Source organism: Gordonia cholesterolivorans (genome assembly GCF_039531975.1).
Taxonomy (GTDB): domain Bacteria; phylum Actinomycetota; class Actinomycetes; order Mycobacteriales; family Mycobacteriaceae; genus Gordonia; species Gordonia sihwensis.
Genome location: NZ_BAAARB010000015.1, coordinates 1 through 97795 on the forward strand (window position 1 = coordinate 1; position 97795 = coordinate 97795).

The 97795-nt window shown below is 68.1% G+C and carries 94 protein-coding genes, 1 tRNA gene and 1 riboswitch; of the genes, 51 read left to right on the forward strand and 44 right to left on the reverse strand.

Features of this window, described 5'->3' with window-relative positions; all coding sequences use genetic code 11:
• The 8 genes from ABFX36_RS13485 to ABFX36_RS13520 form a co-directional block, all read left to right on the forward strand.
• Positions 1-439, forward strand: a 439-nt coding sequence (locus tag ABFX36_RS13485) for a class I SAM-dependent methyltransferase (protein ID WP_346076750.1), incomplete at its 5' end; no start/stop codon positions are given.
• Between the two features lie 281 nt (positions 440-720).
• Positions 721-972 (forward strand): hypothetical protein, encoded by a 252-nt coding sequence (locus ABFX36_RS13490; RefSeq protein ID WP_006898160.1) that lies wholly within the window; start codon positions 721-723, stop codon positions 970-972.
• A 257-nt stretch (positions 973-1229) separates the two neighbouring features.
• Positions 1230-2717: a multicopper oxidase family protein gene (locus tag ABFX36_RS13495; RefSeq protein WP_006898159.1), complete on the forward strand. Its 1488-nt coding sequence runs from the start codon at positions 1230-1232 to the stop codon at positions 2715-2717.
• A gap of 142 nt (positions 2718-2859) precedes the next feature.
• On the forward strand, positions 2860-4074 hold the full coding sequence (locus ABFX36_RS13500) for a L,D-transpeptidase (RefSeq protein ID WP_006898158.1): 1215 nt from the start codon (positions 2860-2862) through the stop codon (positions 4072-4074).
• Positions 4075-4377: 303 nt separating this feature from the next.
• Positions 4378-5301 carry a M23 family metallopeptidase gene (locus ABFX36_RS13505; protein WP_006898157.1) on the forward strand — a complete coding sequence of 308 codons (924 nt, stop codon included), beginning with the start codon at positions 4378-4380 and terminating at the stop codon, positions 5299-5301.
• Between the two features lie 366 nt (positions 5302-5667).
• Complete coding sequence (locus ABFX36_RS13510; protein WP_006898155.1) at positions 5668-6096, forward strand: hypothetical protein; 429 nt, start codon at positions 5668-5670, stop codon at positions 6094-6096.
• 49 nt (positions 6097-6145) lie between these two features.
• Positions 6146-6499, forward strand: coding sequence for a BlaI/MecI/CopY family transcriptional regulator (locus ABFX36_RS13515; RefSeq protein WP_006898154.1), 354 nt, complete (start codon positions 6146-6148; stop codon positions 6497-6499).
• A gap of 4 nt (positions 6500-6503) precedes the next feature.
• Positions 6504-7442 (forward strand): M56 family metallopeptidase, encoded by a 939-nt coding sequence (locus ABFX36_RS13520; RefSeq protein WP_006898153.1) that lies wholly within the window; start codon positions 6504-6506, stop codon positions 7440-7442.
• A 110-nt stretch (positions 7443-7552) separates the two neighbouring features.
• On the opposite strand, the gene ABFX36_RS13525 is transcribed toward ABFX36_RS13520, so the two are convergent.
• The 3 genes from ABFX36_RS13525 to ABFX36_RS13535 all read right to left on the reverse strand — a co-directional run bounded on the left by ABFX36_RS13525 (position 7553) and on the right by ABFX36_RS13535 (position 11022).
• Positions 7553-8362 carry a cytochrome c biogenesis CcdA family protein gene (locus ABFX36_RS13525; RefSeq protein ID WP_045540370.1) on the reverse strand — a complete coding sequence of 270 codons (810 nt, stop codon included), beginning with the start codon at positions 8360-8362 and terminating at the stop codon, positions 7553-7555.
• Positions 8359-8973 carry a TlpA family protein disulfide reductase gene (locus ABFX36_RS13530; RefSeq protein WP_287001281.1) on the reverse strand — a complete coding sequence of 205 codons (615 nt, stop codon included), beginning with the start codon at positions 8971-8973 and terminating at the stop codon, positions 8359-8361. Before ABFX36_RS13530 ends, ABFX36_RS13525 begins: the two co-directional genes overlap by 4 nt.
• A 153-nt stretch (positions 8974-9126) precedes the next feature.
• On the reverse strand, positions 9127-11022 hold the full coding sequence (locus tag ABFX36_RS13535; RefSeq protein ID WP_006898150.1) for a heavy metal translocating P-type ATPase: 1896 nt from the start codon (positions 11020-11022) through the stop codon (positions 9127-9129).
• Between the two features lie 87 nt (positions 11023-11109).
• Between ABFX36_RS13535 and ABFX36_RS13540 the strand changes: the two genes are divergently transcribed.
• Positions 11110-11436 carry a hypothetical protein gene (locus ABFX36_RS13540; RefSeq protein WP_231650302.1) on the forward strand — a complete coding sequence of 109 codons (327 nt, stop codon included), beginning with the start codon at positions 11110-11112 and terminating at the stop codon, positions 11434-11436.
• A gap of 27 nt (positions 11437-11463) precedes the next feature.
• Here the strand turns inward: ABFX36_RS13540 and ABFX36_RS13545 are convergent, their stop codons facing one another.
• The 3 genes from ABFX36_RS13545 to ABFX36_RS13555 all read right to left on the reverse strand — a co-directional run bounded on the left by ABFX36_RS13545 (position 11464) and on the right by ABFX36_RS13555 (position 12972).
• Positions 11464-12048, reverse strand: a complete 585-nt coding sequence (locus ABFX36_RS13545) for a YdhK family protein (protein ID WP_006898148.1) — start codon at positions 12046-12048, stop codon at positions 11464-11466.
• Between the two features lie 171 nt (positions 12049-12219).
• Complete coding sequence (locus ABFX36_RS13550; protein ID WP_174302307.1) at positions 12220-12429, reverse strand: heavy-metal-associated domain-containing protein; 210 nt, start codon at positions 12427-12429, stop codon at positions 12220-12222.
• Between the two features lie 144 nt (positions 12430-12573).
• On the reverse strand, positions 12574-12972 hold the full coding sequence (locus ABFX36_RS13555; RefSeq protein WP_006898146.1) for an ArsR/SmtB family transcription factor: 399 nt from the start codon (positions 12970-12972) through the stop codon (positions 12574-12576).
• 96 nt (positions 12973-13068) lie between these two features.
• On the opposite strand from ABFX36_RS13555, the gene ABFX36_RS13560 reads away from it, so the two are divergent.
• From ABFX36_RS13560 to ABFX36_RS13570, 3 genes are read left to right on the forward strand one after another with little or no spacing between them, the layout of a single operon-like run.
• The gene (locus ABFX36_RS13560) at positions 13069-15033 is read left to right on the forward strand and encodes a heavy metal translocating P-type ATPase (RefSeq protein WP_039868140.1); all 1965 of its coding nucleotides are present in this window, start codon (positions 13069-13071) and stop codon (positions 15031-15033) included.
• Positions 15034-15086: 53 nt separating this feature from the next.
• Positions 15087-15491 (forward strand): hypothetical protein, encoded by a 405-nt coding sequence (locus tag ABFX36_RS13565; RefSeq protein WP_233500150.1) that lies wholly within the window; start codon positions 15087-15089, stop codon positions 15489-15491.
• Positions 15492-15653: a hypothetical protein gene (locus ABFX36_RS13570; protein WP_156150509.1), complete on the forward strand. Its 162-nt coding sequence runs from the start codon at positions 15492-15494 to the stop codon at positions 15651-15653. It begins immediately after the preceding gene.
• Between the two features lie 119 nt (positions 15654-15772).
• On the opposite strand, the gene ABFX36_RS13575 is transcribed toward ABFX36_RS13570, so the two are convergent.
• The 5 genes from ABFX36_RS13575 to ABFX36_RS13595 are packed head-to-tail and all read right to left on the reverse strand — an operon-like array spanning position 15773 to position 21602.
• Positions 15773-16156 (reverse strand): hypothetical protein, encoded by a 384-nt coding sequence (locus ABFX36_RS13575; protein WP_006898142.1) that lies wholly within the window; start codon positions 16154-16156, stop codon positions 15773-15775.
• A complete protein-coding gene (locus ABFX36_RS13580) occupies positions 16153-18399 on the reverse strand; it encodes a tyrosine-type recombinase/integrase (RefSeq protein WP_006898141.1) in 2247 nt (748 codons plus the stop codon). Before ABFX36_RS13580 ends, ABFX36_RS13575 begins: the two co-directional genes overlap by 4 nt.
• Positions 18389-19588 carry a tyrosine-type recombinase/integrase gene (locus tag ABFX36_RS13585; RefSeq protein WP_006898140.1) on the reverse strand — a complete coding sequence of 400 codons (1200 nt, stop codon included), beginning with the start codon at positions 19586-19588 and terminating at the stop codon, positions 18389-18391. The genes ABFX36_RS13580 and ABFX36_RS13585 overlap by 11 nt, the downstream gene beginning before the upstream one ends.
• Before the next feature lie 21 nt (positions 19589-19609).
• Positions 19610-20833, reverse strand: a complete 1224-nt coding sequence (locus ABFX36_RS13590; protein ID WP_006898139.1) for an XRE family transcriptional regulator — start codon at positions 20831-20833, stop codon at positions 19610-19612.
• A 58-nt stretch (positions 20834-20891) separates the two neighbouring features.
• Entirely contained in the window at positions 20892-21602 is a 711-nt protein-coding gene (locus ABFX36_RS13595) for a hypothetical protein (RefSeq protein WP_006898138.1), read from the reverse strand.
• Positions 21603-21774: 172 nt separating this feature from the next.
• Between ABFX36_RS13595 and ABFX36_RS13600 the strand changes: the two genes are divergently transcribed.
• The 7 genes from ABFX36_RS13600 to ABFX36_RS13630 all read left to right on the forward strand — a co-directional run bounded on the left by ABFX36_RS13600 (position 21775) and on the right by ABFX36_RS13630 (position 25078).
• Complete coding sequence (locus ABFX36_RS13600) at positions 21775-21945, forward strand: hypothetical protein (protein WP_006898137.1); 171 nt, start codon at positions 21775-21777, stop codon at positions 21943-21945.
• Complete coding sequence (locus ABFX36_RS13605) at positions 21942-22742, forward strand: type II secretion system F family protein (protein ID WP_006898136.1); 801 nt, start codon at positions 21942-21944, stop codon at positions 22740-22742. The genes ABFX36_RS13600 and ABFX36_RS13605 overlap by 4 nt, the downstream gene beginning before the upstream one ends.
• Entirely contained in the window at positions 22739-23305 is a 567-nt protein-coding gene (locus tag ABFX36_RS13610) for a type II secretion system F family protein (protein WP_346076759.1), read from the forward strand. Before ABFX36_RS13605 ends, ABFX36_RS13610 begins: the two co-directional genes overlap by 4 nt.
• Before the next feature lie 100 nt (positions 23306-23405).
• Complete coding sequence (locus ABFX36_RS13615) at positions 23406-23972, forward strand: hypothetical protein (RefSeq protein WP_278125272.1); 567 nt, start codon at positions 23406-23408, stop codon at positions 23970-23972.
• A gap of 121 nt (positions 23973-24093) precedes the next feature.
• Positions 24094-24315: a DUF4244 domain-containing protein gene (locus ABFX36_RS13620; protein ID WP_006898133.1), complete on the forward strand. Its 222-nt coding sequence runs from the start codon at positions 24094-24096 to the stop codon at positions 24313-24315.
• 3 nt (positions 24316-24318) lie between these two features.
• Positions 24319-24732, forward strand: coding sequence for a TadE family type IV pilus minor pilin (locus ABFX36_RS13625; RefSeq protein ID WP_346076761.1), 414 nt, complete (start codon positions 24319-24321; stop codon positions 24730-24732).
• Positions 24707-25078: an Rv3654c family TadE-like protein gene (locus ABFX36_RS13630; protein WP_346076763.1), complete on the forward strand. Its 372-nt coding sequence runs from the start codon at positions 24707-24709 to the stop codon at positions 25076-25078. The genes ABFX36_RS13625 and ABFX36_RS13630 overlap by 26 nt, the downstream gene beginning before the upstream one ends.
• Positions 25079-25098: 20 nt before the next feature.
• On the opposite strand, the gene ABFX36_RS13635 is transcribed toward ABFX36_RS13630, so the two are convergent.
• Positions 25099-27411, reverse strand: a complete 2313-nt coding sequence (locus ABFX36_RS13635; protein ID WP_346076765.1) for a DEAD/DEAH box helicase — start codon at positions 27409-27411, stop codon at positions 25099-25101.
• Between the two features lie 306 nt (positions 27412-27717).
• On the opposite strand from ABFX36_RS13635, the gene ABFX36_RS13640 reads away from it, so the two are divergent.
• The 4 genes from ABFX36_RS13640 (at position 27718) to ABFX36_RS13655 (ending at position 33006) form a co-directional block, all read left to right on the forward strand.
• Entirely contained in the window at positions 27718-27921 is a 204-nt protein-coding gene (locus ABFX36_RS13640) for a cold-shock protein (protein WP_006898129.1), read from the forward strand.
• 135 nt (positions 27922-28056) lie between these two features.
• Positions 28057-28632 carry a hypothetical protein gene (locus ABFX36_RS13645; RefSeq protein WP_039868129.1) on the forward strand — a complete coding sequence of 192 codons (576 nt, stop codon included), beginning with the start codon at positions 28057-28059 and terminating at the stop codon, positions 28630-28632.
• A 163-nt stretch (positions 28633-28795) separates the two neighbouring features.
• Positions 28796-31837, forward strand: coding sequence for a type I DNA topoisomerase (gene topA / locus ABFX36_RS13650; protein WP_346076768.1), 3042 nt, complete (start codon positions 28796-28798; stop codon positions 31835-31837).
• A gap of 146 nt (positions 31838-31983) precedes the next feature.
• Positions 31984-33006: a zinc-binding alcohol dehydrogenase family protein gene (locus ABFX36_RS13655; RefSeq protein WP_346076815.1), complete on the forward strand. Its 1023-nt coding sequence runs from the start codon at positions 31984-31986 to the stop codon at positions 33004-33006.
• 3 nt (positions 33007-33009) lie between these two features.
• On the opposite strand, the gene ABFX36_RS13660 is transcribed toward ABFX36_RS13655, so the two are convergent.
• On the reverse strand, positions 33010-33897 hold the full coding sequence (locus ABFX36_RS13660) for a universal stress protein (protein ID WP_006898124.1): 888 nt from the start codon (positions 33895-33897) through the stop codon (positions 33010-33012).
• Positions 33898-34001: 104 nt separating this feature from the next.
• On the reverse strand, positions 34002-35561 hold the full coding sequence (locus ABFX36_RS13665) for an adenylate/guanylate cyclase domain-containing protein (RefSeq protein WP_039868127.1): 1560 nt from the start codon (positions 35559-35561) through the stop codon (positions 34002-34004).
• An 84-nt stretch (positions 35562-35645) separates the two neighbouring features.
• On the opposite strand from ABFX36_RS13665, the gene ABFX36_RS13670 reads away from it, so the two are divergent.
• The gene (locus ABFX36_RS13670) at positions 35646-36917 is read left to right on the forward strand and encodes a DNA polymerase III subunit delta' (RefSeq protein WP_039868125.1); all 1272 of its coding nucleotides are present in this window, start codon (positions 35646-35648) and stop codon (positions 36915-36917) included.
• Positions 36918-37051: 134 nt separating this feature from the next.
• On the forward strand, positions 37052-37297 hold the full coding sequence (locus ABFX36_RS13675; protein ID WP_006898121.1) for a hypothetical protein: 246 nt from the start codon (positions 37052-37054) through the stop codon (positions 37295-37297).
• A 3-nt stretch (positions 37298-37300) separates the two neighbouring features.
• On the opposite strand, the gene ABFX36_RS13680 is transcribed toward ABFX36_RS13675, so the two are convergent.
• The 6 genes from ABFX36_RS13680 to ABFX36_RS13705 all read right to left on the reverse strand — a co-directional run bounded on the left by ABFX36_RS13680 (position 37301) and on the right by ABFX36_RS13705 (position 42071).
• Positions 37301-37447, reverse strand: a complete 147-nt coding sequence (locus tag ABFX36_RS13680) for a hypothetical protein (protein ID WP_169317727.1) — start codon at positions 37445-37447, stop codon at positions 37301-37303.
• 516 nt (positions 37448-37963) lie between these two features.
• The gene (locus ABFX36_RS13685) at positions 37964-38755 is read right to left on the reverse strand and encodes a dioxygenase family protein (protein WP_346076770.1); all 792 of its coding nucleotides are present in this window, start codon (positions 38753-38755) and stop codon (positions 37964-37966) included.
• A 70-nt stretch (positions 38756-38825) separates the two neighbouring features.
• A complete protein-coding gene (locus tag ABFX36_RS13690; RefSeq protein ID WP_045538958.1) occupies positions 38826-39419 on the reverse strand; it encodes a hypothetical protein in 594 nt (197 codons plus the stop codon).
• A 453-nt stretch (positions 39420-39872) separates the two neighbouring features.
• A tRNA-Thr gene (locus ABFX36_RS13695) sits at positions 39873-39945 on the reverse strand.
• A gap of 63 nt (positions 39946-40008) precedes the next feature.
• Positions 40009-40866 carry an arylamine N-acetyltransferase family protein gene (locus tag ABFX36_RS13700; RefSeq protein ID WP_062366444.1) on the reverse strand — a complete coding sequence of 286 codons (858 nt, stop codon included), beginning with the start codon at positions 40864-40866 and terminating at the stop codon, positions 40009-40011.
• 47 nt (positions 40867-40913) lie between these two features.
• Positions 40914-42071, reverse strand: a complete 1158-nt coding sequence (locus ABFX36_RS13705) for an NAD(P)-dependent malic enzyme (RefSeq protein WP_346076817.1) — start codon at positions 42069-42071, stop codon at positions 40914-40916.
• Positions 42072-42464: 393 nt separating this feature from the next.
• Here ABFX36_RS13705 and ABFX36_RS13710 point away from each other — a divergent pair, with 393 nt between their 5' ends.
• From ABFX36_RS13710 to ABFX36_RS13720, 3 genes are read left to right on the forward strand one after another with little or no spacing between them, the layout of a single operon-like run.
• The gene (locus ABFX36_RS13710) at positions 42465-43103 is read left to right on the forward strand and encodes a GntR family transcriptional regulator (RefSeq protein ID WP_346076773.1); all 639 of its coding nucleotides are present in this window, start codon (positions 42465-42467) and stop codon (positions 43101-43103) included.
• Entirely contained in the window at positions 43100-44359 is a 1260-nt protein-coding gene (locus tag ABFX36_RS13715) for an MFS transporter (RefSeq protein ID WP_346076775.1), read from the forward strand. Before ABFX36_RS13710 ends, ABFX36_RS13715 begins: the two co-directional genes overlap by 4 nt.
• A gap of 48 nt (positions 44360-44407) precedes the next feature.
• Entirely contained in the window at positions 44408-45262 is an 855-nt protein-coding gene (locus ABFX36_RS13720; protein ID WP_346076777.1) for a hypothetical protein, read from the forward strand.
• Here the strand turns inward: ABFX36_RS13720 and galE are convergent.
• Both galE and rfbB read right to left on the reverse strand, forming a co-directional pair.
• A complete protein-coding gene (galE, locus tag ABFX36_RS13725; RefSeq protein ID WP_006897973.1) occupies positions 45247-46266 on the reverse strand; it encodes a UDP-glucose 4-epimerase GalE in 1020 nt (339 codons plus the stop codon). The genes ABFX36_RS13720 and galE overlap by 16 nt on opposite strands.
• A gap of 17 nt (positions 46267-46283) precedes the next feature.
• Complete coding sequence (gene rfbB, locus ABFX36_RS13730; RefSeq protein WP_346076819.1) at positions 46284-47288, reverse strand: dTDP-glucose 4,6-dehydratase; 1005 nt, start codon at positions 47286-47288, stop codon at positions 46284-46286.
• Between the two features lie 80 nt (positions 47289-47368).
• On the opposite strand from rfbB, the gene rfbA reads away from it, so the two are divergent.
• Positions 47369-48244 (forward strand): glucose-1-phosphate thymidylyltransferase RfbA, encoded by an 876-nt coding sequence (gene rfbA, locus ABFX36_RS13735; RefSeq protein WP_006897975.1) that lies wholly within the window; start codon positions 47369-47371, stop codon positions 48242-48244.
• Between the two features lie 2 nt (positions 48245-48246).
• Positions 48247-48855, forward strand: coding sequence for a dTDP-4-dehydrorhamnose 3,5-epimerase family protein (locus ABFX36_RS13740; RefSeq protein ID WP_346076779.1), 609 nt, complete (start codon positions 48247-48249; stop codon positions 48853-48855).
• An 86-nt stretch (positions 48856-48941) separates the two neighbouring features.
• Here the strand turns inward: ABFX36_RS13740 and ABFX36_RS13745 are convergent, their stop codons facing one another.
• Entirely contained in the window at positions 48942-49289 is a 348-nt protein-coding gene (locus ABFX36_RS13745) for a hypothetical protein (RefSeq protein WP_346076781.1), read from the reverse strand.
• Here ABFX36_RS13745 and ABFX36_RS13750 point away from each other — a divergent pair.
• Positions 49288-49659: a hypothetical protein gene (locus tag ABFX36_RS13750; protein ID WP_346076783.1), complete on the forward strand. Its 372-nt coding sequence runs from the start codon at positions 49288-49290 to the stop codon at positions 49657-49659. The genes ABFX36_RS13745 and ABFX36_RS13750 overlap by 2 nt on opposite strands.
• Here ABFX36_RS13750 and ABFX36_RS13755 read toward each other — a convergent pair.
• On the reverse strand, positions 49622-50980 hold the full coding sequence (locus tag ABFX36_RS13755; RefSeq protein ID WP_428832061.1) for a M1 family metallopeptidase: 1359 nt from the start codon (positions 50978-50980) through the stop codon (positions 49622-49624). The two genes, ABFX36_RS13750 and ABFX36_RS13755, sit on opposite strands and share 38 nt — an antisense overlap.
• Before the next feature lie 75 nt (positions 50981-51055).
• Positions 51056-54934, reverse strand: a complete 3879-nt coding sequence (locus ABFX36_RS13760; RefSeq protein ID WP_346076785.1) for a Pls/PosA family non-ribosomal peptide synthetase — start codon at positions 54932-54934, stop codon at positions 51056-51058.
• Between the two features lie 234 nt (positions 54935-55168).
• Here ABFX36_RS13760 and fgd point away from each other — a divergent pair, with 234 nt between their 5' ends.
• The 7 genes from fgd (at position 55169) to ABFX36_RS13795 (ending at position 63470) form a co-directional block, all read left to right on the forward strand.
• Entirely contained in the window at positions 55169-56182 is a 1014-nt protein-coding gene (fgd, locus tag ABFX36_RS13765) for a glucose-6-phosphate dehydrogenase (coenzyme-F420) (protein ID WP_006897979.1), read from the forward strand.
• A 216-nt stretch (positions 56183-56398) separates the two neighbouring features.
• Positions 56399-57676 carry a metal-dependent hydrolase family protein gene (locus ABFX36_RS13770; RefSeq protein ID WP_006897980.1) on the forward strand — a complete coding sequence of 426 codons (1278 nt, stop codon included), beginning with the start codon at positions 56399-56401 and terminating at the stop codon, positions 57674-57676.
• Positions 57677-57684: 8 nt separating this feature from the next.
• A complete protein-coding gene (locus ABFX36_RS13775) occupies positions 57685-58419 on the forward strand; it encodes an ATP-binding cassette domain-containing protein (RefSeq protein WP_006897981.1) in 735 nt (244 codons plus the stop codon).
• Position 58420: 1 nt separating this feature from the next.
• Positions 58421-60301, forward strand: a complete 1881-nt coding sequence (locus ABFX36_RS13780) for a YhgE/Pip domain-containing protein (protein ID WP_006897982.1) — start codon at positions 58421-58423, stop codon at positions 60299-60301.
• Between the two features lie 48 nt (positions 60302-60349).
• Positions 60350-61732: a glutamate decarboxylase gene (gene gad / locus ABFX36_RS13785; RefSeq protein WP_006897983.1), complete on the forward strand. Its 1383-nt coding sequence runs from the start codon at positions 60350-60352 to the stop codon at positions 61730-61732.
• 77 nt (positions 61733-61809) lie between these two features.
• On the forward strand, positions 61810-62475 hold the full coding sequence (locus ABFX36_RS13790; RefSeq protein WP_006897984.1) for a hypothetical protein: 666 nt from the start codon (positions 61810-61812) through the stop codon (positions 62473-62475).
• On the forward strand, positions 62472-63470 hold the full coding sequence (locus tag ABFX36_RS13795) for a helix-turn-helix domain-containing protein (protein WP_346076789.1): 999 nt from the start codon (positions 62472-62474) through the stop codon (positions 63468-63470). The genes ABFX36_RS13790 and ABFX36_RS13795 overlap by 4 nt, the downstream gene beginning before the upstream one ends.
• Here the strand turns inward: ABFX36_RS13795 and ABFX36_RS13800 are convergent.
• A complete protein-coding gene (locus tag ABFX36_RS13800; protein WP_006897986.1) occupies positions 63467-63958 on the reverse strand; it encodes a hypothetical protein in 492 nt (163 codons plus the stop codon). The genes ABFX36_RS13795 and ABFX36_RS13800 overlap by 4 nt on opposite strands.
• A gap of 302 nt (positions 63959-64260) precedes the next feature.
• Here ABFX36_RS13800 and ABFX36_RS13805 point away from each other — a divergent pair, with 302 nt between their 5' ends.
• Positions 64261-65331, forward strand: coding sequence for a helix-turn-helix domain-containing protein (locus ABFX36_RS13805; RefSeq protein WP_006897987.1), 1071 nt, complete (start codon positions 64261-64263; stop codon positions 65329-65331).
• 18 nt (positions 65332-65349) lie between these two features.
• On the opposite strand, the gene thiD is transcribed toward ABFX36_RS13805, so the two are convergent.
• Together thiD and thiC are read right to left on the reverse strand one after the other, a co-directional pair.
• Positions 65350-66162 (reverse strand): bifunctional hydroxymethylpyrimidine kinase/phosphomethylpyrimidine kinase, encoded by an 813-nt coding sequence (gene thiD / locus ABFX36_RS13810; protein ID WP_062366550.1) that lies wholly within the window; start codon positions 66160-66162, stop codon positions 65350-65352.
• A 47-nt stretch (positions 66163-66209) separates the two neighbouring features.
• Positions 66210-67901 (reverse strand): phosphomethylpyrimidine synthase ThiC, encoded by a 1692-nt coding sequence (gene thiC / locus ABFX36_RS13815; protein ID WP_082084081.1) that lies wholly within the window; start codon positions 67899-67901, stop codon positions 66210-66212.
• Positions 67893-68006: riboswitch (TPP riboswitch) on the reverse strand. Its footprint overlaps the gene before it by 9 nt.
• Positions 68007-68132: 126 nt before the next feature.
• On the opposite strand from thiC, the gene ABFX36_RS13820 reads away from it, so the two are divergent.
• Positions 68133-68483: a GNAT family N-acetyltransferase gene (locus ABFX36_RS13820; RefSeq protein ID WP_006897990.1), complete on the forward strand. Its 351-nt coding sequence runs from the start codon at positions 68133-68135 to the stop codon at positions 68481-68483.
• Positions 68484-68511: 28 nt separating this feature from the next.
• Here the strand turns inward: ABFX36_RS13820 and ABFX36_RS13825 are convergent, their stop codons facing one another.
• The 5 genes from ABFX36_RS13825 to ABFX36_RS13845 are packed head-to-tail and all read right to left on the reverse strand — an operon-like array spanning position 68512 to position 71641.
• Positions 68512-69294: an exodeoxyribonuclease III gene (locus tag ABFX36_RS13825; RefSeq protein ID WP_045540517.1), complete on the reverse strand. Its 783-nt coding sequence runs from the start codon at positions 69292-69294 to the stop codon at positions 68512-68514.
• A 4-nt stretch (positions 69295-69298) separates the two neighbouring features.
• Complete coding sequence (locus tag ABFX36_RS13830; protein WP_045540515.1) at positions 69299-69784, reverse strand: barstar family protein; 486 nt, start codon at positions 69782-69784, stop codon at positions 69299-69301.
• On the reverse strand, positions 69781-70293 hold the full coding sequence (locus ABFX36_RS13835) for a guanyl-specific ribonuclease (RefSeq protein WP_346076793.1): 513 nt from the start codon (positions 70291-70293) through the stop codon (positions 69781-69783). The genes ABFX36_RS13830 and ABFX36_RS13835 overlap by 4 nt, the downstream gene beginning before the upstream one ends.
• Positions 70294-70323: 30 nt before the next feature.
• Positions 70324-71040 (reverse strand): GNAT family N-acetyltransferase, cg3035/Rv0428c family, encoded by a 717-nt coding sequence (locus ABFX36_RS13840; RefSeq protein ID WP_101841518.1) that lies wholly within the window; start codon positions 71038-71040, stop codon positions 70324-70326.
• 10 nt (positions 71041-71050) lie between these two features.
• The gene (locus ABFX36_RS13845) at positions 71051-71641 is read right to left on the reverse strand and encodes a peptide deformylase (RefSeq protein ID WP_006897995.1); all 591 of its coding nucleotides are present in this window, start codon (positions 71639-71641) and stop codon (positions 71051-71053) included.
• Positions 71642-71809: 168 nt separating this feature from the next.
• Between ABFX36_RS13845 and napA the strand changes: the two genes are divergently transcribed.
• The 4 genes from napA to ABFX36_RS13865 all read left to right on the forward strand — a co-directional run bounded on the left by napA (position 71810) and on the right by ABFX36_RS13865 (position 74640).
• Positions 71810-72166 (forward strand): nucleoid-associated protein NapA, encoded by a 357-nt coding sequence (napA, locus tag ABFX36_RS13850; RefSeq protein ID WP_006897996.1) that lies wholly within the window; start codon positions 71810-71812, stop codon positions 72164-72166.
• 57 nt (positions 72167-72223) lie between these two features.
• Positions 72224-72745: a LytR C-terminal domain-containing protein gene (locus ABFX36_RS13855; protein ID WP_006897997.1), complete on the forward strand. Its 522-nt coding sequence runs from the start codon at positions 72224-72226 to the stop codon at positions 72743-72745.
• A 136-nt stretch (positions 72746-72881) separates the two neighbouring features.
• Positions 72882-73484 (forward strand): superoxide dismutase family protein, encoded by a 603-nt coding sequence (locus ABFX36_RS13860; RefSeq protein ID WP_006897998.1) that lies wholly within the window; start codon positions 72882-72884, stop codon positions 73482-73484.
• Positions 73485-73509: 25 nt separating this feature from the next.
• Positions 73510-74640, forward strand: coding sequence for a glutamate--cysteine ligase (locus ABFX36_RS13865; RefSeq protein WP_006898000.1), 1131 nt, complete (start codon positions 73510-73512; stop codon positions 74638-74640).
• A 26-nt stretch (positions 74641-74666) separates the two neighbouring features.
• Here the strand turns inward: ABFX36_RS13865 and mnhG are convergent, their stop codons facing one another.
• Genes mnhG through ABFX36_RS13895 form a run of 6 tightly spaced genes read right to left on the reverse strand, consistent with a single transcriptional unit; the run spans position 74667 to position 81219 of the window.
• Positions 74667-74999, reverse strand: coding sequence for a monovalent cation/H(+) antiporter subunit G (mnhG, locus tag ABFX36_RS13870; protein ID WP_006898001.1), 333 nt, complete (start codon positions 74997-74999; stop codon positions 74667-74669).
• Positions 74996-75256, reverse strand: a complete 261-nt coding sequence (locus tag ABFX36_RS13875) for a monovalent cation/H+ antiporter complex subunit F (RefSeq protein WP_006898002.1) — start codon at positions 75254-75256, stop codon at positions 74996-74998. Before ABFX36_RS13875 ends, mnhG begins: the two co-directional genes overlap by 4 nt.
• Positions 75253-76038 (reverse strand): Na+/H+ antiporter subunit E, encoded by a 786-nt coding sequence (locus ABFX36_RS13880; RefSeq protein ID WP_346076798.1) that lies wholly within the window; start codon positions 76036-76038, stop codon positions 75253-75255. The genes ABFX36_RS13875 and ABFX36_RS13880 overlap by 4 nt, the downstream gene beginning before the upstream one ends.
• A complete protein-coding gene (locus ABFX36_RS13885) occupies positions 76035-77672 on the reverse strand; it encodes a Na+/H+ antiporter subunit D (protein ID WP_278125215.1) in 1638 nt (545 codons plus the stop codon). The genes ABFX36_RS13880 and ABFX36_RS13885 overlap by 4 nt, the downstream gene beginning before the upstream one ends.
• On the reverse strand, positions 77669-78328 hold the full coding sequence (locus ABFX36_RS13890; protein WP_062366465.1) for a Na(+)/H(+) antiporter subunit C: 660 nt from the start codon (positions 78326-78328) through the stop codon (positions 77669-77671). Before ABFX36_RS13890 ends, ABFX36_RS13885 begins: the two co-directional genes overlap by 4 nt.
• Positions 78328-81219: a Na+/H+ antiporter subunit A gene (locus tag ABFX36_RS13895; protein ID WP_346076801.1), complete on the reverse strand. Its 2892-nt coding sequence runs from the start codon at positions 81217-81219 to the stop codon at positions 78328-78330. Before ABFX36_RS13895 ends, ABFX36_RS13890 begins: the two co-directional genes overlap by 1 nt.
• Before the next feature lie 83 nt (positions 81220-81302).
• Between ABFX36_RS13895 and ABFX36_RS13900 the strand changes: the two genes are divergently transcribed.
• Complete coding sequence (locus ABFX36_RS13900) at positions 81303-81722, forward strand: hypothetical protein (RefSeq protein WP_006898007.1); 420 nt, start codon at positions 81303-81305, stop codon at positions 81720-81722.
• Between the two features lie 156 nt (positions 81723-81878).
• Positions 81879-82472, forward strand: a complete 594-nt coding sequence (locus tag ABFX36_RS13905) for a hypothetical protein (RefSeq protein ID WP_346076803.1) — start codon at positions 81879-81881, stop codon at positions 82470-82472.
• Between the two features lie 123 nt (positions 82473-82595).
• On the opposite strand, the gene ABFX36_RS13910 is transcribed toward ABFX36_RS13905, so the two are convergent.
• Positions 82596-85844, reverse strand: coding sequence for a (Fe-S)-binding protein (locus ABFX36_RS13910; RefSeq protein WP_346076805.1), 3249 nt, complete (start codon positions 85842-85844; stop codon positions 82596-82598).
• 424 nt (positions 85845-86268) lie between these two features.
• On the opposite strand from ABFX36_RS13910, the gene ABFX36_RS13915 reads away from it, so the two are divergent.
• Positions 86269-87681 carry a hypothetical protein gene (locus tag ABFX36_RS13915; protein WP_346076807.1) on the forward strand — a complete coding sequence of 471 codons (1413 nt, stop codon included), beginning with the start codon at positions 86269-86271 and terminating at the stop codon, positions 87679-87681.
• 237 nt (positions 87682-87918) lie between these two features.
• Here the strand turns inward: ABFX36_RS13915 and ABFX36_RS13920 are convergent, their stop codons facing one another.
• Positions 87919-89328 (reverse strand): WS/DGAT/MGAT family O-acyltransferase, encoded by a 1410-nt coding sequence (locus tag ABFX36_RS13920; RefSeq protein ID WP_278125208.1) that lies wholly within the window; start codon positions 89326-89328, stop codon positions 87919-87921.
• A gap of 134 nt (positions 89329-89462) precedes the next feature.
• Here ABFX36_RS13920 and ABFX36_RS13925 point away from each other — a divergent pair, with 134 nt between their 5' ends.
• Together ABFX36_RS13925 and ABFX36_RS13930 are read left to right on the forward strand one after the other, a co-directional pair.
• Positions 89463-90089 (forward strand): SanA/YdcF family protein, encoded by a 627-nt coding sequence (locus ABFX36_RS13925; protein WP_278125206.1) that lies wholly within the window; start codon positions 89463-89465, stop codon positions 90087-90089.
• A 64-nt stretch (positions 90090-90153) separates the two neighbouring features.
• Positions 90154-90855, forward strand: a complete 702-nt coding sequence (locus ABFX36_RS13930; protein WP_062366477.1) for a hypothetical protein — start codon at positions 90154-90156, stop codon at positions 90853-90855.
• Between the two features lie 35 nt (positions 90856-90890).
• Here the strand turns inward: ABFX36_RS13930 and ABFX36_RS13935 are convergent, their stop codons facing one another.
• From ABFX36_RS13935 to ABFX36_RS13945, 3 genes are all read right to left on the reverse strand, one after another.
• Entirely contained in the window at positions 90891-92105 is a 1215-nt protein-coding gene (locus ABFX36_RS13935) for an acyltransferase (RefSeq protein ID WP_045540217.1), read from the reverse strand.
• Positions 92106-92206: 101 nt separating this feature from the next.
• The gene (locus ABFX36_RS13940; protein ID WP_045540219.1) at positions 92207-94357 is read right to left on the reverse strand and encodes an acyltransferase family protein; all 2151 of its coding nucleotides are present in this window, start codon (positions 94355-94357) and stop codon (positions 92207-92209) included.
• Between the two features lie 70 nt (positions 94358-94427).
• On the reverse strand, positions 94428-95423 hold the full coding sequence (locus tag ABFX36_RS13945; protein WP_045540221.1) for an alpha/beta hydrolase family protein: 996 nt from the start codon (positions 95421-95423) through the stop codon (positions 94428-94430).
• Positions 95424-95614: 191 nt separating this feature from the next.
• Here ABFX36_RS13945 and ABFX36_RS13950 point away from each other — a divergent pair, with 191 nt between their 5' ends.
• Both ABFX36_RS13950 and ABFX36_RS13955 read left to right on the forward strand, forming a co-directional pair.
• Positions 95615-96739: an NDMA-dependent alcohol dehydrogenase gene (locus ABFX36_RS13950; RefSeq protein WP_006898017.1), complete on the forward strand. Its 1125-nt coding sequence runs from the start codon at positions 95615-95617 to the stop codon at positions 96737-96739.
• A 253-nt stretch (positions 96740-96992) separates the two neighbouring features.
• On the forward strand, positions 96993-97667 hold the full coding sequence (locus ABFX36_RS13955) for a VOC family protein (RefSeq protein ID WP_045540223.1): 675 nt from the start codon (positions 96993-96995) through the stop codon (positions 97665-97667).
• Positions 97668-97795 lie beyond the last annotated feature (128 nt).

Consider the following 97795-nt stretch of genomic DNA (forward strand, 5'->3'; position numbering starts at 1 on the left):
TGTAGGGCAATCGGGCATGGTGCACGGATTCGAGATCTCCACAACGATGATCGACGGCGCACAGAGACGCTTCCGTCGCGAGGTCCAAACGCGGAGACTGTCACTGACTGCCGCGCCGATGGAGGCATTACCTGTTCCGGACGCTTCGATTGACGCGTTGATCAGCACAAATACGATCTACTTCATCGATGATGTGTTCGCCGCATTCAGTGAGCTCAATCGGATTCTCGCTGGCAACGGCTGCGCCGTTCTCGGCATCGCAGATCCGGATGCTTTGCGAGCGATGCCGTTCACGCAGTACGGGTTTCATGTCCGGGAGTTCGATGCGATTGTCGACGAACTCCAGCGAGCCGGCCTGCATGTCGAGGAGCGGATCCGCGCCGGCAGTGTCGACTTTCCCTACTGGTTACTCGTCGCACGCAAGTCGGGTGTCCGGTAGCGGTTTTCGATGGCTCCGCTGCCTGGGTGCGCCTGACCGCCTCACTGTGCGGTCCGGCTCGCCCCGCAGCTTCGGGTAGGCGACGTCGCTGAAGGAAACTCGTGGCGGACAACAGCATCAATGCTGTTCAGTCCAGGGCGGTGTGACGTGGGGAAGGCATCGTTGGGCCGTGACGACCGAATGCCTGAAGTTGTCGGCCTGTGCCCCGGTCGGTGCAGGCGAGACTCGGTCTGCCACGGTCGGCGGCGTACTGTTGGATCGACGGTGAATGAGGTGTAGCGATGATGTTCTCTAACGGCGGCCACATGGGCAGTTTCGGGCACGGTTGGATGCTGCTCGTACTGATCGCAGTCTGGGCGTTGATCGCCGTCGGAATCACTCTGGCGATCCGTTCGTCGATACGCGCCTCTTCAAAGCTGGACCCCGAGTCTGTCCTCGGCCAGCGTTTGGCGTGCGGGGAGATTTCGGACGTGGACTACACGCGGATGGTTCGGCTGATTCGCGACGACCCCCAGGGGCCTCCAAACTGGTGAGAGCCGACCAGTCGGCGCAGTGGTCAGGCCTGTGGGGCTGGTGATAGTTCCCGTTGAACGGTGAGCCAGGACATGCCGTTGTGCGTGCTCCAATGCTGGCGACGGTGAGGGGCCACATTCGTATCGTCAGCATCGGTTCAAGGTTTCCTCAAGATCGTCCGCGAGAGTCGCTACCCGGCGCGTCGGAGACGACTATGGGAGTGGACGTCCGCGATACATGCTCGCGGATTCAGCGCGGACCAGAAAGGCTGATCAGGATGGTTGAGGTTTCGAGGCGATCGGTGCTCATCGGAGGGTTGGCGGCGCTGGGGGTCGGGGTACTCGGCGCGTGCAGCCCGGACCGCCCTCAACGCCCTGAGTCGTCGCCGTTGCCGGGACCACCGTTGCAGGCGTCGCCGAAGCCGGGGCAGAAGGTGGTGGAGGCGTCTTTGACGGCCCGACCGGTGGCTGTCGACCTCGGTGCGGGCATTATCGCGAACACCTGGGCCTACGGCGACGAGGTTCCCGGGCGAGTGGTTCGCGCCACTGCGGGCGACTTCCTGCGAGTCAACGTCGACAACCAACTTCCTGCGCCGACGACCGTTCACTGGCACGGCATCCGACTTCGCAACGAAGCCGACGGAGTCCCAGACGTCACGCAGCAGGCGATCGCACCCGGAAACCGGTTCGTGTACGCCTTCACGGCCCCCGATGCTGGGACGCACTTCTTCCACCCCCACGTCGGGGCACAGCTCGATCGAGGTCTGTACGCGCCGATCATCATCGATGATCCGGCCGATGCGGGCGACTACGACGCGGAATGGATCGTCGTCCTCGACGACTGGACGGACGGGGTCGGGAAGAGCCCCGATCAGATTCTGGCCGACTTTCAGGCCGATTCCGGACCGTTGAAGTCGGGCATGGGCGGGATGGATCACTCGTCGATGCCGGGAATGAACCACGGCAATTCGTCGCTGGGTGACGCCGGAGACGTCGCCTACCCGCACTATCTCATCAACGGCAGGGTTCCGGAGGCGCCGACCGAGTTCCGCTGCCGACCGGGTCAACGAGTCCGGGTGCGACTGATCAACGCGGCATCGGACACGGTCTTCAAGGTCGCACTCGCCGACCACACGATGACGGTGACGCACAGTGACGGACATCGGGTCAACGACAAGCAGACCGGAGCCCTGTACGTCGCGATGGGTGAGCGCTACGACGTGACCATCACCGCCGGAGATGGCGTGTTCCCGCTTGTCGCGGCGGCCGAAGGCAAGAGTGGCCAAGCCTTGGCGCTCCTGCGGACAGCTTCGGGACAGGCCCCGCCGAGCACCATCCGCCCGCGCGAACTCGAGGGTCCAGTACTTCTTGGCGCCGATGACCTGGCCGCGGCGGAATCGGCACGATTGCCCGACCGCGATCCCGACACCACACTCAAAGTCACTTTGAACGGGCAGATGTCGCCGTTTGCCTGGGGGATCAACGGCAAGAAGTACGGCCAGGACACACCGCTGACTGTCCGGCCCGGCCAGCGGCTGCGAATGCAGATCACGAACTCGACGATGATGGTGCATCCGATGCACATCCACGGCCACACCTGGTCGCTGCCCGACCGATCGGGTTTGCGCAAGGATACGGTGCTGATCCGTCCGATGGGCCGCGTCAACGTCGACCTCGACGCCGACAACCCCGGCGCCTGGGCTCTGCACTGCCACAACATCTATCACATGGAGACGGGCATGATGACCACTCTCCGATACGCGTAGACGCACCAGCCCTGCGGCACCTAGACCGGTACATCGCGGGCCGACTGAGACACCTCGATCACCCCATCTACTAAGCTGCTTAGTAGATGGGGTGGTTTCGCCCCTCGCGGTCGCGTTCTGTGCACACGAGAGGTCGTATCCCATGGTCAAATTCCCTAGAGGCGGTACTGCCGCCTTCCTTCTTGCTGCCGTCCTGATCATCGCAGGGTGTTCGCAGCCATCCCGGGATCTGGTGGCCGATCCGTCGGTTGCGTCGGCCGCGCCGTCGATCGAGCTCACCCCCGACGACGGGGCGAGCGGAGTCGATCCCCTTGCCCCGGTCGTGGCCACTGTGCGCGGCGGCACCCTGGAGAACGTGACGCTCGTCAACGATGGGGGGCGGCCTGTCGTCGGCATCATGACACCGGACCGCTCCTCCTGGAAGGTCGGTGAACCGCTCGGTTATGGCCGGACGTACACCGTGACCGCCACGGCTCGCGGCGGCGGACAGCGCGCCTCGCGCACCGGGTCGTTCACCACGCTCACCCCCGACAATCAGGCCGGCGTCACCCTGCAGACGACCGGCGGCACGCCACTGTCGACCGGAGGGACCTACGGCGTCGGAATCGTCATCGTTGCTCACTTCGACGAGCCGATTGGTGACCGCGCCGCAGCCGAGCGGCGACTGTCGGTCCGCACCACGCCCGGAGTCGAGGGCTCCTGGTACTGGCTCGACGACCAGAACGCTCACTGGCGGCCGCGCGAGTACTACCGTCCTGGCACCGAGGTCACCGTTGAGGCGCGGATCTACGGCGCCGACCTCGGCGGCGGCCTCTACGGTCAAGAAGATGCCGAGGCGACTTTCACGATCGGTGACTCGCACGTAGCGATCGCCGACGATCGCACCAAGCAGGTCAAGGTGTACGAGAACGGCAACCTCGTCCGCACGATGCCGACCTCGATGGGGATGGGTGGCACTGAGGTCATCGGGGGCACCGAGATCAGCTTCTGGACTCAGCGTGGCATCTATACGGTGCTGGATAAGGCGAATCCGGTCGTCATGGACTCGTCCACCTACGGTCTGCCGATCAACTCCAGGCTCGGCTACAAGCAAACCATCGCCTACGCCACGAGGATCAGCACCGACGGTGTCTATCTGCATCAACTGGACGAGACCGTCTGGGCGCAAGGAAACACGAATCTCTCGCATGGCTGCCTCAACCTCAACGGCGCCAACGCCCGCTGGTTCTACCAGTTCTCGATCCCGGGCGACGTCGTCGAGGTCCGCAACACCGGCGGGGCGCCGCTGGAGCTCTGGCAGAACGGCGACTGGGGCGTGCCCTGGGAGCAATGGCGAGCAGGCAGTGCGCTGGCCTGATCAGAACTCCTGCGAGACGATCACGAATAGATCTCACTCCCGCAACGATCTACTAAGGCGCTTAGTAGATCATTGGGTCGACATCGACGGCGTTGCAGCCCGCGCTGACATCGACCTGTCGACCGCGCTGACCTCCATGTTCTGCGATTGAAGGCGGCCCGCACACGCATTGCCCATTCCGTCGAATGTCCGGTTTGGTGCTGGTGGTGCCAGTGGTGCGCAAGTGTCATAGTGGCGTCCATGACTAGAGATCCCCTCGTCGGACTCACCTCCTCGCCATCATCGGCAACGCTCGCACCTCGGGTGCGGCACTGGGTGGGCACCGCCCCTGTCGCTCTTGGTCTGGCCGCGGCGGTTGCGGCGGGGACGCTGAGTCCAGCGCCCGCCGTGGCTGAGACCGCCAACGGTGTTGACGGTCACGTCGTGGTCGAGCTGGCGGCCATCGTTAAAGACAGCGTGCGGGCCGTGGCCGGACCTGACGGACTGGTGAAGCTGCTGGCCCCGATGGCCACCGTGACCTCATGTCTGACCGTCTCTGCCGAGACCGACCCCGCCGCAGGCGATCGGGTCGGAGCTCTGGGGTGCTTCGCGGCCGCCGGGACTGCCTTCGGTGGGCAGGCGCCATTGATCCTCGACGCGGTCCCTGTGGGGCGCCTACTGGCGACACTCGCTGCCGCGGTCGCGCCGCACGACCCGTCGATTTCGCACGGGGGATCCTCCGATCACCTCGCCCCGGACGGCGCCCGCCCCGCTCCCGGGCAGACTGCGGCCACCCCCACCCCCGGCGGTGTCCTGACCTCCACGTTCGGTGACGGTCGCGGTCATCAGGGCATCGACATCGGCAACCGCCTGGGAGCGCCCATCCTGGCGGTCGAGGACGGCGAGGTCATCAACTCAGGGCCTGCGGAGGGGTTCGGCCTGTGGATCCGTATCCGTCACGCGGACGGTGCTGTCACGACCTACGGTCACAACGATCAGAATTCGGTCAACGTCGGCGACCGTGTGCGTATGAGTCAGCAGATCGGCACTGTCGGCAGCCGCGGGGTGTCGAGCGGGCCGCACGTGCACTTCGAGGTCGCCGACCCCGCCGGGACGGCGATCGATCCGCTGCCGTGGCTGCAGGCCCGCGGCGTCACCATCGCCACCGAGGCATCGCCGCCGCCGACTGCGACGCCTCCGGACGTGTCGGTGCTGGCTCGGGGGCAGGTGCGCGACCGCCGACACTGACCTACTATGTTGCTTAGTAGATGGAGGGGTTGGCAGTGACGCGAACAAGGGTCAGTCATCGACTCGCCGTGGCGGTCGGCGTTCTCGCAGCAGTCCTCAGCGGTGCAATGATCTTGGTCTATGCCGAGACCGTTGACTTGCGAGGGCGCCCGCATGCGCACCGCCTCGGCTGGCCGCCGACCTGGCATTGGGTGTGGGCGGCAATAGTAGCGGCGATCGTGGCGCTCGCCGCGCGAGCGCTGCTGCGGCGACTGGTATTCACCGCGCACGTTCGCCGTGATTCGACGACTGCCGACCCGGCGGACGAGACCGACTCGACTCGACGGGCCGAGACACAGATGCTGACCAAGACAAGAAGGAGTGGCCATGCTGCGTGAGTGGTCCCTGGTGCGCTGGGTGGTGGCAGCAGTCACGGCCATCGCGATCGGATTGGCCGTCGGTATTCCGTCCGGACTGATCGACACGCCGTGGTATTCACGCATGACGCCGACCCTGTGGTGGAACTACCCGATTTGGCTGGCGACCGCGGTGTTGGGCGGCCTGATCGCGGCCACCTACATTCAAGCCCGGACGGCGCCGCGGATGGAGAAGAAACTCTGGGCGACGGTCGGTTCGGCGTTGGCTGTCGGATGCCCGGTGTGCAACAAGGTGGTGGTCGCGGTCGTCGGTGTCAGTGGAGCATTGACCGTCTGGGCGCCGTTGCAGCCGATCCTGGCTGTGGTGTCCGTGGCATTGTTGGGTTGGGCCCTGCAGCGACGGCTGCAGGGCGAACGGCGATGCGCGGTCGCGGCCTGACTGCGCGGTTTGCCGCAGTCAGTGCAGTGGCGTGAGGGAAAGGTGTGCGATGCACGGTCTGGGCGAGCTGGAGGCACGCATCATGGAGGTCTTCTGGCGCGATGACGCGGACAAACGTGTCCGCGACGTGCTCGAAGGGCTGGACGCGGAGCGCGAACCCGCGTACACGACGGTGATGACGGTGATGGACAACCTGTACCAGAAGGGGTGGCTGGGACGCGACCGGCGCGGCCGGGCGTACTGGTATCACTCGCTCAAGTCGCGTGAGCAGACCGTCAGCGATGCCTTGCGTGCGGTGCTGGCCGACGCCGGCGACCCGTCTGGGGCGCTGCTGCATTTCGTGCGGCACGCCTCCGACCAGGAAAGCGCAGCAATCGCTCAGGGCCTGCGGGAACGGGACTGACGCGGTGGTCACGGCAGCACTGTTGGGCGTGAGTGCGCTGGCTGCGGCTCTGATCGGTGACCGGGTCCTCGACGTCCTGATCGCGCGTGATCGACTCACGGCCAGGACCCTGCTGCGGGTGTGGGCGGCGCTGACCGCTGGCGTGTTCGTCGCCGCTGCGAGCTCGGTGGCCATCGTCGCCATTCCCGGCCACGCGAGCGTCGTGGGTGGGGTGTTGCAGACCTGCCTGAACGGACTCGACAGTGCGGTCAGCCGCACCCTCGAGTTGGTCGCCGGGCCAGGCGTGTTCGCCCTCGTCCTGGCCGTGTCCGGGTGGCGGGCTGCGGCGTTCTGGCGGACCGCCCGTCGCCGTGACCTCGAGATCGGGGCGCACCACGCACTGCTCGCGCGGTTGCTGAACCCGACGGGCGCCCGGTCGCCACTGTGGCTGCCGACGAGCACACCCATGGCCTACAGCACGCCCGGACGGACCGAGGGCCTGATCGTGGCCAGCGAAGGGCTGCGGCAGCGACTGGACCCGGCGGCGTTGTCGGCGGTGATGGCTCACGAACAGGCGCACGTCCATGGTCACCATCATCTGTTCGTCCGCGTCGCCGACTGTCTCTCGCACGCGGTGCCCTGGCTACCACTGACTCGGCAGGCGAGTCCCATCGTGCGCGCCCTGGTCGAGTTCGACGCCGACGCACACGCCGCGCATGAGCACGGCGACGCTGCCGTCGTCCGCGCGATCACGCACGTTCACCCGACCGCGCCGGCGGGCGCTCTGGGGATCGCTCGTGACTGCGTCGATCTGCGGTTGCATCGATTGGGCCGTTCCGCCGCTCCCGGCACGCGACCGTCGCGTAGTTCGTCCTACGCTGCCCCGACAGCGGCCGCGATGTTCCCCATTCTGCTATTCCTCGCCGGTCTGGCCACCGTCTTCCTGGCTGCCTGCCCCGCCTGACCCTCCTGGGAACCGGCCGGTGCTCGCCCGGCCCGTCGCATCGATCGTGATCGAGAGTCCGCACGCCGACGCGCACCGTCAGGCCGGGGCCAGGCTCGTTGGGCGCCCGGTCACACGGGCAGGACGACGTCGTTGATCAGCGCCATTCGGACCCAGTCCACGAACACATTCCACAAGCCCGTCACCAACATCACGCCGACACCGACCAGCAGGACGCCCCCGACGATCTGAATGGTGCGGGCGTGGCGGCGGAGGAAGCCAAGGCTGCGGACGGCCCATGCCGATGAGAACGCCAGGACCACGAACGGGACACCGAGGCCGAAGCAGTACGCGACGACCATCAGCGCGCCGCGGAACGGCGCGTCGCCGTTCGTGCTGATCGCTAGCCCGATGACGGCACCGAGGGTGGCACTGCTGCACGGTATCCACCCGATGGCGAACACGGCCCCCAGCAGCGGCGCGCCGACCATACCGGTGCGGCGGTGAGGCGTCATGCGGCGTTCTCGCCGGAAGAACGGAACCACGCCGACGAATACCAAGCCCATCACGATGGTCACGACCCCGCCGACGCGTTGCATCACTGCCAGGCGGGCCTGATCGAGGAAGACCGAGGTCACACCGAACAGCGCCACCGTGGCCAGGACGTAGACGAGCGTGAAGCCCAGGACGAACAGCCCTGCCGCGGCAACCACCCGCCACCGGCCGGACTTGGGGCCCTCACCGACCTGGACGGCGGGAGCTTCGGCACCGACCAGCCCCGCCAGATACGACAGGTAGCCCGGCACCAGAGGCACCACGCACGGCGAGGCGAAAGAGATGATCCCGACCAGCGCCGCGACACCCAGGCCCAGCAGCAGCGGACCACTGGTGACCGTGGCCGCGAACGTCGTTCCCAGATCCGCCAGAAACCACTGATTCACTGCGGCGCCGCCTTCTCCTCGGCCACCGTCACAACGGCAGCACGCAATTCGGCCTCGGTGATCGCTCGAAGGAACAGCTTCGCTGGGCGGTGCTGGCGGTCGAGGATCAGAGTGGTCGGGACAACACCCACGGGGACTCCGAGTGCGGCAAGGGTGGCGCCGCCGTAGTCGAAGATCGACCGATAGGGCACCTTGCGGTCGGTGGTGAAATCCTGTGCGGTCGAGCGCGAATCACGAAAGTTGATCCCCACGAACTGCACCCCACGGGCGCGGGTGTCGCGGTAGACGTTCTCCAGTGCCTGAAACTCGGTACGGCACGGTGGGCACCACGAAGCCCACACGTTCACCACAACAACGTCACCGCGGTAATCGGCGAGCCGGACAGTTCCCCGGTCGAACAAGTCCTCACCCTCGACCGCGCCGATCGCACGCCGCATGGCGGGCGCGTAGTCGATGACCGTCTGACCGTCAGGGGAGACGAACTGATTGGCGCGCACCGCAGACACGGCATCAGTGCCGGTACCGCACGCGGTCAGCACCGTGGCACCGATGAGCATCGCGCCGACGAGCGCCTGCGCGCGTCGCCGACGGCCACGCGCGCAGTCCGGCATCCTCTCGTCGATCCGGTACCTGTCCTCGGAAATGTGTCCGGGTGCCACACAACCACCTCCATCTACTAAGGAGAGTAGTACTAACTTGCTTAGTAAATGGTGAGAGTGATCGATGCCCGGGTGCTGACGGTGGCCGGCGGCGGACTAACCCGGCTAGCGGTCCAAGACTGCGCGCGTCGTTGATCCTGGATGCAGGTCGAGTCTGCGCAGCAGTTGTGCGTTCAGGGCCACGACGATGGTCGACAACGACATGAGGATCGCGCCCACCGACATCGGCATGACAAATCCGATGGGTGCAAGCACTCCGGCCGCGAGCGGGACGGAGATCAGATTGTAACCGGCCGCCCACCACAGGTTCTGTTTCATCTTGCGGTACGCCGCTCGCGACAGTTCGATCACCGAGAGCACGGAGCGGGGATCGTCGCTGGCCAGGATGACACCGGCCGAGGCGATAGCGACATCAGTACCTGCGCCGATCGCCAGACCGATGTCGGCCTGGGCGAGCGCGGGAGCATCGTTCACCCCGTCTCCGACCATCGCCACCCTGCGACCTTCGGTCTGCAGTTCCTGCACCTTGGCGGCCTTGTCTTCGGGACGGACACCGGCGAAGACACGGTCGATGCCGAGTTCATGAGCAACGGCATTCGCGACAGCTTCAGCGTCACCGGTGATCATCACGACCTCGACGCCCTGCGCATGGAGCGCATCGACAGCCTCGCGTGACTCGCGGCGGATCTCGTCGGCGAGTTTCAATGCGCCGATCAGCCGCCGGTCTTGAATGACATGCAAGATGATCGCCCCGTCCGCACGCCAGCGATCAGCGACAGGCAGTTCGTTGAGGTGTTCTTCGGCGAGCAGGTGCGGGCCCCCGACCCGCACTGTCGTTCCCTCGATCGTCGCGGTGACCCCCACTGCGGGCGATGAGGAGAAATCGCTGCTGGTCGGGACTCTGAGGCTGTGGCGATCGGCGGCGCCGACGATCGCGCGTGCGAGGGGATGCTCGCTGTCGGACTCAGCGGCCGCCGCCAACGCCAGCAACTGATCCTCGTCGACGTCGTCGACGGCAAAGACATCCGTGACAGTGGGTTCGCCCCGGGTGAGCGTGCCGGTCTTGTCGAATAGGACGCTGTCGACCGTCCGCATGCTCTCCAACGCAAGTCGGTCTTTGACGAGTACGCCGCCCCGGGCCGCACGCTCGGTCGCAATCGAGACGACGAGCGGAATCGCTAGGCCCAGAGCGTGCGGGCACGCGATCACCAAGACGGTGATCGTGCGAACCACCGCATCATCGGGCAAGCCGATCGCCGTCCACACAATCGCGGTGATCGCCGCGGCTCCGAGGGCAAACCAGAACAGCCATCCGGCCGCGGTGTCGGCGAGTCGTTGAGCACGAGACGACGAGTTCTGAGCATCGGTGACAAGCCGTTGGATCCCGGCGAGAGTCGTCTCGTCGCCGGTGGCCGTGATCACGATTCGTAGTCCTGAATCGGAAGCGACCGTCCCCGCGGTCACGGTGTCGCCAACACTGCGGGTGACCGTCTGGGACTCACCGGTGACCATCGATTCGTCCATCGCCGCACGCCCCTCGACGATCCGGCCGTCGGCTGGGATGCCCCCGCCGGGGCGAATGACGACGGTGTCGCCGACCTCCAGATCGGCGGGGGCCACGGCCTCGATTTGCCCGTCTCGGACACGTTCTGCTTGGTCGGGCAGAAGCGCGGCCAGGGAGTCCAGGGCCGAGGTGGTCTGGGCCAGCGACCGCATCTCGATCCAGTGGCCCAGCAGCATGATGACGATCAGCAGCGCCAATTCCCACCAGAACTCCAGTTGATGACTGACAAGTCCCAGCGTCGCCGCCCAGGACGCGAAGAACGCCACCGTGATCGCCAGTGCGATCAGAAGCATCATCCCGGGTTTCCGCGTCCGCAGCTCGCTCAGAGCGCCGGCCAGGAACGGCCAGCCGCCCCAGAGGTACATCACGGTGCCGAGCGCGGGCGCGATCCATTCGGCCCAGCCGGGGACCGAGTAGCCGACCAACATCGCGAACATCGGCGAGAAGGCGATTACCGGAACCGCGATGATGAGGTTGATCCAGAACAGTCGGCGAAACTCCCCGACGTGGTCACCGTGCCCACCATGCCCCCCGTGCGCACCGTGGTGGTCCCGGTGCCCACTGTGGTCTCCGTGTCCACTGTCGTGGTCCAGGTGCCCGCTACGCCCGCTGGGGGTGCCATGCTCTCCGTGATGGTCGGCGTGGTCGTTGTGATCTCGACCGTGCTCGCCGTGTTCGTTGTGCCCGCTGTGCGGTGGGTCTGCGACAGCATTGTGGCTCTCAGGCACTGCCGCGTCATGGCGGTCGACGCCGTGTATGGGGGCGCCGCCGACGTCTCGGTGGTGGTGGTGCGCGTGGGGGTCAGTCATCCTGCTGCCTTCCTCATCGTCATTCCCCAGCTGGGTTGGTGACTGTTGAAGTCGTCACCACCCCCCGGCTCAAGACGTCGGTTGAATTTCGCTCTCGACGACCCACTTATGGTTGGTCATCTTCATGCCGTCCGCCTCGTAATCGACCATGTAGACGGTCTGGTCGGTGGAGCTGGCGATTGTTGCCTTCGCCCCCTTCATGCCCGTCATGTGATCGGCCTCGAGGGTGACTTCGGTGCCATCGGCCAGACGTCGATCTCCTGCGTTTTTGATCTCCTGTTGGACTACCCACTTGTGATCCTTGACCGGCTGGCCGCCGGTGGTCGGGGTGAAGTTCACCGAGTAGGTGTAGGTGTCGAAGGCGCCGACGATTGTGGCCCGCGCACCGTCCATGCCCGCCATGTGGTCTGCGGTCAGCATGACCTGGCTGCCGATCGGAAACTTGGGTGCTGAGACCGCCTTGATGCCGGCAGGTGCCGGTCCGCCGTCCATCGGGTGGTCCATCGGCGAATCGCTCATTGCTCCGGCACTGCTGGCCATGCTGCCACTGTCATGGCCTTGGTGGTCCTGGCTTTCGCCGGCACTGCAACCGGCCAGAACCAGTACTCCGACGAGTATTCCGGCCGAGACGGCCGTCATGAGAGGCTTGCGCATGTGGTCTCCTATCCACTCTGATCTCACCGAACGACGCACCGGTGTGGTGCATCGCCGTTTTCTCCGTTGTCGGCCGATTGCGCTTTGCTCGGCGGCCGCACAGGGCTGAAGGTGTAAAAGTGCGTTAACCCGCGAACGTCACGCCGACAGCAGGACGCGAGCTGGCGTCCATCAAATCCGCACTGCCGAATAGCCGGCCGCTGTGACTGCGTCGACCACCGCGGCCTCGTCGACGAGGCCGACGGCGGTGACCACGAGCCTGCCGGTCTGCGCGCTCACCTGAGCGTCCTGAACACCCTCTACGGCTGCGACTTCCTCGCGCACCGAGGCCTCGCAATGCCCGCACGTCATGCCTGTTACCTGATACTCGCTCGACGACATGTCTTCCCACCTCTCCAGTTGATACCCCATGGGGGTATGATGTTCCGATGACGATATACCTGCCGCCGGCCGTGATGCAAGAGTGCCGCCGCGCATCGCAGGTCAGGCGACCTGGCGAGAGCTGCCAGGTGTGGGGCGACTCGGTCAGTTGCGGTTGACTACGTCTGCACGTGACCGTTCGGGCGTCTCGGCGGTGTACTGATCAGTGAGACCGAGACGGAGGTGTTCGCTATGATAAACGGCCTCGTCAAGCAGTTGAGCGACGTGGGTGTCATAGAGGCTGTACACAATGCTGCGGCCGTTGCGTACCCCCGTGACCAGGCCCAGGTTCCGTAACAGTCGTAGTTGGTGCGAGACCGCGGACGGCTCCATCTGCACGGCCGCCGCAAGTTCTCCCACAGCCATGGCTCCGCCTTGAAGCTCGGATAAGATCCGCAGCCTGCTCGGAGTCGCCAAAGCCTGCAGGGTGGTGGCGACGCGGTCGGCGGTCGCCGCGTCGAGTGAGGTCGTTGTCTCGCCGCCACTGCCGATCCGGTGTCCCATGATCAACATCATACTTCGCACTACTCACATGAAGAGGTGTTCATATATTCTGATTTGGTGATTGATTCGAACCAGAGAGAGTGACCCGGGATGGACATGGCGACGACACAGGTCGACCAAAGCAGGGGTGCCGCGAGGCGTGGCTATGCCGGGGCGCGGACCCGTCCATGGGACCTTGCCGAGGTCCGATGGGCAGTGGCCGCATTGGTGTTGTTCGTGGCCGGGCTGGCCGCGCAGCTCGGCGGCACGGCGCCGGCAGTGTGGTGGACGCTATATCTGGCCTGCTATGTCGTCGGTGGGTGGGAGTCGGCGCTGTCCGGTCTGCAGGCGTTGCGCGAGAAGACTCTCGACGTCGACCTGCTGATGGTTGTGGCCGCGATCGGTGCTGCCGCGATCGGGCAGGTCACCGACGGTGCCCTGTTGATCGTCATCTTCGCGACTTCCGGCGCCTTGGAGGCCTGGGCGACGGCTCGCACCGAGGATTCGGTGCGCGGACTGCTCGACCTTGCGCCGAGTCGGGCCACGGTCCTTGGCGCCGGCGGGCACGAGCAGATCGTTGACGCCGCGGGGTTGGTCGTTGGCGACGTGATCCGGGTCCGCCCCGGTGAGCGTATCGCCGCCGACGGCACCGTCATCGACGGTGCCAGTGAAGTCGATCAGGCCACCATTACTGGGGAGCCGCTACCGGTGATCAAGCGGGTCGACGACGAGGTCTTCGCCGGTACGGTCAACGGCACCGGCGCACTGACAATCCGCGCTGACCGGCCTGCCGCCGACTCGGTCGTCGCGCGTATTGCGGCGATGGTCGCCGAAGCGTCGCAGACGAAGGCGCGAGCACAGCTGTTCATCGACAAGGTCGAACAGCGGTATTCGATCGGCATGGTGGCCTGCACGCTCCTGGTGTTCGCGATTCCGCTCGCGTTCGGTGCCGAACTGCAGCCGTCTTTGCTGCGAGCGATGACGTTCATGATCGTTGCGTCGCCGTGCGCGGTGGTCTTGGCGACCATGCCGCCGTTGCTGGCCGCCATCGCCAACGCAGGTCGCCGCGGCGTCCTTATCAAATCAGCGGTGGTCATGGAAAATCTGTCGACGATCGACACTGTCGCATTCGACAAGACGGGCACAATCACCTCCGGCCGTCCTGTCCTGGCCACCGTCGACCTCACCGGGCAGGGCCTCGACCTCGGCCACGGCATCGACACGGTCCTCAGCGTCGCCGCAGCCGTCGAGTCACTCAGTGAACACCCACTGGCGGCGGCCATCGTCTCAGCTGCCCATGAGCGAGGGCTATCGGTCCCGCCGGTGGAAGGCTTTGCCGCGCAGCCGGGGAGCGGTGTGACCGGCGTTGTTGGCGGGCACCAGATCGCGGTCGTGTCTCCACACACCTCGGACACCCCCGCGGCGGTCGAGGTCGCCGAACTCGTTGCTGCCGCCGAAACGCGAGGCGACACCGCGGTCATCGTCGTCGACAACGGGGCGGCTATCGCAGTGTTGGCTCTGGGCGACTCGCAACGCGTCGACGCGGCCGCCAGCGTGGTCGCTCTGACTGGCGATGGAGTGAGTACCGTCCTGTTGACCGGTGACAACGCAAAAGCCGCGGAACGCGTCGCGGCCGACGTGGGCATCGTTGACATCCATGCTGAATTGCTCCCGGAGGGCAAAACGGACGCCATTGCCGCCCTGCACGCTGGCGGTCGCACTGTCGCTATGGTCGGCGACGGGGTCAACGACGCGCCCGCGCTCGCTGCGGCCGAGGTTGGGATCGCGATGGGCGGCGCCGGTTCTGATCTGGCGTTGCAGGCTGCCGATGTCGTCGTCGTCCGTGATGATCTGACCGCAGTGCCCTCGGTCCTCGCTTTTGCTCGGCGGGCGCACCGTGTCGTCGTCGCCAACCTCATCATCGCGGCGACGTTCATTGCGGTACTGGTGCTCTGGGACCTGCTCGGCACGCTGCCTCTGCCACTCGGTGTCGCCGGCCACGAAGGGTCCACCATCATCGTCGGGCTCAATGGTCTGCGACTGCTCCGGCGTTCTGCGTGGCCACGAATGATTGGGCACTGATCAGCGGAGCCTCCGAAAAACGGCGGCGAATCAGGCGGCTTGTGTGTGCGACGATGACATCCATGGAATCGGTCCGGCCCTCGGTTGCCGCCGTCCACGATCGTGTGACAGTGCATCTGGACGCCCTCGACGACGCGACACTGGTCGACCAACTGCGCACGCTGCTCGGTGCGCGTTTGGTTGCGTATCTGGCCGGCGCGCCCAGCACCGCTGCGGTCAGCGACTACATCACACACGCGGCCGCAGTCCCGGACCACGTCCGAGCCCGTTTGAAGGTGGCCTACAGCGTGGCGGCCCTGCAACACCAGCTCGGCGCTACCCCATCGTTGATCCAAGCCTGGTTCCAAGGACGCAATCCGCGCCTGGATGATCGAGCACCGGCACAGGTCATCGCCGACGATCCCGGCCGCTTCCGAGGCACGCTCATCGCGGCCGCCGTAACTCTGGTGGGTGGCTAGGTGGACACTGACGCCGCGTTTGCGGCCTCCTGGCGGATCGGCAGTCGAATCAATGCCGTTGCTCAGGCCGAGATCCTCGTCGACTCCGTGGTGGGACCGCCACAGCACATTCGGCGACGACTGGATGCCGTCATTGACGACCTCCTCGATCCTGCTGACTAGGCTGGCGAACAGACGAATCAGCCGATGGCCCTACGGTTGGGCGCGATGTGCGCAATGACGTTCTCGAACCGTGGGACGGGACGTGCGCCGGTTACCCGAGAATCGTCGGCGGTCTGTCGTCACTCGTCCGCCGTGTCTAGCCGGCCGTAGAGTTTGGCGATCAGCACGTCCTTGGCGCGAAGTTCTGCGCGGAGGCGACGGAGTTCGGCATCGTTGGCCGTTAACTGAGCGCGAAGCGCCGACACGATGGAGCTGTCGGTGGCTGCAGCCTCGGGTGGCGGGGCGATGGTGGTGTGGGCGCGGATCTTCTCCCGCAGGTCCGGATGGTTGTAAATCGTCTTGCGGGTGACGCCGGCACGTACAGCGACGGCGTTGATGTTGATTGTGGCCCCCGATCTCCGCATGGCGGTGAGGGCCTTCTCAATCCGAGTCCGGACGTCGGCGGAGCGCTGCTGTGCGTGGGCGTTGAGCGCGGCGATCGCCTGATCAGTCGGTGGCGTCATACCCCATTACCTCGGTTCTCAGCTTTCCCTAGTGCGATCTCGTGCAGCCCTCGAGTCTGGATCTGCAGCAGCGGTCGCCGATCGGAGGTGCCGGCCCCGGCCACCGCAGAATCGCGATCGGCCGATGCCTGGTCCTCTTCGGCAGCGAGTCGGGCGATGATGGCATCGAGCGAGGCGATCTCGCGGAGACGTTCGTGGACCCAGACATTCTCGTCGGAAAGTTGCCGACCCGTGCGCTCGTGGTATTGGCGGCGCCGCACCTGGAGAAGCGACTCGGTACGGGTGCGCTGGTCGGCGAGTTCGTCGAGGTGTGTGCGGTCGGTGGCGAAGTGACCGCAGGTCAGGCAGGCGTTGCCTTTGTCGCAGGTCTGCAAGGGCGGCAGCAGACAGACGCCGTTCGGGAGGACGCGGTCGGTGCGTTGGGACAGTTGGGTCATGTCGTAGACGTCGGTGGGGCTGATGCCCAGGTCGGCGCCGTGGGCGCCGATCTTCTTGTGCTTGAGGAACTCCGCTTCCGCAGTGGCTGCGAGGGTGGCCGCGTATCGCAGGGTCATCTCGGGTGAGGCGTGTCCGAGGTAGCGCTGCACGACGTGGATGGGGACGCCGTCATTGAGGAGCTCGGTCGCCCGGGTGTGCCGGAGCCGGTGGGTTTGGGTGAACCTCAGAGGGTTTCCGGCGCTGTCGGTGAGTCCGTGGACTCGGTCGAGTTTGGCCAGTGCGGATCGGTAGGAGGCATACGGGCGGGGGCGTTGCCCCTGAAATTGGTGCCGGACCCCGAGAAACAGGTACTTCGGGGTCAGGTCCGGGTAGTGGTCTCGGTTGTACTGTTGTTGTTCGGCGATGATGTTCACCACGGCCTGCTCAACCAGGATCGTCGGGATGACGCCGTCGACCTTGGTCTGCTGGTACCGGAGTTTGGCGACGAACGCATCGGGGTCGTTACTGTCTACGGGACGTTCGATGCCAGGGATCGCCTCCAGGGGTTCGTGGTCGAGCATCAGGATCTCCGAGGCTCGGCGGCCGGTCAGGGCTTGAAGCAGCCAGATGCGGGCGGTCTGCGGGTCACCGAGGCCGGCAACGACCGATAGGGTTCGGTCGGGGTGGGTGATCGACACCGGGAATCCGCGGTCGGCGGACAGGACGTCGAGGTAGCACAGCATCTGCTGCAGTTCGCTGGTGCTGTACCAGGTCAACTCCCGAACGCGGGAGGAGTGCCGAGTCCGGAACGCCGGCCCCCACAGCCGGGTGTGCGCGGCCGAGACCGCCAGCCAGCGACGATCGCCGGTCGCCGCCGCGGCTTCGGGGGCGTGGTCGGCCATGAACGTGTAGAACACCTGCGTCTGGCTGCGGGCCTCGTCGACGGCCGACGCCGACAACAATCGCCCAGGCCGGGCACAGGCCTGCGGTGAGTGCAGGTAGCCGGAGAAGTCGGTGAACACCTGACGCAATACTGCGGGGTCGGTGCTGATCACTGGATCGTCGATGCCCTGAGCCTGCAGGAACGGCCCGAGAAGGCGGGACAGGGTGCGGGCCCGCTCCACCGCCGACGACCACCGCAGCAGTTCGGTGCTCAGCGCGGTCCGCAACCAGAAGCGGACACCGTCGCGGAGCCAGCGCGGTTCGAGGGTGTCCAAGCGTAGCGCTTTGTCGTGGGCCGGTTCGTGCTCGCGTTGCGGGATCCGCCGATCGGCTCGCAGATCCCAGATGTCGTGCTCCCACCACGGCTTGGTGCCGCAGCGGACACTGACGTGCAGGTGCATCTGCTCGATGAAGTTGGTGATGTTGCGGCGCGAGTTCGCCGACGCCAGGCGGGCATTGCGCTGCTCGAACCCCACCAGCGCCGACCGGGTCAGGTCCGCGACACCCAGGTCGGTCACCGACGTCGGTGGATCACCGTGGACTCGTTGATAGTCGGCGACGGCCGCGGTCAACGTCAGGGAGAACCAGCGCAGCAGGGACGGTTCGATCTTGCGGAGTCCGTCGGCACCGCACAGCCACACCCACCACGCCAGCTCTTGCTGCAAGCGCAGCGGAACCGACTGCGGGGTGAAGTCGTGCCCGTCCGGGTTCCGCAGGTACCGCCGATTGAGCAGAAACACGCGATCGGCGGGCGCCTGGTCGATGCGGTACCGCAGCTGCCGCCATTGATCGGGGACCCGCGCCCACTGCGCCTCCCACAAAGAGTCCCCGGAGGGATCTGCGGCGTCGGCAGGTATCAGCCGCGGGGTGTGGTCAGGTGTCATGGATTCCCCTCCAGCCCGCGACGTAGTTCTTCCACTGCGACAGGGACCGCATCTGCGCGTCTTCGGTCACCCATCCGTAGGTCGAGAGAGTGGTCTGCACATCCTGGTGGCCCAGGCGCCGCATCACCACGTGCGGCGGAGTCCCGTTGAGGAGCAACGCGGTCGCATGCGTATGACGCAGCCAGTGCGGCGACCAGTCGGCCGGCACTGTGTCGGGATGGTGGCGCCGCACCTGGTCGACCCGGGCGTACACGGTCTCCACCCGCATCGGCGCGAACTGCTGCCCGCGAACGAGATTGACGAACACGAAATGTGAATCCAGGTTCTCCACGAGCACGTCAGCGCACATCTGCACGAGCATCCACACGTACTCGGTGTAGAGCGCGGCCAAGTCGTCACCGATGTAGATGCGGCGAGCCCCGGTTTTGGCGCGCAGGCCGTGAGGATGATCATCGCGGCCGACGATGTCGATGGATGGGGTGACGCCGCCAGTGATGTGGAAGTCACTGTGCCGCAACGATAACGTTTCACCCAGGCGCATGCCGGTCTCGGCCAGGACCGCCATCATGAGTCGGTCGCGGAGTCCGACAGGGCCGCCGGTCCAGCCGGTGTCGGTCTGGACCGCACAGTCGTCGAGGATCGCGACCACCTGCGCTGGATCCAGGACCGGCGTCGCAGACTGGTTCGGCAGCCGAGTCCGGTACAACGGCCGCCGGTGATCGCGGTGCGGGCCGACACCGTCGAGGAAGCCCTTGTAGGGGCTCGCCCAGCGTTGGGTCCGGCGGGCACTGTAGAGCCGCTCATACGGTTCGATCAGGTGATGAGCATCGGCGTGGAAGGTGTACAGCGCCAGCACAGCAGCACTGTAGGTGGCGACCGAGGATTCGGCGAGCCACCTCTCCCGCTCGGACAGTCGCGTCACGCCGGGCAGGTCCCCGTACCGCAGGTAGGTCAGGAAGTCGCCGAACCGGGACACCGGAAACTGGTCCCACTCGTCGCCGACATGCTCAAGCAAAGTCCACCAGTATCCCAGGCCACGGGCGTAGCCGCGGACGGTATTAGGTGAGCGGTCCTGATCGCGCAGAAACCGCAGGAACTCGTGCGCAGGCAGAACGGGTAGACCGGTGTCGTCGACGACGGTGTAGGAGTCGGGCCGGTCAGGGAATCTCATTCGCTGTGCTCGGGCCATCACCGCCACCTCCGCCGACGATCACGCTTGCCGCGAACGGTGAGCGCCGGCGAAGTCGACCTCGACAACCGCGCCGCGGCGGCCGGTGACCGACGGCGCGGCCGCTGACGCCGGCGTTGCTACAGCCTTCTGAGCCGGCCCTCGCTGGCCGACCATCAACTCGCCGATCACATCGACCGGCAGGATCAATCGGCGTGCGGCCAGAGCCTGCACAGATTTGGTGCCGTACACCGCTTCGACCCACCTGCTCATCAGGCGAGGACGCTCGGGAAGCCGATCGTCCCAGCCCGGTTCGGTGCGGCCCCAGGTGAACCCGGTATCAGGATTCACCCGCGTATACAACTGCTTGCGCAGCGTCTCGTAACGATGCTCGTCCATGGCGCCGGACTCGTAGAAGTGGCGCAGCAATGCGCCGAGCGAGATGCCCCACTTCATCTTCACCGGAAGGAGATTCACCAACGACGGTGCACTACGCAACGATGCCGACGCATGCGCGTACGGCGCCAGGAACTCCGAAGCGAATCGCGAGGCCTCTTGCTCGCGTTCGTCGGTCATCTCACCGGCATTGCGATGGAGCATCAGGTGCCCGAGCTCGTGTGCGAGCGTCCACCGCGTCCGTTCCCACGAGTCCAACTCCCGCGACGCGACCAGAGGCCGTTCCCGGAATTCTCCGATCCACACCGAGCACCCGAGATGCTTCTCCAGACGTCCGCGTGAATTGCCTTCCAGGCCTTGGGATCCGAATCGTTCACTCCGCATCATCACCGGGATCCCACTTCGTTCCATCAGATGAGTCAGGTCCGCAATCGGCGCATCCGGTCCGACATTGAGCATCTCCCTGGCCGCCGCGGCCGCAGCGACAGGATCCAACGTCGGTCTGGGCTCAATCAGTAAGGGCGGCAACTTCTGCGCAGCATGCAACTGGAGCAGGAAGTCACCTGACAACGCCATCACCTGCGCCATCCGATTTTTCTCGGCAGCGGTCATCGCCTTCGGCGCCCGGAACGACAGATCCGACGGCTCGACCCGCGACACCGGTGCGGTGGTGAAGAACTCCGCAGGAAACCGCAGAACCTCACTCAAATGATCGACGTCCTGGACGGCCAACTCGACGGTCTCCGCGCGCTCCATCCGCGTCAACCGCGCACCAGACCAGCCCATCTTCGCGAGTACTTCTTTGGCGGTCATCCGTCGGAGCAGTCTCGCTTGCCGGACCCTGAGTCCGTACACCTCACATGTGGTCATAACGTCCCCGATTCAAACACTCGCCGACTGACGGTAGCGACCGGGTCTGACAATTCCGCTAGGCCGGCGAAGGACCGTCGCCCTCCTGAGCCTTGCCCAGCAGGTCGCCGAAGTCGTCGTCGTTCTCGGCGACGACCTGACGAGGCTGCACTTGCCGCGGGAGTGGAGTCGACGCCAAAATCGCCACCGTCGACGATGAATCGATCCCGACCACCGCCGCCAGAAAAACCTCGGCCACCTGCACCGAGTCCGGCGTGAACGAGTAGAGCACGAACCATTCCACTGGGCCCGAGGGAATCTGCTGCTCCGGATCGGGAACAGGGAACGGAAGCACCCAGTCGGCCTCCGCCGGGCCGGAGTCCCGCTCGTCGGGAGTCACCGGAACCGGGCCGGTGCGCACGATTAGACGCTCGCCCTGCTCCGGGATGACCGACGCCGGCATCTTCCGGACCCGGATGCTGGTCCCTCGCTGGTCCTCGAGCAGTGCTGACATCCCCTGCCCGTAACGCATCGCGAACACGCCAGGCTTCGGCGGAGAATCTGGATTCCTGAAACCCACAGTGCGAAGCAACAGCATCCCGCGCACGTCCGTGCAGTGGATCATTCCGTGTAGGTCCGACACGGTCCCGCCGTGCTCGGTCACCACAGGTTCCCAGAGGTCGGCAACCGCCTGAACGGCGTCGGCCAGGTCGCGCCGCAACACCACGAACTCGCCGTTGAACTGCTCGACCAGCTGGTCGCACTTGGCCTGGAGTTGGCTGAGGTTCATGCATGAAGAATTTCATATCCGTTCCTACATATCAATAGGTTCACCGATGAAAGTTTTCGCATCTGAATACTCGGTTGATACCTAATAGTATACATGTAGATAACAATAAATGCAAAGGTCAAGGGCATATTTATAACTCATCTTGTCTTGCTACTACAGATAATTGGTGCAGGTGATCTTCGGAATGGCCAGGACCGCGGGCGGTCGACGGTCGATGACCGAGATCGGAGTGGTGGAACGGGATCGAGCCGGGCTGGTCCGGGTGGTGCCCGCGTGGCGGGCCGGAACCGGTTTCACCGACCGTCGGGAGACTCTCGTGCGGCTCATCGGGAGTCGGTCGTGACCGTGATTCCGCTGCTCCTCGCGGCAGCGGCCGCCGTCTTGCTGTGGCCGGCGCCGCAGGCTCACCGCAGACTCGAGGAACTCTGCGGTCGTGCCGATCGGGGCTCGCGCCGGCGGACCGACCCCTGGCTGACGGTCTGGGCGCTGCCCGCGGGCGCGCTGATCGTGTTCGGCGTCGCACCCGGTGTCGCCGGGGCACTGGTGGCCGGTGCGATTACCCGGCAGCGGAGGCAGACGCGACGGGACGCTGCGCGAGATCGCGACATGGGCGAGCTGATCGCCGCGCTCGGAGTGATGGGAGCCGAACTGTCGGTCGGTGCCCCTGTGGTCCAGGCGTGTCGCGCCGCAGCGTCCGACCTGCTGCAGTCCGGCTCGTCCGGACCGGTCGCGGACGAACTGGCCCGGATGGCGGCCCGGGCCGAACTCGGCGGCGATCCGGGACCACCCCCGTCAACCGCGTCGAACCCGGTCCGGCGTCTGGCGCAGGCATGGGCCATGTCGCTCGAGTTCGGGCTGCCCATCGGTGAGGTGCTCGCCGCGCTGCGGTCGGATCTCCTGTCGAGGCAGGACTTCGCCGCGCGGACCAGAGCCGGGCTCGCGGGGCCACGAGCCACCGCGGCGGTTCTCGCAGGTCTGCCGATGCTCGGACTGGTACTCGGACAGGCGATGGGAGCCGATCCGGCTCGAGTGCTGCTGGGCACGGGGACGGGCGGTGTTCTGCTGGTGATCGGCACGCTGCTGGCGGTCGCCGGACTCGCATGGGCCGGGCGGATCACGAATAGGGCGGTGGCGCCGTGAGTGCGGCGCTGGTGCTTCTGGCGGCGGCATTGCTCGCGTGGCCACCGCCCGGGTGGGTGCTCGCCCGGGTCCGGGAGTCCGAGCAGACCGGTGCGGGGGACGAGGCCGGAGGATCGCCGGATCCCTTCGACATCGCAGCGGGCTACGACACGCTGGCGGTGTGCCTCCGGTCCGGACTGCCGCTGGCGACCGCGGCGGCGGTCGCGGCCCGGACGTCGCCGCCGGTGCTGGGCAGGTCGCTCACCAGAGCCGCGGAACTCCTGGCGCTCGGCTCCGATCCGGACCAGGCCTGGGCAGCCGCAGAGTCCGACAGCCCGGAGTTCGCGGAACTCGCGGCGCTGATCAGGAGGGCATCGCGAGCGGGTTCGGCGGTGGCCGACGTGGTTTCGGGATTCGCCGACGGCACACGGCGGCGTGCGGAGAACGCCGCTCTCGAAGCGGCCGAACGTGCGGGAGTCAAGGTCAGCGGACCGCTGGGGCTGTGCTTCCTTCCCGCGTTCGTATGTCTGGGCATCGCGCCGGTGGTGATCGGCCTGGCGTCGGGACTCCTCGCGGGCGTGTGACGGAGGCGTGCGCCGGCGCCGGGCGTCCCGGGTCATTCAGACGACAGAATTCGGTTCTGCCGCTCTTTCCTCTTCTCGCCCGGACGCGCACGCTTCGTACATGGATACACGTGCAGTCACCCGATGGATGGCCGTGGCGGCCGGAGCGGCGCTGCTGGCGGTCGGAGTCGCGTCTTGCGACAACGGCGACCGCGCCGTGCGGCAGAGCGCCCCGTCGACGGTCGTCACGGTCACGAAGTCGGTAGCGCCCGTGACTGACAGTGGGTCGCCCACGGTGACGGTCATGCCGACTGAGTCGACGGAGACGACCGAGGCGGCCACGGAGACCTCTCCCAGGTCGGATCTGTCGAGCTATTACGGGGAGTGGACCGGGCACGGACGGCAGATGACGCTTCAGCCGGATGGGACCGCATTGGTCACCCTGGCCTCCGGCGCCGCGAACGTGGAGAAGTGGACCGCCACGTGGGGAGCGCACGGCAACGGCATCGTCGTCACGCTGGACACCATGACCTGGCACACGGGCGAACCGCTCGGAAACCAGCCCGGCACGTCGTGGACCGCGGTCCTGGCGCCATCGGCGGAGGACGGTGTCACGGTGCTCCACATGCCCGGGTTCGCCGACTGGTGCTCGACGAGATTCGGCCGGTCGGTGGTGTGCGGGGCGTGACCGGCCGACGTCGGCCTGCGCGCAGTTCTTTAGCCGACACGCCCTACCGCCGCCGTCGGAACCGGTCCGGACTTTCGCGCGTCTAAGTGATGCAGGGTTTCATCGACGAAAGGGGGACGTCATGACGATTCCGGGGACCGCGCGGCAACGCTGGACGGAGATTCGGGAGTTAACGATCCGGCTCGCGGTCGAAGAGGAGGGCATGTCGACGGCGGAGTACGCGATCGGCACGATCGCGGCGGCGGCGTTCGGGGCGCTTCTGTACACGGTGGTCACCGGCGATTCGGTGCTCTCGGCGCTGACCGGAATCATCGGCAAGGCGCTGAGCACGTCGGCGGGGTGAGCCGTGCGTGGCCGGACGGTCGCGCTGATCCGGCGGTGCGCCCGCGACGAGTCCGGGATGGTGACCGTGGAGGCTGCGTATGCACTCGCGGCGATAGCGGCGTTTCTGCTCATCGGCCTCGGAGCGGTGGCCGCGGTGTCGGCGCAGATCCGGTGCACCGATGCGGCACGCGAGGTGGCGCGGCTGACGGCCGCGGGGGACGACTCGGCCCGCAGCGTGGGCGCGGAGGTGGCGCCCGCCGGTGCGGGAATCGCGGTGTCCGGTGAGAACGACCGGGTGGTGGTCGAGGTGTCGGCGGACGTCCCGCTGCTTCCTTTCGTCAGAGTCTCGGCGAAGGCGGTGGCCGCTCGCGAGCCGACCGGCGATGAGGCGGGCGGACCGGGGGACGGCGATGAGCGTTCGGGGGACGGAGGGTGATGAGGGATTCTCGACCGTCGCCGGAGCCGCGGTGATCGCGGGGTTGGGGTTCCTGCTGGTGGCGATGCTGTATTCCGGTGCGGCGGTGGTCGCGAGGCATCGGGCGCAGTCGGCGGCGGACCTGTCCGCACTGGCGGCCGCTGCGGTGCGGGTCAGTGGAGACGGGGAGGCGTGTGCGACCGCGCGGCAGCTGATGTCGAGGCAGGAGGGGGATCCGAGGATGACCGGTTGCGTGGTCGACGGCGACGACGTGCAGCTGTCCGTCGCGGTCAGGGTTCGGTTGGGTCGCTTCGGTATTCGTGAGGCGCGTGCGGTCGCGCGGGCGGGGCCGGTCGAGTCGCCGTAGGGCCGCGGGTCGGCCCGGAGCTACGTGTGCAGACGGCCGATCAGGCGGAGCAGTTTGATCGCGTGCTCCTTGTCCAGCGGTTCGTTGCCGTTGCCGCACTTCGGGGACTGCACGCACGACGGGCAGCCGGTGTCGCAGCCGCATGAGGAGACGGCGGCCTCGGTGGCTGCGACCCACTCGGTGAACGCCTCGTACCCGCGATCGGCGAAGCCCGCCCCGCCGGGGAAACCGTCGTAGACGAACACGGTCGGCAAGCCGGTTCCCGGATGCAGCGCGGTGGAGAGTCCGCCGATGTCCCAGCGGTCGCACGTTGCGACGAGCCCCAGCATTCCGATGGCCGCGTGCTCGGCGGCATGCAGTGCGCCGGGGAACTTGTCGAGTGCGATGCCGGCGTCGATCATCGCCTCGGGCGTGAGGGTGTACATCACGGCGCGGGTCTCGAGTCGGTGCTCCGGCAGGTCGAGCGGAACCGAGTCGAGGATCTCGCCGCTGAGCGACTTGCGAAGGAAACCGACCACCTGACTGGTGACGACGACCGATGCGAGAGCGACGGTGAGGGGACCGAACTCGCGGCGGTCCACGGTCTCGAGGATCGACACGTCGCTGACCTCGCGAGCCGACGTCGTCCAATCGGGTTCCTCGGGGTGACTCAGTGCGAGGCCGTCGTCGAGATCGAGTTCGTCGACCACGAAGCTCTCGCCCTGGTGCAGGTACACCGCTCCCGGGTACACCGAAGTCATGGCGCGGGCGGTGTCGACGGTGCCGAGCAGACGGGAGGACGTGACATCGACGATCAGCACCTGTCCGCCGATGCCGCCGCGCAGGTCGATGTCGCCGTGCGGGTCGAGCCCGGGTGCCGCGTACCAGCCGGCCTTGCGTCGTTTGAGCTTGCCCTCGGCGGCGAGGTCGGCCACCACCTGCTCGGCGGAGAAGGCCGCGACTTCGGCCTCGGTGAGCGGGAACTCGGTCGCCGCGCACAGCATGTGCGGACCGAGGACGAACGGGTTGGTGGGGTCGGTGACGGTGGCCTCCACCGCGCGCTCCAGGAGCGCCTCGGGGTGGTGCACCAGATAGGTGTCGAGCGGATCGTCGCGGGCCACCATCACGACGATCGACCCCTCGCCCCGCCGACCGGCGCGTCCGGCCTGCTGCCAGAAGGAGGCGACCGTTCCGGGGTAGCCTGCCACCACCACGGCGTCGAGCCCGGAGATGTCGACGCCGAGTTCGAGGGCGTTGGTGGTCGCGACACCGAGCAATTCGCCTTCGGAGATGGCCCGTTCGAGCCGGCGCCGATCGTCGGCGAGGTATCCGGCGCGGTACGCGGCGACGCGGTCGACCAACTCCGGTGCCGTCTCGGCCAGGATCTGCCGGGCCCGCACCGCGGTCACCTCGACGCCTCGCCGGCTGCGTACGAAGCACAGGGTGCGTGCGCCTTCGATGACGAAGTCGGCGAGCAGTCGTGCCGCCTCCGATCCTGCGGAGCGGCGTACCGGAGCCTCGTTCTCCCCGGTGACCTCTTCGAGGAAACCCGGCTCCCACATGGCGACGGTCCGTTCACCGTGGGGCGAGGCGTCCTCGGTGACGGCGACGACGTCCTCGCCGATCAGCCGAGACAGGGCCTGCGCCGGGTTCGACACGGTCGCGCTGGCCCCGATCACGACGGGGTCGGCGCCGTACTTCCGCGCGATCCGCAGTGCCCGCTGCAGCACCAGCGCGGTGTGCGAGCCGAAGACGCCCCGGTAGTGGTGGCATTCGTCGACGACGATGTAGCGGAGCTTCGCGAAGAACGGCCGCCATCGGGGATGGGTGGAGGTGATGCCGATCTGCAGCATGTCGGGATTGGTGAAGATCCACCGGGAATGCTGCCGCGCCCACTGACGCAGCTCCGAATCGGTGTCGCCGTCGTAAGCGCACGGCTGCAGGTGCGCGAACTCCGGCCGGCCGGCGATCAACTGCGCCACCGACCGGAGCTGGTCGGTCCCGAGAGCCTTGGTCGGGGACAGGTAGAGCGCCGTCGAGTCGGGGTCGTCGGCGAAGGTGGTGAGCACCGGGAGCTGGTAGGCGAGGGACTTTCCCGATGCGGTGCCGGTGCAGACACAGACGTGACGACCGCCGGCGGCGAGGCTCGCGGCCTCGGACTGGTGACGCCAGGGACGCTGCACTCCGCGTTCGACGAACGCCTCGCGCACCGCCGGGTGCACCCAGTCGGGCCAATCGGTGAACTCCGCGCCGCGGGGATCGATCACCGACATGTGCGTGAGTCCCGCGGTGCCCTCCGGCGTTCCCTCGAGGGTGCGGCCGAGAAGTTCGCTGCCGTAACCACGCTGCGACATGCCGTGTTCTCGCCTCACTGCCCTCAATTCGTCTTGCCCGAAGCACCCATGGTACGCAGGGACTTTGGCGCCTTCTCCGGCGTGTCGCCGAACGACCTGCCGAATGAGGGTGTCATTGGCGTGAGGAACGTGATTAGCTTAAGGCGGTCGCATGCTCCGATCTGATCGAAGTTCGTTGCGGCCGGTGTACTGCAGTTGGTTTCATCGCCCTACGGCGAGGCTTGTTGAAGTATGGCGGTCGGAACAGGCCCCCGTCGCGGCTCCGTTGCGATGGGTGATGCAATGCAATGTAAAGGAATGCAGTAAATGGCACAGGGAACTGTGAAGTGGTTCAACGCGGAGAAGGGCTTCGGCTTCATCGCGCCTGACGACGGCAACGCCGATGTTTTCGTGCACTACTCCGAGATTCAGGGCAACGGCTTCCGTACCCTGGAAGAGGACCAGCGCGTGGAGTTCGAGGTCGGTCAGGGCACCAAGGGCCCGCAGGCCACCGGCGTTCACGCCCTCTAGTCTTCTCTGAGCCCGCCAGGGTTCGACACAAGACTTCACCGGACTCCCGGACCGCTTCGGCGGCCGGGAGTCCGGTCTTTTCGTCCCGCGTCGGCCGGAGACCTCACTGTCACATTCGGGCCGTACCATGGTCGTGTGAGTCAGATGTCGCTGTTCTCTGCGGAGATCGAGGACCCGGCCATCGCGGACCTCGCCGGATTACTTGCGGCACAGGGTCAGTCGGTGCACACGAGTTGGGGTGCACGCGTCTCCGTGGTGGTCGGGGAGCAATGGCGCGCGGAGGAGATCTGCGCGGAGATCCGCGGCGCCGGTCTCGAAGCGGAGATCGTGACCTCCGAGGAGGGCCGCCCGATCGCACGGACCGAGGCCAATCCGCGGATCACCGCGCTGCACCGTGCATGGTCTGCCGGTGCAGTGAAGGCGGTTCCTGAGGGGTGGACGCCGACCCCGCACGCGCTGCGCCTGTGGACTCTCGCGTCCGGCCGCCCGGACGGCGCTCATTACCTGCTCGGCCTCGACCCGAGTGCCCCCGACACTCACGCGCCGCTGTCGACCGCGCTCATGCGGGTCGGCATCGCACCGACCCTCGTCGGAACGCGCGGGCCGCACCCGGCGCTGCGGATCTCCAGTCGCAAGCGGGTCACCCGGCTGCTCGAGACCGTCGGCATCGCACCGGACGGGGCTCCGGAAGGTGTGTGGCCTTCCCCATAGGCCGTGAGGTGCGGCGACCCCACCGGATGTCGTCCGTTCGGACTACCCGGCGTGTGTCATTCGGGACCAACGTCCCGACCCCACAATCCGAGGTGACGTGCAGAAGACGCGTTATATAAGGTACAACGGCATCGAGCAGCAATTCTCTGACTGAAGGGCACCCGTGGCCGCCTCCGACAACGCATCCTCAGCCGTCCGGCGTCTCGTCATCGTCGAGTCGCCGACCAAAGCCCGCAAGATCGCGGGCTACTTGGGCGGGAACTACGTCGTCGAATCGTCTCGCGGCCACATCCGCGATCTGCCGCGCGGTGCAGCCGACGTCCCCGCCAAGTACAAGGGCCAGCCCTGGGCTCGCCTCGGCGTGAACGTCGACGACAACTTCGAGCCGCTGTACGTGGTGTCCGCCGACAAGAAGTCGACTGTCTCCGAACTCAAGTCGCTGATGAAGGACGTCGACGAGCTCTACCTCGCGACGGACGGTGACCGCGAGGGGGAGGCGATCGCCTGGCATCTGCTCGAGACGCTCAAGCCGAAGATCCCGGTGAAGCGCATGGTGTTCCACGAGATCACCGAGTCGGCGATCCGCGCCGCCGCCGAGAATCCGCGTGAGCTCGACATCGACATGGTCGACGCGCAGGAGACCCGCCGCATCCTCGACCGGCTCTACGGCTACGAGGTGTCGCCGGTGCTGTGGAAGAAGGTCATGCCGAAGCTGTCGGCGGGCCGAGTGCAGTCGGTCGCCACCCGGATCATCGTCGAGCGCGAGCGTGAGCGCATGGCGTTCGTCTCCGCCGACTACTGGGACATCGCCGCCACCGTGGACGCCGGCGAGTCCTCGTCGCCGCGGACCTTCGCCTCCCGCCTGGTGAACATCGGCGACGACCGCGTCGCCACCGGGCGCGACTTCGGTGCCGACGGCCAGCTCAAGAAGGCCACCGGGGTCACGGTGCTCGATCAGGCGCGCGCGAGGGCCCTCGCGACCGCACTGGAGGGCGCGTCGCTCACGGTGACGTCGGTGGAGGAGAAGCCGTACACCCGCCGTCCCTACGCGCCGTTCATGACCTCGACGCTGCAGCAGGAGGCGGGCCGCAAGCTGCGGTTCTCGTCCGACCGCACGATGAGGATCGCGCAGCGGTTGTACGAGAACGGTTACATCACCTACATGCGTACCGACTCGACCACGCTGTCGGAGTCGGCCATCAACGCCGCCAGGTCGCAGGCCCGTCAGCTCTACGGCGACGATTACGTCCACCCGACGCCGCGTCAGTACACGCGCAAGGTCAAGAACGCGCAGGAGGCGCACGAGGCGATCCGCCCGGCGGGCGACTCGTTCCGCACCCCCGGCCAGGTGGCGTCGGCGCTCGACACCGATGAGTTCCGGCTCTACGAGCTGATCTGGCAGCGCACCGTCGCCTCGCAGATGGCCGACGCACGCGGTACCACCATGAGCCTGCGGCTGACCGGGCACGCGACCGCCGGTCCCAGCACCAGCGGTGAACAGGTCACCTTCGCCTCGTCCGGCCGCACCATCACGTTCCCCGGCTTCCTGTCGGCCTACGTCGAGACCGTGGACGCGCTGGCCGGCGGCCAGGCCGACGACGCCGAGAACCGGCTGCCGAACCTCCGCGAAGGGCAGACGCTCACCGCCGCATCGCTCACCGCCGACGGACACTCCACCAACCCGCCGGCCCGCTACACCGAGGCCTCGCTGGTCAAGGTGCTCGAAGAGCTGGGCATCGGCCGGCCGTCGACCTACGCGTCGATCATCGGCACCATCCAGGACCGCGGCTACGTGGTGAAGAAGGGCAGCGCGCTGGTTCCGTCATGGATCGCGTTCGCTGTGGTGGGGCTGCTGGAGGGTTACTTCAACAGCCTCGTCGACTACGACTTCACCGCGTCGCTGGAGGACGACCTGGACCAGATCGCGTCGGGCAACGCCGACCGCACCCGCTGGCTCAGCGAGTTCTATTTCGGCGCGGACGAGGCTCAGCACGACGACGACGGAGACGCGGCGGGCGCGATGGCCCGCGTCGGCGGACTCAAGAAACTGGTCGGAGTGAACCTCGAAGGCATCGATGCCCGCGAGGTGAACTCGATCAAGCTGTTCGACGATTCGCTGGGCCGTCCGGTGTTCGTGCGGGTGGGCAGGTACGGCCCGTATCTGGAACGCAACGTCGCGGGACCGGACGCCGAGCCCGATCTGCAGCGCGCCAACCTGCCGTCGGACATGACGCCCGACGAACTGACGCTCGATGTCGCGGAGAAGCTGTTCGAGACGCCGCAGGAGGGCCGCGTGCTGGGCGTGGACCCGGCCACCGGACACCGGATCGTCGCGAAGGAGGGCCGATTCGGCCCTTACGTCACCGAGATCCTTCCGTCCGAGGACGACGAGGACGAGGACCCTGGGACGTCGGCGCCCGTCCCGACCATTCCGGCCGGGCCGACACCGCGCGGCGGCGCGGACGAGGTGGTCTCGCTCGACGACGTGCCGAGCGGCGGATCGGGCGGTGTCGCGACCGCGACGACGGCCAAGAAGACCGCGAAGAAGACGGCGAAGAAGGCTGCCAAGAAGGCCGGACCGAAGCCGCGCACCGGCTCGTTGTTCAAGGGCATGGACATCTCGACGATCACGCTCGACGACGCCCTGAAGCTTCTGTCGTTGCCGCGCGTGGTGGGAGTGGACCCGGAGAGCAAAGAGGAGATCACCGCCCAGAACGGCCGGTACGGTCCGTACCTCAAGAAGGGCACCGACTCGCGGTCGTTGACCAGCGAGGAGCAGCTGTTCACGGTCACGCTCGACGAGGCGCTGAAGATCTACTCCGAGCCGAAGCGCCGTGGTCGTGCGGCCGCAGCGCCGCCGTTGCGCGAACTCGGCAACGACTCGGTCAGCGAGAAGCCGATGGTGATCAAGGACGGCCGATTCGGTCCGTACGTCACCGACGGCGAGACCAACGCCAGCCTCCGCAAGGGCGACGAGGTGGCGACCATCACACCCGAGCGGGCGATGGAACTGCTCGCCGACCGCCGTGCCCGCGGTCCGGCCAAGAAGACGGCGAAGAAGACCGCCAAGAAGACCACGGCCAAGAAGACCACAGCGAAGAAGGCCGCTGCGAAGAAGACGGCTGCGGCGAAGAAGACCACAGCGAAGAAGACGGCTACGAAGAAGACGGCCGCCAAGAAGACGGCGCCGAAGACCGAGGACTGAGCGGGACCCGAGGCTGCCGGGGCCAGCCGATCGAGGCATTGCGACCCTTGGCCGGGACCGGTCGGCCGGGGGACACTGGACTGGTGGACTCCCGATCGACGCCTCCGGATCACAGTGCCCCCGACCGCGCTGCCCGACCTGCGACGATGCGGGTCTGGCGCGTGACCGACACCGGCCCGGTGTCGACGACGTCGCCGATCGAATGGACGCGGGAACCGGTCCCGACGCCCTCACCGGGCGAGCTGCTGATCCGCGTCGACGCGTGCGGCGTGTGCCGCACCGACCTCCACGCGGTGGAGGGCGATCTACCGGTGCACCGACCGCATGTCGTGCCCGGTCACGAGGTCGTCGGCACCGTGGTGGAGATCGCGCCGGGCACGACCACCGAGTTCCGGGTGAACGATCGAGTCGGGGTCCCGTGGCTGCACAGCACTTGCGGTCGGTGCGTGTACTGCCGGCGCGGAGCAGAGAACCTGTGCCCCGACTCCACCTACACCGGATGGGACGCCGACGGCGGATACGCCGAGTTCGCGGTGGTGCCCGCCGCCTACGCGCTGCGCCTGCCGACGGGCTACAGCGTCGACGAGCTGGCGCCCCTGCTGTGCGCCGGGATCATCGGCTTCCGTGCCCTGCGCCGCGCCGAACTCCCGCCCGGCGGGCGACTCGGTCTGTACGGGTTCGGCGGCAGCGCACATCTCGTCGCGCAAGTCGCGATTCATCAGGGTGCCCGCGTTCACGTTCTCACTCAGGCTCCCCACGCGCGTCGACTGGCCGCCGATCTGGGAGCCGTCTCCGTCGGCGGCGCCTACGACAGCCCGACCGAACCGCTCGATGCGGCCATCATCTTCGCGCCGGTCGGCGAACTGATCCCCACGGCACTCGAGGCGCTCGACCGCGGCGGAATCCTGTGCCTCGCCGGGATCCATATGAGTGCGACCCCGCCGCTGGACTACCGCAGGCATCTCTTTCACGAGAAGGAGATCCGGAGTGTGGAGGCCAACACTCGCGACGACGCCGTCGCCTTCCTCCAGTTCGCCGACGACCACCGCCTGCAGGTGACGACGAGGCCGTACCGGCTCGACGAGGCGCTGCACGCGTTGCGTGACCTGAAGGCCGGCCGGTTCGCGGGGGCTGCGGTGCTGCATCCGGCCGTCGAACCGGAGCCGTGACGCCTACGGGACGACGAGCACCGGGCACCGCGCGTGATGCACCAGGTTCTGGCTCACCGATCCCATGAACGTGCCCGCCACCGACCCCATCCCGCGTGAGCCGACGATCAGGAGCCGGGCGGACGACGATGCGCCGACCAACCCTCGTGCCGCGGACGAGTCGCCGTACACGATGTCGACGTCCACCTCCGGGAACTGCTCGCACGCGGGAGCGATCCGACGCTGCAGCCGTGCGATCCCGTCCTGCTCCACCAGGTTCCAATTGACGAGGTTGAGCGCGTATCCGGCGCCGATCATGGCGGCGGCCGGGAAGTAATAGGCGACGGTGAGCTCTTCGCCGAGAGCCCGCGCCTGATGCAGAGCCACGGTCAGCGCGCGGTCGGCGTGAGGTGAACTGTCGTATCCGACCACCAGTCCGTCGCGATCACTGTCGGCGTGATCGTCCTCGCGCCATGCGAGAACCGGACACGACGACGACCGGATGACCCCCATCACCTGGCTGCCGAGCAGGACGTCGCGAATGGGACCGGACCGCGTCGACCCGATGACCACCATCGACGCCCCGGAAGAGTACTCGGCGACGTGGTCGGCGAGGGTGCCGCTGTAGACCTGGGTGGCGATGTCCAGGTCCGGTGCGACCTCGCGGGCAGCGGCGAGGGCTTCGGTGAGCACCTTGGTCCCGGCTGTGTTCGCCTCTCGGCGGAGCGCTGGGTCGACGCACATCGCGAACGGATCGTGGGCGGCGAACCACACATCGTCCGGAACGGCGTACACGAGCCGGATCGGAGACCGCGTGCGGGCACACCACTCCGCAGCCCATCGGGCGGCTCCGAGCGCGCGCCGGGACCCGTCCACTCCGACGATCACGGGTCGGTCGAGGGTGTAGCTCATCGACCCATCCTCGCGCGTCGAGTCCCATCGCCGACAGTGCCGAACGGGACCGGAGACCAGTGACCAAGGACTGCCGGCCGGGCGACCTCGGGCCCGCCCCGGCGCTACTCCAGCGTGGACGTCGGCTCGGCGACGTCGATGTCGGGGCGGGCGAGGAGAGTCTCGATGCCGCGGCCGCGCAATTCGACGCCCTCGCCGATCCGCCAGTGCTCGGCCTCGCCCTCGCCGGCGAGGAAGACGGCGCGGGCGGAGCCGAGCACGCGGGTCGGCTCGTCCTTCGCCAGTTCGGTGAGGCGTGCCGCCTCGTTGACCGGATCGCCGATCACCGTGTACTCGAGCCGCTGCTCCGCGCCGATGTGGCCTGCCACCGCCTTGCCCGCGGAGACGCCGATACCCATGTCCACGTCGCCGAGCCGTCGCGCGAGTTCGACGCGCAGGTCGCGTGCGGCGGCCAGCGCCGAACCGGCGAAATCGTCCTGCTCGAGGGGCGCGCCGAAGATCGCCAGCGCGGCGTCGCCCTGGAACTTGTTGACGAATCCGCCGTGCCTGCCGACCACGTCGACGACCACCTTGAAGAATTCGTTGAGCAGTTCCACCACCTCGCGCGGCGGCCGGTTCACCGCCAAACGCGTCGACCCGACGATGTCGACGAACAGCACGCCGACGTAACGCTCCTCGCCGCCGAGTTCGGTGCCCGTCTCGATCGCCCGACGGGCGACGTCCTCGCCGACATAGCGTCCGAACAGGTTGCGCAGCTGCTGGCGTTCGCGGAGGTCGGAGACCATCTCGTTGAAGCCCGCCTGCAGCAGACCGAGGTCGTTGCCGTCGTAGATCTTCACCGCGACGTTGAGGTTGCCGGCGCGGACCTGATTCAGCGCCACGCGCAGCTGTTTCACCGGATCGGTGATGGACCGGACGAGGCGGGTGATCGCGAGCAGCCCGAACACCAGGGCGGCCGCGGCCATCCACAGGATGGGCCGCTGCAGGCCGACGGCGTCGGTGTCGATGACCGCCGTGCGCTGCAGGATGATGAGCGCGGCGATGATGGTCATCGGCACGGCTACCGACACCACCCAGAACACGGTGATCCGAGTGGCGATGCCGGGTGCGTTGGAGTTGTCCGGGTCGTTGGCCATCGCGGCCACGGTGATCGGCCGCAGCACCTTCTCCGCCTGCATGAAGCTCAGCACGCCCGTGACGAGGGCGCCGATCAGGCTGGCGATGATCACGACGACGAAGTCCTTCATCGACGTGCGCAGGTTGATGACCGCGAGGATCACTCCGCCGATGCCCCACAGGCCGAGGTTCACCGCGGTCAGCAGAGTCGGGAGGTTCAGCGCCCGTTTGCGTGCGGCGGCGTCGTCGAGTCTGGTCCGCCGACGGTGCCAGATCAGCACCGGCATGCTCAGCTGGATGGAGAGATACGCACCGACGATGATGGCGATGAACAGGTACAGCCCGAAGGCCACCTGATTCTGGGCGTTGAACTCGCTGATCGAGATCGAGTCGACGCGCGGCATGCCGAAACGCAGGAAGGCGAATGTGAACAGGGCACCGATCAGGTTCGCGCGAAGCATGTCGAGTGCGAGGACCGGCCACGGTGTGTGTGCCAGCCAGCGCAGGGTGTGCGCTGCTCTGGACAACCACGACCGTCGTCTTACCATGTCATCCAAGGTAGCGGCATGCTTGCAATTGTTAAACAGCGTGCGGGATGCGTGTTGTCTGAACTGGGCTTTAGGCTGGCTGATGTGACAAATGTCTTTGACCGGATGATCGGGCAGCAAGCGCTGATCGAAGAGCTTCTGGCGGCAGCGACGTCGGCGCGGTCGGTGGCCGCTCGACTCGACGAAGCGGACGCCGGGGCGGTGTCGATGTTCGACGAGGGCCCGGGATCCGAGTCCGAGGCGGGTCCGCGCGAGTCGATGACCCACGCCTGGCTGTTCACCGGTCCTCCCGGCAGCGGCAGGTCGGTGGCCGCGACCTGCTTCGCGGCCGCGCTGCAGTGTCAGGCGGCCGACGAGGTGGGCTGCGGTGAATGCCGTGCGTGCACCACCGTGCTGGCCGGGACTCACGGCGACGTCCGGCACATCGTTCCCGAGGGGCTCACCATCTCGGTGGCGCAGATCCGCGACATCGTCCAACTCGCGGCCCGCCGCCCGACCACCGGTCGATGGCAGATCGTGGTGGTCGAGGACGCCGATCGGCTCACCGAACAGGGCGCCAACGCGCTGCTGAAGGCCGTCGAGGAGCCGCCGGACCGCACCATCTTCCTGCTCTGCGCGCCCTCGGTGGCGCCGGAGGACATCGCGATCACGCTCCGGTCGCGGTGCCGGCATGTGGGACTGACCGCGCCCGCGGCCGCCGACATCGCCCGCGTCCTGGTGGACCGTGACGGGATCGACGCCGACCGCGCGTCCTGGGCGGCATCGGTGTCGGGCGGGCACGTCGGCCGGGCCCGCCGCCTCGCCGTCGATGGGTCGGCACGCGCACAGCGCGACCAAGCGCTCGGCCTGGCTCGGGCAGCCACCCGCGATTCCACCGCGTTCGCGGCGGCCGAGACGCTCGTCAAGACGGCGACCGAGGCCGCGAACCAGATCAGTGCCGAGCGCGACGCCGCCGAGACCGAGGAACTGATGACCGCCCTCGGTGCCGGCGGAACCGGCAAGGGCACCGCACGGCCGCCTCGCGGAACGGCCGGTGCGGTGAAAGAACTCGAGAAGCGGCAGAAATCGCGCCGCACCCGGACGATGCGAGACGTGCTCGACCGCGCGCTCGTCGACCTCGCGGCTCTGTTCCGCGACGGGCTCTCGCTGTCGATGGGAGCACAGGTGACACTGATGCACCCGGACAAGGCTCAGGACCTGACCGTCCCGATGGCGCGGCACGCGTCTCCCGAACAGCTTCTGCGGTGCCTTGAGGCGGTGCTGGAGTGCCGTGAGGCACTCGAGACGAATGTGAAGCCCAAGTTCGCCGTCGACGCCATGGTGGTGCGGATCGGCAGGCAGCTGGCACGCCGCTGAACGCCCGAAGGCGGGCTCCACCGGAGCCGGTTTCTCCGGACCGGAGAAATTCTTCAGTCCTTTGACCAGCAGGTTATCCCGATTCTCGGATCCGGCGATTTCATCCGTCACGCGCGGGCGCGTGAAATGGTTGCATGCTCACTTGGGAGAACTTGGAGGACCGGATCGGCCGGAACTGGGCCATCGTGTCCAGGCTCGTGCTGGCCACAGTCCTCTATTACGCGGTCTCCGTCCTGTACCACGGGACGGTCGGCTACGCCGGCGGCGAGGTGTTCACTCGTCCGCTGACGGGGACTGCGATCTTCGCGGGCATCATGTGCATCCCGGCCGCGGCCGGGTGGTACGTGTCGCGACGGTTCGCTACGGCGGGGGACGCCTAGCGATCAGTCGTCGCCGTAGGCGGCTTCCGACTCGTCGTGCTCGGCGAGAGGATCGTCGCCGCCGGCACCCTCCAGCACCGTCAGCTCATTGTCGATCGCTGCGGAGACAGCTTCGGCCTTCTCTTTGATCTTGTCGATGAAGTCGGGCATGTGAGTCTCCTCGGACGGTGCGGAACCTGCCTCAACTATAGGTGCGCAGGGGAGATGGACGAGGGTCAGCCGCCGGGGAGCAGCGGCCGGCCTGTCGGGGCTTACGCCCACGGCGCGCTATGAGAGGGGTTAGCGCGTCGGGGCGTGACGTCGAGGAGGCGTCGGAGAGACTGACGGTCGGCACACGACCGTCGGCGTGACGGCCGGTGTGCCGCTCGCACTGTCGGGGATGCGAGCGGCACGCCGGCTGTCGCTGTTGAGCGAGCGTCTGGTTCTTAAGCCGCTTTAGTTCTCAGGCCGGTTGGGTGAGCGTGTGGTTCTTAGGCCGCTTTCGTTCTCAGGCCAGTTGAGCGAGCGGAGCGAGTCGAAACACAGCCAGCGGGAGTTTCGACTCGCTCCGCTCGCTCAACAAGCCTGGGTGGTGGCTGCTCGCTTAACGAGCCTGGGGGCTGGACGCCGAACAAGCCTGGGCGACTGCCCGCTCAACGTCCGGTGCCGGCAGGCAGAGGGCGCGGGTCACGCGGTGACGATGCTGCGCTTGGCCAGTCCCATCCAGAAGCCGTCGATCGGCTGCTCGGGTACGGCGTCGGCCCGGGTGGCGGCGCCGAGGGTGACGAACAGCGGCGCGAAGTGCTCGGTTCGCGGGTGCGCGTACGGCATACCGGGTGCGCGGTGCGCGAAGTCGAGGAGACCGTCGACGTCGGCGGCGGCGAAGCGTTCGCGTGTCCATTCATCGAAGTCGACCGACCACTGCGGGGGCGTCGCGCCGGGCGACGGATCGTCGAGGAAGGGCAGGCCATGAGTGGTGAAACCGGATCCGATGATGAGCACGCCCTCGTCGCGCAGTTCGGTGAGCCGCTCGCCGAGACGCATGAGGCGCGCGGGATCGAGGGTCGGCATCGACATCTGCAGCACCGGGATGTCGGCGTCCGGGTACATGATCGTGAGCGGCACGTATGCGCCGTGATCGAGCCGCCGCTCGGCGTCGCGATGCACCTGCTCGCCCAACGGCATCAGCCCGGCGACCCGATCAGCGAGATCGGGTGCGCCGGGCGATGGGTACGTCGTTCGGTAGTAGCGGTCCGGGAATCCCCAGAAGTCGTAGGTGAGGGGGACTCTCGAGTCCGTGGCTCCGATGGTCAGCGGTGCGGCCTCCCAATGAGCGGAGACCACCAGGATCTGCCGCGGTCGCGGAAGGTCGGCGGCGAGTCGTTCCAACTGGCCGACCCACCGTTCGTCGTCCACCAGGGGAGGAGCGCCGTGGCTGAGGAACAGCGCGGGCATGCGGTCGGCGGTCGGAGCGTTCATGGCTTCACATTCTCATCTGCGGTGTGACTGCGAATGGAACGTCGGCCGGCCGCCGGGTATTCCGCCCGCGTCAGCTGGCCGAGAGCAGGCTGAGGATGCTCGCGAAATCGGAGCTGCCGACGCCGGACTGCATCGCCAGGCTGCCGAAGTCCAGGACCGAGCCGATGCTGCCGATGCCGCTCGGGACGATCACCGGACGCACGGTGACGCCGACATCAGTCGGGTCGAGCAGGGTGCCCAAACCGCCGCACGTTCCGAGGAACAGGTAGACGCCGTCGCCGACCTTGACGTCCGTGGAGTTGCTGTTGGGTCCGGGACTGATCAGGTTGTTGCTCGCGGCGGGGCCGAGTCGGGAGCCGGAGGTGGCCATGATCTTGATGATCGTCAGGTAGTCGCCGGCGTTGAACGCGACGAAAGCCTGCAGCGCCTGAGTGCCGTCTAGCAGCAGGGAGGTACAGCTGCTCCCCAACCCGGTGGCGGGGTTCGGATTGGTCAGTGTCAGCCGCACGTTCTTGCCATCGAACGAGCCCTGCTCCGATTTCAGGGTCGGACCCTGGTAGCGGTCGGCGGCGGCGGCCTCGCCGGGAGTCGCGACGGTCACACCGGCGACGGCCGTCAGCGCGACCGCGGCGGTGAGTACGAGAGTTCGGAGATTTCGGAGCATTCGGGCACGTCCTGTCGGGTCCGGAACGGGGAGTTCGCCTGAAATATAGCCACCGAAGGCGCATTCGGCGTCATCGACGACGGTTCGTGGCACGGATCTGTACATGGCCGGAGAGTTTCGCGGAGCCGCCTGGCGTGTGAGACTGCCGACATCGTTGACAGTGACCTCGACGCGGTGAGCCGATGCCACGATCGGGCATGACAACCGAAGACAAACGACTCGCGAAGGACCCGCAGGGCTGGCGCGCCGGGCTCACGAGCTCCCCGTCATCGGCCCCGGAACGACCCCGGCAGGGTTCACCGACCGAATCATCGCACTGCGCCGACAACTGACCGCCGAAGGCGAAGACGCCGGACCAGTGACCATCGGGTGGCACCGACAATCCGCGAACCCCCGGAAAAGCAATGAGTCGCGACATCGTGTGTAAACGATGTCGCGACTCATCACAAACGGAGCCGCCTGGGGGAATCGAACCCCCGACCTATTCATTACGAGTGAATCGCTCTGCCGACTGAGCTAAGGCGGCGTGCCGTCTGACGACAGCGCTCATGATGGTACCGAGTCGTCAGCCTCGCAGGCAAAACGGGTGCTAGGAGGCCGATTCCGCGATGCGTCGGGTCTCCGCTGCGATCACCGCGCGACAATAGTCCGGGTCCAGGACCACGCCGAAGACGTCCGCGAGCAGGACCGGGAGCTCCGCGGGTTCGACGTCGCGGACCTGTGAGAGGCCGTCCGGTTTCTCCGTGGTCCAGGTGACCCCGTCGAGGGTCTCGTGTGTGCGTTCGTCGAAGCGCTGAACGAAGGATCGGGTGACGAACGGTGACCGGGGTGAAGTGGAGACGAAGTGATTGCCGACCGCGTAGTCGATCGGGAACTGCGGATCGAACGTGAACGCGTTGCGAGGGATCCACTCTTCGGCCCGCTGGGCGAGGACCCAGCGTGCGGTACCGAACAGGTCGCCGACCGGTGAAGAGGTGAGGCGGAAACCCCAGCCGTCCTGCTCCACCTCCGCGCCGTTCGCCAACGGGATCGGCTCGAGGGGGCCGCGGCCGAAGCCGACGTCACACAGGTATCGACTGCCGTCGTCGAACTCGACGGCGAGGAGCGCATGCGTCGCAGGCCGCGTCTCGGGGTCGCCGCCGAGAATCACCCGCCCGGACAGAGCTGTGAAGCGAAACCCGAGGCGTTCGAGTGCGGCGGCGAACAGCGCGACGTGCTCGAAGCAGTAACCGCCGCGCGCTTGCTCGACCAGCTTGCGCTGGACGGCAGCGATGTCGAGCGGAATCGGTCGGCCGACGATGATCTCGAGGTTCTCGAACGGGATGGACGTGACGTGGGCGCGATGGAGCTCGCGCAGCGCGTCGAGCGTCGGTACGGGCGGTGCGGCCGCACCGATCCTGTCCAGATACGCCGTGAAGTCGAGGCCGTCGCTGCACCAGAGGGACATGCGCCCCAGTCTGCCGGTGCGGCGACGGCCTCGGCCAGTGGATTTCGCTATCCGGCGACGCCCTCGGCGCGGGCCGCGGCGGCGACGGCCGCGGCCACAGCGGGAGCCACCCGCTCGTCGAGTGGGCTGGGCACGATGCGGTCAGCGGCCAGATCGTCGCCTACCACCGAGAGGATCGCCTCGGCGGCGGCGATCTTCATGCCCTCGGTGATACGGCGGGCGCCGGCGTCCAGCGCTCCGGCGAAGACGCCGGGGAAGGCGAGGACGTTGTTGATCTGATTCGGGAAGTCGCTGCGTCCGGTCGCGACGATCGCCGCATACTTGGCGGCCACGTCCGGATGGATCTCCGGGTCGGGATTCGACATCGCGAAGACGATCGCGTCGTCGGCCATCGAGGCGATGAGCTTCTCGTCGACGGTCCCCGCGGAGACGCCGAGGAAGACGTCGGCGCCGTCGAGGGCTTCGGCGACACCGCCGGTGAGCCCGCGCGGATTGCTCCATGCGGCGACCTCGTTCTTGTACTCGACCATGTCGGTGCGGTCGGTGCCGACGATGCCCTTGGAGTCGAGCACCACGATGTCGTCCACGCCCGCGGCCTTGAGGATCTTGGCGCACGCCACCCCGGCCGCGCCGGCGCCCGAGACGACCACCTTGAGTCCGGCGAGCTCACGGCCCAGGAACCGGACCGCGCCCTTGAGGGCGGCGAGGACGACGATCGCCGTGCCGTGCTGGTCGTCGTGCATCACCGGGCAGTCGAGCGCCTCGATGACGCGGCGCTCGATCTCGAAGCAGCGCGGCGCCGAGACGTCCTCGAGGTTCACCGCGCCGAAGCTGGGCCGCAGCCGGACGAGCGTCTGGACGATCTCGTCGGGGTCGGTGGTGTCGAGAACCAGGGGGATGGAGTTCAGGCCCGCGAAGGTGCGGAACAGGGCGGCCTTGCCCTCCATGACCGGCAGCGAGGCGCGCGGGCCGATGTCGCCCAGACCCAGGACGGCGGTGCCGTCCGACACCACCGCCACCAACCGGTCGGTCCAGGTGTAGTCGTTGACGAGTTCGGGTTCCCGGTGGATCGCGCGCGATACCTGCGCCACGCCGGGTGTGTAGGCGATCGAGAGATCGCGCTGGGTGGCGATGGGGGCGCTCAGTTCGACGGACAGTTTGCCGCCGCGGTGCGCGTCGAAGATCTCGTCGTCGGTGATGGGCATGTCGGTGGTCTCCGGCTCGCTCGGTGCAGCGATCGTCTCGTCTGCCGTACTGGTCACTGTGTCTCCTCGATGCGGACGCCGTTGTCCGTTGTCAGATCTGCTCCGCGGATGCTGCCGACACGCGCAGAGGTGAAGGGCGCCGCGGAGTGTGTGCAGCGTATTCGTCTCGGCGGCACGGTGGCGCCGAACGGTCGCGTCGTCGCGCAAGTCACATCGCGGGGAGGGTCGCTCGGCCGTCGACGGTGGCGGTGACGCCCGCGTCGAAGAGGATGGAGCCGACGCGGCACGGATGAGATTGTGCCATCGGCGCGCACGACCGGTGCACGCGCCTGCGGGGTCGCCTCCCCGATGCGGCCGTCGAGGCCGCCGAGCGCTAACATACAACTTGTGTCTATGACGTATTCATCCGCGGACCGCGTGTACGACGAGGTCAAGGAATTGATCCTGACCTGCGACCTTCCCGGCGGGGAGATGATCAGCGAGGGCGAGATCGCCACTCGGTTCGACGTGAGTCGCACACCGGTCCGCGAGGCCTTCCTACGGCTGGCCGCCGAGGGCTGGATGCGTCTGTACCCGAAGCGCGGCGCGCTCATCGTCCCGATCGGCGAAGGCGAGGCCCGGGACGTCCTCGACGCCCGTGTGCTGCTCGAGACCCACGCGATGGAGTCAGTGTCGGGCGACACCGTGGCCATCGCCGCACTGGTCGGCCGACTGGAGGACAACCTCTCGCAGCACCGGCTGGTGGATCCGGCCGACGCGTCGGAGTTCGCGCGGCTCGACGCCGAGTTCCACCAGCTGATCGTCGCCGCCGGGCGCAACGGGCTGTTGGCCGACTTCTACGTCTCGCTGGGCGAACGGCATCGTCGGATGACGGCCGAGCGACTGCGTCACGATCCCGGAATCACCGAACGCATCGTGGCCGATCACGCCGACCTCGCGCAGGTGGTCGGAGCGGCCGACGCCGCCCGTTTCGCGTCGCTGCTGACCGCACACCTCACCGGTGTCCACGGCACGGACGGAAGCGCGGCATGAGCGCGGCCGAACGCGCACGCGGCGCGGTCGCCGGGTGGCCCGCGGTCTCGCTGGCGGTCTTCACCGCGGCATGGGGCGGCAATGAGTTCACACCGCTGCTGGTCATGTACCGGACCGCATCGCAGATGTCGGCGGTGGTGGTGGACGCCCTGCTGTTCCTGTACGTGTTGGGCATCGTCCCGGCACTGCTGGTCGGCGGACCACTGTCGGATCGGCTCGGCCGCCGCGCGCTGATGCTGCCGTCGCCGGTGATCGCGGCGGCCGGGTCCATCCTCCTGGCGCTCGGCGAGCACTCGGTTCCGCTGTTGGCCGCCGGCCGCGTCCTGAGCGGTGTGGCGCTGGGTCTGGCGATGGCGGTCGGCGGAACGTGGATCAAGGAACTGTCGGACCGGGCGGGCGATCCGCCGTCGGCCGGTGCCCGACGCGCCGCGTTGAGCCTGACCGCGGGCTTCGGGGGCGGTGCGGGCCTGGCGGCCGTGCTCGCGCAGTGGGCTCCGCTGCCGGGACAATTGTCGTACCTGGTCAACGTCGCACTCGCGGTGGCCTCGCTCGGTCTGATCCTGCGGACGCCGGAGACCCGGCCGCGTGCCTCGGACGGTCGGCTGCGGGACGCGATGCGCATTCCCTCGGCGATGAAGCCGCGGTTCTGGCTGCTCGTGGCGCCGGTGGCGCCGTGGGTCTTCGGCGCCTGCGCGATGGCTTATGCGGTGATTCCCGCGATGATGACCGAACACACGCCCGGCACCGCGATCGCGTTCGCCGGTCTCTGCTGCGTCGCGGGACTCACGGCGGGCTTCTTCATCCAGACCCTCGGCAAGCGGATCGACCGCCCGGGGTCGGTGCGCACCCTGCTCGTGGCACTGGGTCTGGTGGCGGTGGGGATGGCGCTGGCGATCGTCGTCGTGCTGCACCCGTCGATCGCGCTGGCGGTGGTGACCGCCATCGTCCTGGGCTGCGGCTACGGCATGGCGCTCATCTCGTGCCTCATGGAGGTCCAGCGTTTCGCCGGACCCGACGATCTCGCCGGGCTCACCGCCGTCTTCTACACCCTGACCTATCTGGGATTCGCCTCGCCGGCTGTGATGGCTTGGGTCGTCGAGCGTTTCCCGTCGATCAGCTACCCCGAGATGTTCGGAGCGGGAATCGCGATGACCGCACTCGGGGCCGCGGTGGTCTCCCTCGCGAACCGCACGCGAGCGGCCGGTCCGCAGACCGTGGAGCCGGCCGAGCAGACCGTGGACCTCGAACGCGTCTGAGCCGGCTCCCGTACCCGCCCCCGGGAGAGGGGTGACATGATTTCGCGCATGGTTCCGACCAAGATCACCGGACCGCTGAACGCGGTGCTCGCGCGTCTGCCGGAGAGCGCCGCAGATCACCTCGTCCTCGGGTACCGGATGGTCCGCGCGATAGCGGTCAGCAATGTCAGCGACCGTGCGATGACCCTCGCGGCGCAGGCGTTCACCTCCATCCTCCCGGTGCTGTTGCTGCTGACCACGATTCCCGGAGACGGCGTCCTGGACCGAACGATCATGATGTTCAGCCTCGACGGACTCGTCCTGGGACACCCGGATTCGCCGGGGTCGTACGCGTCGTTCGGCATCGCGGGCGCCTTCATGACCATCGTGTCCGCGACTTCGCTCGCCCGCGCCCTCGACCGCATGTACGTCGGCGTCTGGGGTGTGCGGTCCACCGGGCTGCGCGGCTGGTGGCGGTGGCTCACCGTGGTCGCGGTACTCGCCCTCGCGACCACGGCGCAGGCGGTCGTCGTCCTCGACTACAACGAGGACGGCGGACGCATGGTGTTCGCGCTGATCTGGACCTTCGTCATCTGGATGCTGGCGTGGACCGCGGTCCCGCGGATTCTGACGGTGCGACAGCTGGCCGCACCCGACCTGTGGAGCATCGGCGCCCTGGCCGGCGCCGGACTGACGGTCTTCATGGCGATCACGCAGATCGGCTACGCGCAGGTCTTCCACTCCGCGCGCACCTCGTTCGGATCGCTGGGCATGGTCTTCGCGGCCATCGGCTGGCTGTTCGTGTTCACCGCGATCGTCGTCGTCGCGACAGTTCTGGCACAGGTGATCCGCACGCCGAACGACGCGGACGACGCCTTGGTCGAGGAACCGGTGGAGCTGCGCTCCGACTACGCGTCCGGATAACCGTTCGGATTCTGCGACTGCCAGCGCCAGACGTCGGCGCACATGTCGTCGATGCCGCGGCCGGCGTGCCAGCCGAGTTCCCGATTCGCTTTCGACGGATCGGCCCAGTTCGCCGCCAGATCGCCCGGCCGGCGTGCGACCACCTCGTACGGAATCGTCCGGCCGCTGGCGCGCTCGAAGGCCGCGACCAACTGCAGCACCGACACCGGCTCACCGCTGCCCAGGTTCCACACCGACAGCGCGTCGGCGGTCTCACCGAGCCGGTCGAGCGCGGCGATGTGGCCGGCGGCCAGGTCCTCGACGTGGATGTAGTCGCGGACGCCGGTGCCGTCGACGGTGTCGTAGTCGTCGCCGAACACCGACAGCTTCTCCCTGCGTCCGACAGCCACCTGTGCGACGAAGGGCATCAGATTGTTCGGCAGCCCGTTCGGGTCCTCACCGATGCGGCCGCTGGCGTGCGCGCCGACCGGATTGAAGTAGCGCAACAGGGCGATCCGCCAGGAGTCGTCGGCGACGGCGAGATCGCGCAGCACCTGCTCGATCATCACCTTGGTCCAGCCGTACGGATTGTTCGCCGACGTCGGCATGTCCTCGGTGCGCTGGAGCACCGGGTTCTCGCCGTACACCGTGGCGGAGGAGGAGAAGACGAACTTCCGCACGCCGCGGGCGTCCATCGCGCGGAGCACGCTGAACGCGGTGTCGAGGTTGTTCCGGTAGTACTTCAGCGGCTCGGAGACCGATTCCCCGACCGCCTTGAATCCCGCGAAATGGATGACGGCGTCGATGTCCTCGGCGGCGAAGATCGCGGCGGTGGCCGCCTCGTCGGTCAGGTCCACGCGGTGCACCTTGATCGACTGTCCGCTCAGTTCCTCGAGCCGGTCGATCACCGCGGGCTTGGCGTTGCTGAAATCATCGGCGATCAGGACGTCGTGCCCCGCCGCCAGTAGTTGCAGGACGGTGTGCGAACCGATGTAGCCGGCGCCGCCGGTGACGAGTACGCGCATGAGTGTCGGGTCTCCGATCAATCGAGGATCTGCTGAGTCCGGGCGTAGGCGGCTTCCACGCCCTCCTTGTGCGGCGCCCACCAGTCGCGGTTCTCGCGGTACCACGCGATCGTCGCGGCGAGGCCGGCGGCGAAATCGGTGTACGCCGGCCGCCACCCGAGTTCGGTGCGGAGGCGGTGGGAGTCGATCGCGTACCGGCGGTCGTGGCCGGCGCGGTCGGTGACGAAGTCGAAGGCGTCGGCGGGCTGTCCGAGCGCGGTCAGAATCGCCTCGACCACCGTGCGGTTGTCGACCTCGCCGTCGGCGCCGATCAGATAGGTCTCACCGATCCGACCGCGGTCGACGACGGCCCAGACGGCGTCGTTGTGGTCGTCGACGTGGATCCAGTCGCGGACGTTGCGCCCGTCGCCGTAGAGCTTGGGCCGCACCCCGGTCAGCACGTTCGTGATCTGGCGCGGAATGAACTTCTCGATGTGCTGATACGGCCCGTAGTTGTTCGAGCAGTTCGAGATGGTGGCGGCGATGCCGAACGACCGGACCCACGCGCGGACCAGCATGTCGCTGCCGGCCTTCGTGGAGCTGTACGGGCTCGACGGGTTGTAGGCCGTCTCCTCGGTGAAACGCGTCGGATCGTCGAGATCGAGGTCGCCGTAGACCTCGTCGGTGCTGATGTGGTGGAGGCGCACGTCATGCCTACGGACTGCTTCGAGCAGCGTGTACGTGCCGACGAGGTTGGTCTGGACGAATGCCGACGGGTCGGCGAGCGAATTGTCGTTGTGCGATTCGGCCGCGAAGTTCACCACGAGATCCGATTCGGCGACGAGCGGATCGACGGTCGCGGCGTCGGCGATGTCGCCGCGGACCACGCGGATCCGGTCGGCCACCGGTTGCAGCGTCGACGGGTTCGCGGCGTAGGTGAACTTGTCGAGAACGGTCAGCTGGGCGTCGGGCCGGGTGGCCAGTGTCCGCAGCACGAAGTTGGCTCCGATGAAACCGGCTCCGCCGGTCACCAGCACTCGCATACGGGTTCCCCCGGATCCGGGCATCGCTGCCCCGTGGCTTCGAAATCTGTCGCGGCCAACTGTACCGATAGGCTGATCGCATGCGCGGAATCATCCTCGCCGGCGGCACCGGGAGCAGGCTTCACCCGATCACGCTGGGTGTGAGCAAACAGCTGGTCCCGGTGTACGACAAGCCGATGATCTACTACCCGCTCTCGACGCTGATGCTCGCCGGGATCCGGGACATCCTGGTCATCACCACGCCCGGCGACCGCGCCGCCTTCGAACATCTCCTCGGCGACGGCGAGCGGTTCGGCGTCTCGATCAGCTACACCGTTCAGCCCGAACCGGAGGGCCTCGCGCAGGCCTTCCTGCTCGGTGCCGATCACATCGGCGACGATTCCGTCGCGCTGGTCCTCGGCGACAACATCTTCTACGGTCCGGGGCTGGGTTCGCAGCTCAAGGGGTTCGATGGGCTCGAGGGCGGTGCGATCTTCGCCTACCGGGTCGCCGATCCCAGCGCGTACGGTGTCGTCGAGTTCGACTCGGCGGGGAACGCGGTGTCGTTGGAGGAGAAGCCCGCGAGGCCGAAGTCGCGCTACGCGGTGCCGGGGCTGTACTTCTACGACAACGACGTGGTCGACATCGCCGCCGGCCTACGGCCCTCCGCGCGCGGCGAATACGAGATCACCGACGTCAACGCGGAGTACCTGCGGCGCGGAAAGCTCCGGGTCACGGTGCTGCCGCGCGGCACGGCCTGGCTCGACACCGGCACCTTCGACGGTCTGCTCGACGCGGGGAACTTCGTCCGGACGGTGGAGCAGCGGCAGGGGCTCAAGATCGCGGTGCCCGAAGAGATCGCTTGGCGGCTGGGATACCTCGACGACGAGCGGCTCCGCGCGACCGCCGTACCCCTTGTGAAATCCGGTTACGGAAGTTATCTGCTCGACCTGCTCGAGCGCGGACGGGAGTTGTGAGCGTGGATGTACGACCGCTGAGCATCGACGGCGCGTGGGCCTTCACCCCCGTGCTTCACGGCGACGATCGCGGAGTGTTCCTGGAAGCCTTCAAAGCCGACGTGGTCGCCGAGACCATCGGCCGACCGTTCCAGCTCGCCCAGGTCAACACCTCGGTGTCGGCGGCGGGCGTGGTCCGGGGCATCCACTTCTCCGATGTGCCGCCGAGTCAGGCCAAGTACGTGACCTGCTCTGCGGGGGCGGTGCTCGACGTGGTCGTCGACATCCGCGTCGGCTCGCCGACCTTCGGCCGCTGGGACGCGGTGCTGCTCGACGACAACGACCGCCGCGCCGTCTACCTGTCGGAGGGATTGGGCCACGCCTTCTGCTCCCTGCAGGACGGATCGGTCGTCACGTATCTGTGCTCCACCGGATATCGGCCGGGCAGCGAGCACGGCATCGACCCGATGGACCCCGAACTCGGCATCGAATGGCCGAAGATCGCGCGCGACGGCTCTCCGCTGGAGTACGTGCTGTCGAAGAAGGACTCCGCCGCGCCGGGCCTGTCGCAGGCTCGGGAGTCGGGATTGCTGCCGAGTCTCGATGACGTGCGCGAGTTCCTGACGGACTGAGCTCGAGTCAGGAAATTTTGGCTCCCGGAAGGGTCTGAGAGACCGTTCCGGGAGCCAAAATTTTCGGCGGAGGCGAAGAAGCGACGTCAACCCCCGACAGCGACGCGGAACAGCGGTCGGTGGTGAGCTGCGAATCGCACTTCGGTGGTTCCTTGGGGGACTCCGAGCACCACCGTGCCGTCAGCGGTCAGCCCTGGAAACTCCTTCATCAGGTTCAACTGCGAACTGCCGGGACAAGTGACGGACGGTTCGACTTCAACCGCCCGGTTGCCGGCGACACCACTCCACGGAAACGAGCGGAATGGCGAGGTGAACTCCGGCGAAGCGTCTGCGGGCATCTCGGCGGCAAATGTCAGCGCAACGTATCTGTCCGCGGGCCGATAGGAGTCGGAGCACTCCGCGTTCAGGTTGAGATCGGTCAGCTTCAGTGTCATGCAGACGACGGAATCGTTGCTGTCGCAGGGGACGTCGACCGAGTCTCCGACCTTCAACGTCGGTGTCGAGGCCGTCGCGCGCTTCGTGGTGCTCGGGACCACCGTGTACGTCCGGTCGATGTACTCGGTGACAGTCGTCGTCGCGGTCGACGAGGACGGTGAGCCGCACGCCGTCAGTGCTGTGACCAGCAGGACAGGCGTCGCTGCGAAGACGATCGCACGGGTGAACCCGGTGCGGCGACGTTCGGTCGAGTTCGAAAGCATGACTGGATCATTGCACGCAAGTCGGACTCGCCGGATCCGACTCGGCGGTGGCGAGATCTGCGGCGCGCTCAGCCCAGGGACGGGAACGGCGGGAGCGCGGGGGTGAAGAGCCAGTCCTGCCAGATGTCGTTCAGCGACGATGTGGAGAAGGTGGAGGCGAGCGCGATGAAGTCCTCGGTGGTCACGCAGCCGTAGGCGTACTTCTCCGTCCACCGGCGGAGGAGAGCGAAGAACTCGCCGTCGCCGATCCGCAGACGCAGCGCGTGCAAGGTCATCGCGCCGCGCTTGTAGACCCAGTCCTCGAACATCTCCTCGGCGCCGGGGTCGGCGAGCGGGACGCGGACCGGCGCGGCGGCGAGCTTGGCGTAGTAGTGCCGCGCCCACTCGTCGGCCGACCTGCCGCCGGAGTGCTGGCTCCACAGCCACTCGGCGTAGCAGGCGAAGCCCTCGTGCAGCCAGATGTCGCGCCAGCGCGCGACCGTCACCGAGTTGCCGAACCACTGATGCGCGAGCTCGTGCGCGACGAGGCGCTCGTGTTCCCGAGTGCCGTCGCAGTGGTTGGCGCCGAAGGTGGAGAAGCCCTGAGATTCGAGGGGGATGTCGAGGTCGTCCTCGGTGACGACGGCAGTGTATTCGCGGAACGGATACGGGCCGAACATCTCGATGAAGGCGCGCATCATCTGCGGCTGCCTGGCGAAGCTCACGTCGAACCGAGCGCGGAGCGCGGGCGGGACCAGCGCATGCACCGGCACCGGTTCCTCCGCCATCGTCCGGTGTTCGTACTGTCCGATCTGAATAGCGGCCAGGTAGGTCGCCATCGGCTCCACCTGTTCGTACACCCAGGTGGTCTGCGCGGCGCGGCGGCGTTTGGACGCGAGCCGGCCGTTCGCGAGCGCAAAGTACGGGCTGTCGGTGGTGATCTCGATGCGGAACGGCGCCTTGGCCTCGGGATGGTCGTCGCAGGGGAACCATGACGGCGCGCCGTTCGGCTGATTGGCGCACAGCGAGCCGTTGTCGAGTTCCTCCCATCCGACGTCGCCGAAGGGACCCCGTATCGGCCGGGGACTGCCGCGGTAGCGCACCTCCACCGTCAGCGCACCGCCCGGTGGCACCGGCGCCGGCGGCGTGATCGACAGCTTGCCGAGCCGGTGGGAGAAGCGTGCGCGCCGGTCGTTGACCGTCACGCGGTCCACGCGCATGCCCGTCGCGAGGTCGAGGCTGAACCGGCTCAGTTGCTGGTACGACGACGCGGTGATGACCGCGGTCCCGGACAGCCTGTTGCTGCTGACTCGGTACTCGAGGTGCAGATCGTAGCGGGAGACGCGGTACCCGAGGTTGCCGTTGCGGGGAAGGTACGGATCCAACTCATGGGAAGCCGCACTGAGTTTGGGGGTGTGCCACGCGGACTTCTCGATCTTGCCTGGCACAGACAGCCTTCCCGTTGGTCGATTGGCGCGGCAGTTGGAGCCTACCGCTGAACCTGCGACGCCGCGTGACGACGGTCAGCGCGGCCACGGCGTGATCGGATTGCCCTGCCAGCGCGTGTGCGCCGGAACCACGTCGCCGCGCATCACGAGCGACGCGGGCCCGACCGTCGCCGACGTCTCGATGCCGGAGGCCGGCAGCGCCACGCAGTGCGGGCCGAGTGTGGCACCCGCCGCGAGGGTCACCGAGTCGATCGCCATCACGCGGTCGTGGAACAGATGCGTCTGCACCACGCAGCCGCGCTGGACGGTCGCGCCGTCGCCGAGCGTCACCAGGTCGGCTTCGGGCAGCCAGTACGACTCGCACCACACGCCGCGGCCGATGCGCGCGCCCAGCGCCCGCAGCCACAGGTTGAGCACCGGGGTGCCGGCCGCGGCGTTGGCGAACCAGGGGGCGGCGACCGTCTCGACGAAGGCGTCGGAGAGTTCGTTGCGCCAGACGAACGAACTCCACAGCGGATGCTCCGATGCGCGAATGCGCCCCACGACCGTCCATTTGGCGATCGCCGCGATCACGCCCGCGACCGCTCCCGCCGCCAGCAGGATCAGCCCGCTGCATGCGGCGGCCACCAGCACGTTCGTCGTCACGGCCAGCGACTGCAGCGCGAACAGCACCCCGACCCCGATACCGAACGAGACCATCACCGCGATGATCCGCAGAGTCTCGACCACCCCGCGCGCCACGCGGAGCCGGGTGGGCGGGGCGAAGGTCCGTGACGTGTCGGACTCCGACGCCGTCCGCCGCAACCGCACCGGCGGGCTGCCGAGCCAACTCGACCCGCTCTTGGACTTCGTCGGCGCGGACGACAGCACCGCCACCAGCGAATTCTTCGGCAGCTTGCGCGAGGGCGCCACCATGCCGGAGTTGCCGAGGAAGGCTCGCTTGCCGACCTTGGCCTCGCCGACGCGCATCCAGCCGCCCCCGAGTTCGTACGACGCCATCAGCGTGTCGTCGGCGAGGAACGAGTCGTCGCCGACACTGGTGAACTTCGGGATCACCAGCGCGGTGGAGATCTCCGTCCCCCGGCCGATCCGGGCGCCCAGGGCGCGGAACCACCAGGGGGTGAGCAGGCTCGCGTACAGCGGGAACAGGTAGGTTCGCGCCGAGTCCATGAGCCGTTCGGTGGCCCACACCTGCCACCCGATGCGCGACCGGACGGGGTACACCCCGGCGCGCATTCCGATCGACAGCAGCCGCACCGCCACCAGGATGAGCAGCGCGAACGCGGCCATCGCGGCCACGGCGGCGACCGGCGCCACCGCCAGGCCGCGTGCCGCGGCGGCGCCCATCGAGTCCGCGGGCAGCGCCCAGGAGCCGATCACGGTGAGCCCGACGGCCAGCGACACCAGCGGTATCCCGGAGATGAGGAAGGCGCTGCACGCATATACCGGCACCCACCGGCGACGCCGCGGGGGCCGGTGCTCGGGCCAGTCGGCTTTCGCTTTGCCGACTTTGGCGGCCGGCGAGCCCGCCCATCGCTGTCGCGACTTCACCTTCCCGCGCACCGCCGATCCCGGGTCGACGATCGCGTCGCGTCCCACGGTGGCGCCCGGGAACAGCGTCGAGCGCGATCCCACGGTGGCGCCGGGCTTGATCGCGATCTCGCCGATCACGAGCTCGTCTCCGTCGATCCACCAGCCCGCGAGGTCGACCTCCGGCTCCACGGCGGCGCCGTCGCCGATCTCCAGCAGCCCGGTGACCGGCGGCAGCGAGTGCAGGTCGACGCCGCGGCCGATGCTCGCACCGAGCGCCCGGGCCAGCGTCGGGAGCCACGGGGCTCCCGAGAGATTGTGGGCACCGCTGGCCTGCATCAAGCGTTCGGCGGCCCACAGGCGCACGTGGACGGATCCGCCGCGCGGATACGTGCCGGGACCGACCCCCGCGAGCAGGGCGCGAGCTCCGGCGGCGGCGATCACCAACCGGCCGAAGGGAGTCACGAACACCAGGAACGCGACGATCAGCAGCCACCAGTTCACCGACGCCAGCCACGGCGCGGAGTAGCCGAGGGCGTCGGCGGCGGCGCGACCGACGTTGTTCGCGACGCCCAGCCAGGTGATCCACTGGATGCCGGTGAGCGTGGCGAGTGGGATGGATGCGGCCGCCTGCGCGAATCCGGTGGACCGCGGCACCGGCGTCACCGACCGCGGTGCGACGGTGGCCCCGGGTGCCAGGGAGTCGAGGAGCTCGGCCAGCGAGCCGAGCCGGGGGTGGTCGTAGAGGTCGGCGACGGTGATCTCGGGGTAACGGGCGCGCAGTGCCGTCACCAGTTGAGCCGCGGAGAGCGATCCGCCGCCCTCGGCGAAGAAGTCGGCTTCGGCCGAGTCGACACCGACGCCCAGCACCGCCGTCCACTGTTCGGCGAGCCACGCCTCGGTGGGTGTGAGATCGCCGCCGCCGTCCGAGGAGTCCGTGCCCGGCACCGGCCAGGGCAGCGCGTCGCGGTCGACCTTGCCCGAGGTGCGGGTGGGCAGCTCGTCCATGAGGACCAGCCGGGGCACCAGCGCGGCGGGCAGGTCCTCGCGCAGCAGCGCTTGCGCGGCCGCGACGTCGAAACTCGGGTCGGCCGACGCGAGATAGCCCACCAGCAGGGCGTTCCCGGTGGCTGTCTTGCGGACGGCGGCCGCCGCACCGCTGACCCCGGGGAGATTCTGGAGCGCGTTGTCGACTTCGCCGAGTTCGATGCGCCGACCGCCGATCTTGACCTGATCGTCCGCCCGGCCGACGAAGTCGAGACCGTCGTCGCACATCCGCACCAGGTCGCCGCTGCGATAGGCGCGATCCCAGCCGAGCGAGGGCATCGGCGAATACTTCTCCGCGTCCTTGACCGGGTCGAGGTAGCGGGCCAGCCCCACGCCGCCGATCACGAGTTCGCCAGTCTGCCCCGGCTCCACCGGCTGTTGGTCGGCTCCCACCACCGCGAGGTCCCAGCCGCGCAGCGGCAGACCGATCCGCACCGGCCGTCCCCGGTGCATCTGCGCGGCGCAGGCCACCACGGTGGCCTCGGTGGGCCCGTAGGTGTTCCACAGTTCCCGGTCGTCCGTCGCGAGACGGTCGGCCAGTTCGGGAGGGCACGCCTCACCCCCGAAGATCAGCAGACGGACGGCTTCGAGGGCCTCGGCCGGCCACATCGCCGCCAGGGTGGGGACGGTCGAGACGACGTTGATGTCGCGCTTCACCAGCCACGGACCGAGGTCCATTCCGGAACGGACGAGCGCCCGCGGCGCGGGTACGAGGCAGGCGCCGTTGCGCCACGCCAGCCACATCTCCTCGCAGGACGCGTCGAAGGCGACCGAGAGGCCGGCGAGCACGCGGTCGCCGGGTCCGAGCGGTTCGTCCTGCAGGAACAGCTGGGCCTCCGCGTCGACGAACGCGGCGGCGTTGCGGTGGGTCACCGCCACGCCCTTCGGCTTCCCGGTGGAGCCGGAGGTGAAGATGATCCACGCGTCGTCGGCGGTGGTCGCCGGGGACGACAGGAGTGCGGGGTCGTGATCGGTGCGGGTCTCGCGGTCGGTGCGCCGATGGACGCCGTCGGCGTCGATGATCGCGTCGACGTCGGCCTCGCCGAAGACCAGTCGCGCGCGTTCGTCGGGGTCGTCGGCGTCCACCGGCACGTAGGCCGCGCCCGCGTACAGGGTCGCGAGAATCGCGATGTACAGATGGCGATCGCCCGAGGGCATCCGGATACCCACCCGGTGCCCGCGTCCGATGCCGATCGACGCGAGCCTGCGGGCCACTCGACGCACCAGGACGGCGAGTTCGGAGTACGAGACCATGCGGTCGCCGTCGTCGACGGCCGGCGCGTCCGGGTACCGCTCGGCGGTGGCGGCGAGGATCTCGCACAGGGTGCGCGGAGCCGGTGCCTGGGACGAGAGCAGGTACTCGGGCGGGATCGGCACGGGTGATGGACCTCCGGGAGGCGACGCGAACGAGCAACGGGCCACCACGGCACGTCGAGGTAATTGTGCAACAGGGCGAACGGTCGCGCTGGGCGGCACACTGCGGGTCCGAGCCGGTTTCGCCTGCTCGACGAGCTCACCGGAGCGGACCGTAAGCTGGATCACGTCGGGCCGGCGACGCTCGATCACCGGCACGTATCGATGCTTGTATCACCAGCGCTCAGGAGATGAAACATGGCGGCACCGCTCAAACTCGGACTGAAGGCGTCGGCGGAGCAGTTCGACCCGCGCGAACTGGTCGAGGTCGGCGTGATGGCGGAGGAGTTCGGTCTGGACTCGGTGACGGTCAGCGACCACTTCCAGCCGTGGCGGCACAACGGCGGACACGCCCCGTTCTCCCTCGCGTGGATGGCCGCGGTCGGCGAACGGACGCAGCGACTGCAGATGGGCACCTCGGTGCTCACCCCGACCTTCCGCTACAACCCCGCTGTGATCGCCCAGGCGTTCGCGACGATGGCGTGCCTGTACCCCGGCCGGGTGATGCTCGGCGTCGGCACCGGTGAGGCGCTGAACGAGTACGCCACCGGGTTCCAGGGCGACTGGCCGGAGTTCAAGGAGCGCTTCGCGCGCCTGAGGGAGTCGGTCCGCCTGATGCGCGAGCTGTGGACCGGCGAGAAGGTCGACTTCGACGGCGATTACTACCGCACCCAGGGCGCCTACATGTACGACATCCCCGCCGAGCCGGTGCCGGTGTACATCGCGGCGGGCGGTCCGGTGGTGGCCCGGTACGCCGGACGGGCCGGCGACGGTTTCATCTGCACCTCCGGCAAGGGTATGGAGCTGTACACCGAGAAGCTCATCCCGGCGGTGAAGGAGGGCGCCGCCAAGGCCGAGCGGGAGTTCACCGACATCGACCGGATGATCGAGATCAAGATCTCCTACGACCGCGACCCGGAGACGGCCCTCGAGAACACCCGCTTCTGGGCGCCGCTGTCACTGACCCCGGAGCAGAAGCACAGCGTGAACAGCTCGGTGGAGATGGAGCGGCTCGCCGGCGAACTCCCGATCGAACAGGTCGCCAAGCGGTGGATCGTCGCGTCGGATCCGGACGACGCGATCGCGCAGATCAAGCCCTATCTCGACGCCGGGCTCAACCATCTGGTCTTCCACAACCCCGGGCACGACCAGCGCCGGTTCCTCGAGTCGTTCACCGCCGACGTGGTGCCGAAGCTGCGCGCGCTGGCCTGACCGGCCGAGGCGTTCCGGGGCACAGACGCCGAACCGTGCCGTCTGTGTCCCGTTTCGTGCCACTGGTCCGATACTCCCGCTTGGTCGGACCTGTGGCGACGATGAATGTTTGCAGGTAGGAGGATTTTTCCGGGGCCGACGGTTCTCGTTGGAGGCCCGATTTGAGAAAGTGCATTGCCTCCCGCGGGGCAAGGCTCTCGGATAGCGTTCCGAAATATGGGCAATGCGAAGGATTCTCGTAGAACTCTTATCAAGAATGCACGGGTGTTCGACGGTCTCGCCGACCGAGCCGCGGACGGAGTCGACGTCCTGATCGACGGACGCACGATCGCCGCGGTGTCCACCGATCCGATCGATGCGCAGTCGGCCGACGCCACGGTGATCGACGCGGGCGGCAAGTTCCTGATGCCCGGTCTGTCCGACGCGCACGTGCATCTGATGGGCAATGCGAACGGCTACCTGGACTTCGTGGCCGGGCCCACCGGCAGCCTGTACACGAACACCCTCGCCGAGGCGAGGCGCATGCTGCACCGAGGGTTCACCACCGTCCGCGACATGGGCGGCGACGTGGCGCCGATCAAGACCTCCATCGACCGCGGCGACTTCGAGGGCCCGCGGATCTTCCCCAGCCAGGCGATGATCTCGCAGACCTCCGGTCACGCCGACTTCGCGTTCGTCTATCAGACTCCGCAGGAGTTCGGGGGCGGCCCCTCGCGGACCGATGAGATCGGCTTCACGCGGGTGGCCGACGGCGTCGACCGGGTGCTGGCCGCGGTGCGCGAGCAACTCCGCAAAGGCGCGAGCCAGATCAAGCTCACCGTCGGAGGTGGCGCCGCGTCGATGTACGACCCGCTGTACACCCTGCAGTTCACGCCGGACGAGATCCGCGCCGCCGTCGCCGCGGCCGCCGATTACGGCACCTATGTGGCGACCCACGTCTACACCGTCGACGGAGTGCGCCGGGCGATCGAGGCCGGTGTGCGGTCCATCGAGCACGGTCACCTGGCGGATGAGGCGACCGTCGCGCTCATCGGGGAAAAGGGTTTGTGGCTGTCGATGCAGCCCTTCGCCGAGGCCGATCACCACTATCCGGACCCCGCGAGAGCAGCGAAGAACACACAGATCTGCGCGGGCACCGAAGCGGTGTACGGCTGGGCGCGCAAGCACGGTGTGCAGGTGGCCTTCGGCACCGATCTGCTGCTGGAGCCCGAAGCGGCGCCCCGGCAGAGCGTGATGGCCGCGCGGCTGGGCGACTACTACTCGAATGTCGAGGCGCTGAAGATGCTCACCTCCGGCAACGCCGCCCTGTTCGAGATGGCCGGTCCGCGCAATCCGTACGCGTCGGCCCGGCTCGGCGTGATCGCCGAGGGCGCGTGGGCCGACCTGCTGTTGATCGACGGCGATCCGATCGCCGACCTCTCGGTGATCGCACAGCCCGACGAGAAGTTCGTCCTGATCGTCAAAGACGGCGTCGTCGTCAAGAACGCGGTGTGAGGACGGACGTGACGATCCAGTACGAGACCGCGGCGTTCGACACCGATCCGCTGCTGCACGGCATCGACCTGGGGGTCGACGCGTCGTGGGGACACATCTACGGTCCCGTCGAAGTGACGGTGCCACGCGGCGGCGTCACCGTTCTGCAGGGGTCGGGCGGCCGCGGCCGGACGGCGTTGCTGCTGACGCTGTGCGGGCGGATGCGCCCGACGAAGGGAACGCTGACGGCCTTCGGCCGCACCGACGACGCCCACCATCTGTTCAATCACTCCGCGATGGCGTTCATCGACGAGGTCGACGGCATCGAGCAGACGATTCGCGTCCGGGACGTGCTCACCGAACAGCTGCGCTGGCACGCGCCCTGGTACCGCTGGGTGAAACAGGCGCGTGAAGACGACCTGGAACGGATCTGCCGTCCGGTGTTCGGGGACGATCTGCAACTGCCGCCGCTGATGTCGTACGTCGAGGAACTGCCCGAGCTGACCGCGGCGCTCTTCCGGATCGCGGTCGCGAACATCGGGAGGTCGGAGCTGCTCGTGGTGGGCGGGGTCGACAACCTGACGCGGGTGGAGAACTCGAACCTGTTGCTCGACCGGCTCGTCGCGCTCGGGCGCGAACAGACGGTGGTGACGGCCGACGTGAACGGCGCGCCGGCGCACCGGGGACTCGTCCGAGTGGAGCGAGTCGACAATCTGACGGACCGCGAATTCGTCCGGCTCGAGCCGGCAGATCGGAACATCTGACATGCTCGCCGCCTTTTCGCCGGGAAGCGATTTCAAGCGTTACTACCGCGGGCGGATGCCACGGCTCGCGCTGGCCGTCATCATCCTGATGCCGCTGCTCTACGGTGCGCTCTACCTGTGGGCGTTCTGGAACCCGTTCAACGCCGTCGACAAGATCCCGGTGGCTCTGGTGAACCTGGACAAGGGCGCCGAAGTGATGGGGAACAAGCTCGACGCCGGCGACCAAGTGGTGCAGGGGCTCATCGACTCGAAGCAGCTCGACCTGCACGTGGTGTCCGAGGAGGAGGGCGCCCAGGGTGTCGCCGACGGCAAGTACTACTTCTCGATCACCCTGCCCGAGGACTTCAGCGCCAAGGTGGCCTCGCCGACGTCGAGCGAGCCCGGCTCGGCCGAGCTGATCTTCACCTACAACGACGCGAACAACTACCTCGCGACCATCATGGGCCAGGACGCCGCGCAGCAGGTGGTCAACAAAGTGTCGGCGCAGGTCGGTTCCCAGACCTTCGAGATCGTTCTGAACGACGCGGGGTCGATGGTCGGGAAACTGACCCAGGCGGCCGACGGGGCCAACGAGCTGAGCGCCGGACTGGTCACCGCGCACGACGGCTCGGCGAAGCTGTCGTCGGCGTTGAACGAACTCAACGACGCGATCGTCGAGGCGACCGATCCGCTGATGGCGCTCTCGGAATCGCCGGGCCGCGGAATGAGCGCGGCCGAGTTGAGCGCGGCGGCCGACCGGATGAGTCGGACGGCGGCCGGACTGAGCACGATCAGCGGCGGCGCGGCCACCGCGGAGAGCGACGCCTCGCAGGCTCTCGCCCGCGTCACCGCGCAACTGAAGGGACATCCCGACCCCGCGGTCCGCGCCGCAGGTCAGGCGCTCGAGGGCGTGCGCCGCCAGCTGGCGACTCCGCAGCGACCCGATCTGCCGAGCTCGGCTGAGCTGGCGCAGTTGAGCACCGACACCGCCGCGGTCAGCCGCGAGCTCGCCGATCCGTCGAGTCCGGTGCGCATGGCGATGACTCTTCTCGAGCCGGGCGTCATGCACGACGATCTCGTGAAGGTCCGCGCCGGATCGGCCGAACTCAGTTCCGGCGCCGACCAGCTCACCGCCGGTCTCGTCGAACTGTCCTCCGGCTCCAAGGAACTGGCGTCGGGCCTGAACCAGGGCGTCGAAGCGATACCGCACTGGTCCGCCGCGCAGAAGAAGGAACTGGCCGACACCCTCGGGCAGCCGGTCAAGCTCACCGAGAACACCGAGCACGAGGCCGCGACCTTCGGTACCGGTTTCGCACCGTTCTTCTTCTCGCTCGCGCTGTTCGTCGGCTGCATCATCGCCTGGATGCTGTTCACCCCGATCCAGGCTCGGCCGGTGGCGCAGGGACTCGACTCGCTGCGGGTGGTGCTCGCATCTTATGCGCCGACCTTCGCCGTCGGTTTCCTCCAGGCGGCGATCCTGTACGCGGTGGTCGTCTTCGCGATCGGGATGCGCCCGGCGTATCCGGTGGCCACATTCGGCTTCATGCTGCTGATCGTCGCGATGTTCCTGGCGATGATCCAGATGTTCAACGCGCTGTTCGGGCCGGCCGTCGGGCGGGTGGTCACGCTCGCGTTCCTGATGATCCAGCTGACGTCCGCGGGCGGCATCTATCCGGTGCCGACGACGACCCTCCCGTTCCAGTACATCCACTGGGTGGACCCGATGACCTACACGGTCAACGGTCTGCGCCAGCTGACGCTCGGCGGAATCGACCATCGACTGTGGATCGCGATCGCCGTGGTGGCGGGCCTGACCGCGCTGTTCATGGCAGGGTCCACATGGGCGGCACACCGCAACCGCCAATACACGATGGACCGCTTGTATCCGCCAGTCGAGGTCTGACCGGCGCCGAGTTCCCGCGCTGTACCCACCGCTGTTGAAGGAGAAGAGATGCCCAACTCGCGTTCGACCGACTCGATGATCGTCAGTCCCGTGTTCACCCGCGGGGGAGAGGCGACCGAACTGCCTCGGTTCGAGATGCCCGACGAGATGATGCTGCCGGAGACGGCGTATCAGATCGTGCACGACGAGGCGATGCTCGACGGAAACGCCCGGCTCAACCTGGCGACCTTCGTCTCGACCTACATGGACAAGGAGGCGCAACTCCTGTACATGCAGACGGTCGACAAGAACATGATCGACAAGGACGAGTACCCGGCGACGGCGGCGATCGAGGACCGCTGCTGGCGGATCCTCGGCAACCTCTGGCACAACCCCGACGTCGACCAGGCGATCGGCACCTCGACCATCGGGTCGTCGGAGGCCTGCATGCTCGGCGGCCTGGCGCTCAAACGCCGGTGGCAGGCCAAGCGCAAGGCCGCGGGTGAGTCGATCGAGAAGCCGAACCTGGTGATGTCGACAGCGGTGCAGGTGTGCTGGGAGAAGTTCTGCAATTACTTCGAGGTGGAGCCTCGCTGGGTGCCGATCACCGAGGAGCATCTGTTCCTCGACGGCTATGAACTCGAGAAGTACGTCGACGAGAACACGATCGGCGTGGTGGCGATCATGGGCCAGACGTACACGGGCGCGTACGAGCCGGTGAAGGAGATCTCCGCCAAGCTCGACCAGATCCAGAAGGACACCGGCCTCGACGTGCACATCCACGTCGACGGTGCCTCGGGTGCGATGATCGCGCCGTTCTGCCAGCCGGATCTGGAGTGGGACTTCCGCGTCGACCGTGTCGCATCGGTCAGCACCTCCGGCCACAAGTTCGGTCTGGTGTATCCGGGCGTGGGCTGGATCGTCTGGCGCGACGCCGAGGCGCTCCCGGAGAGCATGATCTTCCACTGCAGTTACCTGGGGGGAGACATGCCGACGCTCGCGCTGAACTTCTCGCGGCCGGGCGCCCAGGTGCTGCTGCAGTACTACCAGTTCCTGCGGCTGGGGCGGGCGGGCTATGCCGCCGTCCAGCAGGGTTCGCTCGACGTGGCGCAGTACCTGTCGTCGGCGATCGCGGAGATGGGCCCGTTCGAGTTGATCAGCAAGGGCGACACCATCCCGGTGTTCGCGTGGCGGCTCACGAAGGACGCGAACCCGAACTGGAACCTGTACGACCTTCAGGACCGGCTTCGGATGAAGGGCTGGCAGGTGCCCGCCTACCCGCTGGCCGACGATCTCGCCGACATGACGGTGCAACGGATCGTGGTGCGGGCCGGGCTCAGTCACGATCTCGCCGACAAGTTGCTCGACGATCTGCGCGCGGAGGTCGACTTCCTCGAGAAGCTCGACGCGCCGATGCCGCGTGAGGGCAACAACTCGCACTTCCACCACTAGACGTCCGTGGTCCGCTGCTCGTCTCCTCAATGTGGGAGGCGAGCGGCGGGGAGTCGCTCAGGAGACACGTACCGTCCATGACCAATCGCAACGCCACCACGGCGCTGACGAGCCGGATCCTGACACCCTCGGTGGTTCATCAGTGCATCGGCTTCATGATCGGCTCTGCGCTGTTCGCGATCGGCTCGGCTCCCGGTTTCGGGAACTGGGCCGGCGCGTCCGTCGTGAACATCTGCTATTTCGCCGGCTCCTGGTTCTTCACCGGTGCGGCGTTCATCCAACTGGTGCTCAGCGGCAGTCCCACCGTCCCCGTCTCGTATGCGCCGGGGGTGATGGTTCGCGCCGAGTGGTTCGCGGCGGCGACGCAGTTCTTCGGCACACTGCTGTTCAACGTCAGCACCGGCGGGGCGCTCATGACGCACACCATCCGCGGCGAGAAGCATCTCGTCTGGACTCCGGACGCGGCCGGCTCGGTGGCGTTCCTGGTGAGCGGGTTCTTCGTCCTCGTCGCCTTCTCCCACGCCACGGGACGGATGTGGGCGCCCGGTGACCGGAACTGGTGGTCGGGCCAGATCAACTTCATCGGGTGCGTGGCATTCGGCGTCTCCGCCGTCGCCTCCTACATCACGGTCGGCGGCATCACCGTCGATGCCGTGGCCGCCAACGTGGGCACCTTCGTCGGCGCGATCTGCTTCTTCCTGGCCTCGGCCGTCGTCCTCCCACGGGCATCGGCGGCACGATGACTGCCCGGCCCGCCCCGGACGAGATCAGGGACTGGAGCCGGTCGGTCGGCGTGTGCGACGACGATCCGCCGCTCGTTCTCGGCGGGCGGCAGGGACTGGCGGCCTACCGGGACATGGTGGGCGCCGACCGGCTCGCGAGCGCTGACCCGGAGACTTTCGGCGCAGCGATCCACCAGCGCAGGCTGTCGGTGGTGACGGCCACACGGGCGCTGCGCACACCGCTGACGTGGCACGCGGAGGTTTCCGAACCCCCACCGGACGGCGACTTCCTGTTGATCGCGATGCCCGACGCCGCGGGATCGTCCGGCGACCACGTCGTGGTCGTGACCGGCGGCTCGCCGGAACCGCCGTCGTCCGGTGACCTGGCGGACGTGGCCGCGCTGCGGATCCCGGCCGACGAACTGGGAGTCGGGGCGAGGACGCTCGCCACGGCCGGTGTACTCATTCCCGACACCCTGTTGGCGGCGGTCGCGGCGCGCAGTGTCCGCGGGTTCGTCTCATCGGTCATCGCGCGCGATGTGCGGACGCCGACCCTGGCCGCCGAGATCGCGATGATCGACATGCTCTCCGCTGTGGTCGCCGAGACGGGCTGCCGGACCGGTGACGTGTCCGGCACCACCGCCTACGTCCGGGAGCAGACTCACGAACTCATCGAGCGGCACTTCCGCGATCCGTCGCTGTCACCGGCGGTGTTGGCCGGGCGCCTTCACCTGTCCCGGCGCCAGTTCTACCGCCACTTCGAGGACTGCGACCGGAGCGTCGCCGAGATGATCGCCGACCGGCGACTGCAGGCCGCGCGGGTGCTGCTGATATCGAACCCGGCGGCGTCGATCGCCTCGGTGGCACGAGCGTGCGGGTTCGCGTCGCTGGGCGCCTTCCGCTTCCGGTTCCGCCGCGCCTACGGTCTGGGCCCCAATGAGTTCCGTGATCGGCTGGCGCAGTCGAGGGCGGGAGGGGCGCCCGCGTCCGCGGAGACCTCGCGTCCGGTGGGCTAACCCGACTTCGCAGGCGGGGCGACGGTTTCGGTCACCGTCTTGGTGTCGGTCTCGGTCCGGGTCCTGGTGACCGTGTCGGTCACGGTGCGCGTGGCCGTGGCGTTCGACGTCGCTGTCTCGGTCGCGGTCTCGGTCACGGTGTCGGTCGCGGTGCGCGTGGCGGCGCTGCCGGTGGTCGTCGAGATCACCGTGGTGGTGTCGACGACGGTCTCGGTGACCGGAGCCTGGCTGTCGGACGATCGGCTCTGGCCGACGAGGAAGAAGCTGACGATGACGAGAGCGGCGGCGAGGCACGCGACCGCGGTGATGATCCGCCAACGCCGGACGGCCGCGGTCTCCGCGGCGGCGGCCGTCACGGGTTCCGGAGGGCCGGTCGGCGGGCCGTACCCCGCGGGCTGGTTGCTGTAGGCGGTCTGTCCCGCGGACGCCGGGTACTGCGGCTCGCTCGACGGGGGTGTCGTGGGGCCGTCGTTCGGCGGCTGGGTCACGGGCGCTCCTAGGACGAGACGATGCGGGCCGCGGCGGGTCGTCGCGCCGCGGTCTCCCAGAACAGTACCGCGCCGGGTATGCCGCGATGCCGGCCTGCTAGCAGTTACCCCCAGGTAGTGACAGTTGCGACGCAAGTTTGCCGATCGGACCCGCCCGATGTGACCCGAATATCACCTTGGCGCTTTTGGTGATTCGCTCGACACTGATAATTGGGTGTGCAAGTATGTCAGATGAGAAAGCAAGGCTCCCTCCCAAAGCCAGGCCCATCTCGCCATGTCCCCCATGCGTAGAAGGTCTCCTCATGCCCCATAGTGCAACCCTGCCCAAGACAAGTCTGTCCAATACGCGCGCTTCGTTCCCTCAGGCGGCACGTCCCGGACTGGCGACCCGGCTCACTCCGCGCACCGTCGCCGAATGGGAAGCGCGGCTCGGCGTCGGCAGTGTCCCGACGCGCCCGCGTCCGGACCGGTTCACCGGCCATTCCGGCACCACCGCCTACAGCCCGACGGTCGACGTCCGCATCGCGGAACCGGAGACCTTTCATGCGATGCGCTTCGCACAGAGTCTGTCGTCGATCGTGACCTACTGCGCACTGCAGCCCGCGATGACGATGGAGCGCACGGCGGAGCGGGTGCGGAACGAGCCGTCGGACTCTCTGGTGGTCAGTGTCAGCGGTATGCGCGGACAGTCACTCATCCGGCAGAACGGCCGGGAGTTCGTCTACGGCCCCGGCGACCTGGTGTTCGTCAGCAACGCGACCCCGTACAGCCTGGTGACCAACGCCGTGGCCGACCCGTCCGGACTGCTCATCCCGTTCAATCGGCTCGGCAAGCACCGCCACATCGCCGAGCGGCTGCAGCGTCCCATCGCGGCCAACACCCCGCTGGCCCGCGCGGCCGCGGTCTTCGTCCGCCGATTCGCCGCCGAGACCTCGGCGCTCAATGCGGGGCAGGCGACGGGCACCGTCTCGGAGCAGGCCGCCGTCGATCTGATCGTCGCCGCGCTGTCGGAACTCGACGGTTCTCCGACCGGCACCGAGGACAACGCCCTGTTCGTCCAGGAGGCCGCTCGCGACCTCATCGACCGCCACCACCGCGATCCCAGCTTCTCCCCGGACGCGATCGCCGAGCGGCTGCACCTCTCGCGCCGCCAGCTGTACCGCTACTTCGAGAACTGCGACACCTCGCTCGCGAGCCGGATCGCCGATCGCCGGCTGCAGACCGCCCACGAGATGCTCATGCAGAACGCGGGCGCCTCGATCAGCACCATCGCGCTCTCATCGGGCTTCCCGACGGTCGCGACCTTCCGGAACCGGTTCAAGCAGCGCTACGGCGTCGGACCGGTGGAGTATCGCCACCGCGTGCGCGGATAGCGGCGGGGCCGGCACCGGTCACGGCGGGGAGTCGGCCGCCGGATCGAGCCGCCACAGCGGGTTCACCGGGCCGTGGCCGGCGCCGAGCGGATAGGCGGCGGCCAGGCCGCGGGTGACCCACCGCTTCGCGAAGGCCACGGCGTCGGGCACGCGGTAGCCGTGGCCCAGCGCGCCGGTGATCGCCGCGGCCAGGGTGTCGCCCGCACCGTGGTCGTGCGGGGTGTCGATGCGTCTGCCCGGGAACTCCAGGAACTCTCGGCCGTCGTACAGGATGTCGGGGCTGTGTTCGCTGCCCCGCAGGTGGCCGCCCTTCACCAGGGCCCACCGGGCGCCCGTCTCGCGCAGTGCCGCGGCGGCCGCCCGTTGGCTCGCACCGTCCACGACGTCGATCCCGGTCAGTAGGCGCACCTCGTCCAGGTTCGGCGTGACGACCGTGGCGAGCGGCATCAACCGCTCGGTGAGCGCACCGAGGGCGTCGGACGCCAGCAGGGGATCGCCGTGCATCGACGCGCAGACGGGATCGACCACCAGCGGCACTCCCGTGTCACCGCCGATGCCGAGCTGCGTCGCGGCCTCGGCGATCGCCGTGATGATCGGATCGGAGGCCAGCATCCCCGTCTTGACCGCACAGACGCCGATGTCGGGAACCACCGAGTGCATCTGCGCCGCGACCACCGCCGGATCGATCTCCTGGATTCCGGTGACCCCGGTGGAGTTCTGCACGGTCACCGCGGTGACCGCGACGCAGGCGTGCAGGCCGAGCATCGCGAAGGTGCGCATATCGGCCTGAATGCCCGCGCCGCCGCCGGAATCGGAGCCGGCCACGGTCATCACCCGGACCGGGGTGACGCCGGGGCCGGCCTGCGGAAGCCGCAGGGTCACGGCGCGGCGGCCTCGGAGATCGGCAGGTACACCTGGTTTCCCGCCGCCGCGAACTCGGCCGATTTGGCCGCCATGTCCTGTGCCAGCCGCGCGTCGATGTCCTCCTGCGTGACGAGCCCGTTCTCCTGTGCATAGGTGCGGACGTCGGCCGAGATCCGCATGGAGCAGAACTTGGGGCCGCACATGGAGCAGAAGTGCGCGGTCTTCGCCGGCTCGGCGGGCATCGTCTCATCGTGGTACTCGCGTGCCGTGTCGGGATCGAGCGCGAGGTTGAACTGATCGGTCCAGCGGAACTCGAAGCGCGCCTTGCTGAGGGCGTCGTCGCGTTCCTGGGCGCGCGGATGACCCTTGGCGAGGTCGGCCGAGTGTGCCGCGATCTTGTAGGTGATGACGCCGACCTTCACGTCGTCCCGGTTCGGCAGCCCCAGGTGCTCCTTCGGCGTCACGTAGCAGAGCATCGCCGTGCCGGCCTGCGCGATCATCGCGGCGCCGATCGCGGAGGTGATGTGGTCGTAGGCCGGCGCGATGTCGGTGGCGAGCGGGCCGAGCGTGTAGAACGGGGCCTCCTCACACAGCTCTTCCTCGAGCCGGACGTTCTCGGCGATCTTGTGCATCGGGACGTGCCCGGGGCCCTCGATCATCACCTGTACGCCGTGGCTCTTGGCGATCTTCGTCAGCTCGCCCAGGGTCCGCAGTTCGGCGAACTGCGCCTCGTCGTTCGCATCGGCGATGGACCCGGGGCGCAGGCCGTCGCCGAGCGAGAAGGTGATGTCGTACCGCGCGAAGATCTCGCACAGCTCGTCGAAGTGCGTGTACAGGAACGACTCAGTGTGGTGGGCCAGACACCATGCGGCCATGATGGAGCCGCCGCGCGAGACGATGCCGGTCACCCGCTTGGCGGTCAGCGGGACGTAACGCAGGAGCACGCCGGCGTGCACGGTCATGTAGTCGACGCCCTGTTCGGCCTGTTCGATGACGGTGTCGCGGTAGATCTCCCAGGTCAGGCGCGTGGGATCGCCGTTCACCTTCTCGAGCGCCTGGTAGATCGGCACGGTTCCGACCGGGACGGGGGAGTTGCGCAGGATCCATTCGCGAGTGAGGTGGATGTCCTTGCCGGTCGAGAGATCCATGATGGTGTCGGCGCCCCACCGGGTGGCCCAGACCATCTTCTCCACCTCTTCGGCGATGGACGAGGTGACGGCAGAGTTGCCGATGTTCGCGTTCACCTTCACCGCGAAGGCCTTGCCGATGATCATCGGCTCCGACTCGGGGTGGCGGTGATTGACCGGAATCACCGCGCGTCCGGCGGCCACTTCGCTGCGGACCAGCTCGGCGTCGACGCCCTCGCGCGCGGCGATGTATCTCATCTCCGGCGTCACGATCCCGGCGCGTGCCCAGGCCAGCTGGGTGGCCGCGTCGTGCCCGCCCACGGGCACCGGTGCCGGCCGTTCCCAGGAGTCGCGCGTCTTCGCCAGCCCCTTCTCGAGGTCGATGGTCGCCGACGAGTCGGTGTACGGACCGGAGGTGTCGTAGAGGTCGAGGTGCTCGCCGTTCGTCAGATGCACTCGACGCTGGGGAACGGCCATGCCGTCGACGTCGAGGTAGACCTTGCTGCTGCCCTCGATGGGGCCGCAGGTCACCTCGGCGGTGGCGTCGTCACGTGTGGTTCCAGGCATGGATGTGCCCATGATGATCCTCCCTACGCCGGCATTATCCGGACAGGTTCAGGCGGTCGACGACCGCCTGTCGCCATCTCAGCCCCCGGTTCCGTGGGAGCCCCCGCGTGTGAAGTTGTGCGGTGCCCACCATACTCACGTCGTCCGGTCGCGTCGCATCGTGATGCAGATGTGACAGATGTGACTTGCGTCTCCCCGTCGAACGAACGTAATCTTGTGACGCTGGTCACAGGAGGTCAACGAATGCATCGCAAAGTCCGTCACTCGCATCCGCCGCAGTCGGCGCGCTCGCTGCTGCACCAGATCTCCGAGGTCTCCCACAATCCGGAGCGGGAGCGCTTCGAGTTGCGGGTGGGCGGCGACCTGGTCGGCGTGCTCGGCTATCGCATCGACGACGGTCCCGACGGCGAGGTGGTGACGATCCTCCACACGGTCCTCTACGACGAGTACAGCGGCCACGGGCTGGCCACTCGGCTCACCGGCGGCGCCATGCAGTACATGCGCGACAACCAGCTCAAGGTGCGGCCGCTGTGCACCTTCACCAAGCACTTCCTCGACGCCCATCCCGGCATGGTGGCGATGGCCTCCGCCTGAGGCGGACCGACCGGCGCACCCGCCGGGATCAGCTCAGGTCGAACACGAGGGGGGCGTGATCGCTGGCGCCCTCCGCGGCGCGGGCGTCGCGGTCGATGAAGGCGTCGTGGATACGGTCGTCCAAGGCGGGGGAGCAGAGCGCGAAGTCGATGCGCATGCCCTCGTTGCGGGCGAAGCGCCCGGCCTGGTAGTCCCAGAAGGTGTAGGTCCCCGGACCGGGGGTGAAGGGGGCCGCGCTGTCGACGAATCCGCCTTCGACGAAGCGGCGGAAGGCGGCGCGCTCCTCGTCGGAGGTGTGCGTGCGGGACGCGAAGTACTCGGGGTCCCACACGTCCTCGTCGGTCGGCGCCACATTCCAGTCTCCGGCGAGAGCGACCTGGGCGGCGGGATCGTGCGACAGTTCCAGCGATGTGACATCGGCGAGGGCGCTGAGCCAGTCGAGTTTGTACTGGAAGTGATCGTGTCCCGGCTCGCGCCCGTTGGGGGCGTACAGGCTCCAGACGCGCACGCCACCGCAGGTCGCCGAGATGGCTCGCGCCTCCCGTTCACCGGCGTAGAGCGGCTGCCCGTCGAATCCGATGTGGATGTCGTGCACCCCGATCCGGGACGCGATCGCGACGCCGTTGTATCCGCTCGACCCGTGGAACGCGACGTCGTAGCCGTGGGCCAGAAAACTCATCACCGGGAACTGATCGTCGGTGCACTTGGTCTCCTGCATCGCGAGCACATCGATCGCATGCCGATTCATCCATGCCACGACCTGCTCGGATCGGGCGCGGATCGAGTTCACGTTCCACGTCGCCAGGCGCATGGCGTCAATCCTGCCGCAACCGCATCAGGGGCGCACCGGCACCCTCCCATCGGCCTGCGACGGCGGCCGCGTCGTCGGCGGACGTGAGCAGGACGAGTCCGAAGCGGCGGCCCGATCGGCGCAGCCGCTCCCGCCAGTGCGCGGGGGAGGTGGCGAACCACTCGAAGTCGCCTTCCGGAGCGTCGGCCAGGAGTCGGCCGGCATCGGAGACGACGGTCAGCAATGCCGTCGCCCGAGCGCCGGTGGGGGTCCGCAGACCGGTGGGGAGGTCGCCCATGCAGTCGTCGAACGCGTCTTTGTTGTGCCCGAAGTGGCCGGGGAAGTCCCATGCGGCGGCGAAGAGGTCGTACAGTCCGTCCAACGTGCGCATCCGGTCGCCCGGCAACCGCCGGACCGCTGCGCCGGTGCGGTAAGTGGTGACGTCGCCGATCGCGAGCGCTGTCGCCGGGCCCTCGCCGGCGAGGAATTCGGTCAGGGAAGCGGTGGTCACGCCGACGGCCCCCGGATCTGGACGAAGGTCCGATAGTGGTCGAGGGTGTACCAGGCGGACCCGTCGCTGCCGGTCACGATGCGTTCGGCGTCACGTCCGCGTCCCGGCTTCTTGGGGTTGACGTCCCATTCCTTGTAGACGATGCGCCGCCCGTCTGCGGACTTGACCGGCAGCTTGCGCTCGTTGTTCCGGAAGGTGTCGCCGCCGTGGGTGCCCGGGGCGTTCGCCGCCTCCGGCCACCGGCCCGAATCGATCTCGTTCAGCGTCTTGGTGACCCGGGTGGGAGCGTCGCCGCCCCTCGCCTCGACCGTCGCCGGGCCGGGCGCCGCCGTGGACGTGCCGAGGAGCGGGCCGGCGGCCGTGGACGTCGGTGCGGACGACGCGTCGTCGGGGCCGTCGCGGCCGTCGATCCACCACGTGAACGCCGCGATGGCGAGCAGCGCGATGACGGCGAGCGCCGAAGCGATGATTCGTCGCCTGGTCAGGTCGGGGTCGGTGGAGTTCGGCATCGCCGTCCACCGTAATTCATCGCGCCGCCGCTACAGAGCCAGCAGGCGGCACGTGTGGTGCAGTTCGAAGTCCAGTGCTCGCCACGCCGCGCGGGCCGAGTCGTCGGACGCCGCCACCGTCACCGCGACCACCCCGTCGGCGATCGGCGCCCAGTCGCCGGGCGGGGTGGGGCCCGTCGGCTCGGGGCCGATCAGCACCTCGTAATCGGCCGAACTCGCGATCGCCGCACCCAGCGAGGCGACGCGCATCAGCCGGTCGGCGACGATCACGCGGCGCGGCAGCCCCCGGCCGTCGAGCCAGCGCAGCGCCGCGGGCAGACCGGCCGCGGTGGAGCCGAAGTCGACCGGTGCCGCGGCTCCCGACCGCAGAGAGTCGCCGGCGCCGTTGACGAGCCAACCGTCGGTCTCGGTTCGCTCGGCGGCCGGTGCGGCGCGCATCAGCGCTCGCTCCACGCCGCGGATCTCGGAGTTGCGCACCACCCGTCGCGAGAGCAGTCGCACCGACGTGATCGCATCGGTGCGGATGCGGTGGCGGACGCCGTCGCGCTCGACGACGATCGCCTCGCCGGTCCGCTCCCGGAGCAGCCCGGTGATGTCCGACAGGCTGGGGGAGCGATCGGTCGGGGGATTGGGTGAGGCCCGCCAATCGGCGGGCGCGTCGGCGCCGAGCCGGTACCGGACCACCACTCGATCGCCGACCGCGGGCTGCGGTCCGCGAGAGACGGGCGACGGGTCCGGCGACGGCACGGCGGGCGGGTCAGTCGTCGTGGCCGAACGGATCGGTGACGGTGCCCGGCAGCCAGGTGAGGCCGGGCACGCCCCAGCCGTTGCGCTTGATCGCCTTCTTGGCCGCCCGCGCGTTGCGCCCGATCAGCACGTCGACGTACAGGAATCCGTCGAGGTGTCCGGTCTCGTGCTGCAGCATCCGGGCGAAGAATCCGGTGCCCTCGATCTCGACGCGGTCGCCGTTGCGGTCGGTGCCGACCACCTTGGCCCAGTCGGCCCGCCCCGTCGGAAAGCCCTCACCGGGCACCGAGAGACAGCCTTCGTCGTTGTCGTCGGGATCGGGCATCGTCTCGGGGATCTCGGAGGTCTCCAGGATCGGATTGATCACCTCGCCGCGCCGGCGCGCGCCGGCATCGGGGCAGTCGTAGACGAACATCCGGAGCGGCCGGCCCACTTGATTCGCCGCGAGTCCGACGCCGTTGGCGGCGTCCATGGTCTCGTACATGTCGTCGAGCAGAGCGACGATCTCGGCCGAGGGCTTCGAGTCGGCGTCGAGCTCGACCGGGGTGGTCGGCTGGTGCAGCACGGGTTCGCCGATGATGCAGATCGGGAGAATTGCCATGACAGAGCAGTCTACTGCGCGAGAGGTCCGGTTTCGCTGCGGTGCGTCGGCACGGACGGCGGCCGCGATCGTGGTTAGATGTTCGACGGAACCACACTGATGTCATTCGTGCGCCGAGGCGGCGTGCGAGCCGGTGTGAATGCACGGTCCAGCTGTTTGAGGAGCGAGATGAACGGCGCAACGGCGAGTAGCCCGCAGGGCGACGACCCCTCGGCGATCGACGGAGCCCGCGACCAGGCTGCGAACCTCGACCCCCACGAGGTGGGTCCCGACGGACTGACCCGGCGTGAGCGGGAGATCCTGAACTTCGAGCGGCAGTGGTGGAAGTACGCGGGATCCAAGGAAGACGCGATCAAGGAACTGTTCAACCTGTCCGCGACCCGCTACTACCAGGTGCTGGGGGCACTGGTGGACCGCCCGGAGGCGCTCGCCGCCGATCCGATGCTGGTGAAGCGTCTGCGTCGGCTCCGCGCCTCGCGCCAGAAGGCCCGCGCGGCACGACGGCTCGGGTTCGAGATCACCTGACGCGGGCACGGCCTGCGCACGGGCTGCGCGGGTGGCCGGTGGGTTAGAGTTGCCGTGATGAATGCTGAGCGAGAGAACAACCGACTTCCGCTGCGTGCGGGTGCCATGCTGCTGTTGGCGATCGCGGTCGTCTGCCTCGGCCTCGGCATCCATCAGTTGACGACCAGCGGTGAAGATCCCGACGCCGGCCTCAAGGCCGCCGGGCAGAGCGCACAGGCCGCCGCCGAGTCGGAGAAGCAGCAGGAGCAGGCGACGTCGAGCAAGTCTCCGTCCAGCAGCACCGCGCCCGCCGCGGACACCGAAGGCGTGCCCGAACTGTGCGTCCTCAATGCCGGCAACGTGACCGGTCTGGCCGGTTCGGTCAGCAAGGAGCTCACGGCCGCCGGATTCAAGGTCGGTGAGACGGCGAACCTGAGTACGTCCAGCGTCAGCGAGAACACCATCTTCTACTCCCCCGAGCAGGAGGAGGCCGCCAAGAAGGTGGCCGCGGCCGTGCCGGGCGGTGCCGCCCTGAACCCCCGGCCGACGGCTTTCACGCGTTGCCCGGAGGGCCTGCCGGTCGTGGTGGTGAGCCGGTAGCACGCGGACCGGACGCACCCGTCATAATCATTGGCGAACAGTAAACATCAGCGAACACGGCAACAGCCCCAACGTGCACGCGAAGCGGATGGAGATCCGCCCAGCCGACCACAGCGCCGACGACTAAGGAGCACACATGACCGTCCGTAGCACCAATCGCGCTTCGACCGTCCGGGTCATGGCGGCCGTGGCCGCCGCGGGCGGCGCGGCCCTGGCACTCTCGGCCTGCACCCCGAACGAGCAGCCGAGTGACGTGCCCGGCACCACCCCCGCGGTCGTTACCGGCGACCAGGTGGCTCCCGGCGACGTCGTGAACGCCGACGGCATCCCGGCGAGCGCGCAGTCCGCGTCGACCACCCTGGTCAACAAGGACGGCAACCGCGTGGGCTTCGTCAGCTTCTCGCAGGAGGGCGAGGCCGTGAAGGTGTCGATGCGGGTGGCCGGTGTGAAGCCGGGCGAGCACGGCATCCACATCCACACGGTCGGCAAGTGCGAGCCCGCGACCGGGTTCTCCACCGCCGGCGGTCACTTCCAGGCCGACGGTCACACCGGCAAGCCGGAGTCGGGCGATCTGGCCACGCTGAACGTCCTCAAGGACGGCACCGCCAGCGCCAGCACCACCACCGACGCGTTCACCGTCCAGGACATCCGCGGCAAGGCCGTCATCCTTCACGATCTCGCCGACGGCGGCTCCGAGGCCCCGCGCCTGGCCTGCGGCGTGATCTCGCAGACCAGCTAGCGCCGACCCGAGGCAAGGAGCCGCGGTGACCACTCCGGCGGCGATCCCGTTCCACGGGTCGCCGAAGCCGACGCTCGGGGTCGAGTGGGAACTCGCCCTGGTCGACAAGTCGAGTCGCGACCTGTCGAACGCCGCAGACCGGCTCTTCGAGCTCGTCGACGCGCGTGCCGGCGATCAACGCGACAAGATCCATCGCGAACTGCTGCGCAACACGGTGGAATTGGTCACCGGCATCTGCACCACCGTCGGCGAGGCCATGGACGATCTCGGCGGGTCGCTCGACGTGGTGCGCGGGCTGTGCGACGAGATCGGCATCGATCTGTACGGCGCGGGCACCCACCCCTTCGCGGAGTGGTCCGCCCAGCAACTCACCGAAGGCCACCGATACGCCGAGTTGATCGAGCGGACGCAGTGGTGGGGCAGGCAGATGCTGATCTGGGGCGTGCACGTGCACGTGGGCATCGACAGCCGCGACAAGGTGCTGCCGATCCTGTCGTCGCTGCTGAAGTTCTATCCGCATCTGCTCGCGCTGTCCGCGTCGTCGCCGATGTGGGCCGGACGCTCAACGGGGTATGCGAGCAACCGCGCGATGATGTTCCAGCAGTTGCCGACGGCGGGGCTGCCGTTCCAATTCGAGTCGTGGTCGGAGTTCGAGGGCTTCGCGCAGGACCAGAAGACCACCGGGATCATCGACCACCTCAACGAGATCCGCTGGGACATCCGGCCGTCGCCCCATCTGGGAACCATCGAGGTGCGGGTCTGCGACGGAGTGTCGAACCGGCGTGAACTCGCGGCGATCGTCGCCCTGACCCATTGCTTGATCGTCGACCTCGACCGGCGCCTGTCGGCGGGACAGACGCTGCCGCAGATGGCTCCGTGGCTGGTGCAGGAGAACAAGTGGCGCGCCGCCCGCTACGGGCTCGATGCGATCATCATCCAAGACGCCGAATGCTCGGAGCGCCTCGTGACCGAGGACCTCGCCGAACTGCTGGTGCGTCTGGAACCGGTGGCGGCGTCGCTGGGCTGCCTCGAGGAACTGGGTACGGTCGCCGACATCATCGCCGGCGGCGCCAGCTACCAGCGGCAGCGCCGGGTCCTCTCCGAGACCGGCGACATGCGCAAGGTGGTCGACTCGGTGGTCGCCGAACTCGGTTAGCGGACGCGTCCGCGACCGCGGTGGCGCTACCCGCCGTTTCGCGAGGACAGTTCGTCCTCGTCCAGCACGTCCTCCCCCAGGGCCTGCTCGCGATACACGAGGCGGCCGACGCGCTGGGCGACCACCGGCGCGGTGATGAGTGCGAACAAGCCGGTCAGGACCAGCATTCCGCCGTCCGGGTGGCTGTCGAGCCTGATGAAGGTGCCCGCGAGCACCAGGATCATGCCGAACGTCTGAGGCTTGGTCGCGGCGTGCATCCGGCTCAGCGTGTCGGGGAATCGGACGATCCCGATGGCGGCGGTGAGGGCCAGCAGCGAGCCGAGCAGGATCAGCGCCGCGGCCACGACGTCGAGGATCACTGGTCGTCCCTCACTCGGAAACGGGCCACGGCGATCGACCCGATGAAACCCACCAGGCTCAGCGCCACGATGCCCGGGACCACGGTGGTGTCGGTGGTGTAGGCCACCCACACCGACAGACCGGAGATCGCGATGGCGACCAGCGCGTCCACGCCGACGAGCCGATCGAGGGTCGAGGGCCCGCGAAGCGTGCGATAGACGGTCAGGAGCACGGCGGTGAGCAGCATCGCGGCACTGATGATCCAGACGACGGTCATGCCTTCTCCTTCCGTGAGCGCTCCTGCTCGACCACCCGACGGCGGTCGGCGAACGGGACGTGATGGTAATCGTCGTCGATTCCGTGGAACGGACTCGGATGCCACTCGTCGTCGCGCTCGAAGGTCTTGATGAACTGTCGCTCCACGTAGGCCATCTGCTTCAGGAACTCGTCGATGTACTTCTGTTTGCGCACGTCGAAGACGTGGATGTACAGCATCCGCTGGTCTTGATCGATCTCGACCACCATGGTGCCGGGCACCAGGTTGATGTAGTCGACGGCCAGCGTGAGCGTGAGGTCGGATTTGATGGCCATGTGCACGCGGACCACCGCACCGAGCGGCGGATCGCCCGGCTTCACCGCGGCCCACGCCACCTGAGCGCTGGAGAGGAAGAAGTTGTAGATCATCGTGCCGACGAGCTTGAGCGCCGAGAGCGGGTGAAACCGACCCTCCACCGGCACCCGCGGCAGCGGCAGCAGGACCATCACCAGCAGGGCGATCAACGCGCCGACCACGATGTTGGCCCAGGTGACGTCGCCCCAGAGAAGCACCCAGACGAAGGTGAGCCAGGCGAAGCCCCACAGTCGCAGGCCGAACTCGCGCAGCGAGCCGCCGGCCCAGGCCGGTGCGTGCAGGTTCTCGTTCAGCCAGACGTAGGTCCGGACCGCGGGCCAGGCCAGGTGCACCAGGGTGACCCGCCACAGGTTGCCGAAGAATGCGGCCACCGGGCGCTTTCCGACGGGTTTCGCGTGCGGCTTGTCTGGGAACGGCGTGCTGCTCATGGCCGGCCTCCGTCGGTGGCGTGCGCGGGGTCGGGCCCGTGCAGAACCGTCGAGATGTACTCGCTGCGGTCGAGGACGCCGTGTGCGGCGTCGTCGGTGAAGTGGAAGATGGGCCCGCCCCACAGCGTCAGCGCCAGACCGGCGGCCACCATCGCCATCGTGGGCAGCACCATGGCCACCGGCATCCGGCCCACGTCCTCGCGTTCCTCGAGCAGGACGTCGGTGCCCTCTTCGATGAGCGCGGACGCGGTGCTCGACGCCATGGCGCCGTCGGGCGCGTCGGCGCGGGCCCGCCAGAACGCCTTGGTCCAGATACGGGCCATCACGTACAGGGTGAGCAGGCTGGTGACGACCGACCCGGCGACCAGCACCCACGCCAGCACCGATCCGTCCTGGGCACCGGCCTCCAGCAGCGCGACCTTGCCGATGAATCCCGAGAACGGCGGAATACCGCCGAGATTCAGCGCCGGGATCAGGAACAGCCCGGCCAGCAGCGGACTCGCGATGAGTCCGCCGAGGCGCCGCAGCGACGCCGACCCCGCCTGCCGTTCGATCAGTCCCACCACCAGGAACAGCGTGGTCTGCACGAGGATGTGGTGGGCGACGTAGAAGATCGCCGCCGAGGTGGACAGCTCGGAACCGACGGCGATGCCGAACACCATGTAGCCGATGTGGCTCACCAGTGTGAACGACAGCAGTCGCTTGATGTCCGACTGCGCTATGGCGCCGAAGATGCCGACGAGCATGGTCAGCAGTCCCGCGATCATGAGCACGTTGTCCATCGATCCGCCGGGGAACAGCAGGGTGTGCGTGCGGATCAGCGCGTACACGCCGACCTTCGTCAGCAGACCCGCGAACACCGCGGTCACCGGGGCCGGAGCGGTCGGATAGGAGTCGGGAAGCCACGTCGAGAGGGGGAACACGGCCGCTTTGATGCCGAAGGCCACCAGCAGGACCGCGTACAGCGCGTTGCGGGTGCCGTCGGGCACGTCGTCGAGCCGGACGGCCATCTCGGCGAGATTGAGGGTTCCGGTGGTCGCATAGGCGAAGGCGATGCCGGCCAGGAAGATCAGCGACGACACCATCGACACCATGATGTACGACGCGCCGGCTCGCACGCGCTCGGCGCTGGCGCCCAGGGTGAGCAGGACGAAGCTCGCCGCGAGGAGCACCTCGAACGAGACGTACAGGTTGAACAGGTCGCCCGCGAGGAACGAATTGCAGACGCCCGCGGTCAGGATGAGATAGGTCGGCAGGAAGATCGACACCGGCTGCTCGGTGGTTCCGTCCCTGATGCCCTGCCCGATCGCGTAGACCACGACGCACAGCAGCACGGTCAGCGAGATGACCAGCATCAGTGCCGCGAGGCGGTCGACCACCAAGGTGATGCCGAGCGGCGTACCCGCGATGCCGCGGCCGTCCCAGCCGCCGACGTTGACCGCGAAGGTCCCGTGAGCGCTGGTGAGGTAGAGCATCAGGCCGGACGCGATCAGCGCGACGCCGATGGCGGACACCGAGACCGCGCGCTGGATGGTGGGGCTCCGGCCGGCCAGCAGCGTCACGGCGGCCGCCAGCAACGGAACCATCGTCGGCAGCACGATGAGGACCGGGATCCAGGACGTCTGCGGCGTCATCGTGCCCCCTTCGCGTGCTCGTCGTCGTTCGGTTCGTCCGCGTCCCGCGGCATCTCGTCGCCGTCGTAAGGCAGGTACTCCAGGACCTCGGCGTCCTCGGGCATCAGGTCCGGCTCGTGGACGTTGAGGTGCGCCGCGATGAACTCCTCCGGCGTCAGCGGGTTGCCGTACTTGTCGAACAGGTCGCCCGCGACGGTGTCGGCGCCGGTGGCCGGATCGTCGCTGAGATCGCGATCGGGCTGGGACTCGGGTGTTCCCGTGAGGATCTTGATGTCTTCCTCGTCGTCGCCGAGTTCGTCGTCGGTCGCTGCCTCCGCACCCGGCGGCAGCTTCTCCTCCTCGGCGGCCTGATTGATCTTGAAGAGCCGGTAGGTGACGGCCAGGACGAAGGCCGCGATGCCCAAGGTGATGACGATCGCGGTCAGGATCATTCCCTGCGCCAGCGGGTCGGTGTCGAAGCTCGCCCCGTCGGATTCGCGCCCGCGGATCGGCGGATGGCCGGGCGGCCCGGCGAGGACGAGGATCATCAGATTCAACGCGTTGCCCGCCAGCAGCAGGCCGAACAGCATGCGGATGAGGCTGCGCTCGGTCAGCAGGTAGACGCCCGCGGCGGCCATGGCTCCGGCCACGATCAACAGGCCCAGGTTCACCGACATCACCTCACCTCCTCGGGCTCGGGAGCGGCCGGTTCGGCGGGCTCCGGCGGGGCGTCGGCCACGTCGAGCCGGGCGCCGAGGCTCCGGAGGATGTCCAGGACCAGCCCCACCACGATCAGGTAGATGCCGAGGTCGAAGAACAGGGCGGTGACGATGTGGAACTCGCCGAAGACCGGCAGGCTCAGATCGATGACGGCGGACGAGAGCGCCGGAGCACCGAGCGCCAGGGACACCGCCGCGGTGGTCGCCGAGATCGCGAGCCCGGCGCCGAGGATGGTGCCTGCCTCCACTCTCATCGCCTCGCCGAGTTCGTAGCGGCCGCCCGCGAGGTAGCGGAGCACCAGCGCCAGGCCCATCACCAGACCGCCGGCGAACCCGCCTCCCGGTGCGTTGTGTCCGGCGAAGAAGAAGTAGACCGAGAGCACCACCAGGGTCGGGAAGACGAGCCGCGTGGTGGCCTCGAGGATCAGCGACCGCTGCGCCGGATCACGCATCTCGCTGCCGCGCAGCCACGTGGTGCGTCCGTGTGCGGCGTCGTCCCCGTTGCGGCGCTGAGCGAGTGCCGAGTCGGTGACCCGGGGGACGGCGCCGAACCGGCGGCTCCGGAACACCATCGAGGCCACTCCGGTCGCCGCGACGATCAGGACGGAGATCTCGCCGAGGGTGTCCCAGGCGCGGATGTCGACGAGCAGGACGTTGACCGCGTTGGCTCCGTGACCGAACTCGTACGCGGCGTCGCCGAGGTAGACGTGCAGTGGCTCGGTGGACCGTGCCGCTGCGGCGAACAGCCCGATCACCACCAGCATCGCACCGAAGGCGACGGAGATCGCGATGCGGATGGGGCGATGACCGGTGCGCAGCTTCGGGGTCGCCTCCGACGGAAGTTTGCGCAGGACCAGCACGAACACGACCAGTGTCAGGCTCTCCACCAGAAACTGGGTCAGGGCGAGATCCGGGGCGCCGTACATGGCGAACAGGGCGCCGCAGCCGTATCCGGTGATGCCGAGGGTCAGCAGGCCGGCGAGGCGGTTGCGCAGCACGGCCGTCGCGATCGCCGCGGCGACCATCACGAAGCCGATGACGATCTCTTCGACGGTGTCGAATCCCGCCAGGTGCAGCGACTGCCTGCGTCCCAGGAACAACACGCTGACGGGCAGGATCACCGCGGTCGAGAGGATCACGCCCTGGGTGATGGGCAGTGAACCGCGTTGGGTGTTGCGGGTGACCCAGAGGGAGACGGTGTCGGCGGTGCGCAGCGCGCCGTCGTAGATCCGGTCGGCGTTGAGCCGCGGCGGATGAACGAAGACGTGCGCGCGGCGCGCACGCAGGAACAGGAACAGGCCGGCGCCGCCGGCGACCACGATGATCGAGAAGACGACCGGGAGACCGAAGCCGTGCCACTGCGCGAGATGCTCGATCTCCTCGCCGTAGGCGGGCAGCGACTGCGCATAGGGCTCGAACAGCGAGCCGATCCATCCCGACGCGAACGCCGCGACCACGCCGGCCGCCGACAGCAGTGCCGGAGGGACGAGGAACATGACGGCGGGCTGGTCGAGCTGTGCGACGGCCCTGGTCGGCAGGCGGCGGACCTTGCGTCCGAACGCGCCCCACAGGAAGCGCGTGGTGTACGCGAACGTGATGACCGAACCCACCAGCAGCACCACGTCGACTGCGTGCCGCTGCATCGGGGAGAGCGCGCCGGTGTCCCAGACGCTGCCGAAGGCGGTCTCCTTGCCGACGAAGCCGAAGGTGAACGGCAGGCCGGCCATGCTGGCGCCGGCCACCGCGGCGACCGCGGCGAGCCCGGGCAGTCGTGCGCCGAGGCGTGCGAGCTTGCGGATGTCGCGGGTTCCGGTGGACTTGTCGATGATGCCGACCACCATGAACAGGCACGCTTTGAACATCGCGTGCGCCATCACCATGGCCAGGCCGGCCATTGCGACGTTGGCGTCGCCCACACCCACCAGCACGGTGATGAAACCGAGCTGCGACACCGTGCCGAAGGCGAGGACGAGTTTGAGGTCCAGTTCGCGCAACGATCGCCATCCGCCGAGCACCATCGTGAGCAGACCGAGTCCGATGACCGGTATCTGCCAGCTCAGAAGGGGTGCGAAGGCCGGTGCGAGCCGCGCCACGAGGTACACGCCCGCCTTCACCATGGCCGCGGCGTGCAGGTATGCGCTGACCGGGGTGGGAGCGGCCATCGCGCCGGGAAGCCAGAAGTGGAACGGGACGATGGCCGACTTCGAGAGGGCGCCGATCAGCACCAGGATCACCGCGACGTCGATGTAGACGCTGCCGGCCGGCGGATGGGCGACGAGGTCCGACAGCAGGTAGCTTCCGGTCCGCTCGCCCAGCATGATGATGCCGACGAGCATCGCCAGCCCGCCGAAGGTGGTGACCAGCAGGGCCTGGGTCGCGGCGCGGCGCGAGGTGGCGCGAACCGTGTTGAATCCGACGAGCATGAACGACAGGACCGTCGTCGCCTCCCAGAACACGTACATGACCAGCGTGTTGTCGCTGACGACGAGGCCGAACATCGCGCCTGCGAAGGCCACGAGTTCGCCGCCGAAGACCGCGACTCTCCGGCGCATCTGCTGGAAGTAGTTGGCGCAGTAGATCAGCACCAGTGCGCCGACGCCCAGGATCAGCACCGACATGACGGCCGACAGAGTGTCGAACCGCAGCACGATGTCCATCTGCAGGCTGGGGATCCACTCGATCGTCTCCACGCGGGGCGGTGCGCCCGGGGCCGGCCAGTTGGCGACCACCCATGCCAGCCCGGCCGCCGGAGCGAGCGCCAGGACGTAGAAACCGCGGGAGCCGAGAGTCTTGATGATCGGTGGTGAAATGAGCGCACTGACGGCCAGGGCGATCAATACCAGGATCAAAATGGCACTCCGACTTGTGTCGAGGACGGGCGGGCGGGGTGTCGTGGTGACGAGAACTTGAGGTCTACCTTACCGTTTTCGATATGAAGGATTTTCGCAGACTGCTGGCAGCAGCGCTGATCATGGTGTGTGCGGGTGCGCTGTTCGTCGCATGCGGTTCCGATGACGAGCCGTCGCGGCCGGGTGTCGCGCTGCCGTCCGACTTCCCCGAATCAGACGTGCCGATGGTCGACGGAGCGGTGCTCACCGCATCGGGCGAATCGCCCCAGTGGCAGGTCACGGTGCAAGCGCACGCCTCCGACGGCAACCCGTTGACCAACGCGGTCACGAAGCTCACCGATGCCGGTTTCGCGGAGTCCTCCCGGGTCGACGACCCCCAGTCGAAGTCGGTGCTGCTGAGCAAGGACGTCGACGGCAGGCAACTGTGGGTCAACGTGGGACTGTCGTCGACGGCATCGGCCGGGGCCTCGACAGTGATCTATCAGGTGAGCTTCGCCGGCTGAGCGCCGTGCGGGTGAGGGCGGTATCGGTGCGGGCCGCGCCTCGCCGAACCCGAAGCGAACCGGTACGGGCGTCCCAGCGACCTCACAGATTCGGCGGGTTCCCTCGATGGTCGACGGCGATGACTGCGTCGCCACCGGACACGAGGATCGACCAGGATGACTGACCCCAACCGACCCCAGCACGACGACTCGGAGGCCCCCGGCGGGCAGACCGAGCCCCAAGCCGACCACCAGCCCGACCCGCAGGCCGGACCGGACCCCACGAGCACCACGGCCCCGACCGAGCCGATCGCACCGGTCGCCGGAACGCCGCCCGCCGACCCGGCGGCCGCGCCGGGACAGCCCGGGGCGGCCCATCACCGGCCGCCTCTGGTCGCGGCTCCGGCATCCACCGGCCCGCAGACCGTCGAGGTGCGGCGCAAGTGGCTCGTCGGGGGAGCGGTTGTCGGAGCCATCGCGTGTCTGGGACTCGCCTTCGGTGCCGGCTACGTCACGGGTGACCACACCGGCGGCCACCACAGGCAGAACGAGGCGCGATACGAGCGCGGAGCGACCATGCGCGGATTCATGGGGCAGGAGCGCAACGGCCTCGGTGGTCAGCGGTGGCGCATGATGCCGCCGGGATCGGCCAACGGCGACGGCCAGACGCCGGGGCAGCAGAACCAGACCCCCGATCAGAACCAGACTCCCGGGCAGCAGACGCCGGGCCAGTCGGGATCGGCGACCACGACGCCGGGAACCTCCAGCTGAACCGACGGCCCGCACGGGCCCGCGGCGAGACCGCACAGACGACGATGGCGGCGTCGGCACCCCTCGGGGTGGCCGATGCCGCCATCGTTCTGCGGTCGTCGCCTCGGCGACTCCCTGCCGGAATTACTTGCCGGGGCGCTTCTTCCCGGCGGCCAGACCGAAGCCCTTGGCCTTCGACGCACCGGTCTCGGTGATCGTCCGGCTGTCGGACGAGCCGGCCGCCGGAGCCGGAGCCTCGGCGGGCTCGTCGGTCTGAGCGGCGGTCTCGCCGGCCGCCGGCGCGGCGGGCTCTTCCGGCGCAGCAGGCTCCGGTACGGGTGCGGTCCCCGCGGGGGCCGAGGGCGCCGCCGCCGTCGCTGCAGCCTTCGGGGCGCCGGGCTTCCTGGCGCCCGGCTTCTTCAGGCCTGCGGCCATGCCGAACCCCTTGGCCTTGCCCTCGGTGCCCGACGTGGTGGCAGCGGCAGCGGAGGCCGCCGTGCCGGTGTCGGCGGCGGTTGCATCGGCCGGGGCCTCGTCGGCCGGCTCGGTCGCAGCCGACTCGGTCGCCGCGGGAGCCGTCGGCTCGGCCGGTGCTGCGGCTGCGGGCTTGGCCGCGCCCGGCTTCTTGGCTCCGGGCTTCTTGAGCCCGCCGGCCATACCGAAGCCCTTGGCCTTGCCCTCGGTGGCCGTGGTCTCGACCGGCGCCGCTGCCCCGCTCGTCGCTGACTCGGTTGCCGCTGACTCGGTCGCAGTGTCGTCGGTCGCGGGTGCCGCCGATGCCGCTGCCGCGGGCTTGGCCGCGCCCGGCTTGGGAGCGCCGCCGGGCTTCTTGAGTCCGCCCGGCTTCTTCAGCCCGCCGCCCATGGCCAGCCCCTTGGCGGGAACTGCCTGGGTGGTCTGCGCCGCCGGTGCGGCCGGGGCCGTGGCACCGCCGGGCTTGGGGGCACCGCCGGGCTTCTTGAGTCCGCCCGGCTTCTTGAGCCCGCCGCTCTTCGGCGCAAGACCCACGGCGGGCTTCGCCTCGGCCGGGGCCGCGGTGGCGGCCGGAGCTGCGGGCTTCGCCGCAGCGGCGACCGGCTCGGGCTCGGGGGCGCGCTCGGTCTGAATCGGCCCGAGGAAGTTGCCTCCGCGCTTGACCTCCGGACGGCCGCGCTTGACGCCCTCCAGGATCAGCTGGCTGACGTCCACGACCTCGACCTGCCCCTCGTCTTCGGTGCCCGAGGTCTGAGCGGTCACGCCGTCGGTGAGCATCACGCGGCAGAACGGGCAGCCGGTCGCGATCTTGCGGACCTGCTTGTTGCCGTCCGCGTCGGTCGGCCGGGAGTTCAGCGTGCTGAGCGCCTCGTCGACGCGGTCGACGTTGATGCGCTTGCCGATCTGCTCCTCCATCCACATCCGGGCGCCGCCGGCGCCACAGCACATGGAGCGTTCGCCGTGGCGAGGCATCTCGGTGAGCGTGGAGCCCGAGGACTCCATCAGTTCGCGCGGAGCGTCGTAGACCTTGTTGTGGCGGCCCAGGTAGCAGGGATCGTGGTAGGTGACCTGCTCGCCCGCCGGTGCGGCGACCGGCACCAGACGCTTCTCACGGACCAGCCGGTTCAGCAGCTGGGTGTGGTGGACCACCTCGTACTTGCCGCCCACCTGCGGGTACTCGTTGCCGATGGCGTTGAAGCAATGCGCACAGGTCACCACGATCTTCTTGCGCTGCTCGGGCGCGGTCGCGAACACCTCGTCGAAGGTGTCGATGTTCTGCTGTGCCAGCATCTGGAACAGGAACTCGTTGCCCGCACGACGAGCGGAGTCACCCGTGCAGGTCTCGCCCTGGCCCAGCACCATGAAGTCGACGGCCGCGATGTCGAGCAGTTCGGCAACGGCCTTGGTGGTCTTCTTCGCGCGGTCCTCGTAGGCGCCTGCGCAACCGACCCAGAAGAGGTACTCGTAGCCCTCGAACGAGTCGACGTCCTGGCCGTAGACCGGGATGTGGATGTCCATCTCGTCGATCCAGGCAGTGCGCTGCGAGGCGTTCTGGCCCCACGGGTTGCCCTTGTTCTCGAGGTTCTTGAACATGCCCGCGAGCTCGGACGGGAAGTCCGACTCGATGAGGACCTGGTACCGGCGCATGTCGATGAAGTGGTCGACGTGCTCGATGTCCACCGGGCACTGCTCCACGCAGGCGCCGCAGGTGGTGCAGCTCCACAGAGCCTCGGCGTCGATGACGGCACCGGTGGTGCCCTCGGACTCGCCGACCAGCTTGCGCTCGGCCTCGGCGCGAGCGGCCGCGGGGACCTTGTTCAGGCGGGCCTCGTCGACGTTGCCGTCGGCGTCGACGATGCCGACCTCGTCGCCGCCCATGTCCTTGCGGCCGCCGGCGAACAGGTACGGCGCCTTGGCCTGGCCGTGGTCGCGCAGCGACATGATCATCAGCTTCGGCGACAGCGGCTTGCCGGTGTTCCAGGCCGGGCACTGGCTCTGGCAGCGACCGCACTCGGTGCAGGTGGTGAAGTCCAGCCAGCCCTTCCAGCTGAAGTCCTCGATCTTGCCCGCGCCGAACGCGTCCACGTCCGGGTCGGCCGTCTCCATGTCCAGGACCTTGCCCTGGCTCATCATCGGCTTGGCCGCACCCAGTGCGACGCCGCCGTCGCTCTCACGCTTGAAGTAGATGTTGAAGAAGGCCGCGAAGCGGTGCCAGGCCACACCCCAGTCGATGTTGAGGCCGACGACGGCGAGCCAGACCATGCCGCTCATCAGCTTGACGACGGCCGCGGCGGTGACCCAGTAGACGGAGCTGCCCTCGAAGAGCTGGGCGAAGTAGTGCGTGAAGAACGAGGTCCAGACCGGCGGGTTCTCGATGCCCGACGAGATCTTGAAGGTCTTCACGAAGATCATGCCGAGACCCTCGATCAGGACCACTGCCTCGACGAAGTAGGCGGCGCCGAACCGCGAGCCCGAGAAGCGCGACAGCCGGGCAGGGACGCGGGGATGGTTCAGCTGACGGATGACCATCAACACCACGATGCCGATGACGGTGGCCAGACCCAGGACCTCGTCGGCGAAGATGTAGATGTTCCAGGCGCCGATGACGGGCCAGTGGAACTCGGGATCGAAGATCTGACCGTACGCCTCGAACCAGAAGACGAAGCCGATCAGGAAGCCGAACATCACCAGCCAGTGGGCCCAGCCGACGGTGCGGAACTTGACCATGCGGGTGTGCGCGACGAATTCCTTCATCATCGTCGCGAAACGCTTCCCGGGGTAGGCGAACCGCGAGGGCTCCACCTTCTGGCCCTGGGCGATGGATCGGACCATCGTGCCCACGCCGCGAAGGAAGAGCGCCCAGCATACGAGGCTGAGTAATACGGCGATGGTTCCGATCACGGCGGTAGTCGTCGTCACTGGAAGTACCGGCCTTTCTGTCCAGGTCGTACCAAGACGTCAAAGCGCTCGGGTCATAGCACTCCGCGTCAACCTTTATTCCCTGGTTACCGTAAAGGTTCGACCCTGCTCGGGTCTGCCAAGGTTTGCCTAACTTCGCCTGCAGATCGGCCGTCACGGTTACCGTTCACCGGTATGTTACTCGCGAGTAATAAGAGGGTCCAGTCCGTGTCGGGAGTGTGCTGAGGCGCACGAATCTGAGTCGACACGCCGAATTCGTGCCGTGATTCTGTGTCACCTGATCGGTTGAAAGTGGTGCTTATCACTCGAAAGTTACCGTTCGGTACGAGTCCGGCGGCGGGAGGCGGCAGCCCCGCGCGACGGGGGTGCCGGGCTCCTGTGTGAGCCATTCCCTTCGATTAGAGAAGAGTCCCAGGTGACCTCGATGGATACCCGATCTCGAAGCCGTCGGCAGCGACGCACCCGTCTGACGACGGGCCTCACCGCGGTCGCGGCGTCGGCCGCACTCCTCGCGGGCGGAGTCGGCGCCGCGCCGGCGAACGCCGCGAACGGCCTTCCGGATTTCCCCTCGTACAAGTGTGCGCCGGGGCAGCAGACCGCGCCCAGCCCCGTCGGCGACACCGTCGACTGCGGGGCTGCCCACCCCGCGGTGCTCGCGAAGATCGGCGACGGCCTGATCGGCCTGGTGCTGCCCGATCTGGGCCTGAACCTCGCCGATATGAATTCGGCCACTGCCATCAGCCTGGCGCCGCTGTTCGGCACCTCGTACCCGGGCGCCGCGACGATCGCGGGCACCGGTCTGGCGTCGGCGCTCGCCGTCGGCGGCACCGCCAACGCGCAGGCCGACGCCTTCCTGTCCGGCGCCATCTCGGTCGGCAGCCTCGGCGCGGTCTCCGATTCGCGGGCCACCGGCGGCCTGGGGCTGTCGATCGGAGCGGGAGTGTCGGAGACCTCGGTCCGGGCACTCCCGCTCGGCGTCGCGATCGCGATGGGGCTGGGCGAGAACGCGACCGCCACGGCGCTCGGCGGCGTCGCGGTGGCGACTGGTTTCCTCGACGGCATCGCGAACGCGCCGGACCCGACCAAGAGTTCGGTGGTATGCACCGCGCTGTATGGAAAGGCGCAGGTCACCGACGGGGAGACCGGAAAGAACTACTCGTCGTGCACCAGCGTGGCGTTCATCTTCCAGAAGTCGCAGCAGGGCGACGGGCCGGTGGTCTACTCGATCAAGAATCCGTTCTCGCTGACGCTCGGCTCTCCGCTGGCGCCGATGACGACCCTGCTCGACATGGTGGGTGCGCTCGGCATTCCGGCGCCCTTCCCGGACTCGGTGACCGGCATCCTCACCGGCAATGTGATCCCGACCTTCTCGCAAGACCTCATTCGTATCGTGATGACCGACCATGGGCCGCGGATCGAGACCGACCTGTTCGCCAAGAAGTCGGCTCCGACCCCGCCCGTGACCGAGCCGTCCACCGCATCGACCGCGGCACGGGTCGCCGATGTGCAGGCGACGAGCACCTCCGCGGCAGCGGACTCGGCGCAGACGACCGTTGGTTCGGACGCGACTGAGAACACCTCCGCTGAGACCACGGCACCGTCCGGGGAGTCCTCGGCCACCGAGCCCGCCCCGGCGGTCGACGCCGCGCCCGAGCCTGCGCCGACCGCCGAGGCGCCGGCCGTCACCGACGAGCCCGCCGCCGAGCCGTCGCAGGATTCAGCGGCCGAGCAGCCCTCCGACGATCAGTCGTCGGAGCCCGCCGCTGAGCCGTCCGCGAACGAGATCGTCGCTGACACCGCGGATTCCGCGCCGGCCGCCGAGGCGCCCGCGGCGTGACCGATTCGGGCGATTGGCTGTGACCACCGTCACTGCGAACTAGCATGACGGTGTCGCAAACCGTCCGCGTTGGAGGGAGCAGTCCGATGATGAACAGCTGGAGCAGAATCCGCCGGAGCCTCGCCGAGTACTTCGCGACGGGATCGGCTGTCGCACTGATCACCAGCGGACTGACCTGACTCGGTAGCGCGATCAACAGCCCGCCCCGCCACCGCGGGGCGGGCTTCGCGCTGCCGGTCACCGTGCCGGAGGCAGTGCCTCCAACTCGGCCAGCGACGTCTCCAGGTGGGCAAGTATGCGCTGGAGGCTCGGCAGCTGGGCCCGCGCACCGATGACGCCGAACCCGGCCTTGCCGCCGATCGTCGTGACGGTGATGTTCATGGCCTGCCCCTCCATCGGAATGGAGACCGGGTACGAGCCGTCCAGCCGGGCGCCGTTCCAGTACAGCGGCTCCTCCGGTCCGGGAACGTTCGAGATGATCAGATTGAACGCGCGCGGTGTGTACTCGACGAACCCGGGGACCGTCGCGAAGGCCAGCGGCCAGATGGTCGCGGCGCCCAGGGCGAGAGCCTGCAGCGGTTTGAGCCCGCGCACCACGTTCTTGGCGCCGTGGGTGGACGCCTTGATGGCAGCCACCCGGTCGGCGGGCGACTCGATGTCGGTGGCCAACCGCACGGTGATCGCGGTGACCGCGTTCCCGTCGGAGTCTCCGTCGCTGTGCAGCGACACCGGCATCATCGCCACCAGTGACTCGTCGGGCAGGCCGTCGTGATCGCTCAGGTAGCGGCGGAGTGCTCCGGAGCACATGGCGAGGATGACGTCGTTGAGCGTCATCTGCTGCGCCCGAGCCACCGCGCGAAGCCTGGTGACCGGCCAGTCCTGCGCGGCGAAGCGGCGCGCCGAGCCTATCGACTGGTTCAGGATCGTCGACGGCGCCATCTGCATCGGGGCCACGTAATCCTTGTCGAAGACGCCCGCGGCGGCGATCCGGGCGGCGGCCGGCGCCATGCCGACCACCTGGCCCGCGGTGTCGGCGATCGCTCCGGCCACGCCCGTCACCGCACCGAGCAACCGCGACGAGCCCTTCGGCGGCCGTTGCTCCCGCCGCCGGCGGCGCCGTCGACGCACCAGCTCCATATCCCAGAAGGCGGTACCGGAACGGTCGTCGGGATCGGTGGAGAGGGAGCGCTGCAGCAAGCGCAGGGCGGAGACGCCGTCGACGATCGAATGATGGACCTTCGTGTAGAGCGCCACGCGGCCGTCCGCCAAGCCCTCGATGATGTGGATCTCCCACATCGGGCGACGGCGGTCGAGGAGGGCGCCGTGATTCAGCGACACGTAGCGGAGCAGGTCTTTGATCTCACCCGGACGGGGCAGAACGATGTGTCTGATGTGATAGTCGAAGTCGACCTCGTCGTCCTGCGTCCACGCGGTGTAGCCGGCGATCTGGGCGGGTGTGGCCGGGCGCTTGAGGAACATCGGCGAGACGTCGGTCGCGGCGTGGAAGCGTTCGGATATCTCGTCGGCCAGATCCTCGGCCGACTGGCCTTCGCGGGGTACGAACAGTTGCAGTCCGCCCACGTGCATCGGCTGATCTCGCGTCTCGGCGATCAGGAACATCGACTCGGTCACCGGCATGTACTGCATCGGCGTCTCCCCTCCCTGCGCGACCGCGCGTCCCGCTTGCGAGAGATTGTGACAGCCTTCCGGTCGGGATGACCGGGGGACCCGGGACCGGGTCAGTGTGCCCGGGTGGCCGGCGCTGCGTCTAGGTTGGACCGGTGCCCCTGCGTTCCCCCGCGATCCGGCGTCTGATTCCGGTGATTCTGCTGTCAGTGATCGCTGTCGAAGCGGTCGTCACGATCGCGTCGGTGTGGATGGCAGTGGGCGCGCGGGGACGAGTGGTGCAGGCCTCCGAGATCCCGGACGACGCGCCCCGCACCATGATCGTGCTCGGAGCCAAGGTCCGCGACGGGCAGGTCGGCGACTACGTCGGGCCGCGGCTCGACGTGGCGGTGAACGCCTACCGGTCCGGCCGCGTGGACCGCATCGTCGTATCCGGCAACGACGCCGACTCCGCGGGCAACGAGGTACGGGTGATGCGCGCGTACCTCCAGGCCCACGGAGTGCCGTCGACGAGCATCGTCGACGATCCGCTCGGGGTGAACACCAACGCCACATGCCGCCGGGCCGCGACGATGTACGACGTCCGCTCCGCGATGATCGTGACGCAGAACTTCCACGTGGCGCGCGCGGTGACGCTGTGCCGCGCGTGGGATGTCGACGCGCTGGGCGTGGTGGCGCCGTGCGACCGCTGCTCGCCGCTGAGCCTGGTCCGCAACCAGCTCCGCGAGGCGCTCGGCTCACGGCCGCGCGCGGTGATCGACACCGTCCGCGCACGCCGCTGAGCCGCGGGCTGCGGCGGTCATTCGGACGGCGTATCGCCGCCGTTGCCGGCCGTAGCGTGAGTCCATGCCTGACAACCCCGCCCGCAGCGGCGCGAGTGCGGCCGCCGCATCGGCCGGCCAGGTCCGGGTCTCGGGTCTGGCGGTCGCGACCGGCGCGTCGCACGACCGCCGTCTCGGACCGGCGCACGCCGCGCTCGGCGACGCGGGGCTCGAGGTCCGCGACGTGGTCGCGGTGATCCACGTGAGGCCGCCGGCCGGCGACACCTGGTCGGCCGAGCGGGTGCGCGACGAACTGGGACTCGGGGGAGCCCCTGCGGTGCGCGCACTCGATGTGGTCGACGACGGCTGCGGGGTGCCGTCGTCGATCGCGGTGGGATCGTCGATGCTGGCGCAGACGCACGGCGCGGTGCTGGTGGTGGTCGCGGGAGCGGCCGCGGTGCTCACCGGCACCCCGCAGCCGGGACACCGCCGCGGCGACCGGAACGGTTCGGCTCTGCGGTCGAGCGCCGACTCGGACGGTACGCATGCCGCAGTCGAGCGGGTGCTGACCGCGGTCGGCGACGATCTGCCGATCGTGGCCGTGGCGCCCGGAGGCATCCGGCTCGCGGCCGGCCGTCGGTTCGTGGCGACGAGCCTGTCGACGCACGCCGCCGCACCGATCGAGGGGCTCATCGACGCGCGCGCCGGCGGGCACTCGGAGGTGGTGCTGGTGACCGCGAACGGGTCGGGCCACGCTGCCGCCGTGGTGTGCCGGTTGCGCGACTGAGTCCGAGCCGCGCCGACGACGGTCGGTCCGGCGGGTCAGATCGTCGGCCGGAACGGAAGCCGCGGGCGTCCGGTGAGGTACAGCGACCCCGGGAGTCGGCGCAGTACTTCGACGACGGCGAGCGAGATCGCCAGTGTGCTGACGTACACCGTCAACGTCGCGAGCGGCTGCGGGATGTGGGCGACGAGCCACTTCTGGCCGTCGTCGGTGACCGGGCGCAGCAGGAAGAACAGCACCATCACGTGTACCAGGAACACCGGGAACGACCGGTTGGACGCGTAGGCGACCACTTTCGCCATGATCGGCGTCCGCTCACGGTGGAACGTGGCCCAGTGCAGTCCCGTCGCGTACACGCTGATGGCCGCGACCACGATGAACGGGAGCAAGGTCAGCTCGAACGGACTGCCCGGATCGTTGATCGGCGCACCGGAGAACAGCACCCGGTGCACGTAGGCGCCGACGGCGAGCAGACCCGTGCCCAGCAGGAGCCAGCCGAGCAGTTCGCCGCGCCCTCGCAGCCACTGCCCGACGCGTTCCCGGTGGTCGGCGGCCAGCGCACCGAGGATGATGAGCAGCTGGTAGGGCACCACGGTGGCGTACAGATGGCTCCACAGCTCGGCCATCCCGGTCGGCGGAGTCCAGTAGCAGATGAGACTGAAGACGGTGATCTGGAGCGCCGCGCTCGCGCCGAGCAGCCACCAGTGCCGGCCGCGGGTGCGCGCCACCAGCCGGCGGATCAGCGGAAACAACAGGTACACCTGCAGCATCACGAACAGGAAGTACAGGTGGTAGGCGGCCGTCCCCCATTTGATGCGGTCGAACAACTCGTCCAGGCTGCCCGGGACGTCACCGAGGCGTCCGCTCGCCCACATTCCCTCGATGGTCCAGTACAGCACCGACCACACCAGGTAGGGCACGATGACCAGCTTGATCCGGCGCCGCCAGAACGACGTGGCGCGGAAGTCGGGACGGTCGAGGTACTGGTACATGAGCACGAAGCCGGTGAGCGCGAAGAAGATGTTCCGGGTGGAGTGGAACAGCAGCGCGGTCCCGTTGGTGCCCATGCTGGTGAACTCGGCGGTCGTCGACGTGAGCGTGTGCACGAAGATGACCAGGGCGAAGGTCATCGTGCGCACCAGGTCGACGTGATGCAGGTAAGGGCGTTTGGCCGGCGCCGGCGCCGGCGGCGCGGAGCCTACGGCGGGAACGGTCGGGGTAGCCGCCTCGGGGAGGACAGCTGTGGACGACATCGGGTGACCTCACGGTTGCGGGGGAGCGGATCAATCGGACACGCTAACAGCCCACCCTGTGCACTCACTGTGTGCCCGCTGCCGGGCCGGTGTCGGTCCCGCTACCACCAGCCGGTGGCTTTCTGCAGGTCACGGTCGAGGAACGGCGCCAGGCTGCGCATGAAGGCGGTGGAGACGTGGTGGTAGTCGTGCCACACCAGGATGTTGCCGACCACAGCCGGGCAGTAGGTGTCGTTGCAGAAACCGTCGCTGTAGTCCAGGAAGGTCATGTTCGGGAAATCCGGGATCAGCGCGTCGGCCGGGTTCACCGGCGACAGCGCCCGTGACCGCTCCACGCCGCACACACGCGGCAGCTTGCCGGAAGCGATGCACTCCGGAGGCGAGAGCGGTCCGTGCGCCCATGGGGTGTCGCGTACGGCGACCACCTTCTGCCCGCGGTCGCGGAACTCCTTGAAGTAGTCGACGTAGCCGCGCGGCACCACGTCGCCGTTCTGCCCGGTGGGGGCGGGCCGGGTGGCGGTGGTGAAGACGACGTCGGGCCGGTCGACGGCCAGCTTGTCGACCACCGCCCGCGACCACTCGTTGCATTCGGTGAGGGTGCGGCCGTCGAGTTCCACCTCGGCCTCGGTCGAGAGCGCGCAGCCCGCCTTCATGTACGTCGTGACGCGGAAACCGCGGTTCTTGCCGATCTTGTCGAGTGCGGTCATCCAGTGCTCGGAATGCGAGCCGCCGACCACGGCGACGGTGTGCGCGCCCTGCGGATCGCCGTACACGCCGACCTTGATCGCGGGATCGCCGAAGTTGGAGAAGTGGTCCCAGTGGCTCAGCGGCCAGTCCTCGGCGGCGGCCTCCGGCGACGGCGCCACCGGCACGGCCGGACTCGGCGCACCCTCCAGGAGGGCTCGGGCACCGGGATACTCGCGGGGGTCGAGATTGGTGGTGTCGACGATCATCTGACTCTGGCGGTGCTGCCAGTAACCGGCACTCGCCACGGCGAAGACCGAGGCGACGATGAGGATCGCGGTGAGCCCGCGCCGGTAGCCCGCCGAGAAGCCGCCGCCGCGTCCCGCGCGCAGCGGCGTCTCGACGAACTTCGTCATCAACCAGGCGAGAATCACCGAGACCACCAGGATCGCGGTGCCCTCGGCGAAGTTCACGTCGTCGACGAATCGCCAGTTCATGTAGAAGATCAGCAGCGGCCAGTGGATCAGGTACAGCGAGTACGCGATGGAACCGAGCCAGACGATCCACGGGTGGGCCAGGACCAGGCCGCCGGGGCTCAGGTCGTTGCCGGGGACCGCCCGCGTCGCGGTGGCCGACGAACCGACCCAGATCAGCAGGAGCGTCGATCCGACCGGCACCAGCGCCATGACGGCCGGATACTCCTGGACGCCCGCGATCCAGAATCCGGACGAGGCGATCATCGCGACGGCGAACACCGTCAGCAGCGTGCGCAGCCAGTTCGTCAGGCGCAGCCTGGGCATCCAGACGGCGAGCAGACCGCCGGCCAGCGGCTCCCACATGCGGGCCACGGTGTCGTAGTAGTTGAACGGCTGGTTGATCCCGTGCCGGTAGTTGGCCCAGGCGAAGGACACGAGCGTCACCGCGAGCAGCGACGTCCCGACGATCGCGCGGATCACGTTCGGGCGGGCCAGTGCCTCCCAGCGTGCGGCACCCCATTTGAGGAGGCCGCCCAGGGCGAGCGCGGTGAGGAGGGTCAGAACGAAGAACTGGCCCTGCATCGACATCGACCACAGATGCTGCATCGGGCTGATCGCGGAGTCGGCGGCGCCGTAGTCCTGCGAGAGGAAGGCCAGGTGATAGTTCTGGTAGTAGAAGGCCGAGGCGATGATCTCCTCGCCGAGCGGACCCCAGCGGGTGCTCGGCATGAGCCACCAGACGCCTGCCGCGATGAAGGCGAGCAGCAGGAACATCGCCGGAAGCAGGCGGCGCAGCAGCCGGCTCAGCCGGGGCCACGGATCCACCGCCGCGCGCCAGGAGACATCGGCCGGCTGGGTTCGGATCACGTGCTTGAGCAGCGAGGCGACGAAGAAGTAGCCGGACAGCGTGAGGAAGACGTCCACGCCGCCGGACACGCGGCCGAACCAGACGTGGAAGACGGCGACGAGGAAGATCGCGATGCCGCGCAACCCGTCGAGGTCGGGCCGGTAACCGGAGGTGTTCCCGGTGGCGGCGTCTTCGTTGTGTCGAGTCGGCGGTCCCGCCGTAACGTCGGTTCCAGCAGACTTCACACGCCGGATGCTACTGGGATCGTCCCGGCGATTTCCATTCGCAACGCGCGGCGGCCGGCTGCGCCAGCGGTCATGGACGAAGCGCTTCTGCGGCGATCAAGTCGATCAGTGAACGGTAGGCCGCCGAATGCGCCTCGAACATCGATGTGTGCGTCGCACCGGGCAGCAGTTGCAGTCGACCGTGCCCCCGGTGCAGCAGGTACTCGGCGACGAATCGTTCGGAGTTGACCGCCGACACGAGTCGGTCGGCAGTGCCGTGCACCGCTACGATCTCGGGCGCGGACGCCTCGTCGCCATCAGTGGCCAGTTCCAGCGGGTCCACGGCGCGGTAGCGGTCGGCGACCGCGCTGGGCGGTCCGCCGAGGGCGCGGATCACACGGGAGTCGCCGTGCGTGGCGGAGAACACCATGTCGAGCGGCCCGGACACGCTGATGACCGTCGACGGCCGCCAGCGCGGAGGGCCGAGACCGAGACTAGGATCGTCGGCAGTGCGGAGTGCGGACCACACCGCGAGTTGGGCGCCGGCGCTGTGGCCGGCGAGCACCGAGTTCCGCAGGGTGATCTGCGGATGCGCGCGGATCACGGCGGGCAGATCGTCGAGAGCGGCAGCGAGGTCGGTGAACGTGGCGGGCCAGCCGCCGCCGCTCCCCAGGCGCCGATACTCCACGTTGTAGACGGCCAGGCCGCGGGCGGTGAGGTCGCGTGCCAGACGGTCGAAGCTGTGCGCACCGACACCGCGCGCCCAGGCGCCTCCGTGCACCAGCACCACCAGCGGAAGCCTCGGGTGGGCAGGTGAGACGGTCGGCAGATAGAGGTCGGCGTAGTTCTGAGTGGGGTCGGCGTGCGCGGCCGGATACGCGATGCGCTGGAGGAAGGGCTCGGCCGACGTGACGACGGCTCGATGCGCCGCCGGGGTGATGGTCGAGTCGCTTCGGTGCGCTGCCGGTGCGCCGTGCGGCGATGAGCCGGGCCCCGCTTGCCACAGCAGAACGCCGAGCAGCGCGGCCGCCGCGAGCAGAGTGGAGACCACGCCGACGATGACGGGGTGGTCGCGCTTGAACTTCATCGCCTCGATTCTCTGCGTCGCCGCTGACAGTTCGCAGACGAGTACCTCTCGTCCCGCAGGAGATCGCGGAAGAATCCGCAGTCGTTACCACCGATACGCCCAATCTCGCCTGACGGCACCGAGTCCGACGTACCATGGAGTCAGCCGCGCGCAGGTGACGCGCGGCACAGTCGAGAAGAAAGCGTGACGCGATGAAGACGAAGGCCGCGGTTCTGCACGGTGTCAACGAGGACTGGAAGATCGAAGAAGTCGAGTTGGGCGACCCCGTCGCGGGTGAAGTCCAGGTCCGGCTCGTCAGTTCGGGACTGTGTCACTCCGACCATCACCTGCGGACCGGCCAGAGTCCGGCGCCGATGCCGGTGGTCGGAGGCCACGAGGGTGCGGGCGTCGTCGTGAAGGTGGGAGAGGGCGTCACTCGTTTCGCGGAGGGCGACCACGTGGTCACCGCTTTCATCCCCGCCTGCGGTGTGTGCGGACCGTGTTCGCGGGGCCAGCAGAACATCTGCGACGAGGGAGCCGGCCTGCTCACCGGCAAGGCGATCTCCGACAAGACCCACCGGGTGACGATGAACGGTGAGGGCCTCACCCAGATGTGTCTGCTCGGCACCTTCTCTCCGTACATCACCGTCAACCAGGCGTCACTGGTCAAGATCGAGGACGACATCCCGCTTCAGCAGGCCGCGCTCCTCGGCTGCGGCATCGCGACGGGCTGGGGTTCGGCCACCGAGATCGGCGGAACCAAGGTCGGCGACACGGTGGTCGTCGTCGGCATCGGCGGAGTCGGAATCAACGCCGTCCAGGGCGCCAGTGCGGCCGGCGCCCGGCACGTCGTCGCCGTCGACCCGGTGAAGTTCAAGCGAGACATGGCCGAGAAGCTCGGCGCCACGCACACCTTCGAGAGCATGGAGGAGGCGATCCCGGCGGTCGGAGAGATGACATGGGGAACCATGGCGAACACGGTCATCCTCACCGTCGGCGAGATCAAGGGCGAGTACATCGCGCCCGCGATGGCCATGACCGCCAAGGGCGGCCAGACCGTGGTGGTCGGCATGGGCGACTTCCAGGCGATGGACGTCAAACTCAACCTCTTCGATCTGACGCTGATGCAGAAGCGGGTGCAGGGGGCCATCTTCGGCGGCGCCGGCCCGCGCACTCAGGTGCCGAAGCTCCTCAACGAGTACCGGGCGGGCAAGCTGAACCTCGCCGACCTCGTCACCCAGACCTACCGCCTCGAAGAGATCAACAAGGCCTACGACGACATGCTCGAGGGCCACAACATCCGCGGCATGGTGGTCTTCGACGAGGCCGACTGGTAGTCGCGGCTCGTTGAGCGAGGACCCTCTCAGGCCGGTTGAGCGAGCGCCCTCTCAGGCTGGTTGAGCAAGCGGTTCCCTGAGGCTGGTTGAGCGAGCGGTTCCCTGAGGCTGGTTGAGCGAGCGCCCTCTCAGGCTGGTTGAGCGAGCGGAGCGAGTCGAAACCACCACCGCCGCCCCGCTCCGCCCACCCGCCCCACCCCATCGAGCAGTTTTCGAGAAGCATCGCGAACCGTGCACTCGTAGCGTCAGTCGTATGACGAACATCAACACACTCACCCTGCAAGTCGCCGACGTCGAGGCGGCGAAGTCCTTCTACGACGAGGCGTTCGGGATCGGCGACCGTCTGCGCTTCGAACAGGCCATGCCGCCGACGTCGGGCTTCCGCGGATTCGTGATCTCTCTCGTGGTCGCCGGCCCCGCGGTCGTCGATTCCTTCATCGAACCGGCGATCGCGGCGGGCGCGCGCGTCGTCAAGCCCGCCAAGAAGTCGTTCTGGGGATACGGCGGTGTGCTTCAGGCACCGGACGGCACCCTGTGGAAGATCGCGGCGTCGTCGAAGAAGCCCACCGGTGCGCCCTTGCGCGTGGTCGACTCCCTGGTACTGCTGCTCGGCATCTCCGACATCACCGCCAGCAAAGCCTTCTACGTCGACCACGGGCTCACGGTGGCGAAGAGCTACGGCCGCAAGTACGTCGAGTTCGAGGCCGCCGACGGCGCCGTCACCCTCGCCCTGTACGGCAGGAAGGCCGCGGCGAAGGACGCGGGTGTGCCGCCGGAGGGCAGCGGTTCGCATCGGCTCGTCGTCGGTTCCGATGCCGACGCATTCGTCGATCCCGACGGTTTCGCCTGGTCACCGGCGAGTCTGACATCGGATCAGCCGCTGTCGGCGCAACCTCGCCGTGCCGACGCCGGAGGGGCCACGGCCTGATCTGTAGGATCTCATCCTCTTTGTCAGTCGCGAACTGGGGTTTCTCATGATCTTGTCACCTGTGGGTTCTCACTAACTTGTCAGAATCCTCAGGCCAGCACTGCTCCCCGGCCGGCGCGTCATAGTTC

Excerpts from the sequence above, each read along its gene's own strand:
- ABFX36_RS13490 (WP_006898160.1), top strand. The coding sequence starts at position 721 with ATGATGTTCTCTAACGGCGGCCACATGGGCAGTTTCGGGCACGGTTGG.
- ABFX36_RS13495 (WP_006898159.1), top strand. The coding sequence starts at position 1,230 with ATGGTTGAGGTTTCGAGGCGATCGGTGCTCATCGGAGGGTTGGCGGCG.
- ABFX36_RS13500 (WP_006898158.1), top strand. The coding sequence starts at position 2,860 with ATGGTCAAATTCCCTAGAGGCGGTACTGCCGCCTTCCTTCTTGCTGCC.
- ABFX36_RS13510 (WP_006898155.1), top strand. The coding sequence starts at position 5,668 with ATGCTGCGTGAGTGGTCCCTGGTGCGCTGGGTGGTGGCAGCAGTCACG.
- ABFX36_RS13515 (WP_006898154.1), top strand. The coding sequence starts at position 6,146 with ATGCACGGTCTGGGCGAGCTGGAGGCACGCATCATGGAGGTCTTCTGG.
- ABFX36_RS13530 (WP_287001281.1), bottom strand. The coding sequence starts at position 8,973 with ATGCCGGACTGCGCGCGTGGCCGTCGGCGACGCGCGCAGGCGCTCGTC.
- ABFX36_RS13535 (WP_006898150.1), bottom strand. The coding sequence starts at position 11,022 with ATGTTCGCGATGTTGGTCGGCTACTCGGTCCCCGGCTGGGCCGAATGG.
- ABFX36_RS13540 (WP_231650302.1), top strand. The coding sequence starts at position 11,110 with ATGCCCCCCGTGCGCACCGTGGTGGTCCCGGTGCCCACTGTGGTCTCC.
- ABFX36_RS13545 (WP_006898148.1), bottom strand. The coding sequence starts at position 12,048 with ATGCGCAAGCCTCTCATGACGGCCGTCTCGGCCGGAATACTCGTCGGA.
- ABFX36_RS13550 (WP_174302307.1), bottom strand. The coding sequence starts at position 12,429 with ATGTCGTCGAGCGAGTATCAGGTAACAGGCATGACGTGCGGGCATTGC.
- ABFX36_RS13555 (WP_006898146.1), bottom strand. The coding sequence starts at position 12,972 with ATGGGACACCGGATCGGCAGTGGCGGCGAGACAACGACCTCACTCGAC.
- ABFX36_RS13560 (WP_039868140.1), top strand. The coding sequence starts at position 13,069 with ATGGCGACGACACAGGTCGACCAAAGCAGGGGTGCCGCGAGGCGTGGC.
- ABFX36_RS13565 (WP_233500150.1), top strand. The coding sequence starts at position 15,087 with ATGACATCCATGGAATCGGTCCGGCCCTCGGTTGCCGCCGTCCACGAT.
- ABFX36_RS13575 (WP_006898142.1), bottom strand. The coding sequence starts at position 16,156 with ATGACGCCACCGACTGATCAGGCGATCGCCGCGCTCAACGCCCACGCA.
- ABFX36_RS13580 (WP_006898141.1), bottom strand. The coding sequence starts at position 18,399 with ATGACACCTGACCACACCCCGCGGCTGATACCTGCCGACGCCGCAGAT.
- ABFX36_RS13585 (WP_006898140.1), bottom strand. The coding sequence starts at position 19,588 with ATGGCCCGAGCACAGCGAATGAGATTCCCTGACCGGCCCGACTCCTAC.
- ABFX36_RS13590 (WP_006898139.1), bottom strand. The coding sequence starts at position 20,833 with ATGACCACATGTGAGGTGTACGGACTCAGGGTCCGGCAAGCGAGACTG.
- ABFX36_RS13595 (WP_006898138.1), bottom strand. The coding sequence starts at position 21,602 with ATGAACCTCAGCCAACTCCAGGCCAAGTGCGACCAGCTGGTCGAGCAG.
- ABFX36_RS13615 (WP_278125272.1), top strand. The coding sequence starts at position 23,406 with ATGGATACACGTGCAGTCACCCGATGGATGGCCGTGGCGGCCGGAGCG.
- ABFX36_RS13620 (WP_006898133.1), top strand. The coding sequence starts at position 24,094 with ATGACGATTCCGGGGACCGCGCGGCAACGCTGGACGGAGATTCGGGAG.
- ABFX36_RS13630 (WP_346076763.1), top strand. The coding sequence starts at position 24,707 with ATGAGCGTTCGGGGGACGGAGGGTGATGAGGGATTCTCGACCGTCGCC.
- ABFX36_RS13635 (WP_346076765.1), bottom strand. The coding sequence starts at position 27,411 with ATGTCGCAGCGTGGTTACGGCAGCGAACTTCTCGGCCGCACCCTCGAG.
- ABFX36_RS13640 (WP_006898129.1), top strand. The coding sequence starts at position 27,718 with ATGGCACAGGGAACTGTGAAGTGGTTCAACGCGGAGAAGGGCTTCGGC.
- ABFX36_RS13655 (WP_346076815.1), top strand. The coding sequence starts at position 31,984 with ATGCGGGTCTGGCGCGTGACCGACACCGGCCCGGTGTCGACGACGTCG.
- ABFX36_RS13660 (WP_006898124.1), bottom strand. The coding sequence starts at position 33,897 with ATGAGCTACACCCTCGACCGACCCGTGATCGTCGGAGTGGACGGGTCC.
- ABFX36_RS13665 (WP_039868127.1), bottom strand. The coding sequence starts at position 35,561 with ATGGTAAGACGACGGTCGTGGTTGTCCAGAGCAGCGCACACCCTGCGC.
- ABFX36_RS13675 (WP_006898121.1), top strand. The coding sequence starts at position 37,052 with ATGCTCACTTGGGAGAACTTGGAGGACCGGATCGGCCGGAACTGGGCC.
- ABFX36_RS13680 (WP_169317727.1), bottom strand. The coding sequence starts at position 37,447 with ATGCCCGACTTCATCGACAAGATCAAAGAGAAGGCCGAAGCTGTCTCC.
- ABFX36_RS13685 (WP_346076770.1), bottom strand. The coding sequence starts at position 38,755 with ATGAACGCTCCGACCGCCGACCGCATGCCCGCGCTGTTCCTCAGCCAC.
- ABFX36_RS13690 (WP_045538958.1), bottom strand. The coding sequence starts at position 39,419 with ATGCTCCGAAATCTCCGAACTCTCGTACTCACCGCCGCGGTCGCGCTG.
- ABFX36_RS13700 (WP_062366444.1), bottom strand. The coding sequence starts at position 40,866 with ATGTCCCTCTGGTGCAGCGACGGCCTCGACTTCACGGCGTATCTGGAC.
- ABFX36_RS13705 (WP_346076817.1), bottom strand. The coding sequence starts at position 42,071 with ATGCCCATCACCGACGACGAGATCTTCGACGCGCACCGCGGCGGCAAA.
- ABFX36_RS13710 (WP_346076773.1), top strand. The coding sequence starts at position 42,465 with ATGACGTATTCATCCGCGGACCGCGTGTACGACGAGGTCAAGGAATTG.
- ABFX36_RS13715 (WP_346076775.1), top strand. The coding sequence starts at position 43,100 with ATGAGCGCGGCCGAACGCGCACGCGGCGCGGTCGCCGGGTGGCCCGCG.
- ABFX36_RS13720 (WP_346076777.1), top strand. The coding sequence starts at position 44,408 with ATGGTTCCGACCAAGATCACCGGACCGCTGAACGCGGTGCTCGCGCGT.
- galE (WP_006897973.1), bottom strand. The coding sequence starts at position 46,266 with ATGCGCGTACTCGTCACCGGCGGCGCCGGCTACATCGGTTCGCACACC.
- rfbB (WP_346076819.1), bottom strand. The coding sequence starts at position 47,288 with ATGCGAGTGCTGGTGACCGGCGGAGCCGGTTTCATCGGAGCCAACTTC.
- rfbA (WP_006897975.1), top strand. The coding sequence starts at position 47,369 with ATGCGCGGAATCATCCTCGCCGGCGGCACCGGGAGCAGGCTTCACCCG.
- ABFX36_RS13750 (WP_346076783.1), top strand. The coding sequence starts at position 49,288 with ATGCAGACGACGGAATCGTTGCTGTCGCAGGGGACGTCGACCGAGTCT.
- ABFX36_RS13745 (WP_346076781.1), bottom strand. The coding sequence starts at position 49,289 with ATGACACTGAAGCTGACCGATCTCAACCTGAACGCGGAGTGCTCCGAC.
- fgd (WP_006897979.1), top strand. The coding sequence starts at position 55,169 with ATGGCGGCACCGCTCAAACTCGGACTGAAGGCGTCGGCGGAGCAGTTC.
- ABFX36_RS13770 (WP_006897980.1), top strand. The coding sequence starts at position 56,399 with ATGGGCAATGCGAAGGATTCTCGTAGAACTCTTATCAAGAATGCACGG.
- ABFX36_RS13780 (WP_006897982.1), top strand. The coding sequence starts at position 58,421 with ATGCTCGCCGCCTTTTCGCCGGGAAGCGATTTCAAGCGTTACTACCGC.
- gad (WP_006897983.1), top strand. The coding sequence starts at position 60,350 with ATGCCCAACTCGCGTTCGACCGACTCGATGATCGTCAGTCCCGTGTTC.
- ABFX36_RS13790 (WP_006897984.1), top strand. The coding sequence starts at position 61,810 with ATGACCAATCGCAACGCCACCACGGCGCTGACGAGCCGGATCCTGACA.
- ABFX36_RS13795 (WP_346076789.1), top strand. The coding sequence starts at position 62,472 with ATGACTGCCCGGCCCGCCCCGGACGAGATCAGGGACTGGAGCCGGTCG.
- ABFX36_RS13805 (WP_006897987.1), top strand. The coding sequence starts at position 64,261 with ATGCCCCATAGTGCAACCCTGCCCAAGACAAGTCTGTCCAATACGCGC.
- thiD (WP_062366550.1), bottom strand. The coding sequence starts at position 66,162 with ATGACCGTGGCCGGCTCCGATTCCGGCGGCGGCGCGGGCATTCAGGCC.
- thiC (WP_082084081.1), bottom strand. The coding sequence starts at position 67,901 with ATGGGCACATCCATGCCTGGAACCACACGTGACGACGCCACCGCCGAG.
- ABFX36_RS13820 (WP_006897990.1), top strand. The coding sequence starts at position 68,133 with ATGCATCGCAAAGTCCGTCACTCGCATCCGCCGCAGTCGGCGCGCTCG.
- ABFX36_RS13825 (WP_045540517.1), bottom strand. The coding sequence starts at position 69,294 with ATGCGCCTGGCGACGTGGAACGTGAACTCGATCCGCGCCCGATCCGAG.
- ABFX36_RS13835 (WP_346076793.1), bottom strand. The coding sequence starts at position 70,293 with ATGCCGAACTCCACCGACCCCGACCTGACCAGGCGACGAATCATCGCT.
- ABFX36_RS13845 (WP_006897995.1), bottom strand. The coding sequence starts at position 71,641 with ATGGCAATTCTCCCGATCTGCATCATCGGCGAACCCGTGCTGCACCAG.
- napA (WP_006897996.1), top strand. The coding sequence starts at position 71,810 with ATGAACGGCGCAACGGCGAGTAGCCCGCAGGGCGACGACCCCTCGGCG.
- ABFX36_RS13855 (WP_006897997.1), top strand. The coding sequence starts at position 72,224 with ATGAATGCTGAGCGAGAGAACAACCGACTTCCGCTGCGTGCGGGTGCC.
- ABFX36_RS13860 (WP_006897998.1), top strand. The coding sequence starts at position 72,882 with ATGACCGTCCGTAGCACCAATCGCGCTTCGACCGTCCGGGTCATGGCG.
- ABFX36_RS13875 (WP_006898002.1), bottom strand. The coding sequence starts at position 75,256 with ATGACCGTCGTCTGGATCATCAGTGCCGCGATGCTGCTCACCGCCGTG.
- ABFX36_RS13880 (WP_346076798.1), bottom strand. The coding sequence starts at position 76,038 with ATGAGCAGCACGCCGTTCCCAGACAAGCCGCACGCGAAACCCGTCGGA.
- ABFX36_RS13885 (WP_278125215.1), bottom strand. The coding sequence starts at position 77,672 with ATGACGCCGCAGACGTCCTGGATCCCGGTCCTCATCGTGCTGCCGACG.
- ABFX36_RS13890 (WP_062366465.1), bottom strand. The coding sequence starts at position 78,328 with ATGTCGGTGAACCTGGGCCTGTTGATCGTGGCCGGAGCCATGGCCGCC.
- ABFX36_RS13900 (WP_006898007.1), top strand. The coding sequence starts at position 81,303 with ATGAAGGATTTTCGCAGACTGCTGGCAGCAGCGCTGATCATGGTGTGT.
- ABFX36_RS13905 (WP_346076803.1), top strand. The coding sequence starts at position 81,879 with ATGACTGACCCCAACCGACCCCAGCACGACGACTCGGAGGCCCCCGGC.
- ABFX36_RS13915 (WP_346076807.1), top strand. The coding sequence starts at position 86,269 with ATGGATACCCGATCTCGAAGCCGTCGGCAGCGACGCACCCGTCTGACG.
- ABFX36_RS13920 (WP_278125208.1), bottom strand. The coding sequence starts at position 89,328 with ATGCAGTACATGCCGGTGACCGAGTCGATGTTCCTGATCGCCGAGACG.
- ABFX36_RS13930 (WP_062366477.1), top strand. The coding sequence starts at position 90,154 with ATGCCTGACAACCCCGCCCGCAGCGGCGCGAGTGCGGCCGCCGCATCG.
- ABFX36_RS13935 (WP_045540217.1), bottom strand. The coding sequence starts at position 92,105 with ATGTCGTCCACAGCTGTCCTCCCCGAGGCGGCTACCCCGACCGTTCCC.
- ABFX36_RS13945 (WP_045540221.1), bottom strand. The coding sequence starts at position 95,423 with ATGAAGTTCAAGCGCGACCACCCCGTCATCGTCGGCGTGGTCTCCACT.
- ABFX36_RS13950 (WP_006898017.1), top strand. The coding sequence starts at position 95,615 with ATGAAGACGAAGGCCGCGGTTCTGCACGGTGTCAACGAGGACTGGAAG.
- ABFX36_RS13955 (WP_045540223.1), top strand. The coding sequence starts at position 96,993 with ATGACGAACATCAACACACTCACCCTGCAAGTCGCCGACGTCGAGGCG.